Origin of the sequence: Ensifer sp. ENS06 (genome assembly GCF_014852205.1) — a bacterium.
GTDB classification, from domain to species: domain Bacteria; phylum Pseudomonadota; class Alphaproteobacteria; order Rhizobiales; family Rhizobiaceae; genus Ensifer; species Ensifer adhaerens.
Genome location: NZ_JACVBC010000005.1, coordinates 1 through 113,017 on the forward strand (window position 1 = coordinate 1; position 113,017 = coordinate 113,017).

113 protein-coding genes and 1 pseudogene (1 of these 114 cut by a window edge) are annotated in these 113,017 nt (G+C 62.5%); 48 read left to right on the forward strand and 66 right to left on the reverse strand.

The features are described 5' to 3' along the window. Nucleotides 1–186 precede the first annotated feature (186 nt). The 6 genes from IB279_RS19165 to IB279_RS19190 all read right to left on the reverse strand — a co-directional run bounded on the left by IB279_RS19165 (nt 187) and on the right by IB279_RS19190 (nt 5,615). Nucleotides 187–417, reverse strand: a complete 231-nt coding sequence (locus tag IB279_RS19165) for a hypothetical protein (RefSeq protein WP_162741169.1) — start codon at nt 415–417, stop codon at nt 187–189. Between the two features lie 222 nt (nt 418–639). Further along, nucleotides 640–1,689, reverse strand: coding sequence for a sn-glycerol-3-phosphate import ATP-binding protein UgpC (locus tag IB279_RS19170; protein WP_112772362.1), 1,050 nt, complete (start codon nt 1,687–1,689; stop codon nt 640–642). Continuing rightward, nucleotides 1,689–2,537 carry a sn-glycerol-3-phosphate ABC transporter permease UgpE gene (ugpE, locus tag IB279_RS19175; RefSeq protein WP_113187770.1) on the reverse strand — a complete coding sequence of 283 codons (849 nt, stop codon included), beginning with the start codon at nt 2,535–2,537 and terminating at the stop codon, nt 1,689–1,691. The genes IB279_RS19170 and ugpE overlap by 1 nt, the downstream gene beginning before the upstream one ends. A gap of 7 nt (nt 2,538–2,544) precedes the next feature. Continuing rightward, nucleotides 2,545–3,426, reverse strand: a complete 882-nt coding sequence (gene ugpA / locus IB279_RS19180) for a sn-glycerol-3-phosphate ABC transporter permease UgpA (protein WP_034790369.1) — start codon at nt 3,424–3,426, stop codon at nt 2,545–2,547. Between the two features lie 68 nt (nt 3,427–3,494). Next, a complete protein-coding gene (ugpB, locus tag IB279_RS19185; RefSeq protein WP_113187769.1) occupies nt 3,495–4,799 on the reverse strand; it encodes a sn-glycerol-3-phosphate ABC transporter substrate-binding protein UgpB in 1,305 nt (434 codons plus the stop codon). Nucleotides 4,800–5,150: 351 nt separating this feature from the next. Next, entirely contained in the window at nt 5,151–5,615 is a 465-nt protein-coding gene (locus IB279_RS19190) for an Lrp/AsnC family transcriptional regulator (RefSeq protein ID WP_034790372.1), read from the reverse strand. A gap of 126 nt (nt 5,616–5,741) precedes the next feature. Between IB279_RS19190 and alr the strand changes: the two genes are divergently transcribed. From alr to IB279_RS19210, 4 genes are all read left to right on the forward strand, one after another. Next, nucleotides 5,742–6,872, forward strand: coding sequence for an alanine racemase (gene alr / locus IB279_RS19195; protein WP_113187768.1), 1,131 nt, complete (start codon nt 5,742–5,744; stop codon nt 6,870–6,872). Nucleotides 6,873–6,896: 24 nt separating this feature from the next. After that, on the forward strand, nt 6,897–8,147 hold the full coding sequence (locus IB279_RS19200; RefSeq protein ID WP_034790377.1) for a D-amino acid dehydrogenase: 1,251 nt from the start codon (nt 6,897–6,899) through the stop codon (nt 8,145–8,147). Nucleotides 8,148–8,183: 36 nt separating this feature from the next. Further along, the gene (locus IB279_RS19205; RefSeq protein WP_060610740.1) at nt 8,184–8,564 is read left to right on the forward strand and encodes a RidA family protein; all 381 of its coding nucleotides are present in this window, start codon (nt 8,184–8,186) and stop codon (nt 8,562–8,564) included. Between the two features lie 280 nt (nt 8,565–8,844). Further along, the gene (locus IB279_RS19210; protein ID WP_060610737.1) at nt 8,845–9,150 is read left to right on the forward strand and encodes a hypothetical protein; all 306 of its coding nucleotides are present in this window, start codon (nt 8,845–8,847) and stop codon (nt 9,148–9,150) included. 165 nt (nt 9,151–9,315) lie between these two features. Here IB279_RS19210 and IB279_RS19215 read toward each other — a convergent pair whose 3' ends face one another. Further along, entirely contained in the window at nt 9,316–11,364 is a 2,049-nt protein-coding gene (locus IB279_RS19215; protein WP_192339555.1) for a bifunctional aldolase/short-chain dehydrogenase, read from the reverse strand. 371 nt (nt 11,365–11,735) lie between these two features. On the opposite strand from IB279_RS19215, the gene IB279_RS19220 reads away from it, so the two are divergent. After that, nucleotides 11,736–12,725 (forward strand): sugar-binding transcriptional regulator, encoded by a 990-nt coding sequence (locus tag IB279_RS19220; protein ID WP_244546778.1) that lies wholly within the window; start codon nt 11,736–11,738, stop codon nt 12,723–12,725. 31 nt (nt 12,726–12,756) lie between these two features. Here the strand turns inward: IB279_RS19220 and IB279_RS19225 are convergent, their stop codons facing one another. From IB279_RS19225 to IB279_RS19255, 8 genes are all read right to left on the reverse strand, one after another. Continuing rightward, on the reverse strand, nt 12,757–13,704 hold the full coding sequence (locus IB279_RS19225; RefSeq protein ID WP_034790386.1) for a carbohydrate kinase family protein: 948 nt from the start codon (nt 13,702–13,704) through the stop codon (nt 12,757–12,759). 80 nt (nt 13,705–13,784) lie between these two features. Then, entirely contained in the window at nt 13,785–14,744 is a 960-nt protein-coding gene (locus IB279_RS19230) for an ABC transporter permease (protein WP_375292955.1), read from the reverse strand. A 74-nt stretch (nt 14,745–14,818) separates the two neighbouring features. Then, nucleotides 14,819–16,387: a sugar ABC transporter ATP-binding protein gene (locus tag IB279_RS19235; RefSeq protein ID WP_113187781.1), complete on the reverse strand. Its 1,569-nt coding sequence runs from the start codon at nt 16,385–16,387 to the stop codon at nt 14,819–14,821. 87 nt (nt 16,388–16,474) lie between these two features. After that, nucleotides 16,475–17,476: a substrate-binding domain-containing protein gene (locus tag IB279_RS19240; RefSeq protein ID WP_089044878.1), complete on the reverse strand. Its 1,002-nt coding sequence runs from the start codon at nt 17,474–17,476 to the stop codon at nt 16,475–16,477. Nucleotides 17,477–17,554: 78 nt separating this feature from the next. Further along, entirely contained in the window at nt 17,555–18,529 is a 975-nt protein-coding gene (locus IB279_RS19245) for an ABC transporter permease (protein WP_113187780.1), read from the reverse strand. Nucleotides 18,530–18,801: 272 nt separating this feature from the next. Continuing rightward, nucleotides 18,802–18,960, reverse strand: a complete 159-nt coding sequence (locus IB279_RS36980; protein ID WP_210338674.1) for an alpha/beta fold hydrolase — start codon at nt 18,958–18,960, stop codon at nt 18,802–18,804. Beyond that, on the reverse strand, nt 18,957–19,499 hold the full coding sequence (locus IB279_RS36985) for an alpha/beta fold hydrolase (protein ID WP_210338675.1): 543 nt from the start codon (nt 19,497–19,499) through the stop codon (nt 18,957–18,959). The genes IB279_RS36980 and IB279_RS36985 overlap by 4 nt, the downstream gene beginning before the upstream one ends. Before the next feature lie 316 nt (nt 19,500–19,815). Then, nucleotides 19,816–20,514 carry an alpha/beta hydrolase gene (locus IB279_RS19255; RefSeq protein ID WP_162741168.1) on the reverse strand — a complete coding sequence of 233 codons (699 nt, stop codon included), beginning with the start codon at nt 20,512–20,514 and terminating at the stop codon, nt 19,816–19,818. A gap of 19 nt (nt 20,515–20,533) precedes the next feature. Between IB279_RS19255 and IB279_RS19260 the strand changes: the two genes are divergently transcribed. From IB279_RS19260 to IB279_RS19275, 4 genes are all read left to right on the forward strand, one after another. Then, nucleotides 20,534–21,079: a LysR substrate-binding domain-containing protein gene (locus IB279_RS19260; RefSeq protein ID WP_162741167.1), complete on the forward strand. Its 546-nt coding sequence runs from the start codon at nt 20,534–20,536 to the stop codon at nt 21,077–21,079. Between the two features lie 321 nt (nt 21,080–21,400). Next, entirely contained in the window at nt 21,401–21,841 is a 441-nt protein-coding gene (locus IB279_RS19265) for a carboxymuconolactone decarboxylase family protein (RefSeq protein WP_210338678.1), read from the forward strand. Continuing rightward, nucleotides 21,838–22,197, forward strand: coding sequence for an Atu4866 domain-containing protein (locus IB279_RS19270; RefSeq protein WP_192339557.1), 360 nt, complete (start codon nt 21,838–21,840; stop codon nt 22,195–22,197). The genes IB279_RS19265 and IB279_RS19270 overlap by 4 nt, the downstream gene beginning before the upstream one ends. 317 nt (nt 22,198–22,514) lie before the next feature. Further along, on the forward strand, nt 22,515–23,414 hold the full coding sequence (locus tag IB279_RS19275; RefSeq protein WP_113187764.1) for a LysR family transcriptional regulator: 900 nt from the start codon (nt 22,515–22,517) through the stop codon (nt 23,412–23,414). 15 nt (nt 23,415–23,429) lie between these two features. Here IB279_RS19275 and IB279_RS19280 read toward each other — a convergent pair whose 3' ends face one another. After that, nucleotides 23,430–24,332: a LysR family transcriptional regulator gene (locus IB279_RS19280; protein WP_113187763.1), complete on the reverse strand. Its 903-nt coding sequence runs from the start codon at nt 24,330–24,332 to the stop codon at nt 23,430–23,432. Between the two features lie 113 nt (nt 24,333–24,445). On the opposite strand from IB279_RS19280, the gene IB279_RS19285 reads away from it, so the two are divergent. The 5 genes from IB279_RS19285 to IB279_RS19305 all read left to right on the forward strand — a co-directional run bounded on the left by IB279_RS19285 (nt 24,446) and on the right by IB279_RS19305 (nt 29,430). Beyond that, nucleotides 24,446–25,183 (forward strand): SDR family oxidoreductase, encoded by a 738-nt coding sequence (locus tag IB279_RS19285; RefSeq protein ID WP_113187762.1) that lies wholly within the window; start codon nt 24,446–24,448, stop codon nt 25,181–25,183. 231 nt (nt 25,184–25,414) lie between these two features. Beyond that, on the forward strand, nt 25,415–25,696 hold the full coding sequence (locus IB279_RS19290; RefSeq protein WP_192339560.1) for a DoxX family protein: 282 nt from the start codon (nt 25,415–25,417) through the stop codon (nt 25,694–25,696). Between the two features lie 339 nt (nt 25,697–26,035). Then, on the forward strand, nt 26,036–27,196 hold the full coding sequence (locus IB279_RS19295; RefSeq protein ID WP_113187760.1) for an MFS transporter: 1,161 nt from the start codon (nt 26,036–26,038) through the stop codon (nt 27,194–27,196). A 265-nt stretch (nt 27,197–27,461) separates the two neighbouring features. Then, on the forward strand, nt 27,462–28,667 hold the full coding sequence (locus tag IB279_RS19300; protein WP_113187759.1) for an MFS transporter: 1,206 nt from the start codon (nt 27,462–27,464) through the stop codon (nt 28,665–28,667). 124 nt (nt 28,668–28,791) lie between these two features. After that, nucleotides 28,792–29,430 carry a LysE family translocator gene (locus IB279_RS19305; RefSeq protein WP_112976882.1) on the forward strand — a complete coding sequence of 213 codons (639 nt, stop codon included), beginning with the start codon at nt 28,792–28,794 and terminating at the stop codon, nt 29,428–29,430. A 23-nt stretch (nt 29,431–29,453) separates the two neighbouring features. Here the strand turns inward: IB279_RS19305 and IB279_RS19310 are convergent, their stop codons facing one another. The 7 genes from IB279_RS19310 to IB279_RS19340 all read right to left on the reverse strand — a co-directional run bounded on the left by IB279_RS19310 (nt 29,454) and on the right by IB279_RS19340 (nt 36,839). Beyond that, nucleotides 29,454–30,671: an MFS transporter gene (locus tag IB279_RS19310; RefSeq protein WP_192339561.1), complete on the reverse strand. Its 1,218-nt coding sequence runs from the start codon at nt 30,669–30,671 to the stop codon at nt 29,454–29,456. Nucleotides 30,672–30,776: 105 nt separating this feature from the next. Then, the gene (locus IB279_RS19315) at nt 30,777–32,567 is read right to left on the reverse strand and encodes an ABC transporter ATP-binding protein (protein WP_113187757.1); all 1,791 of its coding nucleotides are present in this window, start codon (nt 32,565–32,567) and stop codon (nt 30,777–30,779) included. A gap of 32 nt (nt 32,568–32,599) precedes the next feature. Next, nucleotides 32,600–32,962, reverse strand: a complete 363-nt coding sequence (locus IB279_RS19320; protein WP_043615130.1) for a Rid family hydrolase — start codon at nt 32,960–32,962, stop codon at nt 32,600–32,602. 20 nt (nt 32,963–32,982) lie between these two features. Further along, on the reverse strand, nt 32,983–33,342 hold the full coding sequence (locus tag IB279_RS19325; protein ID WP_060582252.1) for a RidA family protein: 360 nt from the start codon (nt 33,340–33,342) through the stop codon (nt 32,983–32,985). A gap of 35 nt (nt 33,343–33,377) precedes the next feature. After that, nucleotides 33,378–34,232: an ABC transporter permease gene (locus IB279_RS19330; protein ID WP_113187755.1), complete on the reverse strand. Its 855-nt coding sequence runs from the start codon at nt 34,230–34,232 to the stop codon at nt 33,378–33,380. 5 nt (nt 34,233–34,237) lie between these two features. Beyond that, nucleotides 34,238–35,242, reverse strand: coding sequence for an ABC transporter permease (locus IB279_RS19335; RefSeq protein WP_060582253.1), 1,005 nt, complete (start codon nt 35,240–35,242; stop codon nt 34,238–34,240). A gap of 79 nt (nt 35,243–35,321) precedes the next feature. Then, nucleotides 35,322–36,839 carry an ABC transporter substrate-binding protein gene (locus IB279_RS19340; protein ID WP_113187754.1) on the reverse strand — a complete coding sequence of 506 codons (1,518 nt, stop codon included), beginning with the start codon at nt 36,837–36,839 and terminating at the stop codon, nt 35,322–35,324. Nucleotides 36,840–37,023: 184 nt separating this feature from the next. Here IB279_RS19340 and IB279_RS19345 point away from each other — a divergent pair, with 184 nt between their 5' ends. Then, nucleotides 37,024–37,710: a TetR family transcriptional regulator gene (locus IB279_RS19345; protein WP_060610685.1), complete on the forward strand. Its 687-nt coding sequence runs from the start codon at nt 37,024–37,026 to the stop codon at nt 37,708–37,710. A 25-nt stretch (nt 37,711–37,735) separates the two neighbouring features. On the opposite strand, the gene IB279_RS19350 is transcribed toward IB279_RS19345, so the two are convergent. From IB279_RS19350 to IB279_RS19360, 3 genes are read right to left on the reverse strand one after another with little or no spacing between them, the layout of a single operon-like run. Then, nucleotides 37,736–37,930, reverse strand: coding sequence for a hypothetical protein (locus IB279_RS19350; protein ID WP_113187753.1), 195 nt, complete (start codon nt 37,928–37,930; stop codon nt 37,736–37,738). After that, on the reverse strand, nt 37,927–38,385 hold the full coding sequence (locus tag IB279_RS38185; RefSeq protein ID WP_113187752.1) for a DUF2306 domain-containing protein: 459 nt from the start codon (nt 38,383–38,385) through the stop codon (nt 37,927–37,929). The genes IB279_RS19350 and IB279_RS38185 overlap by 4 nt, the downstream gene beginning before the upstream one ends. 30 nt (nt 38,386–38,415) lie before the next feature. Continuing rightward, a complete protein-coding gene (locus tag IB279_RS19360; RefSeq protein WP_113187751.1) occupies nt 38,416–38,901 on the reverse strand; it encodes a hypothetical protein in 486 nt (161 codons plus the stop codon). Between the two features lie 139 nt (nt 38,902–39,040). On the opposite strand from IB279_RS19360, the gene IB279_RS19365 reads away from it, so the two are divergent. Further along, on the forward strand, nt 39,041–39,634 hold the full coding sequence (locus tag IB279_RS19365) for a TetR/AcrR family transcriptional regulator (protein WP_060610676.1): 594 nt from the start codon (nt 39,041–39,043) through the stop codon (nt 39,632–39,634). 73 nt (nt 39,635–39,707) lie between these two features. Here IB279_RS19365 and IB279_RS19370 read toward each other — a convergent pair whose 3' ends face one another. The 9 genes from IB279_RS19370 to tauA form a co-directional block, all read right to left on the reverse strand. Continuing rightward, nucleotides 39,708–40,172 (reverse strand): hypothetical protein, encoded by a 465-nt coding sequence (locus tag IB279_RS19370; RefSeq protein WP_162741165.1) that lies wholly within the window; start codon nt 40,170–40,172, stop codon nt 39,708–39,710. A gap of 116 nt (nt 40,173–40,288) precedes the next feature. Then, nucleotides 40,289–41,296, reverse strand: coding sequence for a phosphate acetyltransferase (gene pta / locus IB279_RS19375; protein ID WP_113187748.1), 1,008 nt, complete (start codon nt 41,294–41,296; stop codon nt 40,289–40,291). After that, a complete protein-coding gene (locus IB279_RS19380; protein WP_113187747.1) occupies nt 41,296–42,333 on the reverse strand; it encodes a YeiH family protein in 1,038 nt (345 codons plus the stop codon). Before IB279_RS19380 ends, pta begins: the two co-directional genes overlap by 1 nt. Nucleotides 42,334–42,405: 72 nt before the next feature. Continuing rightward, entirely contained in the window at nt 42,406–44,181 is a 1,776-nt protein-coding gene (gene xsc / locus IB279_RS19385; protein WP_034790425.1) for a sulfoacetaldehyde acetyltransferase, read from the reverse strand. Between the two features lie 34 nt (nt 44,182–44,215). Beyond that, on the reverse strand, nt 44,216–45,616 hold the full coding sequence (locus IB279_RS19390; protein WP_034790426.1) for an FAD-binding oxidoreductase: 1,401 nt from the start codon (nt 45,614–45,616) through the stop codon (nt 44,216–44,218). A gap of 18 nt (nt 45,617–45,634) precedes the next feature. Further along, on the reverse strand, nt 45,635–46,015 hold the full coding sequence (locus tag IB279_RS19395) for a nuclear transport factor 2 family protein (RefSeq protein ID WP_090297417.1): 381 nt from the start codon (nt 46,013–46,015) through the stop codon (nt 45,635–45,637). 117 nt (nt 46,016–46,132) lie between these two features. Beyond that, on the reverse strand, nt 46,133–46,960 hold the full coding sequence (locus tag IB279_RS19400; protein WP_034790428.1) for an ABC transporter permease subunit: 828 nt from the start codon (nt 46,958–46,960) through the stop codon (nt 46,133–46,135). After that, nucleotides 46,953–47,765 carry a taurine ABC transporter ATP-binding protein gene (locus tag IB279_RS19405; protein ID WP_192339563.1) on the reverse strand — a complete coding sequence of 271 codons (813 nt, stop codon included), beginning with the start codon at nt 47,763–47,765 and terminating at the stop codon, nt 46,953–46,955. The genes IB279_RS19400 and IB279_RS19405 overlap by 8 nt, the downstream gene beginning before the upstream one ends. Before the next feature lie 83 nt (nt 47,766–47,848). After that, nucleotides 47,849–48,865 carry a taurine ABC transporter substrate-binding protein gene (gene tauA, locus IB279_RS19410; RefSeq protein ID WP_034790430.1) on the reverse strand — a complete coding sequence of 339 codons (1,017 nt, stop codon included), beginning with the start codon at nt 48,863–48,865 and terminating at the stop codon, nt 47,849–47,851. 144 nt (nt 48,866–49,009) lie between these two features. Between tauA and IB279_RS19415 the strand changes: the two genes are divergently transcribed. Together IB279_RS19415 and IB279_RS19420 are read left to right on the forward strand one after the other, a co-directional pair. Further along, nucleotides 49,010–50,506 carry a PLP-dependent aminotransferase family protein gene (locus tag IB279_RS19415; RefSeq protein WP_060521160.1) on the forward strand — a complete coding sequence of 499 codons (1,497 nt, stop codon included), beginning with the start codon at nt 49,010–49,012 and terminating at the stop codon, nt 50,504–50,506. Between the two features lie 717 nt (nt 50,507–51,223). Then, nucleotides 51,224–52,783 (forward strand): ABC transporter substrate-binding protein, encoded by a 1,560-nt coding sequence (locus IB279_RS19420; protein ID WP_113080078.1) that lies wholly within the window; start codon nt 51,224–51,226, stop codon nt 52,781–52,783. A gap of 91 nt (nt 52,784–52,874) precedes the next feature. Here the strand turns inward: IB279_RS19420 and IB279_RS19425 are convergent, their stop codons facing one another. The 3 genes and pseudogenes from IB279_RS19425 to IB279_RS37705 form a co-directional block, all read right to left on the reverse strand. Beyond that, a complete protein-coding gene (locus IB279_RS19425) occupies nt 52,875–54,272 on the reverse strand; it encodes a family 16 glycosylhydrolase (protein ID WP_192339566.1) in 1,398 nt (465 codons plus the stop codon). Between the two features lie 135 nt (nt 54,273–54,407). Further along, a complete protein-coding gene (locus IB279_RS19430; protein ID WP_246802059.1) occupies nt 54,408–54,836 on the reverse strand; it encodes a TetR family transcriptional regulator C-terminal domain-containing protein in 429 nt (142 codons plus the stop codon). Between the two features lie 6 nt (nt 54,837–54,842). Then, nucleotides 54,843–55,016: pseudogene (locus tag IB279_RS37705) on the reverse strand (helix-turn-helix domain-containing protein); the annotation flags it as partial. Nucleotides 55,017–55,114: 98 nt separating this feature from the next. Between IB279_RS37705 and IB279_RS19435 the strand changes: the two are divergent. Both IB279_RS19435 and IB279_RS19440 read left to right on the forward strand, forming a co-directional pair. Then, nucleotides 55,115–55,837: an NIPSNAP family protein gene (locus tag IB279_RS19435; protein WP_034790446.1), complete on the forward strand. Its 723-nt coding sequence runs from the start codon at nt 55,115–55,117 to the stop codon at nt 55,835–55,837. Between the two features lie 112 nt (nt 55,838–55,949). Continuing rightward, a complete protein-coding gene (locus tag IB279_RS19440; RefSeq protein WP_060521158.1) occupies nt 55,950–56,138 on the forward strand; it encodes a hypothetical protein in 189 nt (62 codons plus the stop codon). A gap of 96 nt (nt 56,139–56,234) precedes the next feature. Here the strand turns inward: IB279_RS19440 and IB279_RS19445 are convergent, their stop codons facing one another. Then, nucleotides 56,235–57,212 carry a L,D-transpeptidase gene (locus IB279_RS19445; protein WP_113187740.1) on the reverse strand — a complete coding sequence of 326 codons (978 nt, stop codon included), beginning with the start codon at nt 57,210–57,212 and terminating at the stop codon, nt 56,235–56,237. A gap of 253 nt (nt 57,213–57,465) precedes the next feature. Between IB279_RS19445 and IB279_RS19450 the strand changes: the two genes are divergently transcribed. Genes IB279_RS19450 through IB279_RS19475 form a run of 6 tightly spaced genes read left to right on the forward strand, consistent with a single transcriptional unit; the run spans nt 57,466 to nt 63,157 of the window. Next, nucleotides 57,466–58,488, forward strand: a complete 1,023-nt coding sequence (locus IB279_RS19450; protein WP_089044856.1) for a LacI family DNA-binding transcriptional regulator — start codon at nt 57,466–57,468, stop codon at nt 58,486–58,488. Between the two features lie 34 nt (nt 58,489–58,522). Beyond that, the gene (locus IB279_RS19455) at nt 58,523–59,479 is read left to right on the forward strand and encodes a substrate-binding domain-containing protein (RefSeq protein ID WP_060521156.1); all 957 of its coding nucleotides are present in this window, start codon (nt 58,523–58,525) and stop codon (nt 59,477–59,479) included. Further along, nucleotides 59,479–60,282 (forward strand): ATP-binding cassette domain-containing protein, encoded by an 804-nt coding sequence (locus tag IB279_RS19460; RefSeq protein WP_112983639.1) that lies wholly within the window; start codon nt 59,479–59,481, stop codon nt 60,280–60,282. The genes IB279_RS19455 and IB279_RS19460 overlap by 1 nt, the downstream gene beginning before the upstream one ends. Then, nucleotides 60,279–61,277: an ABC transporter permease gene (locus IB279_RS19465; protein ID WP_060610650.1), complete on the forward strand. Its 999-nt coding sequence runs from the start codon at nt 60,279–60,281 to the stop codon at nt 61,275–61,277. The genes IB279_RS19460 and IB279_RS19465 overlap by 4 nt, the downstream gene beginning before the upstream one ends. Before the next feature lie 5 nt (nt 61,278–61,282). Next, the gene (locus IB279_RS19470) at nt 61,283–62,350 is read left to right on the forward strand and encodes a phosphotriesterase (protein ID WP_192339570.1); all 1,068 of its coding nucleotides are present in this window, start codon (nt 61,283–61,285) and stop codon (nt 62,348–62,350) included. A gap of 39 nt (nt 62,351–62,389) precedes the next feature. Continuing rightward, nucleotides 62,390–63,157 (forward strand): glutamine amidotransferase, encoded by a 768-nt coding sequence (locus IB279_RS19475; protein ID WP_034790452.1) that lies wholly within the window; start codon nt 62,390–62,392, stop codon nt 63,155–63,157. Between the two features lie 31 nt (nt 63,158–63,188). Here IB279_RS19475 and IB279_RS19480 read toward each other — a convergent pair whose 3' ends face one another. After that, nucleotides 63,189–64,088: a ribokinase gene (locus tag IB279_RS19480; RefSeq protein WP_113187777.1), complete on the reverse strand. Its 900-nt coding sequence runs from the start codon at nt 64,086–64,088 to the stop codon at nt 63,189–63,191. 25 nt (nt 64,089–64,113) lie between these two features. On the opposite strand from IB279_RS19480, the gene IB279_RS19485 reads away from it, so the two are divergent. The 8 genes from IB279_RS19485 (at nt 64,114) to IB279_RS19520 (ending at nt 71,621) form a co-directional block, all read left to right on the forward strand. Next, nucleotides 64,114–64,956 carry a BtpA/SgcQ family protein gene (locus tag IB279_RS19485; protein WP_113187739.1) on the forward strand — a complete coding sequence of 281 codons (843 nt, stop codon included), beginning with the start codon at nt 64,114–64,116 and terminating at the stop codon, nt 64,954–64,956. 2 nt (nt 64,957–64,958) lie between these two features. Next, complete coding sequence (locus tag IB279_RS19490; protein ID WP_192339572.1) at nt 64,959–65,606, forward strand: TenA family protein; 648 nt, start codon at nt 64,959–64,961, stop codon at nt 65,604–65,606. A gap of 24 nt (nt 65,607–65,630) precedes the next feature. Further along, nucleotides 65,631–66,881, forward strand: coding sequence for a Zn-dependent hydrolase (locus IB279_RS19495; RefSeq protein ID WP_192339574.1), 1,251 nt, complete (start codon nt 65,631–65,633; stop codon nt 66,879–66,881). Nucleotides 66,882–67,034: 153 nt separating this feature from the next. Next, nucleotides 67,035–67,565, forward strand: coding sequence for a sigma-70 family RNA polymerase sigma factor (locus tag IB279_RS19500; protein WP_060610638.1), 531 nt, complete (start codon nt 67,035–67,037; stop codon nt 67,563–67,565). Continuing rightward, nucleotides 67,558–68,319: an anti-sigma factor gene (locus IB279_RS19505; protein WP_113136358.1), complete on the forward strand. Its 762-nt coding sequence runs from the start codon at nt 67,558–67,560 to the stop codon at nt 68,317–68,319. Before IB279_RS19500 ends, IB279_RS19505 begins: the two co-directional genes overlap by 8 nt. Nucleotides 68,320–68,329: 10 nt before the next feature. Next, nucleotides 68,330–69,046 carry a Bax inhibitor-1/YccA family protein gene (locus tag IB279_RS19510; protein WP_113187737.1) on the forward strand — a complete coding sequence of 239 codons (717 nt, stop codon included), beginning with the start codon at nt 68,330–68,332 and terminating at the stop codon, nt 69,044–69,046. A gap of 27 nt (nt 69,047–69,073) precedes the next feature. Further along, nucleotides 69,074–69,640 (forward strand): DUF2076 domain-containing protein, encoded by a 567-nt coding sequence (locus tag IB279_RS19515; protein WP_034790482.1) that lies wholly within the window; start codon nt 69,074–69,076, stop codon nt 69,638–69,640. Between the two features lie 400 nt (nt 69,641–70,040). After that, nucleotides 70,041–71,621, forward strand: a complete 1,581-nt coding sequence (locus tag IB279_RS19520; protein ID WP_113187736.1) for a TerC family protein — start codon at nt 70,041–70,043, stop codon at nt 71,619–71,621. Nucleotides 71,622–71,677: 56 nt separating this feature from the next. Here the strand turns inward: IB279_RS19520 and IB279_RS19525 are convergent, their stop codons facing one another. Next, a complete protein-coding gene (locus IB279_RS19525) occupies nt 71,678–72,691 on the reverse strand; it encodes a 2Fe-2S iron-sulfur cluster-binding protein (RefSeq protein WP_113187735.1) in 1,014 nt (337 codons plus the stop codon). Between the two features lie 476 nt (nt 72,692–73,167). On the opposite strand from IB279_RS19525, the gene IB279_RS19530 reads away from it, so the two are divergent. From IB279_RS19530 to IB279_RS37710, 3 genes are all read left to right on the forward strand, one after another. Next, nucleotides 73,168–74,430, forward strand: coding sequence for an efflux RND transporter periplasmic adaptor subunit (locus IB279_RS19530; RefSeq protein WP_034790524.1), 1,263 nt, complete (start codon nt 73,168–73,170; stop codon nt 74,428–74,430). Then, nucleotides 74,427–77,606, forward strand: a complete 3,180-nt coding sequence (locus tag IB279_RS19535) for an efflux RND transporter permease subunit (protein ID WP_113187734.1) — start codon at nt 74,427–74,429, stop codon at nt 77,604–77,606. The genes IB279_RS19530 and IB279_RS19535 overlap by 4 nt, the downstream gene beginning before the upstream one ends. Before the next feature lie 406 nt (nt 77,607–78,012). Next, nucleotides 78,013–78,135, forward strand: coding sequence for a hypothetical protein (locus IB279_RS37710; protein WP_255380984.1), 123 nt, complete (start codon nt 78,013–78,015; stop codon nt 78,133–78,135). Nucleotides 78,136–78,188: 53 nt separating this feature from the next. Here IB279_RS37710 and IB279_RS19540 read toward each other — a convergent pair whose 3' ends face one another. Together IB279_RS19540 and IB279_RS19545 are read right to left on the reverse strand one after the other, a co-directional pair. Beyond that, entirely contained in the window at nt 78,189–78,506 is a 318-nt protein-coding gene (locus IB279_RS19540; RefSeq protein ID WP_034790534.1) for a hypothetical protein, read from the reverse strand. Nucleotides 78,507–78,783: 277 nt separating this feature from the next. Next, nucleotides 78,784–79,674, reverse strand: a complete 891-nt coding sequence (locus IB279_RS19545; protein ID WP_090427754.1) for a LysR family transcriptional regulator — start codon at nt 79,672–79,674, stop codon at nt 78,784–78,786. A 98-nt stretch (nt 79,675–79,772) separates the two neighbouring features. Here IB279_RS19545 and IB279_RS19550 point away from each other — a divergent pair, with 98 nt between their 5' ends. After that, on the forward strand, nt 79,773–80,522 hold the full coding sequence (locus tag IB279_RS19550) for a sulfite exporter TauE/SafE family protein (protein ID WP_192339576.1): 750 nt from the start codon (nt 79,773–79,775) through the stop codon (nt 80,520–80,522). A gap of 168 nt (nt 80,523–80,690) precedes the next feature. Here IB279_RS19550 and IB279_RS19555 read toward each other — a convergent pair whose 3' ends face one another. Both IB279_RS19555 and IB279_RS19560 read right to left on the reverse strand, forming a co-directional pair. Further along, entirely contained in the window at nt 80,691–81,023 is a 333-nt protein-coding gene (locus IB279_RS19555) for a multidrug efflux SMR transporter (RefSeq protein ID WP_034790543.1), read from the reverse strand. Nucleotides 81,024–81,065: 42 nt separating this feature from the next. Further along, nucleotides 81,066–81,989 (reverse strand): DMT family transporter, encoded by a 924-nt coding sequence (locus IB279_RS19560; RefSeq protein WP_090297314.1) that lies wholly within the window; start codon nt 81,987–81,989, stop codon nt 81,066–81,068. A gap of 391 nt (nt 81,990–82,380) precedes the next feature. Here IB279_RS19560 and IB279_RS19565 point away from each other — a divergent pair, with 391 nt between their 5' ends. Next, nucleotides 82,381–83,298, forward strand: a complete 918-nt coding sequence (locus IB279_RS19565) for a LysR family transcriptional regulator (protein WP_113187732.1) — start codon at nt 82,381–82,383, stop codon at nt 83,296–83,298. A gap of 421 nt (nt 83,299–83,719) precedes the next feature. Here the strand turns inward: IB279_RS19565 and IB279_RS19570 are convergent, their stop codons facing one another. The 7 genes from IB279_RS19570 to nirK all read right to left on the reverse strand — a co-directional run bounded on the left by IB279_RS19570 (nt 83,720) and on the right by nirK (nt 91,811). Beyond that, a complete protein-coding gene (locus tag IB279_RS19570) occupies nt 83,720–85,312 on the reverse strand; it encodes a TolC family protein (protein ID WP_113187731.1) in 1,593 nt (530 codons plus the stop codon). After that, nucleotides 85,309–87,294 carry an FUSC family protein gene (locus tag IB279_RS19575; protein WP_192339578.1) on the reverse strand — a complete coding sequence of 662 codons (1,986 nt, stop codon included), beginning with the start codon at nt 87,292–87,294 and terminating at the stop codon, nt 85,309–85,311. Before IB279_RS19575 ends, IB279_RS19570 begins: the two co-directional genes overlap by 4 nt. Continuing rightward, on the reverse strand, nt 87,272–88,336 hold the full coding sequence (mdtN, locus tag IB279_RS19580; RefSeq protein WP_051659199.1) for a multidrug transporter subunit MdtN: 1,065 nt from the start codon (nt 88,334–88,336) through the stop codon (nt 87,272–87,274). The genes IB279_RS19575 and mdtN overlap by 23 nt, the downstream gene beginning before the upstream one ends. After that, nucleotides 88,333–88,647: a YtcA family lipoprotein gene (locus IB279_RS19585; RefSeq protein WP_234852767.1), complete on the reverse strand. Its 315-nt coding sequence runs from the start codon at nt 88,645–88,647 to the stop codon at nt 88,333–88,335. Before IB279_RS19585 ends, mdtN begins: the two co-directional genes overlap by 4 nt. Nucleotides 88,648–88,831: 184 nt before the next feature. Continuing rightward, on the reverse strand, nt 88,832–89,479 hold the full coding sequence (locus IB279_RS19590; protein WP_082566519.1) for a Crp/Fnr family transcriptional regulator: 648 nt from the start codon (nt 89,477–89,479) through the stop codon (nt 88,832–88,834). A gap of 175 nt (nt 89,480–89,654) precedes the next feature. After that, nucleotides 89,655–90,572: an SUMF1/EgtB/PvdO family nonheme iron enzyme gene (locus IB279_RS19595; RefSeq protein WP_090297304.1), complete on the reverse strand. Its 918-nt coding sequence runs from the start codon at nt 90,570–90,572 to the stop codon at nt 89,655–89,657. A 102-nt stretch (nt 90,573–90,674) separates the two neighbouring features. Beyond that, complete coding sequence (gene nirK / locus IB279_RS19600) at nt 90,675–91,811, reverse strand: copper-containing nitrite reductase (RefSeq protein ID WP_192339580.1); 1,137 nt, start codon at nt 91,809–91,811, stop codon at nt 90,675–90,677. A gap of 338 nt (nt 91,812–92,149) precedes the next feature. Between nirK and IB279_RS19605 the strand changes: the two genes are divergently transcribed. Further along, entirely contained in the window at nt 92,150–93,373 is a 1,224-nt protein-coding gene (locus IB279_RS19605; protein ID WP_192339582.1) for an NnrS family protein, read from the forward strand. A gap of 68 nt (nt 93,374–93,441) precedes the next feature. Here the strand turns inward: IB279_RS19605 and IB279_RS19610 are convergent, their stop codons facing one another. The 4 genes from IB279_RS19610 to IB279_RS19625 form a co-directional block, all read right to left on the reverse strand. Then, nucleotides 93,442–93,768 carry a metal-sulfur cluster assembly factor gene (locus IB279_RS19610; RefSeq protein WP_034790566.1) on the reverse strand — a complete coding sequence of 109 codons (327 nt, stop codon included), beginning with the start codon at nt 93,766–93,768 and terminating at the stop codon, nt 93,442–93,444. After that, on the reverse strand, nt 93,755–94,285 hold the full coding sequence (locus IB279_RS19615) for a DUF2249 domain-containing protein (protein WP_034790568.1): 531 nt from the start codon (nt 94,283–94,285) through the stop codon (nt 93,755–93,757). Before IB279_RS19615 ends, IB279_RS19610 begins: the two co-directional genes overlap by 14 nt. Next, nucleotides 94,266–95,645 (reverse strand): hypothetical protein, encoded by a 1,380-nt coding sequence (locus tag IB279_RS19620; protein ID WP_192339584.1) that lies wholly within the window; start codon nt 95,643–95,645, stop codon nt 94,266–94,268. The genes IB279_RS19615 and IB279_RS19620 overlap by 20 nt, the downstream gene beginning before the upstream one ends. A 134-nt stretch (nt 95,646–95,779) precedes the next feature. Further along, a complete protein-coding gene (locus tag IB279_RS19625) occupies nt 95,780–96,058 on the reverse strand; it encodes a DUF2249 domain-containing protein (RefSeq protein ID WP_192339585.1) in 279 nt (92 codons plus the stop codon). Between the two features lie 224 nt (nt 96,059–96,282). Between IB279_RS19625 and hemN the strand changes: the two genes are divergently transcribed. Beyond that, on the forward strand, nt 96,283–97,635 hold the full coding sequence (gene hemN / locus IB279_RS19630) for an oxygen-independent coproporphyrinogen III oxidase (RefSeq protein ID WP_192339587.1): 1,353 nt from the start codon (nt 96,283–96,285) through the stop codon (nt 97,633–97,635). Nucleotides 97,636–98,091: 456 nt separating this feature from the next. Here hemN and IB279_RS19635 read toward each other — a convergent pair whose 3' ends face one another. From IB279_RS19635 to IB279_RS19660, 6 genes are all read right to left on the reverse strand, one after another. Further along, entirely contained in the window at nt 98,092–99,993 is a 1,902-nt protein-coding gene (locus tag IB279_RS19635) for a nitric oxide reductase activation protein NorD (RefSeq protein WP_034790593.1), read from the reverse strand. Between the two features lie 8 nt (nt 99,994–100,001). Next, nucleotides 100,002–100,814 (reverse strand): CbbQ/NirQ/NorQ/GpvN family protein, encoded by an 813-nt coding sequence (locus tag IB279_RS19640; protein WP_060521135.1) that lies wholly within the window; start codon nt 100,812–100,814, stop codon nt 100,002–100,004. Nucleotides 100,815–100,879: 65 nt separating this feature from the next. Continuing rightward, nucleotides 100,880–102,226 carry a nitric-oxide reductase large subunit gene (locus IB279_RS19645; RefSeq protein WP_034790597.1) on the reverse strand — a complete coding sequence of 449 codons (1,347 nt, stop codon included), beginning with the start codon at nt 102,224–102,226 and terminating at the stop codon, nt 100,880–100,882. Nucleotides 102,227–102,250: 24 nt separating this feature from the next. Next, on the reverse strand, nt 102,251–102,703 hold the full coding sequence (locus IB279_RS19650; protein ID WP_192339589.1) for a cytochrome c: 453 nt from the start codon (nt 102,701–102,703) through the stop codon (nt 102,251–102,253). Between the two features lie 158 nt (nt 102,704–102,861). Then, nucleotides 102,862–103,140, reverse strand: a complete 279-nt coding sequence (locus IB279_RS19655; RefSeq protein ID WP_113187728.1) for a cytochrome C oxidase subunit IV family protein — start codon at nt 103,138–103,140, stop codon at nt 102,862–102,864. A 5-nt stretch (nt 103,141–103,145) separates the two neighbouring features. Beyond that, complete coding sequence (locus tag IB279_RS19660) at nt 103,146–103,703, reverse strand: cytochrome c oxidase subunit 3 (RefSeq protein ID WP_089044839.1); 558 nt, start codon at nt 103,701–103,703, stop codon at nt 103,146–103,148. A gap of 122 nt (nt 103,704–103,825) precedes the next feature. On the opposite strand from IB279_RS19660, the gene IB279_RS19665 reads away from it, so the two are divergent. From IB279_RS19665 to IB279_RS19675, 3 genes are all read left to right on the forward strand, one after another. Next, nucleotides 103,826–103,981, forward strand: a complete 156-nt coding sequence (locus IB279_RS19665; protein ID WP_089044838.1) for a hypothetical protein — start codon at nt 103,826–103,828, stop codon at nt 103,979–103,981. A 78-nt stretch (nt 103,982–104,059) separates the two neighbouring features. Next, on the forward strand, nt 104,060–104,488 hold the full coding sequence (locus IB279_RS19670; protein ID WP_051659203.1) for a hemerythrin domain-containing protein: 429 nt from the start codon (nt 104,060–104,062) through the stop codon (nt 104,486–104,488). Between the two features lie 10 nt (nt 104,489–104,498). Beyond that, on the forward strand, nt 104,499–105,188 hold the full coding sequence (locus IB279_RS19675; protein WP_034790603.1) for an NnrU family protein: 690 nt from the start codon (nt 104,499–104,501) through the stop codon (nt 105,186–105,188). 1 nt (nt 105,189) lies between these two features. Here IB279_RS19675 and IB279_RS19680 read toward each other — a convergent pair whose 3' ends face one another. Beyond that, entirely contained in the window at nt 105,190–105,780 is a 591-nt protein-coding gene (locus IB279_RS19680; RefSeq protein WP_192339591.1) for a UbiX family flavin prenyltransferase, read from the reverse strand. After that, nucleotides 105,777–107,288, reverse strand: a complete 1,512-nt coding sequence (locus IB279_RS19685; protein WP_034790612.1) for a UbiD family decarboxylase — start codon at nt 107,286–107,288, stop codon at nt 105,777–105,779. The genes IB279_RS19680 and IB279_RS19685 overlap by 4 nt, the downstream gene beginning before the upstream one ends. 115 nt (nt 107,289–107,403) lie before the next feature. On the opposite strand from IB279_RS19685, the gene IB279_RS19690 reads away from it, so the two are divergent. Genes IB279_RS19690 through IB279_RS19700 form a run of 3 tightly spaced genes read left to right on the forward strand, consistent with a single transcriptional unit; the run spans nt 107,404 to nt 109,824 of the window. After that, entirely contained in the window at nt 107,404–107,922 is a 519-nt protein-coding gene (locus IB279_RS19690) for an SCP2 domain-containing protein (protein ID WP_034790616.1), read from the forward strand. Continuing rightward, nucleotides 107,913–108,890 (forward strand): peptidase U32 family protein, encoded by a 978-nt coding sequence (locus IB279_RS19695; RefSeq protein ID WP_034790618.1) that lies wholly within the window; start codon nt 107,913–107,915, stop codon nt 108,888–108,890. Before IB279_RS19690 ends, IB279_RS19695 begins: the two co-directional genes overlap by 10 nt. Nucleotides 108,891–108,897: 7 nt before the next feature. Then, entirely contained in the window at nt 108,898–109,824 is a 927-nt protein-coding gene (locus IB279_RS19700) for a U32 family peptidase (protein WP_090297290.1), read from the forward strand. Nucleotides 109,825–109,892: 68 nt separating this feature from the next. Here IB279_RS19700 and IB279_RS19705 read toward each other — a convergent pair whose 3' ends face one another. Beyond that, a complete protein-coding gene (locus tag IB279_RS19705) occupies nt 109,893–110,816 on the reverse strand; it encodes a LysR family transcriptional regulator (RefSeq protein WP_034790818.1) in 924 nt (307 codons plus the stop codon). Nucleotides 110,817–110,916: 100 nt separating this feature from the next. On the opposite strand from IB279_RS19705, the gene ilvD reads away from it, so the two are divergent. Continuing rightward, the gene (gene ilvD / locus IB279_RS19710; protein ID WP_060610597.1) at nt 110,917–112,587 is read left to right on the forward strand and encodes a dihydroxy-acid dehydratase; all 1,671 of its coding nucleotides are present in this window, start codon (nt 110,917–110,919) and stop codon (nt 112,585–112,587) included. A gap of 77 nt (nt 112,588–112,664) precedes the next feature. On the opposite strand, the gene IB279_RS19715 is transcribed toward ilvD, so the two are convergent. Beyond that, a protein-coding gene (locus IB279_RS19715) for an NUDIX domain-containing protein (RefSeq protein ID WP_060610594.1) crosses the window boundary here: on the reverse strand, nt 112,665–113,017 show its 3' portion. Its footprint extends 259 nt past the window's final position; 353 of the gene's 612 nt are visible here — the last part of the coding sequence; the start codon falls outside the window, past its right edge; it ends in the stop codon at nt 112,665–112,667.

Here is a 113,017-nt window from a genome sequence, read left to right on the forward strand (position 1 = left end):
TCAATCCGCTGCAGGTCACGCTCGCTCATCGCAATCAATCCCATCCGCAATCTCCCAGGTCATCAAAACCCGGGGAGAGTGACATTCCAACTTTGCAGGATCAGGACACTTTAACTTTGCGGCTACAGATTTAAGTCGCATAACATACATTATGGAACTCATTCGTGAACACCCATTCGGGCCGCTTTAGCGGTTCCGTGCCTTGTCATCGAGGTCGATCCCGGCAAGACGCTGGTCTACACGGTTGCTGATTTCGAGCTGCACTGGACAATCCAGCCGGACGGTGACTGCTGCATTCTTCGGCTGGAGCGGCGGGGCTTCGGCCTTGAAAACCCGCAACACCGCTTTGCCGACGAAAACATGCCGACTGTTGGCGCACACTCGTCTTGCCGCGCTTGGCAACTCGTGGCCGCTCACATGACACCTTCGGCTTCTTGATCCGAGGCGCGGCAAACTAAACCTGCTGCGATCAAACTCCGAAGGCCCGGCGCCGATCACGTTGATCGTATTCTGGAAGACTGGCTATCGACCAGGCGGGCGCAAATCGGGCTCCCGCTACTCAGCGCCGGATAGCTCTCGCCGATCTTTAAGGGTGGACAGGAAGTTCTGCCGGAACATCTTCCCCTGACCTTCCGGCCATCATCCATGCCGGTTCCCACTGCCATCAAACATGTGGAGCGCTTCGGTGCTCGCCCCGACCTTCACCTCGTCACCGATCTCGTTGCGCGCGCGCCCGGAAACGCGAAAGACCAACTCGTCGCCGTTTTGGAGGCGACCGTGTATGAGGCTTTCGGCGCCGACCAACTCGATGCCGTCGATGCGCACCGTCGCTTCGAAGGCTCGCGCTGGAGCATCGGCTGACATCGGCGAAATATCTTCCGGACGGACGCCTAGCGTGTAATCGCCAGTCGGCCTGGTCACATCCGCGGCAAGCGACCAGCCCGCCGACATGTCCTTGCCGGGCAGCAGGTTCATCGAGGGCGAGCCGATAAAGGTGGCGACGAAGGTGGTCGCGGGCTTCTCGTAGAGTTCCAGTGGCGTGCCGACCTGCTCGATGCGGCCGGCGCTGACGACGACAAGCCGGTCGGCAAGCGTCATCGCTTCCATCTGATCATGCGTGACATAGACGCTCGTCGTTGCGAGCGAGCGCTGCAACCGCTTGATTTCGATGCGCATCTGCCCGCGCAGCTTGGCATCGAGGTTCGAGAGCGGTTCGTCGAACAGAAACGCGGCGGGCTGGCGAACGATTGCCCGCCCCATGGCAACGCGCTGGCGCTGGCCGCCCGAAAGCTGCCGTGGTTTGCGGTCGAGATAGGGCTCGATTTCAAGCGTCCTTGCGGCCGTGGCAATGCGCTGGTCGATCTCGGCCGGCGGTGTCTTTCGGTTCTTGAGCCCATAGGCAAGATTCTGGCGCACCGTCATGTGCGGATAAAGCGCGTAGTTCTGGAAGACCATCGCGATGTCGCGCTCTGCCGGCTCGACGTCGTTGACCCGACGCCCGCCAATCAGGATATCTCCGCCGCTGATGTTCTCGAGCCCGGCGATCATGCGCAACAGCGTGGACTTGCCGCAGCCGGACGGCCCGACAAGAACGACAAACTCTCCGTCCTTGATCTCGAGCGAAACGCCCTTGATCGCTTCCACCGTGCCATAGGTCTTGCGGACGTCATTCAGGGTAATTTCAGCCATTACTTTTCTGTCTCCACAAGACCTTTGACAAACCAGCGCTGCATCAGCACGACCACGAGGATCGGCGGGATGATCGCAAGGATCGCCGTCACCATCACATAGTTCCAAGGCGTCGAGGCGTCGGTAAAATCGATCATCCGCCGGAGCCCGATGATGATTGTGTTCATCTTCGCGTCATTGGTGACGAGCAGCGGCCAGAGATACTGGGTCCAGCCATAGATGAAGAGGATAACGAAGAGCGCCGCGATGTTCGTTGCCGAGAGCGGCAGCAGGATATCCTTCATGAAGCGAAACGGACCGGCATTGTCGATGCGCGCGGCCTCCACCAGTTCCCCTGGTATCGTCAGGAAGAACTGGCGAAAGAGGAACGTCGCCGTTGCCGACGCCATCAGCGGCAGCGTCAGCCCCGCATAGGTGTCGATCAAGCCGAGATCGACGATCACCTTGTAGGTCGGCAGGATGCGCACCTCGACCGGCAGCATCAGGGTGATGAAGATCATCCAGAAGAACAGCATCTTCAGCGGAAAGCGGAAGAACACGATCGCAAAGGCCGACAGGAAGGAGATAACGATCTTGCCGACAGCGATCGCGATCGCCACGACCGTCGAATTGAACAACAGCCGCTCGAGGCTGACGCCAACGACACGCTCGACGCCGCCGCCGATCGCCTCCCGATAGTTCTCGACGAGGTGATCTCCGACCACCAGCGACATGGGCGGCCGCACGATTTCGATCGAACTATGGCTCGAGGCGACCAAGGTATAGTAGATCGGCAGCGCGACGATGATGATCCCGATGACGAGTATCAGGTGGCTGATCGCAGTTGATATGGGACGGTTCTCGATCATCTGCGCCTCACGAATAGTGGACCCGCTTCTCGACGAAGCGGAACTGGAACGCAGTCAGCGCAATGACGATGATCATCAGGATCACCGACTGGGCTGCCGAACTGCCGAGGTCGAGATTGACGAAGCCGTCGTTATAGACCTTGTAAACGAGCGTCTCAGTGGCCTTGGCGGGGCCTCCGCCTGTGACCGCGTGAATGATGCCGAAGGTGTCGAAGAAGGCGTAGACGGTGTTGACGACGAGCAGGAAGAACGTCGTCGGCGCAAGTAACGGGAAGACGATGGTCCAGAACCGTTTGGTGCCACGGGCACCATCGATGGCTGCCGCTTCGATCAGCGACTTCGGGATCGCCTGCAGGCCGGCGACGAAGAAGAGGAAGTTGTAGCTGATCTGCTTCCAGGCTGCCGCGACGATCACCAGAAACATCGCCTGGTTGCCGTTGAGCAGCGGATCCCAAGCGAAGCCATTGCGGCGCAGAATGTAAGAGAAGGTGCCCATTGCAGGGTTGAACATGAACAGCCATAGCATGCCGGCAACAGCCGGGGCAACCGCATAGGGCCAGATTAGCAGCGTGCGATAGACGTTGCGCCCGCGCACCACCCGGTCGGCCGCCGTGGCGAGCAGCAGCGCGAGCGCCATCGACAGCAGCGCGGTCGCAAGGCTGAAGGCCACGGTGACCTTTAGCGAATGCAGATAGTCCGGGTTGGCAAGGATTGCCCGGAAGTTGGCGAGACCGACGAAGCCGGATTTAAGGCCGAACGGATCCTCGCGCAGCACCGACTGGTAGAGCGCCTGGCTGGCGGGCCAAAAAAAGAAGATGACCGTCAAGACGATCTGAGGTGCCAGCAGAAGATACGGCAGCACCTTGTTTGGAAACACGACGGACTGCATGGACTCCCCTCCCCATCAAAGACCGGTCCGCACCGCCTTTCGGCGATGCGGACATTTCGTTTAGGAGGTCAGTTTCCGACAGCAGTCTTGATCGCTGCGTTTGCCTTCACGACACCTTCGCTGAGGGCCGTCTTGGCATCCTTCTGGCCGGCAAGCATCGCTTCGAACTCTTCATTGAGGATGTCGCGAACCTGCGGAAGGTTGACCAGGCGAACGCCCTTGGAGTTTTCGGTCGGCGCCTTGCCCATCATCTGCTTGATCGGCGTCTCGCGGCCCGGGTTCTTTTCATAAAAGCCGGACTTCTTGGTTTCCTCATAGGCTGCAAGTGTGACCGGCAGGTAGCCCGAAACCTGGTGAAGCTGGGCCTGAGTTTCCGTTTTCGAGAGGAAATGGAAGAACTCGGCCACGCCTTTGTATTCGCCATCGCTCTTGCCGGCGAAGACCCAGAGGCTTGCGCCACCCGGGATGGTGTTCTGCGGGCCATGGCCCTCATAGTAGGGAAGCTCGCCGACACCATAGTTGATGCCCGACTTGACGATGTCGCCGAGGCCACCGGAGGATTCCGTCAGGATCGCGCACTCGCCCGACATGAACAGCTGCTTGGCTTCCGAGGTGCGACCGCCGTAACGGAAGGTGCCGTCCTTGGCGAGGTCGGCGATCGACTGGAAGTGGTCGACGAAGAGCGGCGCGTCGATCTTCAGTTCCACTTCGAGGCCGGCAAGCCCGTTTTCGTTCGTGCCGTAGGGCACATTGTTCCAGGCCGAGAAGTTTTCGGTCTGGATCCAGGTCAGCCAGGTCGAGGTGAAGCCGCAATTTGCCGCCCCGCTCGCTTTGATCTTCTTTGCCGCTTCGAAGACCTCGGGCCAGGTGGCCGGCGGCTTGGCCGTATCGATACCAGCCTTCGTAAAGGCGTCCTTGTTGAAATAGAGGATCGGGGACGACGAGTTGAAGGGGAAGGACAACATGGTCCCGTCAGCCTTGGAATAGTATGCGACGATGCCCGGCAGATACTGGTCCTTGTTGAACTCGTAGCCGCCCTTCTTAAGCACCTCCGCCACGGGGACCACGGCACCTTCCGCGCCCAGCATCACGCCACTGCCGGCGTCGAACACCTGCAGGATGGCGGGAGCCTGCTTGGAGCGGAATGCAGCGATACCCGCGTTCAGGGTCTCGCCATAGGTGCCCTTGAACACGGGGACAATCTTGTACTCCGACTGGCTTTCATTGAATTCCTTGGCAAGCCTTTCAACGGTTTCGTTGTTGGCGCCCGTCATCGCGTGCCACCAGGCAAGCTCCGTTGCCGCGAAGGTGTTCGAGGCGGCGAAGATCGAGATTGCAGATGTGGCCGCAAGCGTCCATTTCAAAACTCTCATGGCGGTTCCTCCCAATATTGAGACGACAAGTCTCGGTGCTCAGTCGCGTTGATCCTCCTCAATCAGTCGCGCCTGACTTTCGCAGCGAAAGTGCGCTGATTAAAAACGAACGATAACGAACCTGCAAGAGAAAATAGAATGCAGAATTCGCAATTTTCCGCCTTCGGAATATTCGTTCTGTTTCATATATGAACGCTGGAGGCACAATTGTCCCGGGCGAGATACAAATCGCCAACCACCCACAGCCTGCGCGACCGACTTGCGGCCGATGGACTTGCCCGCCTCCTCGCCTTGATGCCTGTCGCCCTCCTGCTCTGCTAGGGGCGGCCGCCGGGGTTCTGACACTGCAGCCTATCGACGCGCCTTAGGACGTGTCGCGAGCACGTTGCGGATCGCAAAGCTCGAATGGATCCGGGAGACCCCCGGTAAAGCCGAGAGAATCTCCTTGTGGATGCGTTCGAACTCGCCGGCATTGGCGACTTCGACGCGCAGGAGATAGTCCGATCCACCGGTCATCAAAAAACACTCCCGCAACTCGGGATGTCTTCGTACAGCCGCCTCGAACCGGTCGAGATAGTCCTCCGTCTGGCGGTCCAGCGTGATGTTGATGATAACGGCAATGCTGGCCTCGACGTTCGAGGTGTCCACCAGGGCGGTATAGCCGCGGATGACGCCGGACTGTTCCATCAATTTTATCCGCCTTAGACAAGCGGATGGCGAGAGCCCGACCTCGGTCGCGAGGCTGGCATTGCTCCGGCGCGCGTCCAGGCGCAGCAGCCGAAGGATATTGCGGTCTATGGTGTCGAGCGCGGGCATTGCAGATTATTCCAATTCTTCGCTGTTTCATTCAAAGATCACGAATCCGCGCAACGATCAATCGACAATTCGTCGACAATTCTGCGATCGTTTCACTACCCTCCGGACAAGTTGGGAGGCTCGGCCATGGACGGCGCAGTCAGGGAAAATACGCAGCAGAAAGCGATCAAGGGCGGCGCCTCAGGCTACCTCACGATCGATCTTGTGGCGCTGGTTCGCAATTACGACCGGCTTGTGTCTGAAATTGCGCCGGCGCGGGCCGCAGCAGTCGTCAAGGCGGATGCCTATGGGCTTGGCGCGGACCGGGTCGCGGCGCGCCTCTATGACCATGGCTGCCGGCACTTCTTCGTGGCCCAGTTCGTGGAAGCTCGGCGCCTGCGACCTCAGCTTGCCCGCGATGCGATGATCTTCGTTCTGAATGGCCTGCAGCCGGGCAATGAGCTCGCCTGCGCCGACGATGGGATTGTTCCAGTCATCAATTCCCTCGAACAATTGCGGCAATGGGCCGGTGCGGCTGTAAACCTCAACCGTCGCCTTCCCGCGGCGCTGCAGTTCGACACAGGCATGTCGCGGCTCGGTGTCCCGCCGCAGGAACGACCGGCGATCGCATCGATGCTGCGGACCTGCGGCATGATCGACATCCAGTTTGTCATGAGCCACCTGGCCTCTGCCGACGATGTCTTGAGCGAGCAGAACGGCAACCAGCTTGCCGAATTCCGACGCATCGCCACGGAGTTTCCGGAATACGAACTGTGCTTCGCCAACTCGGGCGGCATTTTCCTCGGCGAAGCCTATCACGGCGTGCTCGTTCGGCCAGGGATTGCACTCTATGGCGGTGCTCCGACGGATGGTCATCCAAACCCGATGGAGCCGGTCATCAAGCTAGATGTTGCGGTGGTACAGACGCGTGAAGTGCCGACCGGAGCGCGCGTCGGTTATGGCGGCAGCCATGTCGCCGCAAGCCCGACCCGGCTTGCCACCATTGCCGCCGGCTATGCCGACGGCCTGCCGCGCAGCCTGAGCGATCGGGGTGCGGTCTATTGCGACGGTGTTCGCTTGCCGATCGTCGGCCGGGTGTCGATGGACAGCATCACCATCGACATCTCTGCCTTGCCGGAGGGGCGCCTACAACTCGGCAGCCTGGTGGAGGTCCTCGGGCCCAACCAGACACTCGAAGACATCGCACACGATGCCGGCACCATCTCCTACGAAATCCTGACCGGTCTCGGGCATCGCTACGAACGGCAGTATCGCTGAGCTTCCTTTCCTTTTGAGGACATCATGAAAGTTATCGTTCTCGGCGCCGGCATCGTCGGCGTCACCTCGGCCTACCAGCTTGCCAAGAGCGGACATGAGGTCACCGTCATCGATCGCCAGCCCGGACCGGCGCTGGAGACGAGCTTTGCCAATGCCGGCGAGGTTTCCTTCGGCTACTGCTCGCCCTGGGCAGCACCCGGGATTCCGATGAAGGCGATGAAATGGCTGTTCATGGAGCACGCGCCGCTCATCCTTCGACCGAAGGTCGATGCCGCCATGATCTCCTGGATGATCAAGATGCTCTCGAACTGCACGTCCGGGCGCTACGCGATCAACAAGAGCCGCATGCTCAGGCTTGCCGACTACAGCCGCATCTCGCTCGCTGCGCTGCGCGCCGAAACCGGCATCGCCTATGACGAGCGCATGCAGGGAACGCTGCAGCTCTTCCGCACCCAAGCCCAGCTCGACGCCTCCGGCAAAGACGTCAAGGCGCTCGCCGCCGACGGTATTCCCTACGAAGTTCTGGACCGCGACGGCTGCATTCGCGTCGAGCCGGCGCTAAAACATGTGCGCGAGAAGATCGTCGGCGGCCTGCTGACGCCGAAGGACGAGACCGGCGACTGCTTCAAGTTCAGCAACGAACTTGCGAAAAAGGCGGAAGCGCTCGGCGTGCGCTTCAACTACGGCAGCATCATCCGCAGCCTCGACGTGGAAGGCGGCCGGATCAAGGGCGTCGTCACGGCGCATGGCACGCTCAAGGCCGACGCCGTCGTCGTGGCGCTCGGCAGCTTCTCCCCTCTCCTCGTCAGGCCGCATGACATCCGTCTGCCGGTCTATCCGGTCAAGGGCTACTCATTGACGATCCCGATCACCGACGCTTCGCGCGCGCCGGAATCGACCGTTATGGACGAAACCTTCAAGATCGCCATCACCAGGCTCGGCGATCGCATCCGCGTCGGCGGCATGGCGGAAATCTCGGGTTATACCAACGATCTCGGCGAGCCTCGCCGCCTGACGCTCCAGCACTCCGTCACCGATCTCTTCCCGGGTGGCGACGTGTCGAAGGCAAGCTTCTGGTCAGGGCTTCGCCCAATGACGCCGGATGGCACGCCTGTGATCGGCCCGACGAAGGTCGCCGGCCTTTATCTCAACACCGGTCACGGTACGCTCGGCTGGACGATGAGTTCCGGTTCGGCCCGCGTCATCGCTGATCTCGTCAGCGGACGCCAGCCGGAAATCGACGCCACCGATCTCGCGATCGCGCGCTACGCATAAGCGTGTTGCAATCAACCACCAATCTCGGAGACGATCATGATCCAGGAAATCCACACCACCGACGCGCCGGGTGCCGTCGGTCCCTTCTCACAGGCGATCAAGGTCGGCAACCTCCTGTTCGTCTCCGGTCAGCTTCCGATCGATCCGGCCACCGGAGAGTTCAACTCGGACGACGCGATCGCGCAGGCCGAGCAGTGCCTCAAGAACCTTGGGGCTATTGCGACCGCAGCGGGCACGACCCTTTCCAACACCGTCAAGACCACGGTTCTGCTCACCGACCTCGGACAGTTCGCGGAGATCAACAAGGTTTATGCGGGCTTCTTCGCCAAGCCGTTCCCGGCACGCGCCTGCTACGAGGTCAGCGCTCTGCCGAAGGGCGCGAAGGTGGAGATCGAGGCGGTCATCGCTATCCCGTAAAGTTTGCTGGCGCCGAAGCTCTTTCGGGAAAGGCGGGCGAAGCCGGCCGGCGGTCGACAGCCTCGCCGGCCAGGTTTCCGCGTCCGACAAAGTTCTGTTTCGTCATTTGGAAGACGAGGAAGACCTGATCATTCCGCTCATCTATCACCCAGCCCGGTTCCGCGCTTGCCTAGGGCTGTCGCTTGGCCTTGCCTCCTCCCCTCGCCTACGCAAACAATGAGTTGACCGTTTTAAGCGCCGAGGCGACACTTGTGATGTGCATCAAGGCAGGAGGGTAATGATGGCTGAGGCGGACCACTGGCGTCATATGGCAAGCGCACCGAAAAACGGGAGCCGGATCCTCGTTACGATCCGCCCGTCCGAACAGGGCGCCGCGGAAGTCGATCTCGCCTATTGGTCGAAGGGTGATCAGTTCGGGTCCGAAGGCTGGCGCGCCTCCGATTCCTCGCCCGGTCGCATCATCGAGTATCCCGAGCCGGAGCTGAAGTGTTGGATGCCGATGCCCATGGCCAATCTCGACCGCGCCGCTATGCCCCTGCCCTGGGAAGGCGAGGACGAACAGGAACTGGACGGCTCCGGGATCTAGGAGCCCACGCGCCAGCTCGTCAGGTAGCCCTTCGCTGTCCGTTGGCTTAGGCCGTCGCGTTGTCGAACTTTCTTCGCCACGGCGACACAATCGGCAGGTCGAGCCGATGTTCTTCATATCGCAGGGCACGGCCGCGGTGGTGCTCACCGCGGCCGCACAATCTGGCTATCGCATCATCGCCGCGACATTGCCGCCGTCGACGGTGATGACCGCGCCTGTGCTCGTGCGTGCCTTGGCGAGGTGCACGAAGGCTTCGGCCACATCCTTGGCTGCGACTTCGCGATGAACGAGATTGCCGCGCATGTAGGCTTCCGGTGTGATGCCGCGGGCGCGGCTACGCTCCTCGACCATCTGGTCGGTCATGAGACCGGTGCGGATGCGATCGGCGTTGACGGCGTTCGAAGTGATGCCGTCCGCGCCATGCTCGATGGCGTATTGCCGCATCAGCGCCATCAGCGCCGCCTTCGAGGTGCCATAGGGACCGAAGTTGGGGCCGGGATTGACCGCCTGCTTGGAGACGTTGAACACCAGCGCGCCGCCGGTGCGTTGCGCCTTCATGATCCTGGTCGCAGTCCGGGCAATGTAGTGATGCCCCCAGAAATTGAGCGCGAAGGCTTTCTCGAAGAGTTCGTCGGAGACCTCGATCATGGCGCCCTGGAAGGCAGCGCCGGCGTTCGAAATGACGATGTCGACACCGCCGAAATGTTCGGTAACGCCGGCGAGAGCGGCTTCAACGGCCTTGGGGTTGGTCACGTCGCAGGCGACGCCAAGGCCGCCAAGCCGGGCGGCCTCCTTCTTGACGGCCGCTTCGGCAAGATCGACGAGGGCGATTTCGGCGCCTTCCGCACGCAGCGCCTCGGCAATCGCAAGGCCAAGGCCGCCGGCGCCACCGGTCACCACCGCGACCTGTCGGCTGAGCGGCTTTTCCACCTGCTTCGCCAGTTTCACCTGCTCAAGCGACCAGTATTCTATGTCGAAGAGATCCTGTTCCGACAGCGCCTCGAAGCTCTCGATGCCCTCGGCGTTGCGGATGACGTTGATCGTGGCTTCCGCGACATCGGCGCCGACGCGTGCCGCCTTCTTGCTGGGACCTGCTGCGAAGAGGCCGACGCCGGCGACGTAGAAGACGCGGGGCATCGGGTCGAGCATCTTCTTGTTGCCGCCAACACGCGCGTTGTTGCGCTCGAAGTAGGCGCGGTATTCGGCGATGTAATCCGCCACCGCCGTGCGCACCGTCTCTGCCCAGGTGGCCATTTCTCCGGTAACCGGCGCCGGCAGGGCCAGTCCGAAGCGCTTGATGTGGATGACATGTTCCGGCGTCGCATTGCCGCGGCGCGCGAGATCGGCAGCGTTTTCTGCGTTGCAGAACTCGAGCACGGTCTCGCTCGCGCGGTGTTCGAGCACGAAGCGCTTCGGAGAGCCTTCGACACCGGTGTCGATGGCGACGGCGCCCCGCAGGATCGGGGCGATTTCGGCGGCCGACGCAATCGCTGCCGGTTGCTTTGCCTGAACGAACGGGCGCGGATTGCCTTTGGCGATGCGGCGCGAGGCCATGTCGATCGCCACGATCATCTTTTCATAGGCTTCGCGCGGATCCTCCGACCAGGTGAAGATGCCGTGCTTCAGCAGGATCATGCCGTCGGCGGTCGGATCGGCGCGGAAGGCCTCGTCGCAGGCTTTTGCGAGATCGAAGCCGGGCATGACATAGGGAACGATGATCGCCTTGGGGAAGAGTTCGCGAACGATATCTTCCCCGTGCGGCTGGTTGGTCAGCGATACGATCGCGTTGGCATGGGTGTGGTCGATGTGCTTGAACGGCAGGTTGGCGTGCAGGATCGCTTCGACAGAAGGATTGGGCGCCGCTGGATCGAGCAGCAACCGGCGCTGCAGCATGACCATGTCGTCGTCGCTAAGCGTCTGGAAACCGACCATCGCCTGCAGGGGCTGCAGGCGGACGGCCGGCAGTCCTGCCGGTTCGATCGTGCCCATGTCCCAGCCGCTTCCCTTGACGCAAAGAACCGGAATTTCCGAACCGTCGAGATCGGTAAAGGTGGTCTTCACCGACGTGTTTCCGCCGCCGTGCAGCACCAGTTCCGGATCCGATCCGAGCAGGCGCGTGGTGTAGGTGCGGATCGCCAGGTCGCGGTTGACGCCGTTGCGGACGTAGGCGTCGACGACACTGGCATATTCGGTTTCAGACCATCTCGATTTCATGCAAAGGCTCCTCAGCTTCCGGCAGACATCACCTGCGACGGCTCCGGACAAAAATGACATGGCGGGACCATGCCCACCGAGCCACAGGAGGCTGACGGGAAAGGCCGCTTGGGAAATTTGGGATCGGCGTCTGGCGCGGGCCGCGTCGAAGAGGCGCGGGTCCGATCCTGTCTGCCGCGGTCTCGCCTGCCCATGCGGCCACATTCGCGGCCGCGTGCTCAAGCGTGATTCCGTTCTCGATCGTCCGTCACAACGGAACGTAAACAAATGACAGCATAGTGTGTCAAATGTCAATTGAGCGGTCGAATTTGTTTGACGGCAGGCGCTTTTCCGGTTTGAGGTGGCGCAAACGGTATCAAGCGGAGTGACGGATGACGGAGAGCGCGCGGGCAAGTTGGATGATCGGCGAAGGCAAGTCGTTGCCGCCCGAGTTCGATGACGGGGTCGTTTGGGCCGCCTGGCTCTACTACGTCGATCAACTGACCCAGAGCGACATCGCCAAAATCCTCGGCATGTCGCGCGCGACCATCGTCAACTACCTTCAGGAGGCCCGCGAGCGCGGCCTCGTCACCATCCGCGTCAACACCGATGTCGGCGGACGCGTCGCCGTGGCTCGCAAGCTCAAGGAGAAGTTCGGGCTCGAAGGAGCGCTGGTCATTCCCGCGGGAGAGCCTGCGTCGCTGGTGACGCGGCTCGGTGAGGCGGGCGCCCGCCTGCTTGCCGACATGATCAAGCAAGGCGACACGATCGGTGTTGCCTGGGGACGGACCGTGCTTGCAGTCGCCGACCAGATCTCGCTGACCGAAGCACTCGATGGGCTGACTGTCGTCCAGGTCTCGGGTAGTTCCATCGCCAATCCCGAATTCTCGCCGGAGTTCTGTACCTCGCTGATGTCCCAGCGCATTCACGCGCGCTGCGTCAACCTTTTGGCGCCGGCGCTGCTGTCGACGCCGGAACTGAAACGCTGGCTTCTCTCCGAACCGGTGCTCGTCAAGCAGTTCGAGCTTATCCATTCCACCAACATCCTGGTCTTCGGCGTCGGCGATATCGGTCCTGACACGCTGATCCGGTCGGCCAATGTCGCAAGCCAGGAGGACTTCGACTCCTACCAGGCGCACGGCGCAGTCGCGGTGCTGATCTGCCGGTTCATCGACGAGGCGGGCCGACAGGTGAGCGGCGAACTCGACGATCGCATGGTGGGCATCGAGCTCGACGAACTCGTGCGCATCCCGAGCCGCGTCTGTGTCGCCGGCGGCGCGAACAAGGTAACGGCAATCCGCGCGACGATGAATGGCGGCTACGCCACTCACCTTGTCACCGACATCGAAACCGCCGAGATGCTGCTGGCCGAAGGGGCCTGAGGCGCTCCGTCAGGAGCGCCCTGCCAGCCCGTCAGTTTGCCTTGACGCGCGCGGTGCGCATGAATGCCTGCGTCCCCTCGAAGGAGGTGATGCCGGCATCAGAACCGAGACCGGTCGCCACCAGCGCGGCCGAGGCCTGCGCGAACTTCAGTGATGTCTCCGTGTCCATTTTGTGGTGCAGGCCGGTGATGAAACCGGCATTGAAGGCGTCGCCGCAGCCGGTCGTATCGACGACGTCGATCTCGAAGGCCGGCAGTTTCACGGTCTTTCGGTCCGGATCCATGAAATAGACGCCGTCGCCGCCGAGTGTGAAAACGCAATGCTTCACACCGAGATCGCAGAAGAAGAGCGCCGCATCCTCGGCGGTTTTCCGCCCGGAAATCAGCATGGCCTCCTCCACCGACGGCATGAAGTAGTCGATATAGGGGAAGAGCGGGCGGATGAGGGAAAGCGTCTTCTCACTGGCGCCGAGCAGATCGAAGGTGACGATCCGGTCCTTGGCCTTGGCCGCTTCGAGAAGCACGCGGCTCGGCTCACCGTCGAGGCGGTCGAGCAGGCCCGTGCCGCCAAGGTGGACAATCGGCGCCGCCGTCACGCGATCGAGCGCTTCGGCTGCGATCTCGAAATGACCGGACGCGCCGCGGACGTGAAGAGCAGGCCTTTCGCCGTTGCGGCGGATGTTGAGGATCGTGGCAGACGTCGGAACGCCGGGGATCCGCTGCATCTCGGCCGTATCGACGCCGAAGCGCTGCAAGGTCGAAAGCACGAAATCGGCCTTCTCGTCGTCACCGACGGCGCCAACCGCGAGGCAGTTGAGACCGAGCTTTGCAAGGTCGACGACGGTGCCCCCGGCGGTACCGGCAACCGTCAAGCGGATCTCGTCGATAAACTCGACATTGCCGCCCTCGGGAATGCGATCGACCGGGCGACCGAGGATGTCGAGAATGTAAAGTCCGATGACCGAAACATCGTGCGCCATGCACTCAAACCTTTCTCAAGGAAACAGGGTTGTCGAATGACGCCGGCCCTGACCGCGCTTGGCGGCCCCGGGACCAGCCGTCAGGATTGTCTGCCGCGGATCGAGAAGATCGCGCCGGCGAGAATGATAAAAATACCGACGATGACGAGCTGCCAGGTGCTCGGAATGCCGACGAGAATGAGGACGTTACTGACGAGCGTGATCAGCACGACGCCCAGAAGCGTGCCGATGACGCTGCCGGAGCCGCCGGTGATACGCGCGCCGCCGAGGACCACCGCGGCGATGATTTCGAGCTCGGCGCCGGCGAGATCGAACGGGTTCGCCAGCCGGTTGCTGGAGACGTGAATGATCCCGGCGACGCCGGCGAGAAGCCCCGCATAGGCAAAGACAAAGATACGGACCGTGCGCAGGTTGTAGCCGAGCCGCTCGGCCACACCGGCGTTTCCGCCGACGGCGTAGACTGCACGGCCGATGAGGGTGCGCTCAAGGATCCACCAGGTGACGAGCGAAGCAATGGCGAGGATGAGCACGAAGGCCGGCAGCGTCGAGGTCGAACCGTTGGCGCTGTGATGGGTGAAGAGCGCAAGCTTTCCGAACGCGTCCATTGCCGCAGGAATGTTCATGAACAGCGCCGTGCCGACAAAGGTGAGCAGGAAGCTGCGGATTACATATTGCGTGCCGATCGTCACGATCAGCGATGGCGCTTTCAGGGCATGAACCAGAACGCCGTTGAGCGCGCCGAAACAGGCACCGCCGACCGCGCCGAGCGCGAGGATCGCGACGATCGGCATGTCGGGCACGACATTCACCACCAGCATGGTGACGGCGTACATGACGAATGCGGCAATCGCCGTGAACGAGACGTCGATGCCACCGGAGGCAAGGACGACGAGCACGCCGAGCGCGAAGAGGCCGCGGACGACGGACGCACGCAGGATGTCAAAAAGGTTCGACACCTGCCAGAAGTCCGTGTTGATTGCACCGACGACGAGCGAAACCGCGACGATCAGGATCAGCGTGAAGGCCGGTGGGTGGCGCATGAGCCACGTCCAGATGCCGGCAACGGCGCCCGCGCTTTCAGACCGGGGTGCTGCCGGGGAGAAGGTGGTTTCGCTCATTGAAGCCTCGCAATGGTATCGTCGGTCAGCGCGCGGGAGAGAACGTCTTCCGCCAGCCCCTCGGCGGCAAAGGTTTTGACGACTCGACCCTTGCGCATGACCATGATGCGGTCGCAGTTCTGCAGCAGTTCGGGCAGGTCGTCGCTGATGATGATGACGCCCATGCCGTCGCCGGCGAGCCGCTGGATGATCCGATAGATCGTGTCCTTGGAGCCGACGTCGACGCCGACGGTCGGGCCGTGCAGGATGAGCAGTTTTGGTTCGATCGTCAGCCAGCGCCCGATGAGCACGCGCTGCTGGTTGCCGCCGGACAACGACTGCACCGGCTTGTCGACGCCGGCCGAGACGACCTGAAGGTCGTCGACCGTGCGCTCGGCGAGCGCTCGGCTGCGGCGCCCGTCGACGATGCCGAAGGCATTGCGCAGCCGGTCGAGGACCGGAACCACGATATTGTCCTTGATCGATTGCGAAAGGAACAATCCCTCCGAGAGCCGGTCCTCGGGAACGTAGCCAATCCCGGAAGTGATCGCATCGGCGGGTTTGCCAAGGCGGATCTCGTTGCCTTCGAGAAATACACCGCCGCCGTCGGCCGGCGAAACGCCGGCGAGCGCAAGCGCCAGTTCGTTGCGCCCGGAATCGAGCAGGCCGGTAATGCCGATGATCTCGCCCTTGCGCAGCGACAAGGACACGTCAGCAAAAAATCCGGTTCGTGAGAGCTTTTCGACATTGAGCAGCTTCTCGCCGAGCGTGATGGCGGACCGCTGGCGGGTGTCGTCCAGCACTTTGCCTGTCATCCAGAAGGCTAGATCGGCCTTCGAATGGCCCTCGACGTCGCATTCGGCGACTTTCTGGCCATCGCGCATGATGATCGCTCGCCCGCCGAGCGACTTGCACTCGTCGAGCTTGTGGGTGACGAACAGCACGGCCACGCCCTTGGCGCGCAGGCGGTCGACGACGCCGATGAGATTGTCGACCTCGTGTTTGGTCAGCGCGGTCGTTGGCTCGTCCATGATGACGAGGCGGGCGTCGGAGGCGATTGCGCGGGCAATGGCGATCAGCTGCCGCGTCGCCATCGGCAACTCGTCCGTCCGCGTTGAAAGAAAGGCCCTGCTCGCCGGCAGGCCGACGGCCGTAAGGGCGCGCTCGGCCGTCGCCCGCATCTTCGGTATGTCGAGCCGCCGCGCAAGCTTGCCCGACGAGGACACCAACTGCTGAGTCAGCCCGATGTTCTCGGCGACGGAGAGATTGGGGAGCAGCGAGAAATCCTGATAGACCGTTTCGATGCCGGCAGCGAGGGCTGCGACCGGTGTCAGTCCGGTGACCGTCTTGCCGTCGATCAATAGTTCGCCTGCATCAGCCCCTTGAGCCCCGGAAATGATCTTGATGAGCGTGCTCTTGCCGCAGCCATTCTCACCCATCAGGTGATAGATGTTGCCGACCTCGATCGAAAGGCTCACGCCCTTGAGCGCGCGCACGCCACCGAAGTGCTTCTCGATGTTGCGCACCTCCAGAAAAGGGGTCGCGGGCTTGAGATGCGGTTCACCGCCAGTGGGCTGGGGCTGCATGGCTTTGTCCTGATGGTGCATGAGGGCGTTCGAGGGACACACCGCCGCGCCGGTATATGGCGCGACGGCATTAATCGGCAGAACCGATCAGAACGGGTATTTGCCGTAGTTCGACTTGTCGACGTCGACCCAGGCTTCGCCGACGACGATGATACCGTCACCGGCACCCTTCTTGACCGTCACCTTTTCGTAGCCGGGCACGCCGAGATCCATGCCGTCCTTGATCTCTTCGCCCTTGATGACCATGTCGGCCACCTTGTTCATGACGTAGCCGGCATCCTTCGGATCCCAGAAGCTGATGCCATCGACGGCGCCGGATTCAAGATAGGATCCGGTATCCTTCGGCAGGCCGATGCCGAAGACGCAGGTCTTGTCCTGCAGGCCGGCCTCTTCGACGGCGCGGCCGATGCCGATGACGTCGATGGCGGAGCCGCCCTGGAAGCCCTTGATGTCGGGGTACTTGCGCAGGATCTCGCGGGCCTTCTCATAGGCGCGGTTGGCGTCGTTGAAGGATTCGTTCTTCTCCGAGACCAACTCCATCTCTGGGTACTTCTTGGCGTTTTCAGCGCCCCCGTCAGCCCACTGGACATGCGTCAGGCTGCCGAGCGAACCGACGAAGGACGTCCATTTTCCTGATTTGCCCATGCACTCGGCGATCTTCTCGTTGAAGCGGGCGCCGAAGGCCTTGTTCTCGAAGGCTTCGATGTCGACGAGCGTGTTCTTCATGCTGTCGGCCTCGTGGGTCACCACCTTGATGCCGCGCTGGGCGGCGCGCTTCAGCACGCCTTCGAGCGACGACGCATCCATCGGCACGACGGCAATCGCGCTGACCTTCTTGGCGACAAGGTCCTCAATCAGGCGTGCCTGCTGGGCGGCATCCGCCTTGCCCGGGCCGATTTGGCTCGTGGCAACCGTGTCGTTGTCGTTGCCATAGGCGGCGACGCCCTCGGCCATGCGGGTGAACCAATTCTCGCCGGTGACCTTGACGACGGTCACGATGCTCGGCTTCTCCTCGGCCATGGCAGCCGCGGCACTCCAGATGGTGCTGAGAGCCACGGTGCAGGCGGCAATTTTACGAAAATCAGGCATAGTTCCTCCCATTGCGCCTTCGAAAGGAAAGAGCTGTGGCGCGCGAAGGCTCGCGCCCGGCCCTGGCGGAAACGGGGTTTAGCTGCGGGCCGCCCTGAACCAGGCTTTGAAGTCGAAGCCGGAGGTGGCGATGAAAACGAGCAGAAGAACGCCCCAGGCGAGGTCTCGGAAGAAGTTCGAGATGTTCATGAAGTTGAAGAGGCTGGAGAGCATCTGCAGCGACGTTGCCGAAAGCACGACGCAGATGACTCGCCCATAGCCGCCCTCGGGGCGAACCCCGGCCATGACGGCGATCAGGATAGCGATGAGGACATAGGAGGTGCCGTAGTCCCACTTCACGCTCGAGGTGCGCGCGGCAATGACGATGCCGGCAACCGACGCCAATAACCCGCAAACCGTATAGGTCAGGAACAGGATGCGCTTTTCCGGGATGCCCGCGTAGCGCGCGGCCTTGGCATTGTTGCCGAGCAGAAGCAGACGTTGGCCGAAGGGCGTGAAACGCAGGATGGCGCCGATCGCGAGCGCGACGACCAGGAACAGAGCGAAGCATTGGGGCACGCTCAGGATCGTGGCATTACCGAAATCGTCGAGCGGCTCGACGTAGCCGATGCTGAGCGCCGAACCATTGGTGAGAACGATCGCCAGGCCGGTAAAGAGCAATTGCGTGCCGAGCGTGGCGATGATCGGCGTCAATCCAACCTTCGCGATCAGGAAACCGTTCAGCATGCCGCCGACAAGGCCGATGCCAAGCGCTACGCCGATCAGGCTCCACGTGAAGAGAAGCGGAGCCTCGTCGGCGGGAATCACGTCGCGCAGAAAGAAGTAGGCGGCAACGCCCGAGAGATTGGCAAGCGCGATGCCGGAAAGGTCGATGCCGCCGTTGCCGGACATCATGGCCAGCATGACGCCAAGGGCGAGGAACCCCAGTTCGGGGACCTGCGACGCCATGGACTGGAAGTTATAGAGCTCGACGAAACTCGCGCCGACGAGTATCGCACCGGCGACAATGGCGGCAACGTTCACAGTGGCGAGAAAGCCGAGCTGCCGATCCATCTGAAAAGCCACGATGTCCCCTCCCATGCTGGCATCTGTGCAGACGGAAATGCTTCCCGGTTCTTCGGCCTCAGGCTCCTGTCTCCCCTGAAACCAACCGACAACCCGCGTCCTCTGTACATTTCTGACATTTGCCAGTCATCGGTGTGTTTTGTCAACAGCGTTCTTCTAGCTGTCCTGGTGACACCCGCCGGATTTGGAACGGCCAGGGCTGCAAACGGCAAGAATTGGGTGACAACGGGAGGCGAACGGTGGAGTTTGGCTCGGGCGCGTTACGCTTCGGCCTTCTGTTGAGCGAGCCATTCCCGAATGATGGTGGCGAGGCGTTGCGGCGCTTCCATCGGGACCATGTGGCCAGTGTCGGCGACGACCTCGAAGCTTGAGCCGACGAGCCCATTGTGAAGCTCCAGCGTTTCGGCGCGCGACCTCAACCGATCCTCTTCGCCGGCAATGACCAGGCTTGGGCACTGGATCGACGCCAGAGCGTCCCGTTCGTCCCTCCGCTCGATGAGAGATTGTCGGCGAAAGGCGTCGCCTCCCATTCGATGGCCTGCCGCCTGGATGCGATCGAGGATATCGGTCCGCCCCGCATTGTCGGGGTGCAGGGACGAGAGGATAGCCGATCGGCTGAGCCCCTTGAATGCCGTGCCAGCGGCCTGCCGGCGACGACAGCCTTTCGCTGGCGCTCGACGTCGCTGTCGCCGCGCGCGGACGTGGCAATGAGGATCAGTGCGGTCACCCGGTCGGGCGCCTGCCGGACGATTTCCCGGGCGACGTAGCCTCCCATGGAGAAACCGGTGAGTATGAAGCGATCCGGGGCATCCATCAGCGTGCGACGGGCCATGGCTTCGATCGAGCCGTCTTGCGACAGGTCGGCATAGGTCGCGGGACCGTACTCGCCGAGTGCGGGAACCACATCGCGCCAGAGATCGGCGTCGAGCATGAAGCCCGGAACAAAGAGCATTGCCACAGTCGCCACCTCCCCGCACACCTGCTCGTAGATTGACCCTATCGGAAGAAATGGCGGCGGTCGTCAAGCGAGATGCCGCCTTCGGACGGAAAGCCTCTTGCGCCCTGGCAGTCATGCGGCGCGAACCGTGCAGTGCGCCTGCCCCTTAGTCGACTTCCAAAGATCGGCTCAGCGCCGATTTCCAGCCGGCGATGAAATCCGCCGAGATGCGCGCCTGCGGTACCATCGTGTCGAAGCCGTGATAGGCGCCGGGAACCACGGACATTTCGACCGGCACGCCGGCCACGACGAGACGGGATGCGAAATGTATCGATTCCTATGCGAACAGGTCGAGTGTGCCAACGCCGATCCAGGTTGGTGGCAGGCCGGCAAGATCGACGGCGCGTGCCGGAGCCGCCTCCGCCGGTGGTTCCGCCATCAGCGGCTTGCGACCGAGCAGGGAAGTCCAGCCAAAAGCATTCGACTGCGCGTTCCAGATGAAGGTTCCGACGTGAGCCGGTGGCAAGCGCAACACAGTGCGGTCGTCGAGCATTGGATAACGCAACAACTGGAAGCGGATCGGCCACTCGCCGCGGTCACGTGCCCGGAGCGAGACGGCAGCGGCAAGCCCGGCGCCGGCACTCTCGCCCATCACGGCGATCCGCTTCCTATCAACGCCAAGCTCGACCGCAGCCTGATGCAACCAGCCGAGCGCCGCGTATGCGTCGTCGAGCCCAGCCGGGAACGGATGCTCGGGTGCAAGGCGGTAGTCGACCGAAACGATAAGCGCGCCCAGTTCCGCGGACAATTGCTGCAGTTCGGGAACGGCGACTTCGGGCTTGCCAACGACCAGTCCACCACCGTGAAGATGCAGGATTGCCGGCTTGTTCGGGCGCTCCGGCGCCGGATTGACAAAGACGACCCGCAGCTTCGGATTTCCCTCGCCGCCCGCGATGAAGCGTTCCTGTGGCTGGACGGCCGGCGGCGATAGCGCCGGCGGGAATTGGGCGTTGCGGATCATCTGGAGATTGTCCATGCCGAGGTCGAGAGGCGGAATGTTCCCGAGGATCGGCAATCTCGAGGATTCGTCCCTGATCGCCCGCAAGATCAGACGCACCGAAGCGTCTATCTTTGCAGCACCGGCGCTGATCGCGGCGCACGGCATGTCATTGCTGCCTTCCGACCTAACAACCTATCCGTTGATCGGCGGGCAGATCGCACCGGGCGAAAGCCAGACCTGGACACTTCACCGTGCGGCGCAAGACCCGGTGAAGGTTGAGTTCAAGCCGCGCATGTGTGCCAACAGCGTCCGCGCCATCTCGGAGGCTATCGAGGCCGGGATCGGCATCGGCCGCCTGCCAGCCGTCATCGGCCGCAGGATGGTCGCCGAGGGAACCGAGCCGCGGCATGCTGCCCGGTGTCCGCCTGCTGCTCGACACGCTGAGCCGCGAGGCTGGCGCGTTCTTGTAAGTGATTTCGAAGTCAAACGGTGGTGCCGCCGCAATCACGCCAAGGGCCCGTACCCGAGAGAACAAAATTCGCCTGCCATAACTGACATGGTCGCGATGAGCGTGCCACCGAACAGCATTCCGACTCGTTAGTCAGATTTACCAGTATGGATCGAAATCGGCGTCTTATCGTTCCAATCTTCCCCGCCTACCTTTTGCGTCGACACTGCAACGCAAGACGGAGGAGGAACTGGACAGGGCCCGCTGACTTTCGGCGCTCCGAATGACAGCGCCTCCCCCAAATTCAGCAGACGCGGATAGGACGCGCGCTTGTCGCGCCCTCCCCGGCATCGAATAGCCGGAGGAACGGCGACGTTCGTGATCGTCGGATGTCCCAACAGACAATCTATCGAGGAGAGAAACGTGCTTGATCGCATTCAATCGCAATTCGCAGCCGCAGGTGCGGCGGTTTTCCTGGGTCTTTCGCCGGAGGTCGCCTTCGCCCAATCCCTGGAGGAGCGTCGCGAACGCGGCGCCGCCGTCATCCGGACCCTCAACAATGGCGTGACGCAGCCCAACCTGGAACGGATGCGGCAGGAGTTTCCCTTCCTTGCCGATGCGACCGAGGCCTATGCCCTTGGCGACGTCTGGGCTCGCCCGGGTCTCGACAACAGGACGCGGCAACTGGCGGCGGTCGCCGCCTTCGCTGCGATGGGCCTGACGGAGCTGATGAATGTCCATGCCGGATACGCGCTCAACATCGGTGTTTCCGAGGATGAGCTCAAGGAAATCATCTACATGGTAACTGTTCCGGCCGGATTTCCCCGCGCCATTGCTGCCTCGCAATCCTTGTCGCAGCTCTTTGCCGAACGGGCCGAAGCGGGCAAGGACAAGCCTGCGGGAGAGCAGCCATGAACAATCTCCCCAAGCTTGCCGCCGCCACCCTTGTTGCCGGTCTCGCATCTGTCGACGCGCCGATCTCCCGTCAAGCCGTCGCGGAGGACGTCATGAGCAGCGAGGCTCAAAGCAAGCAAGCAGATCATCCCTATGTCGGCATGTGGGTGACCGAGGACGGGCGGATCCGCCAGGAGCTGTTGCCGAACGGCCGTTATGACGAGGCGCGCGGAAACCGAAAGAGCGCCTATCAGGGGCGCTACGAAGTGACCGGCAACCAGATCGACTACTGGGATGACACCGGCTTTACGGCCGATGGCGAGTTCATGGATGACGTGCTGCACCATGGCGGCATGGTGTTTTACCGCGAAAGGTGACTGCGGAAGGGGAGCACGTGAAGACTGTCGTTACGGGATCGCCCCGATCCTTTGATGCCAACGATGGTTGCCGCGTGTCTCCCGCCCCGCCTCTGCAGCCGAATGTCCATTGCGGCTGCAGAGGCGGGGCGGGAGGCGGGGAAGAAGTGAAGGCTCTGCCGGGCTCTTGCGATCACGGCAAGCCTTCTGGAGGCGATCACAGGCGCGGTAGAACTCGCGGTGACATTCTTTGATGCATTGAAGGTTGTCGATCGGCGGGCCATGATTGCATCATCACTCTGCCCAATCACACCGACACTGGTAAGTTGAGCCGTCCAATGGCCGTCGATCTTAATGCCATCTCCGTCTTCATGGCCGTCGCCGAGGCGCGGAGTTTTCGCGCGGCTGCCGAGCATCTGGGCGTTACCCGATCGGCCGTAAGCCAGTCTCTGCGGCGGCTGGAAGATCGGCTCGGCGTTGCACTCGTGCAGCGGACGACACGCAGCGTCAGCCTTACGGAGGCTGGCGCGCAACTTTACCTGCGCGTTGCCCCGGCCCTCGCGGAGGTCGGCCTGGCCCTGGACGCCACAGCCGACCGGGACATGGCCCCAACCGGGCTGTTGCGGCTGGCGGTGTCCTCGATCGCCGAAAGGTTTATATCAGGGGCGCTGCTCGCAAGCTTTGCCGAGGCCTACCCCACGATCCAGATCGATGTGACCGTCACGGACGAGGAGTTCGACATCGTGGCCCAAGGCTATGATGCCGGGGTGCGGCTCGGCGAAGTCATCGAGCAGGACATGATCGCAGTCCCGGTATCGGCCGAGCAACGCCAGACCGCTGTCGCGGCGCCATCCTATATCGAACGCTTCGGCAAGCCCATGCAACCGTCGGACCTCGCGCTGCACCGCTGCATCGGCTGGCGTCCGGCGCCTCAAACGGCACCTTATCGCTGGGAGTTCGGCAAGGATGGGCGCGAGTTCGACGTGGCGGTGAACCCGCAGATCACCACCAACGACATGTCGCTGATGATCCGGACCGCCTGCGCCGGGGGCGGCATAACCTTCGGCATGGAGGAAACCTTCAGACCCTATGTTTCCGCGGGACAACTGGTGCCGCTTCTCGAGGACTATTTCCCGCCGTTCGCGGGCTTTTATCTCTACTTTCCCAATCGGCGGAACCTTGCGCCGAAGCTGCGCGCGCTCATCGAGCATGTGCGGTGGCGACCCAACGCCGGATAGAGCAATCCGAAGCAGCTAAGCGACGATCTCGCGTACGAAGTCAAGAAAGGCGCAGAGTTTTGCAGGCATCAGGTCCGAGCGGCGATAATAGGCATGGAGCGGAAAGGTTTCTTCTGACCAGTCCGGCAGGATCTGGATCAGATCGCCGTCCGACAATTCGTTCCTGACATAGAGCTCGAGCAATTGCGCGATCCCCGCGCCGCTGCGGCAGGCGGCAATCAGCGAGCCCGTGTCATTGACCATGACCCGGCCGGTCGCCGCGAACGGTATGGCTTCGCCACGGCTCTGAAACTCCCAGGCGAAGGGGCGCCCGGTCGCCGGGTCGCGGATGAGGACGCATTGGTGCCCGTGCAAAAGATCGCCTGGCACTTGCGGCCTGCCATATTTCTTTAGGTATTGCGCCGACGCACAGGTGAACACACGCGTTTCCAGCAGCAGTTCCGTATGCATAGAATAGGCGCCAGGCTCGCCGAAGCGTACGGCAACGTCCGTCCCCTCGCCGACAAAATCGCCGATCGAGTCACGCACGAAGATCTCGACCGACAGTTCCGGATAGCGTTCGAGAAAGTCATTGATCCTCGGGGCGAGCACGAAGTGCCCGAAGGTCCCATCGACATTGATCCGCAGCTTGCCACGCACGTGCGTTTTGGTGCCGCCGGCCATGATCGCGGCCTCCTCGATTGCCGAAAGAAGTGGCGCGACGAGTTCATAAAAGCGCCGCCCCTCGTCCGTCAGCGAGATTGCCCGGGCGCTTCGATTGAAAATACGTATGCCGACGCGCTCCTCCAATCGGGCCACGGCGCGGCTGACCGCAGGCTGAGTCAACCCCATTGCTTCACCGGCCCGGGCAAAGCTGCCGGCCTCGACGACTGCTAAAAGCACTCCGATCCCGCTGAGCAAGCGCGCATCAAACGTCATGACAACTCATACTTTCAGTAATTTATCTCCTGCGAATTATGCATTTTTTCTTCTCTCATGCCAGGCGTATCCTCCTCGCGATCAATAGACGGAACACCTGAAAGGCTTGGCACATGAGCAACAGCAACAAGGTTGCGCTGGTTACCGGAGCGTCGCGGGGCATTGGGGCGGAAATCGCCAGCGCCCTCGCCCGTGACGGCTTCAAGATTGTCGTGAACTGTGCGGGACGCACTGAGGCGGCCAAGGCGGTCGCGGACGAAATCATCGGCGGCGGTGGCGACGCACGCGTCATTCAAGCGGATGTCAGCGACGCCGGCGCGGTTGCCGCGATGTTCGACACGGCCACGCAAGCCTTCGGCGGGGTGGACGTCGTCGTCAACAGCGCCGGCATCATGAAGCTTGCACCGATTGCCGACGTCACCGACGACGTCGTCGACGACACCATCGCGATAAACCTGAAGGGCGCGTTCAACGTCTGCCGCGAGGCGGCGAAACGACTGCGCAACGACGGCCGGATCATCAACGTCTCGTCGAGCGTGATTGGAATGCGCCTGCCGACCTATGGCATCTACATTGCCACCAAGGCGGCGGTCGAAGGACTGACCCAGGTGCTGGCGCAAGAGATGCGTGGCCGCGGAATTCGCGTGAACGCGATCGCCCCCGGGCCTGTTGCGACGGAGCTGTTCCTGAGCGGAAAGAGCCCTGAACTGCTGGACCGCATGGCAAAGATGAACCCCCTCGAACGGCTCGCTGAACCCGAGGATATCGCCCGTGTCGTCTCGTTCCTCGCCGGACCGGAAGGCGCGTGGATCAATGGCCAGGTCATCCGGGCAAACGGCGGCATGTGCTGAGCCGCACGCATCTCCTCACAACGAATGCTCATTCATGGAAGGAACTTCCCGTGACACAGGCTACCACGCATGCGAATGCCATGGTTCTGCCGGATCTGGGAGCAGCACCGGACTTTATCTGATCTTCAACCTCACCGCGGCCTTTGTCGCATTATTTGATGCTGAGGATCACAACAGGTGAAGTCGTGAGCTGGTTCGGCTGGGAAAAGCTCTTCAACGGCGACATGCCCCGTGACATCGAGCTTTTCCAGAGTCGGGGCCTCGATCCGGCCGCTCGCCTATCTGACTATCGCCTTGGAGCTTTTCGGCGGTATCGCAATTGCGCTCGGGCTTCTGACGTGCGCCCTCGCCTTCATGCTCTTCATCCAGATGATCGTCATTCTGGTTGTGGTGATGATCCCGCGCGGCACGGGCTTTCAGCTTTCGATGGTATGGATCGGCGTCTTTGCCTATCTCAGCGCCCATGGGATCGGACGCTGGGCGCTGGACCGGCCGATTGACCGGCAGGTCTGAGCGTTCCACCGCAGATCATGTGAGGCCAGGGTCTGCCTTGACCACGAGCGCCTGAATGGGCCGGTCGCGCGATAGCGCGGCTGGCCACCCAGCGGTTCGTTTCGGATACCGATCGGGAAGAACTGTTGTGTTCCCTAAACCTCTTTGCTAGAGGTTCCTTGTCGTATTCAGCTTAGGCGAGCATTCATTCGCATCGCCATGACCCGAACCATCGGGGTCCGCAGCGCCGACACTCTCCCCCCCCCAAAAAAACGCTTCGATCCTTCCGGCGCCACGAACGGGCTAGACGTCTTCGCGCGCCGGTTCTCTCCTGCTTCTCAAGCTCAAGGACGATAATCCGTGCCCTCACGCTTCATTTTGCCCACCCTCGCGCTTGCCGTTTTCTTTGTCGGCGCGACCGAGTTCATGCTGTCGGCGATGCTTTCGCCCCTGGCCGTGGCCTTCGAGACGACGCCGGCGCACGCCGCATGGCTCGTCAGCAGCTACGCGCTTTCCTATGCCGTGGCCGCGCCGATCTTCGGCTACCTTTCCGATCGCATAGACCGTCGCCGACTTCTGCTCGTGTCGCTGGTTCTGTTCTCGATTGACGGCCTCGCGCTGACGATCGCGCCGAGCTTCGGGGCAGCGATCGTCCTGCGGGTCTTCGGCGGCCTGGCGTCGGCGGCTCTGATTCCGACGGCCTTTGCCCTGGTGGCAGACATCATCCCCGCGCACCGACAATCCGCCGCGATGGGAGCGGTGATGATCGGCATGACATCAGGCATCGTCTCGGGGCCGGTCATCGCCGGCGTCCTGACGGAGGCATTCGATTGGCGTGCGCCTTTCCTGGTGACTGCCGCCGGCTGCCTCACGACAGTTGCCATAGCCCGGAGTGCGATTCCCGCCCGGGCGGGAAATCCCCCAGTGCCGAAGATGAGGCGTCCTGTCTGGCTCGGCCGTGGCAATTTGATCCGCCCCCTGGCCGCGAAAGGCCTTTGGAACGGAACGGCTGTCGCCGGTTTCCTTCTCGCCGGCGAGGTCCTGCGGCTTCGTTATGACCTCGGTGTTGCGGCCACCGGCGTCTCCATCTCGGCTTTCGGTCTGGGACTCTTGCTTGGCAACCTCGGCGTCGGCCGAGCCGCACGGCTGTTTCGCGGTGACGATCGCACGCTGATCGTTGCGCTGTTCCTCCTGAGTGCGGCGGTCGGCGGCTTCATGCTCAACCCCCTGTCGTTCACGGGGGACCTCGTTTTCCTGACGGCATGGGGCTTTGCCTTGGGGCTCGCCGCACCGACGAGCACCGCCATTCTTGCGAGCCTGGCCGGAGAGGAAAAAGGTCAGGTGCTTTCGCTTTCGGAAAGCCTCAACAACCTGACGATCCTGGCCGTGCTGCCGCTTGCTGCGATGCAGCTCGACGCGACTGGTGCAACTGGAGCGGCGCTGGTCCTTGCCGTATTCCTCGCGATCGGTGTTTTCCTCGCGATCGCGGACCTTGCCACCCGAAAGCCGACAGCGCCGTGAGACCTGTCTCGCGGGGGAAGGCCTGAGTCGGGGCGAACGAGGCGGCGGGGCAAGAACCGCGCCTTGCCGGCAAGCTCCGGGGCGTCCTCAGAGGAAGGCTGGCCAAGAAAGTGCCCGTGCGAGCCTAACCTCCCGCCCCGACAGCTCATTTTTTCGCGCGCAGCGTCATCCGGTGGTTGCCCGCCTATCGGAGGATGCATAAGCTCCCCGCCGCGCGGCATCGCCGCAGGCCGTTTCACGGCATCCTGGAGTCAAGAAATCAACCATGACAGTCGCCATCCCTGCCGTGACACGCCCGAAGACGCATCTGGCCGTCCTGGTCGTTCTCGGGGTCACCCATCTCCTCAACGACCTCATGCAGTCGCTGATCCCGGCCGCCTATCCGATCCTGAAGGACGCCTATGCGCTCGACTTCGTGCAGATCGGCATGATCACCATGACCTTCCAGATTGCCGGGTCTCTGCTGCAGCCGGCGATCGGCATGGTCACGGACAAACACCCCGCCCCCTATTCGCCAGTCGTCGGGATGATGTTCACGCTTTCGGGCCTGGTCAGCCTCGCCCTTGCCGATAGCTATGCCATGATCCTTGTCTCTGTCGCGCTGATCGGCATCGGGTCTTCCATTTTCCACCCGGAAGCCACGCGCATGGCGCGCTATGCCGCCGGCGGCCGGCAGGGATTGGCGCAGGGACTGTTTCAGGTCGGCGGCCAGGCAGGCGGCGCACTCGGTCCGGTTTTTGCCGCGGTGATCATCGTTCCCTGGGGGCAGCCGAGCCTCGCCTGGTTCGCCGCCCTGGCGTTGCTGGCAATGGTGCTTCTCGCGTGGATCGGCGGCAAGCAGCGGGAGATCAGCGCCGCATTCATGGCGCTGCGGGCGGACAGCAAGAGGGCGGGCAGCATCCGCCACGCGCCGGCGACGATTGGCGCCGCTCTGGTGGTCCTGACGCTGCTGATGTTCACCAAGAACGCCTATGGCGAAAGTTTCCGCTCGTTCTACACCTTCTACCTCATGGAGAAGTTCGGCCTCTCCATCCCTTCCGCACAGATGATGTTGTTCATCTTCCTGCTTGCCTCGGCCGCAGGCGCACTGATCGGAGGGATTGTCGGCGATCGCATCGGACGCTACCGGATCATCTGGATCTCGGTTCTGGGGCCGCTTCCCCTGACGCTGATCCTGCCACATGCCGATCTGTTCTGGACCGGCGTGCTGACGGTGATGATCAACCTGATCATGGCAAGCGCCTTCGCATCGATCCTGATCTACGCCATCGAGCTTTTGCCGAACCGCATCGGGCTTATCGGCGGGCTGTTCTACGGCTTGAACTTCGGTCTCGGCGGCATTGCGGCAGCGCTTCTCGGGATACTGGCCGATAGCTACGGCGTCGAAACGGTCTATTATATCTGCTCGTTCCTTCCGCTTGCGGGGCTTCTCGCGTGGTTCCTCCCGAAGATCGAGGAAGGTCATTCTTGACGAACGTCTCCCGCTCTCTCGACGGAGAGAGCGGGAGAGGACATGCCCGATTGTGGGATGACGCAACGCGTTTCATACTCGCCCTGCGTCGGCGGCAGCAGCGTTCTAAAGAGAGGATAATGACATGCATGAACTTGCAATTCTTGCCTCCATCCTGGGCGTCTTCCTGCTTGGAGCCATGAGCCCCGGGCCGAGCTTCATCGTGGTGTCGCGGATCGCGATCGCACGGTCCCGCGCCGATGGATTGATGGCAGCGGTCGGCATGGGCATTGGCGGCTTTTTCTTCGCCTGTATTGCGGTCGCCGGCCTGACGGCGATCCTTCTTCAGGTTGAATGGCTCAACATCCTCCTGAGGCTCGCCGGTGGCGCCTATCTCGTCTGGATCGGCATAAGCATCTGGCGGGCCGCACCGCAGAAGATAATGATTGCCGAGACACCCGCCGACCAGCCAAGCACGCTCTGGAAATCCCTGCTGCGGGGGCTCTTCGTTCAGATCTCCAACCCGAAGACGGCGATCTTTTACGCCTCGATGTTCGCCGCGCTGTTGCCGTCGCCGGCGCCTACCTGGATGCTTCTCGCCCTGCCCCCGCTGCTCTTCATCAACGAGTTCGCGTGGTACGCAATCGTCGCCCTCGGCTTTTCCTCCCACGGCCCGCGGGTCGTCTACCTGCGCTCCAAGACCTGGATCGACCGCGCCGCCGGCGCCGTGGTGGGCGCACTGGGGCTGAAGCTGATGACGGATAGCGCACGAACAATCGCCTGACGGCGCTTGTTCGCAGCGTTGCCTTATCTGAACGACCGGTCGGCGTTGGTCGCCGCCGGTGCGAGCGGCATGGCGGCTGCATAGCCTCGCGGTGCGAGGCGCGCGGTGAGCGCGGCCGCGATAAGAATAGAACCGAGTTGCCACTTCCAGCCGGCGGCAAAGCTTCCGGTGAGGTCGTGAAGTGCGGACACGATCATCGGCGGTGTCGCGGCCAGGAGGAAACCACCGCCTTGCATGACGGCCGATAACGCGGTTGCCTGTGCGGGGTCGGCCAGATGATCGAGTGCGACCACCATCGACAGGGCGAAGCAGCCACCGAGCCCGGCGCCGGTCAGCGCGACGAAAGCGAACGGTGCGGCATGCGGCGCGAAGGCAAAGCCCACAAAGCCTGCGAACTGGCACCCAAGCGTGAACCATAGCCACGGCCGTCGGTCCATCCCGTTGCGGCAGGCCAAAACCGGCAGGATAAGCGCTGCCGCCGCCTGGAAAGCCGCCATGATCGCGAGCAGGCTGCCGCTCGCGGAAGCGCCCCAGCCAAGCTGCTGGTAGTGCGGAGCGAGCCAGACCACCACGGAAGTATAGCCGCCATTGACCAGACCGAAGAATACCATGAGCAGCCAGGCTCGAGGCTTCGCGAGCAAATTTCGGACGAGGTTGCCTTCCTGATTCCGGGGGGCGTCACTGGGAAGCGCGATCCAGGCAACAGCGACGGCGACAAAGCCGAGCGCGGCCAGCGAAGCCAGTCCGATGCGCCAGCTGCCGGTCAAATCCGCGATGACAGGAGAAGCCTGCGCTCCCAAGGCGCCGCCGCCCAGCAGCATCGCCGAGTAGAGCCCGGCGATCGGGCCCGCCTGATCCGGAAACTGCCGTTTGATGATGCCGGGGAAGACAGCCTGAACGACAGCGACACCTGCCCCGATCACCGCAGCCGTTGCGATCATCATCCAGCCGCTGGAAACGAAGAGACGCAATATCGTCCCGAGGCTGATGGTGGCGAGCGCAGACAGGATCACCGGGCGTGTGCCGGCGATCCGCTGCAGACCAGGGCCAAGGAAAGCAACGCAACCCATCAGTACCATCGGCACGAATGTCAGCATTGCCAGCCCATAGGATCCGAGGCCGGTACCGGCGTGAATACTCTCGGCTAAAGGCCCGATACTTGCAATAAACGGGCGAAGATTGAGACCGACGGCCGCCACGGCGACCAAAAAGACCCAACGCAACCCGCCCTGGTTCTGCATATGATTTCCTGTCGTCGAATTGTTGCCCGAACGGGAAATCCCGTACGAAGCCGTGTTTTGCGGGCGGCCGGAAGGATCGCCCGATATTCGAGGCTGAGTGCCCGCTTAGGCTATCCGCGCATAGTGCTCGAAACCCACCGCCTTCAAGGCCGGCGTCTGGTGGACGTAGCCGGGCGGACGGATCGGACTGCGCAATTCCCGCGCTCCAAGGGTTCGGCTGCGACGTTGATCGGGGTGCACGATCGGCACGGCAGACAACAGTTGCTGGGTATAGGGATGAGCCGGCGAACCCAGCACGGCGTCGCGTGGTCCGATCTCGATGATTTCTCCGAGATACATGACCGCGATGCGGTCACTGACGCGCTCGACCACGGCCATATCGTGCGAAATGAACAGGACGGAAATCTCGAACTCCTCCTGGATCTCCGCGAGCAGATCAAGGATCTGCCCCTGGATTGAGACGTCGAGCGCCGAAACCGGCTCGTCGGCGATGATCACCTTGGGATTGAGCGCCAGAGCGCGGGCAATGCAGATGCGTTGCCGCTGGCCGCCGGAGAACTGATGCGGATAAAGGCTCGCCTGTGCCCGGGTGAGCCCGACACGTTCGAGCAGGCTATAGACCCTGTCCCGGATCTGCGACGGGCTGCCGACGCGATGGATGCGCAGCGGCTCGGCCACGATCTGCTCCACCGACATGCGGGGGTTGAGCGACGCGTAGGGATCCTGGAACACCATCTGGATGCGCTTGCGCATCTCGATCATTTCGGATGCGTTGACGCCCTCAAGGTTACGGCCCTGAAGCAAGACTTCGCCGCCATTCGGTCGAATGAGCCGCATGATGCTCTTGCCGGTCGTCGATTTGCCACAGCCACTCTCGCCCACCAGCGACAGCGTCTCCTTCTCGCGCAGATCGAAGGACACGCCCTCGACCGCATGGACATTTGCAACGACGCGCTCGAACATGCCTTGGCGCACGGCAAAACGCGTGACGAGGTTGCGGACACTGAGCACGACATTCGGATCGGCCTTATCCTGCCTTGCCTGCGTGCAGGGAACGTGTTTCGTTTGGGGTAAGCCCTCCTGTCGGGACTGGAGCTTTGGCGCGGCATCGAGCAGACGGCGGGTGTATTCGTGCTTCGGCGCATTGAAGATCTGATGGATTTCGCCGCTCTCGACCACCTCGCCCCGCAACATGACGACCACCTTGTCGGCGATCTCGGCCACGACGCCCATGTCATGGGTGATCAGCAGGATGGCCATGCCGGTCTCGCGTTGAATGACCTTCAGCAGCTCGAGAATCTCGGCCTGCACCGTGACGTCCAACGCCGTTGTCGGCTCGTCCGCGATCAACAGGTCCGGCTTGCAGAGGATGGCCATGGCGATCATGACTCTCTGGCGCATTCCGCCCGACAGTTCGTGCGGATACTGTTTCAGTCGGCGTTCCGGCTCGGGGATACGCACCTGCTGCAAGGCATTCAGCGCTATCCCGTCGGCCTCCGCCCGACCGATCTTGCGATGCTTGACGACGACCTCGCACAATTGCTGGCCGATGGTCAGCACCGGATTGAGCGAGGTCATCGGCTCCTGGAAGATCATCGCGATCCGGTCGCCCCTCAAGCCCTGCATGCGGGTCTCGTCGAGGGTGAGGAGATCGGTCGAACCGCCCGTTTTCTCGCTGAGAACCGCGCGTCCGCCGACGATTTCCGCACCCATGTACTCGACCAGCCGCATGATTGACTTGGCCGTGACCGATTTTCCCGATCCGGACTCACCGACGATCGCGACGACCTCGCCGCGGCCGATGGCGAGATCGATGCCCTTGACGGCAAGCGCGCCGTCGGGCGTTCCGCGGAACTTCACCGCGAGATCGGAAATCCTGAGCAGGTCTTCAGTCACGTTCGCCTCCAGATCGACGCTTTATTTGCAGGTCAGCACGCAGCGTAGGCGCGGATTTCCACCGCGCAGTCGCGACGCGCTGCATGTCCGGTCACGACGGAAAGTGCCGGAACGCCTTCCGGATCGATCCACTCGTTCCAAAGTTCGCAAAAAGCCGGGTACTCGCTGATGTCGAACAACCAGACCTGCACCATCAGGATCTGCTTACGCGACGAGCCGACGCTTCGGAAATACTCTTCGATGGCGTTGAGGATCTGCAGCGACTGATCCCTGAGGTCGCCGGTCTTGTCCGGTGCGGTGAGGCATACGGAGGCGAGCGTGTCCGACGCCTTGCCGAGGCAGATGCGTGGCTGATGGCCCGCGCCATCCTTCTTGCCGAGTTCTCTGAGTTCCATGGGGTTCTCCTTCGCAAGCATCAGGCGCGATAGGCGATGACGACCGCCTCGACGAGAACGTCCGAACGGTAAAGCTCGCCGCTGACGCAGGTGCGTGCCGGTGGGTGAGCGGGATCGGCCCATTCGTTCCAGACGGAGTTCATGGCGCCGAAGTAGCGCATGTCCTTCAGCCAGATGTGCACGACGAAGATCGACTTGTGGTTCGATCCGGCCGCTTCCAACAGCCGATCGACGCTGCGCAGGACTTCGCGCGTCTGCTCCTTGATGTCACCGCTGGTGTCGGTGGCATGCACGCCCGACAGGAAGACCATGTCGTTGTGAACGACGGCCATGCTTTTGAGCGCGCCGTCCGCCATCGAGGTTTCGATACGTTCAACCAATGGAATAATCCTTCTTTTCTTAGTGTTCCGAACCGTCAAGCGCGGTTCAGGCGGGGATCGAGATGGGTTCTGAGCACATCACCTAAGAGGTTGATGGCGAGAACGGTGACGAAGATGCAGAGCCCCGGAAACAGAGCCATCCACCAGGAGGTGCTGATGTAGGCTCGCGCATCCGACAGCATGCCGCCCCAGGTCGGGGTCGACGCCGGCACACCGAGGCCGAGGAAGCTGAGGCTCGATTCCGCGATAATCGCGGTGGCCATGGCAAAGGTCGCGACGATCAAGGCCGACTGGATTAGGTTGGGCAGGATATGGGTGCGCAGGATGCGACTGTCGCTGGCGCCGAGCGATCGCGCGGCGGAGACGAATTCCCGTTCGCGCAGAGTTAGTGCTTCTGCGCGGGCAAGGCGGCAATAGGGGATCCAGCGTTGCGACGCGAGCGCAACGATGAGAATGCCAAGGCCCTGGCCGAGAAAGGCGACGATCGAGATCGCAAGCAGCAGCGGCGGAAATGCCCAGACGACTTCCAGAAATTTCTGGATGAGCGAGTCCACCCGTCCGCCGTAATAGCCGGAGACGACACCGAGCGTTACGCCGACGACGCCCGAGAAGAGAACCACGGCAACGGCAATCAGCAACGAGACGCGCGAGCCATAAATGATGCGGCTCATCATGTCGCGTCCAACATGATCGGTGCCCAGGAAATGGGGACCGGTCAGTTGCGGCGGCGTCATCGCGAGCATCAGGTCCTGGCGGTTCGGGTCGAACGGCGCAAGCAGTGGCGCGAAGGCAGCAGCCAGCAAAAGGAGGGCGATGATGACCAGGCTGAAGGCGCCTTTTGGCGATTTCAACGCCTGCAGGAGCTGTCGAGTTTTAGAGGAGCGAGCCATCCTAGTCACCCCAGACGGATGCGCGGATCGACGACGGTGTAGATCATGTCGATCGCGAGGTTGATGATAACGAACAGCGTCGTGTAGACGAGCACCAGGCCGGTGATCAGCGGGAAGTCGCGGAACGAGATCCCCTGCAGCAGCAGGTAGCCGATGCCGGGCCAGGCAAAGACGGTTTCCACGATGATGGCGCCGCTGATCAGCGTGCCGAATTCGAGGCCGATGATGGTGATGACGGCGATAAGTGCATTGCGGAAGGCATGACGCCAGAGGACGACGCGTCCGCTCATGCCCTTGGCGCGGGCCGTCATCACATAGTCTTCCTGCAGGTTCTCCAGCACCGAGGCGCGGGTGATCTGCATGATGATGCCGGTCATGTTGGTGCCGAGCACGATGACCGGGAGGGTCAGGTGGCGAAGCGCGTCCCAGAGCGCGTCCCAGCGGCCGGCGATGATGGCGTCGATCGTCAAGAATCCAGTGACCCGTTCGACGTTCAGGCCCCAGGTCTCGCGGCCGCCTGATGGCAGCAGGTTGAAGGTTCCTGCGAAAAGCAGGATCAACAGGATGCCAAGCCAGAAGTTCGGCAGGCTAATGCCGAAGAATCCGCCGATCGAGCCGACCGTGTCGACGAGCGAGTTGGGTCGGCTGGCCGCCCAGACACCGAGCGGGAGACCGATGGCGACCGCAACCATTGTCGAATAAATGGCGAGTTCCAGGCTTGCCGGCAGGCGTGCCAGGATCAGGTCCATAACCGGTTCGCGGTAGCGGAAGGATTGTCCGAAGTCTCCCATGACAGCGTTCTTCACGAAGGTCAGGTATTGCACGTAGATCGGCTGATCGAGACCCCAGGCCGAGCGGATCGCCAGCCTAACCTCCTCGGTCGCCTCGTCGCTTACCAGCATGTCGACCGGATCGCCGGGCGCGAGCTGGACCAATGCGAAAATCAGAAGCGAGACCATGAACAGCACCGGAACGGTGCCGGCCACGCGTCTCAGCGTGTAGCCAAGCATGGGAAACCCTTGGAACTCTTGAGGGAATGGGCGCCGGGGCGATGCTGCGAGCGTCCCCGGCGTGAAGGGATGGCGGCGGCTATCGCAGGTGGATTTCCCAGCCGTTGACCCGATCAGCCTTGCTCGGCTTGTAGTCGACGCCCTTGGCGACACCCCAGGCGAGCTTGTGCAGCCACAGGAAGCAGGCCGGCGCGTCCTCGGTGATGGCCGCCATGGCCTTGGAGAGCATAGCCACGCGCTTGGTCGGATCGAACTCCTGGCGCTCGGCCTGGAGGAGAGCATCGACCTCGGCGTTGGAGTACTTCAACCGCGGCGAGGCGTCGGTCTCGAAATACTGCGCGAGTGCCGGCGACGGATCGAGCATGTTGCCTCGGCCCATGTAGTAGAATGGCGTTTCGCCGCGCTGGACATTGGTCCAAAGCGTTGCCCATTCGGGTGTCTGCAGCGTTGCCTTGAAGCCCACCTGTTCGAGCATCGGAACGATCGCTTCGGTGATTTGGCGATCGGCGGTGTAGCGTCCGACCGGCGTGTAGAGATCAATGGCGGCGCCGACCGCACCGGCCTCCTCGAGCAGCTTTTTTGCCTTTTCCGGGTCGAAGTTCATCGGCGACGCGTAATCAGGATCGAAGCCGAGCTGGCCATCGCCGACCGGACTGTTCAGCAGCGTCACCTGGTTGCCGAGGATGGCGCGAGCGATGCCCTCGCGGTTGATCGCGTGGCAAACCGCCTGGCGCACCTTCGGATTGTCCCAGGGGGCGGTCTTCGGGCTCATCGCGATGAACATCGCTTCGGCGGAATCGACCATCTCGGCGGTCGCGTTCGGCAGTTGCTGTACACGGCTGACGAGTTGCGGCGGGATGCCCTGGGCGATCTGCACTTCGCCGTTTGCGAGTGCGGTCACGCGCTGCTCGGGCTCGACCATCATGCGGTAGATGATGCGCTTCGGATTGGTTGGCTGGATCATCGGGTGGCCATCCACCCGTTCGATGACAATGTGGCTGCCGATGCCGACCTCGACGAGCTTGTAGGGGCCTGCGCCAACAGGATGCTCGCGGTCGGCCGCCTTGGCGCCGTACTGGTCGTAGATCTTTTTGGATGTGATCTGCATCGTCGCCAGATAGTTCGGCAGCGTCGCCATCTTCTGGGTCGTCTTGATGCGCAGGCGGCGTTCGTCAAGCGCCTCGGCCGAAGCGATGTACTGGACGGACGCTTGCGACATGCTCTCAGGATCGTTGCGCGACCGTTCGATCGAATGGATCACGTCCGCAGCCACCACTGGATCGCCGTTGTGGCGCTTCCAATCGGAGCGCAGCGTCAGGATCCAGTTGAGATCGTCCTCGGGCTCCAGGCTCTCGGCGAGGAACGGAACGAACTTTCCAGCCTTGAAATCCCAGGTCGTGAGGCAGCCATAAACCTGGCACCAGATCGAGCCGATGAGGACCACTGAGTCCGCGTATGGATTGTTGCCGGTAATTCCCTCGGTGATCGCAACGGTGATCTGATCCGCCTGTTGCGCCTGCACCTGTTGCGCCACTCCTCCGGCCATGACGGCAGCTGCGCCGCTCAACAGCAGGATTCTCTTGATTGCCTTGAACACAGTCCCCTCCCGTTCTCCGCCCCCTTAGCGATCGGCGGTCTTCATTTTTTGCTTCCTGCCATGCAAAAAGCGTCTCCTCTATTTCAGTAAGTATGCTATTACTTACTTGGTTGTCAATTGTCTCGATGGCCATTTGCGATAGAAAGATCCTGCCGCGGTTGGCACGACAAAAGGTGGATGCAGAATGCGTGACGCAGACAACAGTGATCACCAGCCCGGCGAAACAGGTGGCCCCCGCTCGCGGAATGCGCAGGCGACGCGCAAATCCATCCTCGATGCGGGGATTGCGGAGTTTTGTGAGCATGGACTGAGTGGTGCGAGCACGGCGCGTATCGTCGAGCGCGCCGGGTGCAACATCCGGATGCTCTACCATTACTTCCAGAGCAAGGAGCTGCTCTACAAGGCCGCGCTGCAGGAGGTTTACAACGACCTGCGCAGCCAGGAAGCCGGGCTGAACATATTGGACCGTCCGCCGGTCGAAGCGATCGAGGCGCTCACCGCCTTTACCTACGACTACATGGCGGCGACGCCAACATTCATCAAAATGGTGCTGGCGGAAAACCTGCTGCAGGGAGAGTTTATCCGGGCGATCGAGAGCATCCCGCGGTCCTCGAGGCCCTTGATCGAGACCATCCAGACGCTTCTAGATCGCGGCGAAGCCGCCGGCGTGATCCAGCCGGGCATCAATGCCATGCAGCTCTACATTTCGATTGTGGCGCTGAGCTTCATTCACATCTCCAGTCGCTACACGCTTTCCGTCACCTTCGGAGTCGACCTTTCATCCGAGGCGATCGTTACCGAACGAAGACAGCATGTCGTCGACCTCATCGGAACCTATGTGAAGGCGCAGCCGGATCGACCGTCAAACTGAGACGAATCGGCTCAAGGAGCGCTCATCAAATCTTTCGTTCGGTACCTGTGACGATAAACCAGGCCGCGACCAGCACTGAGGCGGCGATCGAGCCCCAGGTGGTGGCCACGTAGAGTTCGCCGAAGGAGATGGAGTGCACGAATTGCGTGAGCCCGATGCCTGCTAGCAGGTAGACCCTCAACAGGACGGCGGCGAAGGTCAGGGCGTAATTGCGTATCACCGGATGCGGTGATCGCGAAAGCGGCGTTGTCGCGCGGCGCGGTAGGACTGCCAGCCCAAGAGAAGCCAGCAGACGACAAGCAGACCGAAGCCCACCTGGGCATGAACGCCGGCCGCCCTCATCACTGTTGCCGAGATGGCGGCACAACTCCCGGCGAGGACGCAAAGCAGATACAGCCTGCCCAGGTGGCGATGGGCCTTCGGCCAGCGGTTGCGTATCGCCAGCAGGAACTGAAACGGGCCAACCAGGGCGACGCCGCTCGGCAGGGCAGGAAGGCCGACCAGTCGCGGTTTCAGGCGGCCTTCGCGGCGTTTCTCGAAGAGCGCCGGGACCTGTTCGATCGGGCCTCTTGATGGCTGCCGTCGCCACCCAGCTCTTTGTCTTCTCCGGCTGAAGAAGCGTGTTGAAGAACAGAAGACGAAGAGCGAGTAGAACGGCCTGCAGGCGGCCGGCACGAAGGGGCGGCCGCCGGCACCTAAATCCGATCACCGGGCGGGCGGCCGCAACAGAGCGATCGTTTTCAGCGCAGTGATGATGGCGAGCGGGAACTGGGCGATCCCCGTCAATTCAAAGAGCAAATTATCCGGCAACCGGTACACGGGCTCGGGAAACAGGGACCGTGCTGCTTCTGTTCCGAAGCCGAAATAGGCGGCGTTCTTGACCACATGGTTCCAGCCTCCCTCGTAGATGCCGATCATTGCGACCGGAAAGGCGAGCACGACAAGGGCGGCCAGCCAGGTCGCGACACGTCCAGCTGTGGTCCCGCTCCTCGACCGGCCAACGAACAGGGCGGCCACAATGACTATTGCCGCCGGCACGGCCAACTGGACGATATGGAGACGCCACGGTGTTTCATAGATGTAGGCGCCATAGGCGTGATGCAGGCTCGTCAGGGTGAGCAGGAAAAGCGCGCAGGCACCCGCTTTTCGAAATGGGGAAGAGAGAGGGGACGTTGCAGAAAGCGCAACCATGGCTGTTCCTCGATGTTGACTAGACGACATTCGGCTAGCACGATCCGGAACACGGTGTTCGGAAGTTGCGAAACAGAAGGGCGCCTCGTGTACCGAATGGGACTGCAACGCGCGCTCGTTCGGAAAAAGGAGAACAAACTTGCCGATCGATCGACGCGTGGCCCGAACGCGCACGGCGCTCTATGAAGCACTTCTCGCCTTGATACGCCGCAAGCACTACGAACTGATCACCGTCGAAGACATCCTGACCGAGGCGAATATCGGGCGGTCGACGTTCTATGCGCACTTCACGTCGAAAGACGACCTTCTGAAACGCAGTCTGGAGCGTCTGCGCGATCTGCTGGTGACTGCAAAAGACAAGACGATCTCATCGCCACGCGAGCGGGAGCGAGAAGAGGCGTGGGATCCCAGCCGCGCCTTGTTCGAGCATGTCGCCGAACACGCGGACATCCAGGTCGCACTTGCCGGCGGACGCGGAGGCGGCATCGTTCGCGATGCGGTTGACGAGGTGCTTGCGGAGGTCCTTCGCCAGTCGCTCCCCGCAACGATGCATGCCGCTCTTCCGCGTGACCTCGTGATCCGTCACATGGTCTCCACGTTCAACGCCGTTCTGCGCTGGTGGCTGGAGGAGCGACCGGAAATGCCTCCCCGGGAAGTCGACGCAGCGTTCCGAAAACTTGTACTTGATGGTCTGCCGCCGGAGACATGCCGGCCCTTCATCATGACGTCGTGACCGACAGCCTGCGCGGCAACCGAGCTTTGCTCCGCCGCGAACACGAAGGATTCGCTGCGAGAAGATCGTGCGCCTAGTTGGCGCACAGCATTCGGGCGTCGAAAGCGCTTTGCTCTTTGTTGAAGCGCACTGCGATGGCCTTCTTCAAACCAACCGGGTGCACTTGAAGCACGCCGTCGGCCTGGCCGGTTTCGGCAGGCGTCTCGATCTGCCGATAATTCACGAGGCCGGGCACGAGATCTACCTGCTCGACATAGCCCGGTACTTCGAAGCTATAGACGATGTCCGTCGAGACGAGTTCGAGGTTCACCACCGCGCCGGCGGGAAGCGTGAACCGAGCGCCAACGGCGCATTGGACGAAGGGATCATCTTCGAGACGTTGGCCTGGCTTGCGGTATTCGAGCGTGAGCGCGCCCTTATCCGCCCTCAATAGGATCGTGAGATCATCGTCTGGCGACGCGGCCTCCTCTGCTGTTGCCATACCCGACGATACGAAGGCCATGGTAAGAAAGAAGATGATCCTTGACGCCCAAGTCATTGTTCGGTCTCTCCTTTAGGTCGACAGTCGATAGACCGCCGATGGTCCAGTTCGACCCAAAGGTGATAGCTTTGCCAGGCTCAACCGGGAAAGCGGTTCGCTGTCACTTCTGCCACTTAGCCGGTCGACTGCCCGCCCGACGCCTGAACGACGGTGACGGCGATCATGTGGAAGACGTCGTCGGCGTTGCAGCCGCGCGAGAGATCGTTGGCAGGCTTCGCAAGCCCCTGCAGGATCGGGCCGATGGCGGTGGCGCCGCCGATGCGCTGGGCGATCTTGTAGCCGATGTTTGCCGCGTCGAGGTTGGGGAAGACAAAGACATTGGCCTCGCCATGCAGCGCCGATTGCGGCGCCTTTGCCGCGCTGACGGCCTCGACAAAAGCGGTGTCGAATTGCAATTCCCCGTCGATCACCAATCCCGGCGCTGAGGTATGGGCCAGGCGCGTCGCCTCCACCACCTTCGAAACGCGCTCATGCGCGGCACTGCCGGCCGTCGAGAACGAGAGCATCGCCACCTTCGCCGGTTTGCCGGAGAGCGCCTCGTAGGAGCGTGCCGAGGTCACGGCGATATCGGCAAGGCCGGTGGCGTCAGGATCCACAACCAACCCGCAATCGGCGAAAACGAAGGCGCCCTTCTTTTCGTGGTGCGGCGCGCAGAGCATCATCAGGAAGAAGCTCGACACCAGTCCGACATCCGGTGCCCGGCCGATGGTCTGGAGTGCGGCGCGCACGGTATCGGCGGTGGTGGCGACAGCGCCCCCGACCGTTCCGTCTGCCTGATCCTCGCGGACCATCATGGCCGCAAAGACAAGAGGCGAGCGTACGGCTGCTGCCGCGGCCGCTTCGTCGACACCCTTGCTACGACGGAGTTCGTGGTAGGCTACGGCAAGGTGCTCAGTCAGCGCAGACGAAGTTGGATCCTCGATGCGGATTTCGTCTGGTCCGCCGGCGGCGTGCAACTGCTCCGCGACGATTTTCCTGTCGCCGACGAGCGTGATCTTGGCGATACCGGCGCGCACGGCGCGCAAGGCGCCTTCGACGATGCGTGGGTCTTCGCCCTCGGCGAGCACGATATGGCGCGGGGCGGCTTTAGCGGCCTCGATAATGCGATCGAGCGGTTTCATCAGGCGTGCCCCAGATAGTGAATGCCGACGAGGATGAAGAGAGCGATGAAGACGGTTTCGGCGACGATCAGCGCGACGGCGTCGCCACCGACATCGAGCACGCGGCGAAGCGACGTGCGCATGCCGACGGCGACGATGCCGGCAAGCAGCGCCCAGCGCGACGTTTCCATGCCGGCCTTGGCCACCAGTTCCGGCACGAAACCGAAGGAATTCAGCGCTGCAAAGATCAGGAAGGCGACGACGAAGCCGGGCAAGAGCGGCGGGCGCTTACCGGTCTCGCCCTCAGGCTGCGGTACTTTGCGCAGTGACAGCGAAAAGATGAGCACGACCGGCGCCAGCATGGCGACGCGGATCAGCTTGACGAGCGTTGCCGTTTCGCCCGCCTCCGGCGAGACCGAGAAGCCTGCGCCGACGACCTGCGCGACGTCATGGATGGTGCCACCGAAGAAGATGCCCGTGGCGCGCGCGTCGAGCCCCATGGTCTGGGCGAGGATCGGATAGGCAATCATCGCAAGTGTCGAGAGCACCGTGACCGAAAGCACGGTGAAGATCAGGTTGCGCTCGGAAAATTCGTTCTTGGGAAGAACGGCTGCGATCGCCATCGCTGCAGACGCTCCGCAGATTGCGACCGAACCGCTGGTGATAAGCGCCAGCCGCCAGCCACGCCCGAGAAGCTTTGCGGCAAGCAGGCCGAAGCCGATGGTCGCGGCGATGGCTGAGATGAGGAGCAGGATCGTGCTTGCGCCAAGCCCGATGAGGAGGTCGACGCTGATGCGCATGCCGAGCAGCGCCACACCGATGCGCAGCACCTTCTTGGCACAGAAATCGATGCCGGCGACGCAACGCCCTTCCTCGGACAGAAAGTGAAAGGCGATGCCGAGCAGGAGCGCCATGAGCATGGCCGGCGCGCCGTAGTGGTCGGAAAGGAATTGGGCAGCGACGGCCACCGCCGCGGTAACGGCAAAGCCAGGCCAGTAGGCCGCAAAGCCGGAGGGCACGCTTCGGAAGCGTTCGTGGACGGAGGCGACGAAGGTCATGGTTCTGTTCCGGTCATCTGCGGGAGGCTTCGCCCCGCCCGGGTACCGGGCGGGGCTTGACGTAATCGAGGATCAGGCCCGCTTCTGGGGACGCATGTCGGCGCGATCGATACCGGCAACGGGCACCGGCTTCTTCATCGCGTCTCGGCGGAAGGGTTCGCCGAGCTCCTGGTTGAGGATGACTTCGATGAAGGTTGTCACGCCCTTCTTCTGGTCGGCGATCGCAGTGGACAGGGCTTCGGTGAGAGCTGCGGTCGTGTTGACCGCCACGCCCTTCAGGCCGCAGCCTTCCGCCACCTTGGCGTAGGAGAGGTTGGGGTTGAGCTCCGTGCCGACGAAGTTGTTGGCGTACCAGAGCGTCGTGTTGCGCTTTTCGGCACCCCATTGGTAGTTGCGGAAGATCACCATCGTGATCGCCGGCCATCCCTCGCGGCCGATCGAGCCCATCTCGTTCATCGAGATGCCGAAGGCACCGTCACCGGCAAAACCGACCACTGGCACATCAGGGCAACCGATCTTGGCGCCGACGATCGACGGGAAGCCGTAGCCGCAGGGGCCAAACATTCCCGGTGCCAGATATTTGCGGCCCGCTTCGAAGGTCGGATAGGCATTGCCGATCGCGCAGTTGTTGCCGATGTCGGTGGAGATGATCGCTTCCTTCGGCAGGGCCGCCTGGATCGCACGCCAGGCCTGGCGCGGTGACATGCGGTTCGGCTCGCGCGAGCGTGCGCTTTCGTTCCATTCCGTGCCCGGATCATCGTCCTCGTGATCCATCGAGGAGAGTTGCTGCTGCCAGGCCGAGCGGGTCTGGTGGATCGCGGCCTTGCGCTCCTCGCGGCCGGCATCGCCGGCAGACGGCGAGAGCAGCTCCAGGATCTGGCGGGCGACCTGCTTGGCATCGCCGCAGATGCCGACCGACACCTTCTTGGTCAGCCCGATCCGGTCGGCGTTGATGTCGACCTGGATGATCGAGGCGTTCTTCGGCCAGTAGTCGATGCCGTAGCCCGGAAGCGTCGAGAACGGATTGAGCCTCGTGCCGAGCGCCAAGACAACATCGGCCTTGGAGATCAGCTCCATCGCAGCCTTCGAACCGTTGTAGCCGAGGGGGCCGACCGACAGGCGATGGCTCCCCGGGAAGGCGTCATTGTGTTGGTAGCCGCAGCAGACTGGCGCGTCGAGACGCTCGGCGAGTTTCATGGAATCGGAGATGGCGTTGCCGATGACGACGCCGGCGCCGTTGAGAATGACCGGGAATTTTGCCTCGGACAAAAGCTTGGCCGCTTCGGCAATCGCCTGCGGGCCACCAGCCGGGCGCTCGAAGCGAACGATCGCCGGCAGGTCGACGTCGATCACCTGGGTCCAGTAGTCGCGTGGGATGTTGATCTGTGCTGGGGCACAGCCGCGCCAGGCCTTTTCGATCACCCGGTTGAGGACTTCAGGGATACGCGAGGGATCGCGTACTTCTTCCTGGTAGCAGACCATCTCCTCGAACATCGCCATCTGGTCGACTTCCTGGAAACCGCCCTGCCCGATCGTCTTGTTGGCCGCCTGCGGCGTGACCATCAGAAGCGGCGTGTGGTTCCAGTAGGCGGTCTTGATCGCGGTGATGAAGCCGGTGACGCCGGGGCCGTTCTGGCCGATCGCAACCGACATCGTGCCCGTGGCGCGGCTGAAGCCGTCGGCCATCATGCCGGCGTTGGTCTCATGGGCGCAGTCCCAGAATTTAATGCCGGCCTTCGGGAACAGGTCCGACACCGGCATCATGGCCGAGCCGATGATGCCGAAGGCATGTTCGAGGCCATGCATCTGAAGAACTTTGACGAAGGCTTCCTCGGTGGTCATTTTCATGGGGTGGTTCCTTTCCTGGTATTATTTCAGAGAGTTAGAGGATCTCGTCACGGAGGTAGTACCAACGGTACATTCCCCATTGGCCGAGCCGTCGGAACGGCGTCAGAAGCCCGTGGCCCGGCAGAGGCGAAGTGAAGATGGGAAGGTCGAGGCCGCCGCCTTTGCCGGCGACCATCTGGGCCATGCGACGGCCGGCCTGGGCGGAATACATCACGCCGTTGCCGCCATAGCCCATGGCGTAGAACAGCCTCTGGCTCCGGTCCGGCTGGAAGATGCGCGGCATCATGTCGTGGCTGACATCCACCCACCCCCACCAGGAGTAGTCGATGTCGATGCCGCGGAGTGCCGGGAACTTGCGGTAGAGACCGGCAAGCAGAAGCTCGAGATGCTTCGGATTGCTCGCGTCGCGTCCGGTGATGGCGCTGCGGCTGCCGATCTGCACCCGGCCATCCGGCAGCATGCGATAGTAGTGACGCAGCGTCCGCGTATCAGTGAGCGGGATGCGCGCCTTGAAGTTCAGCGCCTTCTGCTCGCTTTCCGTCAGCGGCCGAGTGACGATCGAGTTCGACAGGATAGGCATCAGTCGGTGGCGGGTGAGCGCGTTCATGCCGGGTGACGTGTAGCCGGCCGTCGCAATGCAGACGGCACGCGCCCGCACCGTTCCGCCAGGCGTCGTTAGGTAATGCATGCCGCCCTTGGCGGTGCAATCAAGCACCGGGCTCGACGTATGCACCTTTGCCCCCAGCTTGCGGGCAAGCCTGAGGTAGCCGAAGGCGAGCTTGGCGGCATGGATGCCCATGCCATCGGGCTCATACATCGCCCCGCGGGCTTCCTCGTCGCGAACGAAATCGCGGTGGATCTCGTCACGCGAGACCATGCGGGCGCGATAGCCGAAGGTATCGTTGAGAACGCGAACCTCGCTTTGCAGCGCTGGCAGCATCTTGTCGCGGTGGGCGATATAGAGATGGCCGCCATCCTGCGGATCGCAGTCGATTTCGGGCTCGCGGACGAGAGAGCGAAAGAGGTCGAAACCCTCGGAAATCTCCGCATGCATCTTGCGGGCAACGTCCACGCCCCAGCGGGCGATCCATTGCGAGCGCTTCAGGCGGCCGGCGGAAATCTGTGCCTGCCCGCCGTTGCGGGTGCTGCAGCCCCAGGCGACGCCATTGGCCTCCAGAACCGCTGCCTTGATGCCGTGCTCGCGCGCCAGATGAATGGCGCAGGAGAGACCGGTATAGCCGGACCCGATGATCGCAACATCGACATCGATATCGCCCGTGATCGGACCGTCGTCCTCCGGTTCGGGACCGGCGGTGCCGATCCAGTAGGTCGGCGCATAGTCCTTGCCCGTGCCGGGGCTGCGGGCATGGTTGGGGTCATAGGCCGGGTCAAACGGCTCTCTTTCAGGCTTCAAGGGTGTGGCGCGCAGTTGCATGGCTCTAGCTCCAGGCCATCAGTAGCGGGGTTGCAGGACCGGGCGGTTCTTGCGGAACGCCTGCTTGCGCACGATCTTGCCGTTGCGGAAGGTGAAGAGGTCGCAGCCTTCTGCCTCGATGCGGCTGCCGTCGGCAGCGGTGCCGGAGAAGGTCCACTCGGACACGCCGCGATCGCCTTCGACGAAGTGGCTGTGGTTGCCCCATTCGGCGTCCGGCATCGATTTCCAGACGCCGCTGAAGGCATCTGCGATCGGACCGGTACCGACGAAACGGTTGCCGTAGACCTCCGGGCCGCCGACGGCGTTGAATACGCAATCTTCGGCGAAGAAGTGCATGACCCCGTCGATGTCATGCCGGTTGAAGGCATCGAACAAGGTTTTGAGATCGGTTGCCGTCAGTGTCATGGTCCTGTCCTTTGTCTTGGTCGTAGGGCATGGCTTCGCCGGAGACGGGAAAGGCCGTCTTCAAAAGGCCGCCAGGCCGTATTCAGTTGAAGTGTCGGAGGTAGCCGCCGGTTAGAGGCGGCCCTTCCAGGGGATCAGCGCCTTTTCGAGGTAGCGGATCAGAAGATCGAAGGCGAAGGCGAAGATGCCGATGATGAAGATGCCCATGATCACCGTGTCGCTTTCGAGGTTTTCGGCGGCATTCAAAACCATGAAGCCGAGGCCTCGGTTGGCCGCCACCATTTCCGCCGCCACCAGGGTGGTCCAGCCGACGCCGATGCCGATGCGCATGCCGGTGAAGATCTCCGGCAAGGCGGCCTTCATGATCACCTGACTGATGACCTGCCCGCGGGTGGCGCCCATCGCATAGGCAGCGTGGATCTGTTCCGTCGAGACCGAACGCACCCCTGCCCTTGCGGCAATTGCCATTGGCGCAAAGATCGCCAGATAGATCAGGAAAACCTTCGGGAACTCACCGATGCCGAGCCAGATGATGACGAGCGGCAGGTAGGCGAGCGGCGGCAACGGCCGGTAGAATTCGATGATCGGATCGAACAGGCCGCGCACGAAGCGATTGACGCCCATGAGCACGCCAATCGGCACGGCGGTCAGCAGCGCCAGCAGGAAAGCGCCGAACACGCGGCCGATACTGGCAAGCGTGTGCTGCATCAGCGTCGAGTTCGAAACACCGTCGGTCATCGCCAGCATGAACTTGTCCCAGACCGCCAGCGGCGACGGCAGGAACAGCGGCTTGACCCAGCCGCCTTCGGTCACGAGGAACCAGAGAGCGACGATAACGACCGTCGTCGAAAAGCTGATGAGGCCGCTGCTGCCTTCACCAGGCGCGCCGAAGATCTTGCCGGCCTTTACGGGCTTGGCGCGTGTCACTCTGTCAAGCATGGGCCACCTCCGGGTTGCCGGACGCACGTTCGTCGCCATAAATGATGCCGAGCACTTCTTCGCGCATGCGGATGAATTCCGGGCTGGATTTGATCGCGCGCGCATTGCCCTCGGCGAGGAACCGCTTGTTGAAATTGAGCTCGTAGGTGTGGGTGATGCGGCCCGGGCGCGGCGACATGACGATCAGCCGCGAGCCGAGGAACAACGCTTCTTCCACACTGTGGGTGATGAAGAAGAACATCTTGTTGGTGAGCTGCCAGACCTTGAGCAGCAGCTCCTGGATGGTCTCGCGTGTCAGCGCGTCGAGTGCTGCCATCGGTTCGTCCATCAGGAGCATCGCGGGATCGCAGGTCAGCGCCCTTGCGATGCCAACACGTTGCTGCATGCCGCCTGAGAGGTGATAGATCATGTGGCGGTGGAAGTCCTGAAGGCCGACCAGAGCTAGGTTCTTAGTGGCAAGATCCCGCCGGGTCGCCTTGTCGACGCCGCGCAGCTTGAGGCCGAACTCGGTATTCTCGATGACGTTCAGCCACGGCAGAAGCGCGTGCTTCTGGAAGACAACGCCGCGCTCGGCGCCAGGTCCGTTGACCTGGTGGTTGCCAAGGGTGATGTCGCCTTCCGACGGGGCCATGAAGCCCGCCATCAGGTTGAGCAGCGTCGTCTTTCCGCAGCCCGATGCGCCCAGCGCAACGACGAAGTCTCCGCTGTTGATGGTAAGGTTGACGCCATTCAAGGCGATGATTGCCTGGTCCGAATAGAGGCCCGGGTAGGTCAGACTGATGTTTCTGACGCTCAATGTTTCCATGAGAAATGCCTCCCTGCACCTCGGTCACGGTCTATGGTGGTGCGCCGGCCGCTCCTCAACGGCCGGGCAATCGACAGATTAGCCTATTGTGCGGCCGCCTTGGCAAAGTCGGCGTTCACATAAGGCGCGTAGTCGTCGAGCGACTGGCTGATCTGCTTCTGCTCGACGAGGAACTTGGCGCTTTCGGTCAGTGCACGCGTGGCGCCGCCGCCGAGCCAGACCTCGGAGGCCTGCTCATCCGCATTCGGGAACGAAAGCAGGCGCAAGGCTTCGACGGTGCTCGGGCCATCGCCGCCGATCAGCTTGACGATGCCTTCCACTTGTGGCGACTCCTCCGTCCACGCCGCCTTGTTGGCGTTGTAGTCGGCATAAGCGTCCGCCAGAACCTTGGTGAAGGCTTCCATCAGCTTCGGATTCTCCGAGGCCCAGGCCTTGTCGACCACCAGCCCGTCGAAGGTCGGCACGCTAGCCGCGCCAATCACCTCGGAATCCGAGATCGTCTTGCCGGTCTTCTGGATTTCCGAGAGCGCCGGCGGCCAGACATAGGCGGCGTCGATATCGCCACGCTGCCAGGCGGCAACGATCTGCGGCGGCTTCAGGTTGAGGATTTCCACCTCGCGCGGATCGACGTTCCAGACCTTGTTCATACCGACCAGCAAGTGAAAATGCGACGTCGAGACGAAAGGCACGGCGACCTTCTTGCCCTTGAGATCGGCCGGCGTCTCGATGCCCGAGCCCTCGCGGGCGACCAGCGCTTCCGACTGGCCGATATTGTCGAGGATCCAGAAGAGCTGCAGTTCGACGCCGCGCGTCGCGGCAGCCGCAGTACCGGTCGAACCGAGAACGCCGATCGGCACGTCACCGGAGGCAAGCGCCGTAGTGATGTCGCCGGCCGAGCTGAACTGGCGCCAGTCGATCGAATAGCCGGCTTCCTTGGCGGCTGCATCGAAGCGGCCATCGGCGATCGCGGCCACGAACGGGCCAACGATCTGCTGATAGCCGACGACGAGTTTCGTTTCGGCGTAAGCGACGCCGGATGCGGCCAGGCTCGCGACAATGCTGGCGGCTGCGGCCAGTCGTCTGAAATGTCCATGTAGCATTTGTCTTCCTCCTCTTTGTTTATTCGCTGACCGTTTCTCCGGTCTTGCTGATGACGATAAGGCCGAGATCCGGCTTGCGTTATATCCAGTCTGGAAGTTGAATAGATCCAGTTTAACGCCGTCGGGGGAGCAGGCGTCGTGCAGATGAACGTTTCCGAAACCATTTTTTTCATCGATCGCGACAGTGGGATCGGCCTGCAGGCGCAGTTGCGCGAGACGGTCGTTTCGGCCGTGCTCGCCGGAAGGGTGCAGCCGCGCGCGCATCTGCCATCCAGCCGCAAGCTCGCCGACTATCTGCGAATATCGCGCATCACGGTGACACTCGCCTATCAGGAACTGATCAACCAGGGCTATGTCGAGGCGGTCAACCGCAGCTCCTATCGCATCTCCGGCAATCCGCCGGGCATGGATGTGGAAGGGGAGCGCCCATCCGCCGGCTCCAATCCGATCGACTGGAGCCGCAAGATCAAGATGAGCTTTGGCGTCGTGCGCCAGGTCGCCAAGCCGCTGGACTGGCGGCGCTATCCATTCCCCTTCCTCTATGGCCAGATGGACCCGACACTGTTCGATCTCAATGCCTGGCGCGACTGTGCCCGCCGGGCTCTGGCGCGAGAGGATTTCGTGCTGATGGCGAGCGACTTTGCCGCGGCCGACGATGTGCGGCTGGTCAACTACATCTGCTCGCGCACGCTGCCGCGCCGGGGCATCCACGCCACGCCGGACGAAATCCTCGTCACCGTCGGCGCGCAGAATGCGCTCTGGATCGTGACCCGTCTGATCCTGGAGAAGGGCTCCGCCGCCGTCTGCGAAAACCCCTGCCATCCCGATATCAGCGCCTCGCTGCTGTTGAGCGGCGCCGACGTCACCACCGTCGATGTCGATGTCGAGGGCCTGTCACCGGATGCCTTGCCGGAAAACGTCGATGCCGTCTTCGTGACCCCGAGCCACCACTCGCCGACCGGCGCGACTATGCCGGTGGATCGGCGTACGCAACTGCTGCAGGCTGCGGAAGAACGGGATTTCGTCATCGTCGAGGACGATTACGAGTTCGAGATCAGCTACCTCGCTCCGCCTTCCCCGGCGCTGAAGGCGCTCGATCCGTCAGGCCGGGTGCTCTACATCGGCAGCTTCTCGAAATCGCTTTTTCCCGGGCTTCGGCTCGGCTACCTCGTGGCGCCAGCCCCCTTCATTCGCGAGGCGCGTGCGCTTCGCTCGCTGATGTTGCGCCACCCGCCCGGACACCTTCAGCGCACCGCAGCCTATTTCCTGGCGCTCGGCCATTATGACGCCGTGCTCCACCGGATGCGGACCGAATATCACAAGCGCCACGTAATCATGGCCGAGTCACTGCGTAGGGCGAACCTGAAAGTCGCAGGCTCCTCGACCTTCGGCGGCACGTCCTTCTGGATGGAGGGACCGGAAGGGCTCGATGCCGACCGGCTGGTTAGCGAATTGCGGCAGGACGGCGTGCTGGTCGAATCCGGCTCGCCCTTCTTCCCCAGAAGCGACCAGCCCTGTCGCTACTTCCGGATGGGATATTCGTCCATTCCAAGCACAAGCATTGCCGAGGGCGTCGCCCGGGTTCGCGCCCGCATCGACAGTCTTTGCGGCGGCAGCGAGCAGGCCTCCGTGGCGAAGTGACAGGTTGACCGCTTGTGGCTTTCCCTATCGAGCTGGCCGTAGCGTACCTTGGGCTAAGGCGTCCTCTCCATTGCCCACAATGTTGCTCGCGCCTGTGCAGATCAATCGGTCATTTGGATTGTCGCCATAATCGTATTCAAGATTGTCGACAAAGACGTTGACAAATACTTTTGGCGTGCGATGGTGCCGCTTAGCAGCAACGAGCTAGGGAGGAGCAGGTTGATGCAAGGGCTCCAGAAGACCGCGTACTCGCACGACTTTTCGCAATGCCGCACGTACGAGCCCGCACGCCGGGCCGGCTCGCCTGACATCTCCTCATTCGATCGCCATTGCGGCGTCCAACCACCGACCTCGGGTTTCTGAACCGCCTCCATGAAGCGGCGCAGAGATATGCCCCTGTTCGAGTTGATGCTTGGCGTTGGCCATCGAATGACCGCCGATCGACAACGGGACTTGGTGCTTCAAGCATCGCCAGGAGGCTTTCGCTTGGGTGCATCGCCGTCCAGGAACGCCAGTTGATCAAGATTCCCGCATAGGCCGCCGAAGGTCTTTGCGGTGATCGACACGACCGAGAAGGTCATGCCGCGCAACAGCAGATCACGCCACTGGCCGCCCCTGTCGGGCGGCGAGATGGACGGCCTGTGAGCCGTCCTTGCCTCTTAAATAGAAGCTCCCCGTTCAAGGGGGCCGGTGACCTCAACAAAGGAGAACAGCAGAATGCTCAAGAAACTGATCCTCGCAGCCGCCATGTCGACGGCGCTTTCCGCGGCTGCTCACGCGGAGACGCTCAAATGGGGCTCTTCGCGCGATATCTACTCGCTCGACCCTTATTCCTATGGCGACAGCTACACGCTGTCTTTCCTCAATCACGTCTATGAAGGGCTCGTCCGCTTTGACGCCGACCTGAAGATCGAGCCGGCACTGGCGACCTCCTGGGAAACGGTATCGGACACGGTCTGGCGGTTCCATCTGCGCGAGGACGTCAAGTTCCACAATGGCGCTGATTTCACGGCCGATGACGTGATCGCCTCGCTGACGCGGGTCAGCGATCCGGCATCTCCGCTGCGGGGCAACCTACCGGCATACAAGTCGGCGAAGAAGGTCGACGACCGCACTGTCGATATCGAACTGACCGGCCCCTATCCGCTGCTCTTGAACGACCTGACGAACATCCACATTTTCGACGCCACGTGGCTCGCCGACAACAATTCGCTGAAGCCGACGGATGTCGGCAAGAAGATAGAAGGCTACGCTACCTACCACACCAACGGCACGGGTCCGTTCAAGCTCGAGAGCCGCACGCCCGACAGCAAGACCGTTCTGGTCAAGAACGGCGAGTGGTGGGACCCGGCGAAGTCCAACATCGATCGCATCGAGTTTACGCCGATTGTCTCAGCCGCGACACGCGTGGCGGCACTGTTGTCAGGCGAGATCGACTTCACTGAGAATGCGCCGGCGCAGGATCTTCCGCGCCTTGTCGCGCAGCCGGACCTGAAGGTGATGGAGCGCACCGACCTTCGCACCATCATGATGGGCTTCAACCGCAAACCGAAACTGGCCGACGGCGTCGACAACAAGTTCAACGACCTGCGTGTCCGCCAGGCCGTCGCCCATGCGCTCGACACAGAACTCATCCAGAAGCGGGTCATGCGCGGCAAGTCGAGGACAGCGGGTGCGATCGTTGCGCCGGAAATCCCGGGATATGTCGAAGCACTGGACAAGGTCGTGCCGTACGATCCCGAACGGTCGAAAAAGCTGCTCGCCGAGGCCGGCGCAAGCGATCTCCCCTTCACGCTCGTCTGCACGAACGAGGCCTATGTCAACGAAGAGGAGCTTTGCCAGAGCATCGTCAACATGCTGAGCCGCGCCGGCTTCAAGCCGCAACTCGACATCGGCCCGACGGCGGCACAGGCGCCCAAACGCACGGGCGGTCTGTCGGATGTCTACATCATCGGCTGGGCAAACGAGCCGATGCTCGACAGCTACTCGATCCTGCTTCAGATGATCGAGACGAGGAGCGACAAGGCGGGCGTCTTCAACTGGGGCGGCTGGAGCTATCCTGATATCGACAAGCTGATCATCCAGGCATCGACCGAAATGGATCGGACCAAGCGGCTCGATCTGCAGACCAAGGCACTGCAGATGGTCAAGGACGAGATCATCATGCTGCCGCTGCACCAACAGCCAATGGCTTGGGTGATGAGCAACAAGATCGATAAGGTCGCTCAGCTCGCCGACAACAAGCCGCGCCATTGGCTCACGCATATCGCGGACTAGCCCTGTTGCGGAGCTGGAACGGCGAACGTTCCGGCTCCGACAGGCCGGGACCGGCAGCCCGGACGCTGCCGGCCCCTTCGTGCTTCTCCGCCTAGATCAGCCAGTCGGCGTCCAGCGCATAGGCCTCGATGGAATCGATCTTCATTTGCGACCCGTCGTCAAAATCGCCATCGGGTGTGCCGGCCATTCCGCCGACCGCGAGATTGACGAGCATGTACATCGGCTCGTGCATGTCCGCGGGGGTATCGGCGCGGGCGATCTCGGTATCGTCGAAGTACCAGACGATCTCGTCTTCCGTCCAAAGCACGCCGTAATCGTGGAACCCGTCGGTATCGGCGACTTGCGCGCCGTCTCTGACGATCGTGTGCTCGCCGCTTTCGTTGGAATGGGCGGTGGTGATGACAGTGTTGGTGTCCTGCCCGCGCATTTCGACGACGTCGAGCTCCGGCGGCCAGGAGCCGTCGGCGGGCAGCAGCCAGAAAGCGGGCCAGGCACCTTGATCGTCCGGCATGTCGGCCCGCATCTCGAAGTAGCCGTAGGTCTGCGCAAAGGACGAATAGGTCGTCAACATCCCGGACGTGTAGTCATAGCCGCCGATCTCGGACTGGATTGCGTCCGGTGCACGCTCTGCGGTGATCGTCAGTACACCATCCTCGACCGAAAACGGGTTAGCCGATGCGGTCGGCCCGTAACTCGGATTGACGTACCATTGCAGCTCACCGTTTTCCGAGAGCGTCGCCCCCTCTTCCGGCGCCCACCAGTATTTGGCATCCCAGATGCCGCCCGTGCCGTCGGTGAGCTGAAGCGTGTCGAAATCGTCCGAGAAGGTCTGCGTCAGGGCGGATCGGTCCAGGCTCAACTGGAACTGGCCCTCCTGCAGTTGGTCGGCTGTCGTATTGGCCAGGACCAGGCTTTCGCCATCGCCGAGATGGAGGCGGAGATCGTCTCCCTGCTGGCCTGCATTCGCCAGCACCTCTTCGAACGAGGTAATGCCGTATCCGTCGAGGCGAATGGTATCGTTGGAGCTGAAGTCCGTGACAAGGTCGCTGCCGTTGCCGTGCTCGAACACGAAGGTATCAGCGCCTCCGGAACCGACCAGCACGTCATTGCCTGCGCGTCCGTCGATGGTCTGGCTGCCGGAGCCACCGGTGATGATGTTGTCGGCGCTGTTGCCGAAGGCGTGTCGACCGTCACCGGTGACGGTCAGGTTTTCGAAGTTCTCCGGTAAGCTGTAGCTCATCCAGGTATCGATCGTGTCTATCCCTTCGCCGGGTGCCTCTTCGGCCCGGTTCGTCGATGAATAGAGATAGTAGACGTCGTCGCCCGTGCCGCCGAACATAGTCACATCGACGGAACCGTCGCCCCAGATCGAATCGTTGCCGGGAGTTCCGTAGAGCGTGGACCCGGATCCGGTTGCGGAAAACCATGCGGTCGAACTTCCGCTGTAATGGAGCGGTTGTCCGAGGGCGTTCATGGCAGTTCTGCTCATCGAGAAGTCTCCTGTTTATTGGAGTGCCCCTTCCCGATGAGCACCTCTAGCATCTCAAGCTGTCGCCCACACCCCCAACATTTGCGGATAATCCGGAGCAGCGGCCTCCCCACGAGGGAGCCGAGCGGACCCAGCCTAGACGTATTTCGACGCGAGAAGTGCTGCGATCTCCGCCTGACAGTTCACGAGCGGACGTGTGTGCTGATTGGCTTTTGCCATCGCCATCGCGCCGGAATAGGCGGCGATGATCAGGGTGGCGAGGCTGTCGGGTTGAATGCCTGCGACGCGCTTCAGGCGGATGTCTTCCTGGAATCGCGCCGCGAGCGCTTCTTCCCAAGCCTCAAAAATTGCACCCAGCGCCTGCTGCATCTCGTCATCATGCCTGGAGACTTCGATCGCCATATTGTTCAGCGGGCAGCCGGAGACGGAGCCGTTTTCGGAGAGCTCGCTGATGATCTCGGTGAAGATCTGATCGATCGCTGTGGGTGTATCGCTCGAGATACGCAGCGGGTCGATCCACGTTTGCCGCACCGCTACGGCGACGCGGTCGCGGATAACCGCCAATCCAAGTTCCCGTTTGGCCGGAAAGTGATGGGCCATAGCGCCTCCTGAGACGGATGCCTTCGCGCGCAATTCCTGCATTCCCGTCGCGAGATATCCTTGGGTGACAAAGGCCTGGTAGGCCGCATCGACGATCCTGCGGCGCACCGCTTGAGGATCGTTGGTTCTTTTGTGTTCGCTCATGACCGCCGCCTGAAAAATCGTTCGCCATAGTGCCTTGACAAAACAGGTCGATCAACCTGTTATTAGAAACAGGACAATTGACCTGTTTTGGAGGATTCATGGAACCGCACGCCGTTTACGAACTTCGCCGCTACCGACTTCATCCCGGCGGAAGGGATCGCCTGATCGACTTGTTTGACCGCGAATTCGTTGAACCGCAGGAAGCGCTCGGAATGCGTCTTGAAGGGGAATTCCGCGACTGCGACGATCCCGACGCCTTCGTCTGGGTACGTTCCTTTGCCGATATGCCAACGCGAACCGACGCGTTGGCGGCCTTTTATTCGGGCCCGGTTTGGAAGGACCATGGGTCTCGCGCCAACGAGACGATGCTCAACTCGGACAATGTGTTGCTGGTCAAGCCAGTCGCTGGCACGCAGCCGTTTCCTCACAACCTTGCAAGGGAGCAAGAGGCACAATCGACCAGAGGTGTCGTCACCGTGAACCTCTGCTCGCTGGCGCCCGGCACGGAGGACCGTTTCGCTGCATTCTTCATCGCCGAGGCACTGCCGATCCTCGAAGACGCCGGTGCTCGCATCGACGCGGTGTTCGTTACCGAACGCAGCGCAAACGCCTTCCCGAGGCTCCCCGTCCGTGAGGGCGAAACGGTGTTTATCTGGTTTGAAATGCATGAGGACGACGACGGCCTTTCACGGCATCGGGAGCAACTGAACAAGGACGTCAGATGGACCAGTGAGGTCTTTCCTCGAATGGATAGCCAGTGCTGGCGAAGGATCGAGGTTTCTCGGCTGACCCCGACGTCGCGATCGCTTTGCACCTTGTAGCTGGCGCCCATACACGCCGGATCGGTACGAACGCACCCACAGCCGCCAGGAACGCATCCTGGCGGAACCAAACCAGCCTCCAAACGTTGTATTGGGTTAGGGGAGGCACGGAATGAAACACGCGGATGTTCGAACAGTCGCCAACGCCCAGATCAGACATATCTGGGACGTCGCGGATTATTGCCGGCGGACCGGTATTCACAAAACCGAAGAGCAGCGCCTGATCAAGGTGCTCGGTAGACAGGCAACCAGCCACGAGCTCCAGATGAACATCGTGCGCGTTCAGACGCGTATCCGCTGAAGCTTCGACATGGGAATTGCGCGAGCGGTCACCGCGTGATCGGTGGCCGGTTTCGACTTCTTGCCCGTTCAGAAATTCCTAAACGTCTTCGCTACCTTAGTCGACGAACTCGACAATCACGCCAGGCTTGACCATCCCCGCCAACTCCTCCGCATCCCAGTTGGTCAGGCGAACGCATCCGTGCGATCCCGACTTGTCGATCATCGACGGCTCCGGCGTGCCGTGAATTCCGTAGGTGGGCTTCGAGAGATCGATCCAGACCGTGCCGACCGGACCGTTCGGGCCGCCCGGCAAGGTCAAGATCTTTCGGTTGTCGCCCTGCTTGAAGTTGATTTTTGGATTGTAGACATAGGGCGGCATTCGGGCGACGCCTTTGACCTTGTGCGTTCCCGAAGGAGATGGCGTTTCCCGGCTGCCGATCGTTGCCGGATAGGCTGCGATCAGCGTATCGTCGGCGCCAAGTGCCACGATTTGACCGGTGCGCCGGTGCGCTTCAATGCGCTTGACCGTTCCCTGCGTCGGTGGACCTGGGTTCACAACGGAAACCGTGTCACCGACCGAGAACGCCGAAGTCTGATTGAGCGCCTTGAGAAGATCGATATCCATGTGGAAGCGCTCCGCCAGCTTCTCGGCGACGCTCGTGTATCCGAGCTGAGCCATCTTCGCCTGCTCGGAGTAGTCTTCGGGGATCTCAGCGACCAATCCTTGAGCATCGTCCTCGGAGATGACGTAGGGCTCGACCACCGTCGTCTGGTCCGGCAGTCGCCCGATGACGTCGGCGTCCAATGTTCCGTCAGCGGACAGACCTTGCATGGTCTCGAAGGCGGCGATCGCCTTGGCGACATTCTCACCGGCGAAACCGTCGATCACACCGGGCGACGCCCCCGCCCTATCGAGAAGCACCTGGAGCCTGACGATGGCGGGGTCTGGCTTGTCCGAGGTCTCGGTCGTCCGTTCCAACAATGTGGGCGTAATCGATGCACCGTCGATGGCTTCTGGCTGAAGCGTCTGGGCATTGGCCAGCGCGGCGGGGGATAGCAGCATCAGCGCCGCCAATAGAACCTTGTTTTTCATGATCTCTCAATCGATCAGCCCCTGATTTGTTCCCGCCTCGCGGCGCCAAGATGCTGCTTTCTCAGGTGCGAACGGCATTGACCTTGCGGCCTTTTCGCCGCGGCCAATCGGCCCCAGGCCGAGCCTCGATCCGTGGCCCCATAGGCGCACCGACCTCGTGTCAGAGAAAGTCTCTTGACAGAACACGAAAGTCGAAATCTTATTGTAAAGCGTTTTAGTAAATCGGTTTACAACGGCAGGGGATGGAGCCAAGGTGACCACACGACGCGTCACAGGTCTGAAGGATGTAGCCCGAGCTGCCGGCGTTTCCGTGACAACGGTCTCGCGCCTGCTGAACGGATCGCTCGACCTGCCTTTCGAAACGAAGAAGCGGATCTCGGATGCGATCCGCGACCTCAATTACCAGCCCAACCCGCATGCCCGCCGGCTCAGCCGCGGTCGTTCCGATACGATCGGTCTTGTCGTTCCCGATATCGCCAACCCCTTCTTCGCGACGCTCGTGGCAGCTGTCGAAGAAGAGGCGGATACCCGCGGGCTTGCCGTCTCGCTTTACGCCACCCTGAACCGGGCCGGTCGCGAGGTCGCCTATCTCCAGCTGATCGAACGCAATCACGTCGATGGCCTGATCTTCGTCACCAACCACCCGGACGACGGTCAACTCGCCACGTTGATAAACCGCACCGGCAAAGTCGTGATCGCCGACGAAGACGTTCCCGGCGCGCAGGCGCCCAAGCTCTTCTGCGATAACGAGCTGGGCGGAGCGCTCGCAGGCCGGCATCTGGCGGAATTCGGGCACAGGGATGTGCTGTTCGTGGGCGGCCCGCAAGCGATGATCAGTTCGCGTCGGCGCTCCAACGGTCTTGAGCGGACGCTGCGCGATGCGTTCGGCGAGGATATCCGTCTTTTAAAATACGCCGGTGACTACACCGTGGCCTTCGGTCGGCAGGCGGCGAAGCGCTTCATCGAGGAAGGTCGCCCGGCAACGGCGATCTTCGCCAGCTCGGACGAAATCGCCATCGGCATGATCGAGGTCTTCCGGGACCAGGGGGTTTCGATCCCGGACGATGTTTCGGTCATCGGCTTTGACGACGTCGGCCCGCTCCATCTTTTCGGTCCGCCTATGACCGCCATTCGCCAGCCGGTCCGCGCGATCGGCGGGCGTGCCCTCTCCCTTCTTCTCGAAACAAACTGGCAGGGCAAACAGGCTCTCGTCGAAGAGCTCCTGCCAGTCGAAATCGTCGTGCGGAAATCCGTTGCTCCGCCTGCGAAACGATAAATCACGCAATGGAGAACCAACAGAGGATGAGAACATGAACTGGAATTTGAAACGCAGGACTTTAGTCGCCACGCTTGGTTTCACGGCATTGACGACCCTCGGCGCTGCTCTCTCGCCGGCCCTTGCCGCCGAAAAGACCTTTGCACTCGTGCAAATTAACCAGCAGGCGCTTTTCTTCAATCAGATGAACGAAGGCGCGCAGAAGGCGGCCGACGCTGCCGGCGCGAAGCTCGTCATCTTCAATGCCAACAACGACCCGGCCGCGCAGAACAGTGCGATCGAAACCTACATCCAGCAGAAGGTCGATGGCATCGCCGTCGTCGCAATCGACGTCAACGGCATCATGCCGGCGGTCAACCAGGCAGCCGAAGCCGGGATCCCCGTCGTCGCCATCGATGCGATCCTTCCGGAAGGCCCGCAGAAGGCGCAGATCGGCGTCGACAACGCCACGGCCGGCGCCGACATGGGCAAGTTCTTCCTCGACTACATCAAGGCCAACGCCGATGGCAAAGCCAAGATCGGTGTCGTCGGCGCGCTGAACTCCTTCATTCAGAACGTTCGGCAGGAGGGATTTGAAAAGACCATCAAGGATGTCGACGGTATCAGCTCGGCCGGCGTCGTCGATGGACAGAACGTGCAGGACAACGCGCTCGCTGCCGCCGAGAACCTGATTACCGGCAATCCCGACCTGACCGCAATCTATGCGACCGGTGAGCCGGCCCTGATGGGTGCCATCGCCGCGGTCGAGAGCCAGAGCAAGCAGGATAGCGTGAAGGTCTTCGGTTGGGACCTGACGGCCCAGGCGATCGCCGGCATCGACGCCGGCTACGTCACCGCCGTGATCCAGCAGGATCCGGCTGCCATGGGTGCCGCTGCCGTCGACGCCTTGAAGAAGGTCTCCGACGGCGGCAGCGTCGAAAAGACCATCGCCGTGCCGGTAACGATCGTCACCAAGGACAACGTCGAGCCATATCGGGCGATCTTCAAATGATGACGACTGAAAGACAGCATCCTCCCGCTGTCGCTGGTGTCGGGGGGGCTCTGCCCTCCCGCACCGGTGTCAGTCCCCGCGTGTCCCTGAAGGGGATCACCAAGACGTTCGGATCGCACCAGGCGCTGCGTGGCGTCGACCTCGACATCTATCCCGGCGAGTGCCTTGGCCTCGTCGGCGACAACGCCGCCGGCAAATCGACGCTGACCAAGGTCATCTCGGGCACCTACATTCCCGATGGCGGGACCATTACGCTGGAAGGCGAAGAGGTTCGGTTCTCAGGACCTGCGGATGCCCGTAACCGCAATATCGAAATGGTCTTTCAGGACCTGAGCCTTTGCGACCACATCGATGTGGTCGGCAATCTTTTCCTCGGTCGAGAAATCAGCAAAGGGCCATTCCTCGATACGAGGACCATGCTCGAGGAAGCACGCAAGATGCTCGATGCGCTGGAAATCCGCATTCCGCGTCTGACCGGCAAGGTCGCTCAGCTCTCGGGCGGACAGCGTCAGGCGATCGCGATCGCGCGCGCCGCTTCGTTCAATCCGAAAGTCCTGATCATGGACGAGCCCACCTCGGCGCTCGCCGTGGCGGAGGTCGAAGCCGTGCTCGCGCTGATCAACCGCGTCAAGGCAAAGGGCGTCTCGGTCATCCTGATCACCCACCGTCTCCAGGACCTGTTCCGTGTCTGCGACCGCATTGCCGTGATGTACGAAGGCACCAAGGTCGCCGAGCGCGAAATCGGCAAGACCAACCTGGAAGACCTCGTCAAGCTGATCGTCGGGGAAGGAGCCAAGCAATGACGGCCTATACCGAACGCGCGAAAGGCTCGCCGGCGGCAGACTTCCTTTCGGAAAACGCCCAGGTCCTGTCGATCGCCTTTTTCTTCCTGGCCTGCGTCGTCTTTTTCGCGGCCACGACCGATACCTTCATGACGCTCGGCAACATTCTGAACGTCATCCGCCAGGCAGCGCCGATTCTCATCGTCGCCGTTGCGATGACGCTCGTCATCATCACCGGCGGCATCGACCTCTCTGTCGGCTCGCAGGTCGCCCTGGTCAATGCGGTTGCGGCCATTGTCTTGGCCATGGGCTATCCCTGGCCTCTCGTCGTCGTCGCGATGCTCTTCTTCGGCGCCTTTCTCGGCTTCGTGCAGGGATGGTTCACCGCCTATCAGGGTATTCCGGCCTTCATCGTCACACTTGCCGGCCTGTCGATCCTGCGCGGCTTGGCGCTCTATCTGACGCAAGGGTACTCGATCCCGATCAAGGACGCTCCCGGCTTCTTCATGCTCGGCCGCGGCGAATTGCTGGGCATTCCGATGCCTGCGCTTATCGCGGTTGCGGTCGCGGTCGCCGGCTATGTCGTCATATCCTCGACCAAATACGGCCGCCAGGTCGTCGCCGTCGGGTCCAACATGGAAGCGGCTCGCCGCGTCGGCATGCCGGCGAAATGGGTGATCGCCTCGGTCTATATGATCGCCGGCGTTGCCTGCGCCCTTGCCGGTCTATTGATCGCCGCGCGCCTCGGCTCCGGCTCTTCGAATGCGGCCGTCGGCTTCGAGCTTCAGGTTATCGCCGCGGTGGTGCTGGGCGGGACATCGCTGATGGGGGGGCGCGGCACGATCCTCGGGACCGTGCTCGGCACGATGACAATTGCGGTCATCGGCAACGGCCTGATCCTCATGCATATCTCGCCGTTCTTCACGCAGATTGTTACCGGCGCGATCATTCTCGTTGCGATCTGGCTCAACACCCGGATCTTCACCGCCAACTTTCGCTTTGGCGGCAAGAGATGACCGTCATGAGCAAGGAGCTGTCAGAAGGACATGTGCGGTCCGGCAAGGTGATGACGGTGAACGGCGCGATCAACGCGGATCAACTCGGCATCACACTGATGCACGAGCATATCCTCAACGATTGCCGCTGCTGGTGGAACGCACCGCAAACGAAGGAGCGTCAGTATCTCGCCGAAGGCTTCGTCTGCATGGAGATCCTCGGCGAACTGCGCCAGGACCCATTCGTTAACAAGCACAACATCACGCTCGACGACGAACCCTTGGCTATCGCCGAGTTGCAGGCTTTCGCGACCGCAGGCGGCCGTACAGTCGTCGAACCTACCTGCAATGGCATCGGTCGAAACCCGCTCGCCTTACGGCGGATCTCCAAGGCGACGGGTCTCAATATCGTGATGGGGGCCGGATACTATCTTGCCTCCTCGCATCCGGCCGAGGTCGCCGACATGAGCGTCGACCAGATCGCCGACGGCATCGTCCGCGAGGCCATCGACGGTGTCGACGGCACGGGCGTGAAAATCGGACTGATCGGCGAGATCGGCGTCTCCTCCGATTTCACCCCGGCCGAGGAGAAGTCCCTGCGTGGGGCCGGCCGGGCGCAGCTCCGGACCGGTTTGCCGCTGATGGTGCATCTGCCGGGCTGGTTCCGGCTCGGCCATCGGGTGCTCGATGTCGTCGCCGAGGAAGGGGCGGATCTGCGCCACACCGTGCTTTGTCACATGAACCCGTCCCACGACGATTTCGCCTATCAAAGCGAACTCGCCGAACGCGGTGCGTTCATCGAATACGACATGATCGGCATGGACTTCTTCTATGCCGATCAACAGGTACAGTGCCCGAGCGACGAAGAGGCAGCACGAGCGATCGCCAGGCTGGTGGACGCCGGCCACATGGACCGCATCCTGCTCTCGCACGATGTGTTCCTGAAGATGATGCTCAGCCACTACGGAGGCAACGGCTATGCCTACGTCCTGCGCCACTTCCTGCCGCGTCTCAAACGACACGGGCTGGAGGACGGCGCGCTCGACAGAATGATGCGGGACAACCCCCGCTCGGTATTCCAAACCGGGGCCTGATATCGGCTCCCAACGCAATTCAAGACAGACGGATAGACCATGACAAAGAAAGTGCTTCTCGTCGGCGAGAGCTGGGTAAGCTCCGCCACCCACTACAAGGGTTTCGACCAGTTCGGCAGCGTGACCTTCCATCTGGGCGCCGAACCGCTCGTCAAGGTGCTCAAGGACAGCGAGTTCGAGCTGACCTACATGACCGCACACGACGCCGTGGACCAGTTCCCCTATGAAATGGCAGGCCTCGACCAATACGATGCGATCATCCTGTCGGATATCGGCGCCAACTCGCTGTTGCTGCCACCGGCCGTATGGCTGCACTCGCGCACCGTTCCGAACCGGTTGAAGCTCATCAAGGCTTGGGTCGAAAAGGGCGGAGCGCTGTTGATGGTCGGCGGCTACTTCTCCTTCCAGGGTATCGACGGTAAGGCGCGCTGGCGCCGCACGGCCGTCGAAGACACGCTTCCGGTGACGTGCCTTCCCTATGACGACCGCGTCGAGATTCCCGAGGGCGCGGTTGCCGACGTCGTCAAGCCGGACCATCCGACCATGGCGGGGCTTTCGGGCAGTTGGCCGTTGCTTCTCGGCGTCAATGAAGTGGAAGTTCGCGATGGAGCCGAGGTCATCGCCCGGCTTCCCGAAGATCAGGGCGGACACCCGCTGCTCGTCCTAGGCGGTTTCGGCAAGGGCCGCACCGCCGCCTGGACGTCCGATATCGGGCCCCACTGGCTGTCGCCGGCATTCTGCGAGTGGGAAGGCTACGGCCGCCTCTGGAAGAACATCCTCGGGTGGATGACGGAAACGGCGCGCTAACCGCAGCGAGGAGCGCGCGCTGAGGAGAGCCTCAGCGCGCGCTCAGGATCGCTTGCAACTGCTCGATCGACGGAAACGCCGAACGGGTTCCGGGACGGCTGACAGTGATGGCAGCGGCGCGCGTTGCATGTTCGATCGCGGTGCGATCGAGGCGAGTGCCACGAAGTGCGGCGGATGCGAGCGCCACCGCCATGAACGTGTCGCCGGCGCCTGTCGTGTCGACGACGTCGCATTCGACGGCGCCGATCGGGACGCTGCTTTCGGCGGTGACGAGCATGGCTCCGTCGCCGCCGAAGGTCAGGACGACCTCGCGAACGCCGGCCGCAAGCAGCTTGCGGGCAGCCTCTTCGCCGCTGGTACCGGTCATTGCCTGCGCCTCACCCTGGTTGAGGAAAGCAATGTCAACCAAGGGCCACAGGGTGCTGAAATAGGGACGCAAGGGAGACGGATTGAAGGCGGTGATCATGTGGCGGGCGCGCGCAGCTTCAAGGACACCGCGCGTCGTTTCGTCCGACAGGTTTCCCTGGAGCACAGCAAGGTCGCCGGGAACGGCGTCGGCCAGCGCCGCGACGGCGTCGGCAAGCGTGAGGTTCTGGGCAGAGTCGGTGGTCGTGATGTTGACGTTTTCTCCATCCGGCGTGGTCAGCACGATCGAGAAGTCGGTGGACTTGCCGAGGACCGGCACAAGTCTGCTGACCACCGGTTCGCTTGCCAGATGCTGGCGGATCATGTCGGCGCGAAAGCCGTCGCCGAAGGCTGCGACAAGGCTCGTCGGCAGGCCGGTGCGGGCCATGACAACGGCCTGGTTCGCGCCCTTGCCACCGAGGTCCCGGGACCGCTGGCTACCGTGGATCGATGCGCCCGCGGCCGGCATTTCCGACACGGCGATGGTCTCGTCCACCGTCACATTACCGATTACGTAAGCGTGCATGAACATACCTTCGAAAGGGAGAGAAATGCAGGAAATATCTGACAAGTCCACAAGCGCCATAAGGGAAATATTTGGGACTGACAAGGTTCTGATCGGCATGATCCATTGCCCGGCCTTCCCCGGTGCGCCGCGCTATCGGGGCGCCGATATGTCTGTAATCTACGATGCCTGCATGCGTGACGCCGAGACGTTGGTCGAGGGTGGCCTGCATGGCCTGATGATCGAAAATCATGGCGACGTGCCGTTCTCCAAGCCGGAAGATATCGGCCACGAAACGGCGGCCTTCATGTCGGTCGTCACCGACCGGATCGCGCGGGCGACAGGTGTGCCGCTCGGCATCAACGTCCTTGCCAATGCGCCGATCCCGGCCTTTGCCATCGCCATGGCGGGCGGCGCCAAGTTCATTCGTGTCAACCAGTGGGCCAACGCCTATGTCGCCAACGAAGGATTCATGGAGGGGCGGGCCGCAGAAGCGATGCGCTACCGCTCATTGCTGCGTGCCGAGCACATCAAGGTCTTTGCCGACAGCCATGTGAAGCACGGTGCCCACGCCATCGTGGCCGATCGCTCGATCCAGGAACTGACGCGCGACCTCGCCTTCTTCGACGCCGACGGTGTGATCGCCACCGGTCAGCGCACCGGCAATACGGCAACCATCGAGGAGATCGAGGAGATCGGCTCGGCGACGCACCTGCCGCTTCTGGTCGGCTCGGGCGTGACCAAGGACAACATCGTCGAAATCCTCAAGCGCACCAACGGCGTGATCGTTGCCTCGTCTCTGAAGCAGGGCGGGGTCTGGTGGAACCCGGTCGATATCGAGCGGGTTAAGGCTTTCCGCGCCGCTGCCGAACCCGCGCTGGAGGCGTGACAATGGCGGCTGAAACGCTTTCGGAACAGATCCTGCGGGAAAACGCCACCGTCTTCGAAGCCATGGTCAACCATCGCTTCGTCGAGGACATCGTGATGGAGCGCCTGTCCCCGCAGGTTTTCGAACGCTATCTCGTCTATGAGGGGGCCTTCGTCGAAACCGCGATCTCGATCTTCGCCTTTGCGGCGGCGAAGGCCGAGACGATCGAACAGAAGCGCTGGCTGATTGCCGTTCTGGATGCGCTCGCCAACCAGCAGATCGCCTACTTCGAACGGATTTTTGCCGAACGCAATATCGATCCCGGCACCTATGATCTCAATGTTGCCGAGGTCGATGCTTTCCGAACGGGTATGCTGGACATCGCCCGCAACGGCGGTTTCCTCGATACCGTCGCTGCCATGTTTGCGGCCGAGTGGATGTACTGGACCTGGTCGAAAAGGGCCGCCCGTTCATCGTTTGCCGATCCACATTTGAAGGAATGGGTCGAAATGCACGCCGATGATGAGTTTACGGCTCAGGCGAAGTGGCTGAAACAAGAACTCGACGTAGCCGGCGACGCGCTCGAGGCTTCCGAGCGCAAGCGCCTGAGCGCTATCTTCGGGCGAGCGCAGCAACTGGAAATCGCCTTTCATGACGCAGCCTACGTCTGATCAAGGCGACATTTGGGAACGACCATGACCTCTCGCACCACAGTGGACGGCAAGCGCCTGCTCAAGCGTCTTGATGACTTCGCAAAAATCGGCGGGACGCCGGCCGGGGGCGTCAACCGGCAGGCTTTGTCGGTGGAAGATCGGGGCTCCCGCCGGCTGCTAGCGGAACTCGCGCTTGCGCGCGGTTTCCGCGTCTTCCAGGATCCGATGGCAAACCTGTTCATCCGGCGGGAGGGCCTTTTTCCTCAAAGGCCGCCGTTCGTGATCGGCAGCCACCTCGACAGCCAGCCGACCGGCGGGCGCTTTGACGGAGCGCTCGGCACCCTGGCGGCCTTTGAGGTGATGGAAAGTCTCGAAGATGCCGGCATCGAGACTGATTTTCCGCTTGAGGTCGTTGCCTGGACGAACGAGGAAGGAAGCCGCTTTGCCCCCGGCACGATGGGATCGATGGCGTTTGCCGCCGGTGCCATCCCCGAGGCGTGGTCCGATCTTCGCGGCCGCGACGGAGCGTTGTTCGTCGATGAGTTGGAGGCAACATTGAAAGCCCTGCCGGAAGCCGAAATGCGCCCGCTCGGCTTCCCGGTCACCGGCTACCTTGAGCTTCATATCGAACAGGGCCCGTCGCTCGAACGGGAGAACATACCGGTTGGCATCGTCTATGGCATCCAGGGCACGCGGTGGCTGGAGGTCAGGATCGATGGGCAGGCAGCGCATGCGGGCACGACGGCGCTCGAATTCCGTCGCGACCCGATGGCCGCGGCCGTTACCGCGCTTGAACCACTGTATAGGAGCGCCATGCCGGGCGACCCGCGCGCACGCTTCACCGTCGGCCGCTTCGCAGTCGAACCAGGTTCGGTGAACTCGATTCCGGGGTCGGTCACGTTCACCGTCGATCTGCGCCACCCGGAGACCAACGCCATCGACGACCTGGAAGAGCGGGTCCGGCAGGCATGTGACACCGCCTCCAAGGCGAACGGTTGCCAGAGCACAACGCGGCAAATCTTCGACATGCCGCCGGCCCTCTTTTCAGACGACCTGCTCGCCTGCCTCGATCGCGCTGCAGCCTCGCTCGGACTGAAGACCAAGCGTATGCTCTCCGGCGCCTTCCACGATGCCTTGTTCGTCAGTCGTGTCGCGCCGGCAGCCATGATCTTCGTGCCTTGCCGCGATGGGCTTAGCCACAACGAAGCGGAATATGTCGAGCCCGCGCATTCCATCGAAGGTGCCCGTATGCTGCTTGCCGCGACCCTCGAAGCGTTTGCTGCGGGCGCATAGCGCGCGCGGGTGCGGCTCGCCGCCCCTATAGCCAGCGCGGGCGCGCTTCGGTGATGCCAGCGGGCATGCGCTCCGAAACTGCTGCACCCGGATGGATAATATTTTTTTCGGCGACGATGGATGAGAAATCGCATCGGCTCCGTATATGCGGGTATGGAATCGAAAAAAGGCGCTTTCGACGTTATTGGGCAGCTGGCCGCGCTGCGGCGCTATGCGCGTTCGCTTGCGCGCAATTCGCCTGACGCAGAAGATCTCGTTCATGATGCCTTGGTGAGAGCCTACGAGCGGCGCTCGACGTTCCGGTCGGGAGCGAGCCTTCGAAACTGGCTTTTCGCCATCGTTCGCAACGCCCATATCGACCGCGTACGATCGGTCATATCGCGCGGCCAGCGTGACAGCCAGACGGCGCAGGAAGCCGTATCGTCCTACCCAGCCCACCAGGAACACAGTGTCCGGCTCGCTCAGGTTCGCGAGGCGTTCATGCTGCTGCCGGAGGAGCAGCGCGAAGCCCTACATCTGGTTGCTGTCGAAGATCTCTCCTACCAGGAGGCCGCCGACATACTCGACATCCCCGTCGGGACCTTGATGTCGCGCGTCTCCCGCGCACGAGCAGCGCTCAGAGATTTCGAAAGCGGACGGAGGAAGCCCAACCATCTGAAGCTTGTCGGAGGCGACAATGACTGACGTCGATACGATTACCGATGGCGATCTCGACGCCTACATCGACAATCAGCTCGACGCGACCGGTCGGCTGCGGGTCGAGACCTGGCTTGCCAGGAATCCGGATGCGGCGGCGCGCGTCATGGCCGACCTCGGCATGCGCACCACGCTCAAACTGGCGATGACGTCGGATGTCGTTGCCGGTCGTCCAGAGACGCGCGAGGCGGCCCGGCGCCTTTCTTCTGGGCTTGCGAATGCGCGCGTTTGGAACGCGCTGCAAAAGGTTGCGGCGGTCGGCTTGATGGTGTCGGTCGGGTGGATTGCCCATTCGGCGGTCGGCCCGAGCGAAGTCAATGCCTCGGCCCATCCGCCGGCTTTCGTGGAGCACGCCATCCGCGCCCATCAGACCTCGGTCGTCAGGGCTGGAATGCCGTCGCAGCCTGAGGTTCAGACCTATGACCGGGACGACATTCGTGCCGCGACCGCCATCGTCATGCCGGAGCTCCCGAAGGGCTGGAACGTCGTCGATGTCCAGGTATTCCCCTCGGAATTCGGGCCCAGCGTCGAGATGAGCGTCAAGACCTATGCGGGCACGGTCATTTCACTTTTCGCCGGCAGGCCCGGTCGTTTCGCGGTCGAACCCGTGAAGGACCTCAACCTTTCCAATGCCGAGGCTGCCTGGTGGCAGGTCGGCGAGGTTGCCTATGCCGTCGTTTCAAGCACGCCGGGCATCGGCCTCAGCGACGAGGCCGAGCTTCTCAAGAACTCACTTTACTGAGGAAACCTTCATGTATCAGAACCAGAACCGCTTCGGCGGTATGAGTCAGGCTTCGGCCGCCGCCCTCGACGAGGGCCTTCGCCAGCACATGCTGCGCGTCTTCAACTATATGGGCCTCGGCCTCGTCGTGACGGGCCTTGTCGCCTTCATCGTCGGCACCACGCCGGCGCTTTACGTGCCGATCTTCTCCACGCCGCTGAAATGGGTGGTGATGCTGGCGCCGCTCGCCTTCGTCTTCTTCTTTTCCTTCAAGATGCATTCGATGTCGGCATCCTCGGCACAGATGACCTTCTGGGCCTTCTGCGCCGTTATGGGCCTGTCGCTCGCTTCGGTCTTCCTGGTCTTCACCGGCGCCAGCATCGCCCGTACGTTCTTCATCGCCGCTACCATGTTCGGAGCGACGAGCCTCTACGGCTATGTGACGAAACGGGACCTCGCGAAGTTAGGTTCGTTCATGATCATGGGCCTGATCGGCGTGATGATCGCCTCAATCGTCAACATCTTCCTCGGTTCCAGCGCCCTTCAGTTTGCCGTCTCGGTGATCGGCATCGTCGTCTTCGTCGGTCTGACCGCCTGGGACACGCAGAACATCAAGGAGCAGTATGCCGACAACTTCGACCAGGAATCCCAGCAGAAGCTGGCAGTCTTCGGCGCTCTCTCGCTCTACCTGAACTTCGTCAACATCTTCCAGCTGCTGCTGAATTTCACCGGCCAGCGCGAAGAGTAACAGTCGCCGGTATCAAGGACATATCTTATGGATCGCAATGATCAGCAGGCCATAGACGGCCTGTTCTCCAAGCTCGCCCAGGCGGAGCGCCAATCCGCTCCGCGCGACGCGGAAGCCGACCGCTTCATTCAAGAGCGGATAGGCCAGCAGCCGGGCGCGCCCTATTACATGGCGCAGACGATCGTCGTACAGGAACAGGCACTGGAGGCGGCTCAACGCCGTATCGAAGAACTGGAAGCGCACACCGCACAAAGCCAGCAGCGCGGCGGCTTCTTCTCCTCGATGTTCGGCAGCAACGCTGCTCCTCAGCGCCCGGCGCCACAACAGGCCGGGTATGGCCGTGCGGCCCCGAGCTCGCCATGGGGCAACCAGAGCCAGGCTTACGGCCAGCCGATGCAACAGCGCACCGGCGGCGGCTTCCTCGCGGGCGCCGCGCAGACCGCAATGGGCGTCGCCGGTGGCGTCCTGCTCGGCAATGCGATTGCGGGCATGTTGGGTGGTAACGAGGCCCAGGCCGCTCAACCAGCCGCCCCTGCCCCGGAGCCGGAAGCGCCCGTTGACGACATGGATTTCGGCGGCGACGAAGATATTTGACGCCGCTTTTGGCTTCCGGGGACCATCCCCTCCCCCGGAAGCCAGCCTTCCCTCAGAGCCAACCCTTTCTCATGATCCCAGCTGCACCAAGCCCACCGCTTGTCCCCTATCCGGTCACGACGACCCGCCACCTTGTCGGTCGCGCAGGATGGGCGGAGTTCGGCTTGCTGTTTGCCGCCCGCTCCATGGCCTATCCGACAAGGCGGACCACGCGGCATGCCTGACGACGCCGACCCTGACCAACGTTCATCAGACCCTACAAGCGCGGCTCCGCTGAAGCGGTTTCGCGGTCACCTACTTTGCGCCCGCAACCGTCGACCAGACGGGCGGGCGACGCTTTTTCTTTTCCCATCACCAATAGAAGGATTGGCCTTGCCTTGAGGGCTGGCCTTTAAACCCAATGATGTTCGAATGGATGTCTGATCCGGCCGCCTGGGCGGGTCTCGCCACCCTCATCGTTCTCGAGATCGTGCTCGGTATCGACAACCTCGTCTTCATCGCCATCCTCGCAGACAAGCTTCCAGAGCATCAACGGGAAAGAGCCCGACTGATCGGCCTCGGACTGGCGCTGGGCATGCGTCTCGTCCTGCTTGCCTCGATCGCCTGGATCGTGACGCTGACCACTCCGTTGTTCACAGTGCTCGGCGCTGAGATCTCCGGCCGCGACCTGATCCTTCTGTTCGGCGGCCTGTTCCTTCTGTTCAAGGGGACGATGGAGCTGCACGAGCGCCTCGAGGGCCATGCCGGTCACAAGGAAGGCAAGGTGGAGCATGCGGTCTTCTGGCAGGTCCTCGTGCAGATCGTCGTCCTCGATGCCGTCTTCTCGCTGGACAGCGTCATCACCGCCGTCGGGATGGTTCAGCATCTCTCCGTGATGATGATCGCGGTCATTGTCGCCGTCGGCGTGATGCTGCTTGCGTCCAAACCACTGATGGCCTTCGTGTCGAAACACCCGACCGTCGTCATCCTCTGCCTCGGCTTCCTGATGATGATCGGCTTCTCCTTGATCGTCGAAGGGTTCGGTTTCCATATCCCCAAGGGCTACCTCTATGCGGCGATCGGCTTCTCGGTGCTGATCGAGGCCTTCAACCAGATCGGACGCCGCAACCGCGAACGCTTCATGACGACGGGTGACTTGCGCGAGCGTACGGCAAATGCCGTTCTCTCCCTCCTCGGTCGACGCAAGAGCGAGACGTCGCTCGGCGAAACGGCCGATGTCATCGCGGAGCGGGCGACGGAGGACGAACTGTTCACGCCGGTGGAGCACGAGATGATCGAAGGCGTACTGACACTTGCAGAGCGCCCGGCAAAATCGGTCATGACCCCGAGGCTTGATGTCGAGTGGCTGGATATCGAGGAGAGTGACGACGAGTTGCGCCGCAAAATCGTCGAAACAGGTCATTCGCGCTTCCCGATCGGACGCGGCAATCTCGATGAGTTCCTGGGCGTCGCGCTGGCGAAAGACCTGTTGAGAGACCTGCTCGAGACCGGCAAGATCGACTTCAGCCGATCCCTTCGCCAGCCCTTGGTCGTGCATGAAACCGTCAGCGCGCTGCGCCTGCTTGAGCAGTTGCGCCAGTCTCCCCTTCAGGTCGCGATCGTCCTTGACGAATATGGCTCGATGGAAGGCCTGGTGACACCAACAGACCTGCTCGAAGCCATCGCCGGCGACTTTGCCGACGATGATGATGATCAGTTGACGGTCGAGCGCGAGGAAGACGGAGCGCTCCTCGTCGACGGGTGGATCGATATCCGGCATGTCTCAAAACTGCTGGAGGTCGATCTCGTGGATGAGGCCGACCGCTATTCCACGCTGGCGGGCCTCGTTCTTTGGCGCCTCGGACACCTGCCGAACCAGGGCGAAAGCGTCAGCTTTGGTGGCCTGACCTATGAAGTCGTCGCCTTGGATGGCCGCAACGTCGACAAGGTCAGGATCCGAAGGCCGCAGATGGAGGAACTGACGGGCGCCCAGTTTCGCTGAGCTTCCGCCAGGCTGAGATGAAGCAGTTGCGCCGCCGATTTTGCGCCCGAGAGCGGCTATTCCACCGGCTCGGGCGTGAAAAACACGTCGGCATGCATGTCTGAGCGGTTCAGGCCGCGCGCAAACGCAACCTCCATTGCCGCATCCACCATCGGCGGCGGGCCGGCGACATAGGCTTTCCATCCGTCGAGGTCAGACAGATCCTCGGCCACAGCCTCCGTCACGAATCCACGACGGTACCCTGCCGAATCGGCCTCCGACAAGACGGGCCTGAAGACGAAATTGGCGTGCCACTCGGCGAGCGCGCGGAAATGATCGACGAGGTAGAGATCACGCTCGCTGCGTGCGCCGAAGTAGAGATGGATCGGCTGCTTCAGGCCGTGGGCAAGGGCGGTTTCGACGATCGATTTGATGGGGGCGAGGCCGGAGCCGCCGGCGATGCACAGGATCGGGCCGGAGTGGTTCTCCCGCAGATAGGAGGATCCCATCGGGTATTCGAGCGTCACCTTGTCCCCGGCCTTCAGAGCGCCGTGCACATATTGCGAGGTCGCTCCGCCGACCACGTGGCGAATGTGGAACTCCACCCGGCCGTCGCCATGCCGGTTGGCCATGGAATAGCTGCGGGCGGGGACCCCGTCGAAACTCACCTGTGCATATTGTCCAGCGACGAAACGAGAGCTGCCCCCATTTTCCGCATCGATGCGCACCAGCTTGATGTCGTGCGTGAGGTCCTCCAGATGCGTAACGATGCCGCTTAGCCGTTGGGGCGTTTGGACGGCATCTTCTTCGCCGCCTCCGAGCCATGCCACGGCGGTGTTCGTTACCGGAAGCGCCCGGCAGGCAAGGATGAGACCGCCGGCTTTCTCCTCATCGGTGAGGGCGAAGGGCGAATGCTGGAGAAGCTCCACCTCGCCTTCGATCAGCAGAGACTTGCAAGCGCCGCACCGCCCGGATCTGCAGCCATGGGGGTAAGGAAGCTTGGCGGCGAGCGCAGCATCGAGAATGGTCTGGTCGGCGTGCACTTCGAGGTTTGTTCGTGCCGATCGTATGTCTATGCGTTTGACGGTCATATCAAATGTTTCCTCACAGAGTTCGAATTCTCTCGCGGGCCGGTTCCTGACGGCGGCAAGCGAAAATGCCCTCAGGCTGCGGCTTCCAGCGCTGGTAAGGTCAAGGGGTATCGGATCACCGCCGACGTTCTCAGTTTCGGAGATTGGAATGCGACGGCGAACCTGGACCGATTGCCTAGTGGGACTCTCGGCGCGACCACACGAATGACGGTGGCGTGGCGCACCAGCAAAGAGCACAGCTCAGTCGTGTTCGGCGGCTCCCCCCGCCGGAGTGCCAGCCGCGGGGAATACACAAGACGAAAATCCAGATGTTCCAATCTCTTATCGGCAGAACCTGACCATTCGTATCAGGTTGAGCGAAAGAAGTTTCAGGAGGTCTTGACCTTTCCATCGTTGGAAACCGCACCTTCGCGAAGAACTGATCGCTGCCGTGGCCGCCCCGGCCGCAAGCGTGAACAAAATGAAGGTGAACGAGAATGAGTAAAAAGGCCGCCGCCCTGTTCCTAGCCGGTATCGCAACCGTTGGAGGGCTTGCGCTTGCCGACGGCGATGGAATGGGAACCTTCGCCAGTCGGCTTCTTGGGCTTGCCTCCTCGACCAGTGCGTCGGAGGCAGTCGCGGCGACCGGAACCACGGGTGCGCCCATGCCCAAGGTTCCGGTCGCCGAGGTCATCACGCGAGAGGTCGCGCCAGCCGTAGAGTTCACGGGCCACTTCGAGGCGGCAAAATCCGTTGAACTGCGTCCGCGTGTCGGCGGCGCCATCGACAGGGTGAGTGTTCCCGAAGGCGCTCTCGTCAAACCGGAACAGGTCCTGTTCCAGATCGATCCGCGACCGTTCCAAGTCGCCCTGGACGCCGCCAAGGCGCGCTTGAAACAGGCGATCGTTCTTCTCGATCACGCCGACATCGCGTTCCGCCGCGCCAAATCCCTGGCTCCGAACGGGACCGTGTCGCGCAAGACCTATGACGATGCCGAGGCAGTGCGGCGCCAACGGCAGGCCGAGGTCGAAATCGCCAAGGCGGCAGTGGCTGCGGCAGAGCTTGATCTCTCCTTCACGCGCGTCGCAGCCCCGATTGGCGGGCGGGTCGATCGTGTCCGGGTGACCGAGGGCAACCTTGTTTCAGGCGGCAATGCGGGTGCCGCCACGCTCCTCACCACCATCGTCTCGACGGACCCGCTCTACGTCTACTTCGACATCGACGAAGCGACGTTTCTCGATTTTGGCGGGCGAGCGCGTCCTGACAATGGAGAAGGCGGAACCGAGAAGTTGCCGGTCGGGATTGGCCTCATGACGGATGCCGGTTTCCCCCATGCCGGCGTGCTCGACTTCATCAGCAACCAGGTCGAACGCAGCACCGGCACGATCCGGGCCCGCGCGATCGTCCGGAATCCGGACGGACTGCTGGCCCCGGGTCTCTTTGCTCGGGTGAACCTTGTGACGGCCCAGCCAGCCCGCACCGTTCTGATCGACGATCAGGCGATCGGTACCGACCAGGGTCGCCGCTATGTGCTGACGCTGGGCTCGGGGAACAAGGCCGAGTACCGGCCGATCGAACTCGGTCCGATGATCGACGGCTTGCGTGTTGTCGCAAGCGGTCTCAGGCCGGGTGAGAAGATCATTCTCAAGGGCCTCGTGCGCCCTGGTATGGAGGTTGACCCGCAGACGGTTTCGATGGTGTCGGGCGAGGCTGCCAAAGGTGACTTAGCGGCCGCCGCTTCGCAGGAGGCGCGTCGATGAACATTCCACGCTTTTTCGTCGACCGCCCCATCTTTGCGGTCGTTCTCTCCGTATTGATGCTGATCGGCGGTGGCCTGACCCTCCTAAAGCTGCCGCTCAGCGAATATCCCCAGGTGACGCCGCCGACCGTGCAGGTGACTGCAAGCTATCCGGGTGCCAGCCCCGAAGTGATCGCCGAAACGGTTGCGGCTCCGCTGGAGCAGGTGATCAACGGCGTCGAGAACATGCTCTACATGAGCTCGCAGGCCGCAACCGACGGGCGCATGACGCTGACGGTGACCTTTCAGCAGGGCACCGATCCCGACATGGCGCAGATCCAGGTTCAGAACCGGGTTTCGCGCGCGCTTCCGCGTCTGCCGCAGGAAGTTCAGCGCATCGGTGTCGTGACGCAGAAGACCTCGCCCGATATCCTGATGGTCGTGCATCTGGTTTCGCCCGATGACCGCTACGATCCTCTCTACCTATCGAACTTCGCGACGCTGCAGGTCCGCGACCAGCTCGCGCGCCTGTCGGGTGTGGGTGACGTGCTCGTCTGGGGAGCCGGCGAATACTCCATGCGGGTCTGGCTCGATCCGGCCAAGGTCGCGGCGCGCGGATTGACCGCTTCCGACGTGGTTGCTGCAATCCAGGAGCAGAACGCTCAGGTGGCCGCCGGCTCCGTCGGCCAGCAACCGGATGCCTCGGCAGCGCTGCAGGTCACGGTCAACACGCTCGGCAGGCTATCCAACGAAGAGCAGTTCGGCGCCATCGTCGTCAAGACCGGCGCCGATGGCCAGGTCACCCGGCTGCGCGACATTGCCCGCATCGAGTTGGGCGCCGACTCCTATGCGCTGCGCAGTCTTCTTGACGGCAAGCCGGCGCTGGCGCTGCAGATCATCCAAAGCCCCGGCGCCAACGCGCTCGACGTGGCGAGTTCCATTCGCGCCACGATGGAAGACCTGCAGAAAGGCTTTCCTGAGGGCATAGAGTATCGCATCGCCTACGATCCCACCGTCTTCGTGAAGGCCTCGCTGGAGGCCGTGGTGATGACGCTACTTGAAGCGATCGTGCTGGTCGTCATCGTGGTCGTGCTTTTTCTTCAGACCTGGCGCGCGTCGATCATCCCGCTGGTTGCCGTGCCGATCTCCTTGGTCGGCACATTCGCGCTGATGTACATGTTCGGCTTTTCGCTCAACACGCTGTCGCTGTTCGGCCTGGTCCTCTCGATCGGGATCGTGGTCGACGACGCGATCGTCGTCGTCGAAAACGTCGAGCGTCACATCGCGCTTGGCGAAACGCCGAAGGAAGCGGCGCGCAAGGCCATGGACGAGGTGACCGGGCCGATCATTGCGATCACGTCGGTGCTCTCGGCCGTGTTCATTCCGTCAGCCTTCCTGACCGGCCTGCAAGGCGAGTTCTATCGTCAGTTCGCCTTGACGATCGCAATCTCGACGATCCTGTCCGCGGTCAACTCCCTCACCCTTTCCCCGGCACTTGCAGGCGTACTTCTGAAGCCACACCACGGCGAGGTGAAGCGCGATCTCCTGACGCGCGTGATAGACGGCCTGTTCGGCTGGTTCTTCCGGCTCTTCAACCGGTTCTTCGAGCGCGCTTCGAACGCCTATGTCTGGTCCGTGCGCCGCGCCGTCAGGTTCAGCGCACTCGTCCTTCTCGTCTACGCCGGCCTGGTCGCCACGACATGGCTGGGCTTCCACACCGTGCCGAACGGCTTTGTCCCGGCGCAGGACAAATACTACCTGGTCGGCATCGCCCAATTGCCGACAGGAGCCTCGCTCGACCGAACCGAGGCGGTCGTCAAGAAGATGTCGGAGATAGCCCTCGCGGAACCGGGCGTCGAAAGCGTCGTCGCTTTTCCGGGGCTTTCGGTCAACGGCATGGTCAATATTCCCAATGCCGCCGTCATCTTCACGATGCTGAAGCCCTTCGACGAGCGCAAGGATCCGTCCTTGTCCGCATTCGCGATCGCAGGTCGACTGATGGGCAAATTCAGCCAGATACCCGACGGCTTTGCCGGCATCTTCCCGCCGCCGCCCGTCCCGGGTCTCGGTACGACCGGCGGTTTCAAGTTCCAGGTCGAGGACAGGGCCGGGCTCGGCTTTGCGGCGCTTGCCGAAGCGCAGGGCGCGATTATGGGCAAGGCGATGCAGACGCCGGAGCTTGCCGGAATGCTTGCAAGCTTTCAGGTGAATGCGCCGCAGGTGCAGGTGGACATCGACCGGGTGAAAGCCAAGTCTCAAGGAGTGCCGCTCAACACCATCTTCGAAACGCTGCAGGTCAACCTCGGTTCTCTCTACGCCAACGATTTCAACCGCTTCGGCCGGACCTATCGCGTGGTGGTCCAGGCAGACGCGCCATTCCGCATGCAGCCGGAAGACATTGGCCGGCTGAAGGTGCGCAACGCGGCGGGCGCGATGATGCCTTTGTCGGCGCTGTTGACGGTCAAGCACAGTTCGGGACCGGATCGCGTCATGCATTACAACAGCTTCCCGTCGGCCGATATCAGCGGCGGTCCGGCGCCCGGCTATTCGTTCGGCCAAGCAACCGCGGCCATAGAACGGATCGCGGCGGAGACGCTGCCACCCGGCATGACCTTCGAATGGACGGAGCTCGCCTATCAGGAAAAGCAGGCCGGAAACACCGCGATGTACATTTTCCCTCTGTCTGTCCTGCTGGCGTTTCTCATTCTCGCCGCCCAGTACAACAGCTGGTCTTTGCCCTTCGCCGTGTTGCTGATCGCGCCGATGGCGCTGCTTTCCGCAATCGCAGGCGTCTGGTTTACCGGCGGCGACAACAACATCTTCACGCAGATCGGCTTTGTCGTTCTCGTGGGGCTCGCGGCCAAGAACGCGATCCTGATCGTCGAGTTCGCGCGAGCGAAAGAGGATGAAGGCGCCGATCCTCTGTCCGCCGTGCTTGAGGCGGCCCGCCTTCGGCTCAGACCGATCCTGATGACGTCGCTTGCCTTTATCGCAGGCGTCGTTCCGCTGGTGATTGCTAAAGGCGCTGGCGCAGAGATGCGCCACGTCATGGGCATCGCCGTCTTTGCCGGCATGCTCGGCGTTACCTTGTTCGGCCTCGTATTGACACCGGTGTTCTATGTCCTGGTGCGGAAGTTGGCGATCCGGCGGGAAAAAGGCCGAATCCCTGAAGGGGCGTCGCTGGAACAGCGAGCCTAAACGAACCATAACCATCGCACGCGGTCATGTCGGGAAGCCAGATGGCCACGTGCGATGCCTCCCGTCCGAAGGCAAATCCGATCGGCCTGGCGAAGTGAGCGCAAGTGCAAATAATCGTCAGGTTTGCCGGCTAGGGCGCACCTCGTTTCCAGTCGCAAACCGCAGGGCTCACGCAAACGTGCAAGGACGTGACCGGCAAAGGATTGCATCGGGTCGAAACCCTGCTAACACCCGGCTCCTCAAGCACCGCGTTGGAAGATCAGCAAGCGGTCGACGTCGGAATTTCGAGTGGGGCACTGCTTTGCCTGGCGCTCTTCGTTGATCCCGACCGAGCTGTCTCCCATATGCGACGAGCCCGGCCTCTCCTCCCGGCGGGCTCGACAACAACGACCCAGGAAGAATAAAAATGAACAATAATGGACGCCTATCGGGCAACTCCTTCGCTGCGCATAACCTGCGCGATCGCCTGGCGGCCGACGGTCTCGCCTATCTGGTCGCGCTGATGCCCGTATTCCTGTTGCTCTGCTAAGCTCGACTGCCGCGTTTCAGGACGCCTGTCGTGGACGCGCTCTGTTCGCGGCCTCAAAGCCACCTTCGGCGCAAGAAAGATCCCCATTCGGCTTCAATTCTCAGCTTTCGGAGGCGATCGCCGCTTGTGACGTGCGCGGCGTAGGAATTGGTAAAGGTGACGAGCAGGATGCGCGCCATCTTCGGATCTCCTTCGGTTCGCTCAAGTTCGTCGGCGATCTCTCGGTAGAGAGCTTCGCTCGACGTGGGCTCGGCGATACGCCGTTCCGCCATCTCCAGCATCCGTTCGACAAAGGCGAGATCGATCACATAGGCCGGCATCGATTTTCCGATCATGATGATGCCCCGCTGCCTGCAGAAGAGGTCCGGCATGGTGTCTCGTGCGTGGGAACGCACGGGCGGTCCGTCTGAGAGAAGGTGGGCGTCCGGGGCGTGTCCTGTCCTGTTCGGAAAAGTATCATGCTCCATCTCCTTCTCACGCTATAGGCCCGGCAAGGATCGGGCCGAACGATATCCCTATGGGAGCCCAACCGCCAAAGGCGCGAAGAGTTCCAAGGGAAAATCAATTTTTGCGATCAAAGGCCGCCTTCGCGCGACGACGCCAAACGCATGGAAGGGAGCGCGTGAGGCTACCGGCGCGTTTCTAAGGTCAATGCGAACCGCTCGAGCCCAGATGCTCGAACAGGTCTCGCGCCGGAGGGGACAGTTCCTCTTCCGCGCGCACGCAGACGGACAGCCGCCGCGTCGCCCAGTCATCAGCAAGGCGCACGAACGCGGTCTTGGCAGATCTGCCGCCGCGCCGTGCCGCCGTCTCCGGCATGATGGCAAGGCCGACACCCGCCGAAACCATGTGACACATGCCTTCGAAGCTACGCATGCGCGAGCGCATCTTCAGCGTCAAACCCAATCTCCGTGCTTGTGCATCGATATGGCTCTGCAATGCGCCATCGGCCAGGCCGACGAAAGGCTGGTCCGCAATGTCGGCGAAGAGTGCCCGCCTGCGTGCCGCGAATACGTGATCGCGTGGGATGACGACGACGAGCCGGTCGACGGCAAAGGGACGCAGTTGCAGGCCGCCAGTATCGACCGCGTCCGAAAGAATGCCGATCTCCACGAGGTCGGCGGCGACTGCTCTCGCAATCTCGATGCTTTGCCGTTCCTTCAGATCGACGTCGATCCGCGGATGCGCCGTCATCCAGGCGCCGAGCCGCTGTGGCAGAAACTCTGTGAGTGCGGCGGTGTTCACCGCAAGCCGGATTGTTGCTCGAAGGCCATCGGCGTGGTCACCAAGCTCGCCGCGCATCCGCGCCATCTGGCGCAGGATCAGCCGGGCGTGATGCGCGAGCGCTTCTCCGGCCGGTGTCGGCCGCACCCCGCGGCGACCACGTTCGAGCAGCTTGACTTTGCCGATCATCTCCATGTCGCGCAGACGTTCACTTGCCGCGGGCAACGAAAGCCCGGCATCCGCAGCACCATGGGTCATGCTGCCGGCATCCACCACGGCAAGAAACAGACGAAGGTCGATAAGATCGAAACGCATGCAAAGGAGGTTAACGGAAAAACAGCCTTCGGACCAGCCGAAGTCTGCCTGCGGATGATCCGCATTGTGCCGATGCGGGTATACGCTATGCCGATGGCATGTTCGATCTTGCTCCGTCCCTCGTCGTTGCGATTGCCGCAACTTTCTTCGCCGCCGGCATCCTCAAGGGCGTCACCGGCATGGGGTTGCCGACCCTGGCGATGGGCGTGCTCGGTACGCTCATCTCTCCACTTGCGGCCGCCAGCCTGTTGATTGCCCCGTCCTTCGTGACAAATGTCTGGCAGCTTCTCGCGGGCCCGAGCTTCGGCGCGCTTGCGCTCCGGCTTTGGCCGATGATGCTGGCGGTCGTTCTTGGCACGCTCAGCGGTTCTTCGGTGCTTGCCGGTGGCAGCACCGCGCTCACGACGGGCGCGCTTGGTGCGGCCCTCCTTCTCTACGCCGCCTTCACGCTCTTTGCGCGCCAGCTTCGCGTTCCGGCGAAGTGGGAGCCGTGGCTGTCTCCCGTGGTCGGCGCGGCAACCGGGATCGTCACGGGCGCAACCGGCGTCTTCGTCATCCCGGCCGTGCCCTATCTGCAGGCGCTAGGTCTTGAACGGGACGAACTGGTGCAGGCGCTCGGCCTCTCCTTCACCGTCTCCACAGTCGCCCTCACCGCCGGGCTCGTCTGGCAGGGCGCTTTCGAGGCCGATAATCTGCTCTTCTCCGGCCTCGCGATTGCGCCGTCGCTCGCTGGCATGTGGGCGGGGCAAGTCGTTCGCAACCGTGTCGAGCCGCCCGTATTCCGGCGCTGGTTCCTCATCAGTCTGCTCGTCCTCGGCGCCGAAATGCTTGCGCGGCCGCTTCTGTAGGTCCTCGCCCAGTCCGTGGTTTGGTCATCTTGGGACGGAAAACTGCCGCTACGGGACCCATTACGCAAGACGCGGATCGCGCTGGCTGACGTTCCCAAGAGCTTTGCTGAGGAACATCGATCAATATATTGAAGAAACTACGTTTTAATGCCGACTCCGGCCCGGAATTCAGGCCGGCACGATCTTCAGCGCGATGACACCGCCGGCGATCACCAGCATTGCGGTTGCCCGCGAGACTGTGATGGTTTCTCCAAAGAGCAGCACACCGCAGAGCACGGAACCGACGGCGCCGATGCCGGTCCAGACCGCGTAGGCTGTTCCGAGCGGCAAGGTCTTGAGCGCCTGGGTGAGCAGGGACAGAAAGATCACCAGGGCAACGATCGAGACCAGCGTCCAGGACAGGCGGCTGTAACCGTTCGAGAACTTGGTGCTGACGGCCCAGGCGACGTCTGCAACGCCGGATAGCACGAGGTAGATCCAGGCAAGCGATGTGGATGACATGGCAATTCTCCAGGGTTCGGCAGATCGCGATCGGTTGCGGCTTCAGACGAGTTTAATAACGGCGACACCGGCCAACAGCAGCACCACGCCGCCCAGGCGCAGCCCCGACACGGACCTCTGCGGCAGACGGAACCAGCCATAGCGATCGACGAAGACACTTGCGACCTGCTGGCCGGCCACGGTGAGACCAACCGCCGCGGCCGCACCAATCGCTGGGATTGCGGTAAAGACCGTGGTGACATAGGTCGCTCCGGCGAGACCACCGAGCCAACCCCACCAGGGCATCGTCTGCACGCCGGTGATGTTGGGACGGGATGTCTTTTGCCCGGCGAGCACCAGAAGCATCACCGCGGCCATGGCGAGCGTGGCGACGAGAAACGAAATCGTACCCACCGCGAACGGCGCACCCCCGAGATCATGGCGCAGGAGCGCATTGACGGCGCCCTGGACCGGGAGCACGGCCCCTGCCATCAGCGCAAGGGCAATCCAGCCAAGCCGGTCGGCTTTAACATTGTCTTTTCCGCCTTGCCCGAACACCACCATGGCAACCCCGAGGAGCACGACGAGCGTGCCAACGGCGGCCCCGACCCGCAGTCCCGTCGGCGGAACGCCCAGCAAGCCGAAACTATCGAGCGTCAGGGAGGCGAGCATCTGTCCGGCTATGAACAATCCGACGGAAACGACGGCGCCAAGGCGGGGGAAGAGAACGATGGTCGAGACGACATAGACGGCTGAGGCGGTGCCTCCGACGAGATGCCACCACTTGACCGCGGGAATTGCACCAAGCGCGGCGATTGTTCCCGTCAGGAGGGTGACGAGAAGCAGCAGACCGGTACCAATCGCGAGCTGAAGTGTGGTCGCCGCAAAAGGCGATCCGACAGCTTTGGAAAGTTGTGCGTTGGCACCCGCCTGGACAGCGAGCAGACCACCCGCAAACAAGGCCAATGGGACGAACAGGGTCTCCATGACGGGACCTCCTTGATGAGAATGAGTTGAAAATGGAGGAAGGGTTGATCAGGTGGACGTGCTCTGGTGCGCCCGGACCTGAGGAAGGTGCGGGGCGGTCGAGTGATCACTCGTCTCAGGCACCAGATCGCTGAAGAATGGGATCATCTTGCGTCGCTCCACCGATCGGCCCATCCGATCGTGACACCATCTTTAAACGGTGCTCCGTTGCAGAACGATCTGTCGTTTCGCCTACTGTCTCTGCATATTTGCACAGCCGCTTCAATGACGGTCCACAGCGAATAAGGCGTTTGACCGTGGAGCTCGATTGCGCAAAGCGATTGACAATACGCGGTGATAGCGGTGCAAATTCGCTCATCCGATGAACAACCTGGCCTAGGTTTGCCCAATCATGCACAGCCATCACCGTATCGACTGGGAAGACCTCCGCTTCGTTCTGGCCGTCGCAGAGGCGAACTCCCTTGCTGCTGCCGCCCGGGCGCTTGGCGTCAATCACACAACAGTGTTAAGGCGTGTCGGGTCGTTCGAACAGAAGCTCGGGGTCCGGCTGTTTGACCGCCTCCCGTCCGGCTACATGCTCACCGCCGGCGGCGAGGAGCTGCTGGCCGTGGCCCGGCAGATGGCTGAAACGGTCACGGAGCTCGAGCGCCGCTTGACGGGTCAGGATCTGCGGCTCGAGGGTAGCCTGCGGATTACCACCACGGATACGCTGATGGCGTCCATCCTGCCGTCGATCCTGGCGGATTTCCGTCAACGCCATCCCGGCGTCCTGCTCGAGGTCAGCACCTCGAATGCGCTCGCAAACCTCTCGCATCGCGACGCGGACGTTGCCATCCGCCCCGCGGTCGATTCACCGGATGCATTGGTCGGTCGCCGGATCGCGAAGGTCGCTTTCGCCGTCTATGCGGCGCCGTCCTATCTCGATGTGCGGGAGCTGACAGCCGACCCGCTGGACATTGCAGGGGAGCACTGGATCGGGCTTGGCGACGCGCTTGCGTCCACGAGCGTGGCACGATGGATGCGCGCGACGCTCGTGGCACCCGCGGTCTTGCGTTGCGATTCGCTGGTCACGGCCCGCGAGGCGGCAAAGGCCGGCATCGGTCTTGCGGCCCTGCCCTGTTATCTCGGAGACACGACGCCCGGTCTCATCCGCATCGGCGCACCGGTTGCCGATATGACGAGAGAGCTTTGGCTTCTCACACACGAGGATCTGCGGCGCACGGCCCGCGTCAGCGCCTTCACCGAGTTTGTTGGCGAGGCGCTCGCGAAACATCGGCCGCTCCTCGAAGGCAACAAGCCCTCCACTTAGAAGTTCCCCCGGGAACGGCCAATGCGGACGGAGCGCTTAAGATCGCTTTAAATCCAGTTGATCAGGGACACGTCAGATGCCAAGCTCAGTTTGCGAAACCTATCCCGGAATATGCGAAAAAAGCCGCCTGAAGTATCCGCGGCCACCCCGCCTCCTGCGTGCTGCCAACCAGAACCTCCGAGGTGCGCCACGGCCGATATCGTTCGCGCCGGTAGCCATTTCACTGACCGTTGAAAGCGAAAGCGCTTCGGCAATCCGGATCGGATCGGCTATCTCGATGCTGGGATTGCTCGTTCTTGCCGCGTACGCCGGGACGACGGCCGTTGCAGGGATTCTTGCCGGCGGATTCGATGGACTGTTGATCGAGGCGTCGTCGAACCTCTGGTGAGTTCGGCACTGGGCGACCCGTCGCCTCAGGCCGTCAGAAGCGATTGACCGCATTGCGGTTCGTCAACGTTCCCGTTGCAAAAGCAAGGCTTGCCGCGGCGACAAGCGTGTCGCTGTAGGCGGTCGCCTTTGCGACTTTCGCCTGGAGCAACGCCGTCTGCGCGATGCTGACATCGGTGATCGTGCCCAGGCCCTGCTTGTAGTAGTCGACCGCAGCATCGTAGGTCGTCTGAGCGGCCGTCGTCAGCTCGCTTGCGGCCGCATAGCCGGCCAGGCTGGTGCGCAGCAGATCATAGGCGACGACGACTTCCCGCGCCGCAGTGTTTTGCAACTGCGCCATCTCCTGCTCGGCAGCGTCGACCTGCGCCATCGCCGACTGCAACCGCGCGTCGCGCAGCCCGCCATCGTAAATCGGGAAGCTCAGGCCGATCATCAGGTTGGCGTTCGGCTGGTTGACGCGGATCGTCGAGCGCTGGTCGAAGCGGGTGTCTTCGACGCTGAGCGAGCCGATATTGCGGTTCACGTTGCCCACCAGCGCGACCTTCGGCATGAACTCCGCGCGGGCGGCCGCAATACCGTTCTTGTCGGCCTGCAGGCGGGCAAAAGCCGCCTGCACATCCGGGCGACGCTGGAGCGATGTCCCAATCAGCCGGTTGAGGTCCTCGGGCACAGCCTTCGGCAGAGCACGATTGCTGCCGTCGGCGATGCGGATCTCGAGCGTTGGCGAGACCCCGACCGCTTCGAGAAGCGTCATATAGGCATTGCGCTCGTGCCCTTGCGATTGGGTCAGGTTGAAGCGCGCCTGCGCCACTTGCTGGTTTGCCTGCGCGACTTCGATCGATGTGGCGATGCCGCGACCCATGCGCGCCTTGGCGGCTGCCTGGACAAGCTCGGCATTCTGCACCGTCTGGCGGGCGATCTTCAGCTGAACACGCGCCGCCGTCAGGACGAAATAGGCGTTGGAAACATCGAAGATCAGCTTCTGGTGCGTACCGTTGAAGGTCACGTTTGCGGCAAACGCCAATTGCGTTGCCGCCTCTCTCCCCGCATCCCGCCCGCCGAAATCGAGAAGCAGCCACTTGACCGTAAGGGATGGAATGAACTGCGCGCCAGTTGTCGTCAGCGTGCCGGGGGCGATCGGTATGGGACCGCCGATGCCGGGCGCAGTCGCCGACGTCTGCTCCAGACCGGCGAGTACATCGGCCGTCAGGAGAGGCAGGTACACCGCTTCGGTGATGCCGACGGCAATCGCCGCCTGCCGGGCGCGCTGCCAGGCGGCACGGGTGATCGGATTGGTTCGCTGGGCGATATCGACCAGTTCCGGCAAGCTGTAATCGTGTTTCGGATCGATCGACGGCGTCGCGATCGTAATCGGGATCTCAGGGTTCGGCGCGAGAGAGAAATCCGGCGCGCCGGCACTCACCTTCGAGGCGTCCTTGGTGCCCGTTCCCGAAACGGCCGGCCGGTCGGCGCTCGGTGGCGCCAGATCATCGAGTGCAGCGGACGTGCAGGCTGCCGGGATCGACAATGCGCCAAGGAGAAGAGAGCCTCGGGCAGCACGGCACATGCTTCGGCAAAGGGCGATCACCCCTACCGAAACCCACCTCGCCCCCGCAGAAACCATCATTCCAAGGCATCCCCCGCTGCCAGCCGCCGAACCACAGTCTCGATCTTCTCGTAGAGTGCAAGCCTCCAGGCGAGCTCGTCGCGAATTCGCCGGGGAAAACCTCCGGCATGTATGCTTGCCTTCCGGGCGCGGGCGAGACGCGCTTTCAGCCGCCGAAGCGCCAGGGCCAGATCCGCACTGGGCTTCGGCCGGTGCCATGCCTCTAATCCCTCGGCCTGATCGTTCAGCCATTGCGCCACCGCGTGTTCATAGCCGAGAACCGCGCGCTTCAGCGGCGTCGGCGCGCCCCGCAACGGACCGAAGGCCCGGTCGTGTTCGCGCAATTCGACGATCGGGGCGGCCAGTTCCTGCAGGCTGAGGGCAATGCGCTCCGTCGTCCGGGCATCGATGTCTCCCCGCCGCACGTTTGCAGGCTCGAAACGCAGCAGTTCACTCTGGCGCAATGCGCCAGCGACACCGCTGATCAGGTCGGCATAGTCGCCGGTGGGGCCGCCGCGGCGCGCTAACAGATTGGCAAGCGTGGCACCGCTCGTAGCAAGGCTCTTGCGTATTCCCTGCCCGATGCTGACCGGCCAGATCGTCGAGAAAACGACCGAAACGACGATGTTGCCGAAGACGATGCCGATGATGCGATCCCGCGCCTCGTTGAGATCCAGACTCGGGCCGAAGCCGTGCAGCACGACGAGAAAAAAGCAGAGCGCCATCTGCCAGCCGATATAGGAAATGCGCTCCGAGCCGACGGAGATCCATGCCGCAATGAGGCTGACCGCACCGACAAGAAAGGCGAGCTGGCCGATATCCGTCATGTGCGGCACGAGCCAGATCGTCGAGCCAATCGCCACGGCGCCGCCAAGGAGGCAGCCCGTCAGCCGCAGTGCCAGCTTGTGCATGGTCTCGCCCGTCGTTCCAAGCGCTACCATGAAACAGGTGATCAGGGCGGTGTGGATCGCAAACCAATCGAGGGCCGTGTAGGTGATGTAGGTGATCATCACCGCAAGCAGAGCCTTCAGCGCGAACTGCGTGTAGAGCGGATTGCTGAAAGCATCCGGCAGGAAGAACCCTCCCTTATGCGCATCTGACACCGGCCCGGGCGGGTCTGCTTCCGATAGGATATCGACGATCCTTTCGACCTGATGCGCCGGGATCGCTTCGGCAATGCGGCGAAGAACCTCCGGCGCCGCAGCGTTTTCCCGCGGCCTTCGTTCATCAAGCGATAGGGCGAGTGCCAGCGTCAGCAAATCATAGGACGCGTCCGTCGCCGCCTGCATGCGCGGCACGTCGTGCTTGTCCATCAACGCCAGAAGCTTTGAGAACCCGGCATATTTCTTGAGCTCGCCATTGCCTTCGGCCAGCAACGTTGCAGCCACGCGTTTCGCCGCGTGGTCTCCACTGGACAGGAGCTGGCCCGCCACCTCCAACCGCTCGGCGATCGCCGAGCGTAGCCGTCGCGCCGGGCTGTGGCCGGTGATGAGATGGATCGCGATCAGGTAGACCACCGGGAAGAACACGACCACCCACATCCAAGCGAGCCCTCGGATCAGCAGTTCCGGGATCGGCACGATATCGTAGAGCGTCATGACGAAGGCAAAGACCATGGCGACCGTACCGATCGGCGGCCCGGCACGGCTTGCCTGCGTCAGGTACATGCCGCCGAAGGTAAAAAAGGCGACAAGTGCCAGGCGCAGTGCCGGTTCGTCCGCCACCACCATCAGGCAGACGATGGCCAGCAGAATTCCGATCGTCGCCCCGACAAGCAAGCCGATGGCGATCAGGATGCCGGAGCCGGCATCAGCTCTGAACGCGAAGAAGACGAGATAACAGGAGATCGCCGCTTCGGGGACCCGCAGCGCCATCGCCGTTACAGCAACCAGCGTGGTGACCAGCGCCATGCGCAGGGAAAGGTCCAGCCGGCCCGGATAGGGTTGCAATTCGTCCCAGAGGATCGACGTGTAGCGGACGCTACTTCGCGGCTGGAACAGCATCGGCGTCGTTATGCGCGGGCCCGATGACGACGACGGCGGAGGCGCCGACGCGCATCAGGTCCTCCGGCGGATTTTCAAGCCGCACATGCACGGGAAAGCGCTTGGCGACCCTCACCCAATTCAGCGAGTTGGAAACGATCGGTATGCCGAGGATCGTGGCGGAATCTTCCGAACGCACGCCCCAGCCGACGCCCTCGACCGTGCCGGAAATACGGCGCTCCGGATCCGCCATCACGAAGACATCGGCGCGGCTGCCGATGGCGATCGCCTTGAGTTCTGTTTCGCGGAAGAAAGCGACGGTTTCCCATTCGGCGGTATCGATCAGAGTGAACAGCGTTTCGGCGGGAACCACGACCTTGCCGACCGTCGTGCGCAAGCCGACGATCTTGCCGTCGAAGGGCGCCCGCACGATGGTGTTCTCCAGGTCCCGCTCGGCAAGTGCTACCGTCGCGCGTGCGACATCCGCCTGGGCTTTCCGAGTGTCGAGGGTACCGATCACCCGGTTGGCTCCGTGGGCCGACTGCAACGCCTGAGCAAGGCTGACTTCGGCGTCTTTGACGGCGGTTCGCGCCTCGTCAACTTGCTGCGCCGTCACGAAGCGCCTCGGCAAGAGCGGCTCCAGCCGTTCCTGTGTCTGGCGCGCAAGCAAGACATTGTTCTGAGCACGGGCGATCTGCCGGTCCGCAACGTCGGCATTGGCGCGCTCGAGATCGAGATTGCGCTCTCCCTGCGCCACTTCCGACTGCGTCGCCTTCAGTTCGGCCTGCGCCTGTTCGAGACGCAGGCGATAGGGTTCCGGATCGAGGCGGAAGAGCACGTCGCCCTTCTTCACGCTCGCATTGTTACGCACCTCGACGGCGATTATCCGGCCCGGCACGCTCGCGGCGATCGCAACCGTCGGCGCATCGATTTCAGCGACGTCCGTGCGCGGGCTGCGGTCGACCTGCCAGAAGGTGAAATAGACCGCGACGGCCGCACTGGCGATGATGAGCGGGCCGAGAGTGCGTGCAACTGCACGCCGGAAGACGTCATCGGCACTCAATTCGGCGCTCCGCCAAAGGCCAGAAACCAGTAGACGATGCTGGTGGTGAGCGCGAGCGAGAGGTAGACGAGAAGCGGCGCGGGCAGGTGTTCGTCGATACCGGCGTGGACGAGGATCAGCCTTGCGACAACCGTGGTGACGATACCAAGCCCGGCACAAAGCAGCCAGGCTGGAAAGTAGGACCCGAACACCACGATCGACGGGGCAAGCGGATCCCGGGCACACCCCGCGGCCGTCAGCATCCCCACCGATAAAAGTGCGCGCCCGATCGTCCACCGCCGGCGGCCGGCACGCATGCTAAGTCGAACCACACCATCCCCCGTGTCATGGCCATTGTCATGCAATTGCCGATACTGGTGAATTACGCGAGCCAATTCAACCATTCATGGACCTGCATCACCAGGGTTCGAGAAACGACCGGTCGTTGAGGGGCTGGTGATCTGTCGTTCTTGGGACGGACGGCCTCGCCCCATGTAGAGGCGATCAAGGGTCGGGCTAGTTGTCGGCGCGCTCCGCCAGGCGCCGCAACCCGGGAATGTCCTTCAGCGTCAGCTTCTGCCGTCCGCCGACGACCAGACCCTGCCCCTCCCAGGCGCTGAGGATGCGCGAAACCGTGTGCAGCGTTGTCCCGGTCATCTCGGCGATATCCTGGCGTGAGATCGGAAAGTCGATGCGGATGCCGCCGCTTTCGGGTTTGCCAGCCTGTTCGGCGAGCCGGAGCACCGTGTGCGCGACGCGGCGCTCTACCTCTTCAGTCGACATCTCGCGGATACGGGTATGCGCCTCGTCGAGCCGCTGGCCGATGGTGTGGAGGGCATTGACCGCAAGGTGAGGATTTTTCTCGACGAAGATGTTCCAGAGCTCCGTCGGCCAGGCGAGAACCAGGCTTTCGGTCGCCGCCGTTGCGGTGCCCGGATAGTCGCTGCGCTGGAGCGCTCGGGCAAAACCGAAGAGATCGCCGGGATTGACGACCCGCACGATGATCTGCTGCCCGTCCTTGGTGACCTGTGTCACCTTCAGCCGGCCATTCAGCAGCAGGAAGAAGAAATCGGCCGTGGCCCCCTGTTCGAACACGGCTTCGTTCTGCGGCACGCGCCGCACCGTGGCGCGCGTCAGCAGCGTGTCCAGTTCCGGGTCGCTCATCTTCTGAAACAGGGGGAGCGATTTGACGAGTGTGCGATCGAGTGCAGCCACGTTGGCCCTATATCCTGCCGATTTGAAATTGCCTTTGCTCTAGCATAGTGCCGGGTCCTGCAAAAGGACCCGGCATTTATGCCCGAGCGACGGTTTTCCCAGCAATTTCATCGGCCGTCTCATCTCAGCCCGCACCGTGGAGCCGCCGTTCAAAGGCATAGAGGTAGCCCGAATACCAGCGGCCGTCGCGCACGAGCCGGAAACCGAGATTGTCGGGCGGCACGCCGACGGCGCAGCCGCCGCTTTTCGGATCCCGGATGAAGAAGCTCATCGACGCCCGGTGCTTGCCGTTGACGACGAAGATGCCGCAAGCGGGAGCCTCCTTCAGCACCTCGCCGTCGTCGCCGATCGTGACGCGGCGGTGGCAGGTCTCGGTCCATTCCCAGACATTGCCGTCGAGATCGGCAACCCCATACTCGTTCTCACCGAAGGCGCCCGTGGGCAGCGGCATGGGGTTCTTCGCCCTCTGCCGGCTGGATTCGCGCTCGTAGTCCGCAAGCCAGCGCAGCGCCGGATTGTCCTTGGTGCCGTCGATCCCCAGCGCATCGTCGGGGAATTTGGACCCGGCGGCAAACGCCCATTGCTGGTCGGTCGGAAGGCGCCAGACCTCGCCGGTCTTCTTGGTCAGCCATGCCGCATAGTCGGTCGCGTCCGTGTAATTGACCCCGGTCATCGGCACACCCGACAGGCCGGCGCCATGGCCGCCCTCCGGCTGCTGGCAGCCGCCGTCGGCGACGCAGCGCTCGTAGTCGTCGCGCGTCACCTGATACTTCATGATCTCGAGCGGCTGCTTGATGGCTGCCACTACGATCGGCGCGTCGACGGCAAAACCGTTCTTCAGGAAGTGTCCCTCCGCCCGATAGCTCATCTGTCGCGGCGCGATCGTCACGGTCACCGGCGGCCTGATCGACGGATCGATGCCGTCCTTGAGATCGTCGAACAGCCCCACCTTCGCCGAAAGCACGCCGCCGATTGCCGCCAAAAGGACGACCGGTGCTGCTAGCGAGAGGAGCGAAACCGCAGTTTTCTTGGTGGTGGGCATGGAAGGTCTCCGGGGGAAGTGGCACGCGCCGGCAAGCGCGTGCCTTTGTTCGCGCGTGGGGTCGCTGTGAGCGCGGCCCCACGATCATCCGCTGTCACCCGGCTACATCGACGCCGGCTTGACGACCGATGTCATCAGATCGTCGTTCCATTCGCCGGTCACCTTGAAGTGGCCGGCGGCACCCAGCTCGAACGCCTCGATCAGGTTGTGGTTGACGTAGGCGTACACACCCGGCTGGCGGAAGGTGTAGAAGGCAGCGCCCGCGGTTCCGCCCGGAATGAGCCAGGTTTCCTGGTCGAGATCCGGCGGGTTGCGGAACTTGCCGGTCGCCCAGACATAGTCACCATGCCCGCCGATCAGGTGCGGCCGCGTATCGCGGTTGGCCTGCGAATGGACGACGAGCACACGCTCGCCCACGGCCGCAGTCAAAGCATGGTCGCCGGTCAGCGCGCCGACCGCACCGTTGAAGACGATGTGGGTCGGGGTCAGCGTGCGCATCGCCTTGACAGCATCTTCATAGGCTTCGCCGGGGGTTTCGTACTTCTTGTAGTTCCCGGCCTCGTCCTTCGGCACGTAGAAGTCCTGCTCGCCGACATAGTAGATCTTGTCGTACGTCAGCGGCTGGCCCTTCTCGTCCTTCAGTCCGTCGCGCGGCAGCACCATGATGGCGCCGTTCATGCCCGAGGTGACGTGCCAGGGCACCATGCCCTCCGGCGCGCAATGGTAGACGAAGACGCCGGGCTTGGTCGCCTTGAAACGAAGCGTGGTTTCCTCGCCCGGGTTCACCTGGGTCAGCGCCCCGCCGCCGAGCGCACCGGTTGCTGCGTGGAAGTCGATGTTGTGCAGCAACGTGTTGGTGTCAGGGTTGATCAGCCGCAGTTCAACATAGTCGTTCTCATGCACCACCATCAGCGGACCAGGCACCGAACCGTTGAAGGTCATCGCGTGGATCTCAGTGCCCTCGCGGTCGATCACCAGCTTCTTTTCCTCGATCGTCATGGTGAACTCGACGACGCGCGGTCCGGTCTTGGCGACCTGGTCATGGGCGTGCACGAAAGGCGGCTTGACGAGGTCGACCTTCACGCGAGACAGGGTCGAGATATCGACGGGGGCAGCACCGGCTGCCGCGGCAGCGCCAGCGGCATGCGCCTGAGCGGTGTGGAGAAGCGGCGCAACCGCGCCCGCCAGGGCAGCGCCGGCAAGCATCGTCCGGCGGGTCATCTGAAGTTGTTCAGTCATCTTGCTCTCCTTCGGCGCGTTCCAGCGGCCGGGATTGGCCTTCTGCGAAACGCGCCTGTATTCAACGAGTTAGGGTGGGCGGCGCCGACTTGGGCGGCCTCACCTCCGGTCTCGACCACCGGTCCCCCAGCAGTCACTAGAGAAGTAGAACCACAGACGAATCTCGTCTTTGTCTTGGAACAAATCGTTGCGAGGAGATCGCTTTTCTTTACGCCTTGCGACGTCGGCGGTCCGACCGGGCAGCGATACTTGCGTTTTCGCAAAGAGGGCCTTCGAACCCATTGATAGATCAAGCCTCATCCGCAAGTCCGCAAGGACGCACGACGAGGAACACGACCATGTTGGACAGATTGATAAGACCGAAACCGAGCGGCGGCATTCCGCGCGGACTCTCGACCACCGGCCCGGTGCTCTTCTCCTATGGCTTTCGGCCGTTCTTCCTCGCAGCCGCCCTCTGGGCGATCGGCGCCATGGCGCTGTGGATCGCCGCACTGATTCTCGGACTAGACCTAGCCGGCGACTACGGTGCCGCCCATTGGCACGCGCATGAGATGCTGTTTGGCTTTTCCTCCGCCGTTCTCGGCGGCTTTCTGTTGACGGCGATCCCGAACTGGACGGGAAGGCTGCCGGTTTCCGGCCGACCGCTCGCTGCCCTCTTCGGGCTCTGGGTCATTGGTCGGGTTGCTCTCCTGTCGAGTGGTATCATCGGCTTACCCGTCGCAGCCGCTGTCGAGGCGCTGTTTCTGCCGGTGCTGTTGCTGATCTGCGCGCGCGAGGTGATCGTCGGTCGCAAGTGGAAGGACCTCAAGGTGATCGGCGGGCTCATAATTTTGTCGGCCGCCAATATCTGGTTCCACCTCTCGGTCCTCGGCAATCTCGATGTCGACGCCGCAGCGCGGCTGGCGATCGGGGCCTACACCATGCTGATCATGATCGTCGGCGGACGCATCGTGCCGAGCTTCACGCGCAACTGGCTGAACAAAGTTGGCCGCACCGATTTCCCCGTGCCCTACAACAGGTTCGACACCGCGGCGATCCTGATCGGCGTTGCAGCGCTCGGTGCCTGGACCTTCGCGCCCGTTCACATCGTCACCGCAGCGATTGCGGTGATCGCGTGCGCCTTTCATACGGTACGGTTGCTGCGCTGGCACGGATCACCGACCTGGCCGGAGAAGCTGCTCTTCGTTCTGCACGCGGCTTACGCCTTCGTGCCGCTCGGCTTCCTGGCCATATCGGCCGGCGCGATCGAGCTCCTCGCCGACTACCCGGTCATGCATGTGCTGACCGTCGGCGTGATCGCCTTCATGATGCTCGCCGTGATGACGCGCGCCACTCGCGGCCATACCGGGCGGCCGCTGGTGGGATCGGCACTCACCAGCGCCTCCTATGTCGCGATCGCGGGCGCCGCGCTAATCCGGCCGCTGGCCGAGGTGCTGCCGGAGCATTATCATCACCTGATCGCGCTCTCTGGTGCATTGTGGATCGCGGCCTTTGTGCTGTTCACGCTCGAATACGGACCGATGCTGGTGCGCGAGCGCCGCGCGCCGCGCGCCTCACCCTGACCGGACGTCGATACCCAACGCAAAAGGCGCCGCAGATGCGGCGCCTTTTCTTTTCTAGAAGGCTGGTCCTAGAAGATGCTGCCGTGGCCAAGTTCCAACGCGCCGTCGGCGATCATGTCAGGCGTCCACGGCGGCTCGTACGTCAGCCGGACCTCGGCATATTCGACACCCGGCACATACCAGACGCAGTTCTGCACCGCTTCCTTGAGGAAGGCAGTCGCCGGGCAGCCCTTGATCGTCGTCGTCATGGTGACACGGGCAATGCCGCCCTCCTGAACGTCGATGTCATAGATCAGGCCGAGATCGACGACGTTCTTGCCCATTTCGGGGTCGATGATGATGCGCAAGGCATCGCGGATCCTCGCCTCGAGGTCCAGGGTTTCAGGCGCCGACATGGGAGCGCCTCCCACCGATGCGGATGAGGATCCGGTAGGTCTCGCCGGTCGCATCGAAATTGCCGGCCCATTTGTGGCCGCGCTTGGCGAGCTCCGGATAAAGGAACAGCGGTTCGCGCGCGAGCAAGGCGAACAGAACCTCGCCTTCGGCCATCTTCTCGGCCGCTGCCAGAATGCGCACCATAGGCTCCGGCGGATCGAGCTCCGTCAGGTCGAGCTGGCGGCTCGGGTCGGGCCAGGCGTCGAGATCCGTTTCGCTGACCGAAAGCCTGATCCCCTCGACCTCGCCTTCGGGCGTAAACAGAACCTCCCAGTCGCCATTGTCGAGCGGGCGGTCCTGATGGGTGAAGCCGCGACCCGCCATGACGCTGAAGAGCGGAACGGGCCGGAAGGTCGCGATCAGCTTCAGCGCCTGGCCCGGCGCCAGGCTGTCGACTGCATTCATGATGGCCTGGAACGGGTCGCTGCCGCCGCGCAAGTGCGGTCGGACGTCGAGTTCATAAGGATCTTGGCTCATGGGAACCTCCGTGAGGAAAAGATGGCAGAAACAGGCCTGGTCGAACAAGTCCATCAGGCAATCGAAGTTCGGCCGGAACGTTGATCAGTCGCCGTGTTCGCACGAACTCCAGGATGAGCGCATTGACGGCAATCAACTGGCCGAGGCTTGCAAAACGAAAAATAGGCGCGCTGCCGATCAGGAGGGCGAACGTGCCAACCGCGACCGTCAGATAAAAGAGCCGGAACCAGCGAAGGGCGGACGTTTCGCTGACGAGGTCCTGGACCCTCGGGGTCGGCATGCGCCCAAGCGCCGGCCCGTAACATTCGAGCCAGGTCATGAACGGCACGATCTTGTAGAGCTGGGCGAGCCCCATGCCCGTCAGCCATCCAAAGGTGGCGAGATAAATAACGGCGCCGATAGCCTCATCAATCCGGCCGGCCGAGAGCAGCGCGACGAAGAGCATAGCCGCGGCGACCAGTGACACGAAGGCGCCGATGCTGGCGCGGCTGTTGAGTTCGATCGCCTTGCGCCGGCGCTCCCGATAGATACGCAGGATATCGCCGACATAGATCGCGACCACGGCCGCGCCGGAACCGACGGCAAGGAGGAAAAGCGGCGAGCGACCAACGGTGCCCACGAGAATGACGGGCACTGCGGCCGCCAGAACGCCGAGGCAAAAGGCACCAAGCATGAAGACAACACGGCTGCTTGTCCGCTCTTTGTCTGGCGACAGCATGAACATGGTCAAAAGTCGATAGCTGACGCCCATGGTGGTGAAGCTCAACCAGCCGCAGAGGCCGAGGGAGGCATGAAGCGAGAGACCATCGACGGTGAGGTCGATCGCGCCCGCCGCGTCGATCAGGCCCGAGAGCACGCCAGCATAGACGCCGCCGAGCAGCATCGTGCCGAAGAGAGCGGCAAGGCCGACCGCGACGAAGCGGGCCGGTAGTGGCAGGGGGCGTGCATGCCAAAGCGTGACTGCGAAGGAAAAGCCCAGCACCGAAAAGCCAACGATCGAGAAAGCGGCTCCAAGAGGAAGCAGCGTCACGGGAACATCGATCGCACCGGAAAGACCGACGAAGCCGAAGGTCAGGGTGGCGATGCCGACGATAAGAAACAGGAGCGCCGGCAGGGCGACGGTCGGCAAGGACAGCGGCTGGCCGACGAGAACAGGTACGAATTGCAGCAATGCGCCGGTCATCAGCAGGCTTAGCCAACCGAGAGCGACAATATGGACGAGCGCCAGCGTTTCAGGCGCCTCAAGGGCTAAGACCGGATAACCAAAGCCGAGAACCATCATGGTCTCGCCAAGGACGAGGAAAATCAGCGCGGCCGCGAAATAGGACATGGTCCAGCGGGATAGCGTGGCTGCGAACATGGTGGTTCAACCCTTGGATCACGATGGCTCTGGTCGAGCCGAACAAGCGTGATCGATTCTCGTAAGTGGGAGCGGGATGAGAGCGGAAAATGACGCACGCTTTTTCTCACCCCGCTCTTGAAGGACACAAGGGCTCAGTGCCCGCCGCAGCAGCAGTCACAGCCGGAGGACTGTTGCCGACCGATCTCAACTCGCCAGACCTCCGGCCCCTGCTCGAGGTATTCCCAGGTGAATTCGCCCGGATAGCGGGTTTCCAGCTGGTAGTGCAGTGGACGCGGATCGTGGTCGTTAACGATGATGAAGGCGCCACCCTCGGCAAGTGCGTTCAACATGCCGAAGATTTTCGGATGGCGTTCTACCGGCGGGATCGTCCGCACATCGATAAGGGGCTTGTCGGTCTCTGCAATGGTCATGGTTATCCGATTCTGAGCGCCGTGGTTTGATGATGATCCGGGAAACGCCGGCGCACACGCCCCGGATTTCCGCAACCTAGCGACAGCGCCGCCGCGACATTTTGTCGAAGCGCAAACAAATCTCGCTTTGGCCTCGACCAACCCCGTCCTTGACTTTTCGCAAAGAGGTGCCTGCCAGCGCGGCCTAGAAAAGCTGTATCCATCGCCACCAAGATGAGGACGAAATGTTAGCTTCCGCGCTCCTGAAATACGGTGAAATGCGCCTGCCGCGCTACACGAGTTACCCGACCGCACCGCGCTTTGCCGCTGATGTCGGCGATCACACCTACGGCGACTGGCTGAAGGCGATCCCCGAGGGGCAGAACGTGTCGCTCTACCTGCACATCCCCTTCTGTCGTTCCATGTGCTGGTACTGTGGCTGCCACACGACGATCACCAAGAAGGACGATCCGATCCTCGACTATCTCGATGTGCTCCGAGACGAGATCCGCATGGTCGCCGATACCATTGGCCGGCCGCTTCCGGTCTCGGAGGTACATTTTGGCGGCGGCACGCCGACGATCATCGAGCCACGTGAATTCCTTGCGCTGATGACGTTGATGGGCGAGCGCTTCGCGCTGTCACCATCGGCCAATGTCGCCGTCGAGATCGATCCGCGCCGGCTGACGCTCGCCATGGCCGAGGCACTCGGCGAAGGCGGCGTTAGGCGTGCCAGCCTCGGCGTACAGAGCTTCGATCCCGTCGTGCAGAAGGCGATCAACCGCATCCAGAGCGAGAAGCAGACGGCCGAAGCCGTCGACCATCTGCGCGGCGCGGGCATCGGTGGCATCAATTTCGACCTGATCTACGGCCTGCCGCATCAGACGGTGCGCTCCTGCGTCGAGACGGTCGAAGCGGCCGTCGCGATGCGGCCGGAACGGTTCGCGGTTTTCGGTTACGCCCATGTGCCGAGCTTCAAGAAGCACCAGCGTATGATCGACGAGAACGCGCTGCCCGACAGTGCCGCCCGCGCCGAACAGGCGATGGCGATCAGCGAAGCGCTGGTCAAAGCCGGCTACCGCCAGATCGGCCTCGATCATTTTGCGCTTCCTGACGACGATCTCGTCACCGCACAGGAGGCTGGGCAACTCCGCCGCAACTTCCAGGGCTACACGACCGACACTTGCGAAACGCTGATCGGTTTCGGCGCCTCGGCAATCGGCCGCTCGCGCGACGGTTATGTCCAGAACGAGGTGCCCCCCGGCGTCTATGCAAGCCGCATCGCATCGGGACGGCTCGCAACCACCAAGGGCTACCGACTGACCGACGAGGACCGTTTGCGCGCCGCGATCATCGAGCGGCTGATGTGCGATTTCAGCGCGGATATGTCCGCAATCGCCGCAGCGCATGGCCGGGACTGGCAATCGTTCGTCGACGGCAATAGCAAACTGGCCGAACTGCGAAAGGATAGCGTGATCGATATCGCTGATGGCGTCATCACTGTGCGTCCCGAGCACCGCTTCGTCATCCGCGCGGTGGCGGCGGCCTTCGATGCCTATATCGACGAGTCCCAGAGGGTGCACAGCAAGGCGGCTTGAGGGCGCTGGTCGCCGGGAAGGTTTGGCTATTGCCAAGCGTTCCCGGCGCAATCACGCCGGCAATGCGCCGTCCGTCTCTTCCGTCATGCTCGACCCGAGCACTTCGTTGTTTTGTGCCACGAAATACGTTCGGATGCGCCTTGGATCCTCGCCTCAAGGGCGACGATGACGAAGTTTGGGGCAACTGCGCTCCCTGAAAACGAGCCGTTTCCAAGCTTATCGCTGGCAGCTCAGCGATACACTTTGGCAAAACTGCCCATCCAACACGTCATGCCCGGCTTTTCCCGAGCATCGAGACCCAGCCTCCTCCCCCCGAGAATAGCCGCGAGCGGATCGGCAAATCCGTCCCGAATGGCCGCGAAACGGCGCACGCGCGGCGGGCATACGGCTTCCGTTGAATCAAAGAGGCCCGGCGGTTGCAGGGCCTCTTGCTTCTCTCTCGACTTGGGGACCGCCCTACCCCACCAGATTGCGGTAGATCGCCGGCAGTGCCGCCGGCAGCCGCGAGATGTTGCCGACTACGGAATAGCCGTTCTGGCCGAACATGGCGGGCACGTAGGACTTCGCCTCCCGGTCGACCGTGACAGCGAAGGTGTTTATGCCGCTGCGCCGTGCCTCCGTGACCGCGCGACGGCTATCCTCGAGCGCAAAACGCCCCTCGTAGTGATCGATATCGTTGGGCTTGCCATCGGTCAGAACAAGCAAGAGCTTCTTGCGGTTCGGCTGCCGACGAAGCTCGGCCGAGGCATGCCGGATCGCAGCACCGATGCGGGTATAGTAGCCGGGTTTCAGTGCGGCAATGCGCGCTTCGACCAGCGGCCCCATAGCCTCGTTGAAGGCCTTCACGGTTTCCACCCGCACCCAGTCACGCCGCCTTGAGGTGAAGGTAAGGATCGAGTGGTTGTCGCCGCAGGCCGACAGCCCGTGCGCAAGGATGAGCAAAGCTTCTTTTTCCACGTCGAGCACCCGCCGGTTGTCTGACCAGGAATCGGTCGACAGCGACACGTCGACGAGGATCGTCACCGCCAGGTCATGCACCTGCGGCCGACTCATCAGATGGATGCGGTCGCTGCCCTGGCCGCCGGCGGCGAGATCGGTGCGGGCACGCACGACCGCGTCGAGATCGAGATCGGCGCCGTCAAGTTGTGCACGCAGCATCTCGTGCCGCGGGCGCAGCACTTCGAACTGGCGCCGCACCCGGCGGATCAAGCTCCGGCTTTCCTCGGTCAGTTCGCTCCGCTCTTCCTGGGCGGAAGCCGGCATTGCCAGCACGCGGCAATGGTCCTTGAGGTACTGCCCGGTCCGGTAGTTCCATTCGGGATAGGTCAGCTCGGCCGTCAGCGGCGTCGGATCGACGGCTTCCGGCGGCAGATCGAGATCGAAGCGGAATCGCGCCGAGGGCCGTCCCTTGCGCTCGCCGAGCGTCATGTCGTCCAGTTCCTCGGCAGCCTTGCTGTCGTGGTCGTCGCTGTCGTCGCCGGGACGGTCGACGTTGACCATCTCGGCCATGGCCAGGATCTTCTCGAAGCGATTGAGGATGAACGGGCTGCGTTCGCCCTTGCGGTTCTCCGGGTTTTCGCGCACCGCCACGTGGCGCTCAACCTCGACACCCTCACTCTGCGTGCCCGCTGTCGCGGCCACATCTTCGTCGCGCACGGTCGTGGTTTCGGCCCGCAACAGCGTGTCCGGCCATAGCGGCATCGGCAGCATCGGCAGGTAGCCGGGCGGCGCACGATGCGGGAAGATCACCGGCAGCGTCGTATCTGCCTCGCCTGTGGCCCTGCGCAACAGCCGCAGGATGCGGTTTTCAAGATGCTGCTCGATCGACGGCAGAGCGCCCCGCTTCCGCTCGGCAAGGGTAGCCTCGGCCAGACGCCGATAGCGCCGCCTAAGGCCTGGGAACCGCTGGAAGACGTCCTCGACCGTTTCCAGCGCGCGCGATATCAGCGCCAGGTCACGACGGAGCGGATCGGTCTCGCTGACGGGGTCGACCGGCATCGTCGCCATATAGGCGACGAGCCAGTGATAGAGATCCTGGTTCAGGTCTTTCGTCGGAAAAATGTCGATCTCGCCCGGCAGCATCAAGGACGCGTGGTCACGCGCCGGCTGGACGAGCTTCTCTTCGCCAAGTCCCATGCGCTGCCGCCACCGCAAGCGATGGGTCGACGTGCGCCCGCGGGCGGGCACGATCTGCACCGCTGGCTCGCCGCCATGTCCGCGAAAGCAAACGCCGAGCACCGGCAGCATGTCGGCGAGCTTCACCGCCTCCTCCGGATAACGCCGCCAGGTTCTGGTGTTGCCGACGAAACGGTGCCAGGCTCGTCCGACGGTTTCTTCGAGCTCGAGGAAATCAAGCATGGCTCACCTCAGGCGATCAGAGAACCGGCCACTTCGAGAAGTGCTGAGCGCACATCCGGTTCGTCGGTCAGAGGCTCGATCATCGCGGCCCGCACCGCATCCTTCACCGGCATTCCGGCATCAATCAGCGAGGCGCAATAGACGAGCAGCCGGGTCGACACGCCTTCTTCGAGATCATGCCCTTTCAGAGCGCGCAGGCGCTGCGCGAGGTTGACGAGCGGCGCCACCTGGCTCTCCAGCAGTCCGCTCTCTTGCGAAACGACTGAAATCTCCGCGTTGCGCGGCAGGAAATCGAACTCGATCGCCACGAAGCGCTGACGGGTGCTCGGCTTCAGGCTCTTCAAAAGGTTCTGGTAGCCGGGATTGTAGGACACGATCAGCATGAAGCTCGACGGTGCTTCGAGCAGTTCGCCGGTCCGTTCAAGCGGTAACATGCGGCGGTCGTCGGTCAGTGGATGCAGGACGACGGCGACGTCCTTGCGGGCTTCCACGATCTCGTCGAGATAGCAGACGCCGCCGTTGCGCACGGCCCGGGTCAGGGGGCCGTCGACCCAGACGGTGTCGCCACCCTTGAGCAGATAGCGACCGGTAAGGTCGGCGGCGGCCAGATCGTCATGGCAGGAAACGGTCGAAAGCGGCAGGCCGAGCTTCGCTGCCATGTGGCTGACGAAGCGGGTCTTGCCGCATCCTGTTGGTCCCTTCAAGAGCAGCGGCAGCTGGCGCACCCAGGCGCTTTCGAACAACGCGCATTCATTGCCGGAGGGGCTATAGGCGGGGATATCGAGCGCCGCGCGACTGACGGCAGATTGGACAGGGCTCATGGCAAGTCTCCATGCTGGGAATTCTTGGGGAGATGCCGGCGCGGCGAGCCGCGCCGGCTGGTCGGTTATTCAGCGGGTTGGACGACACCGGCGAGCTTCTCGCTGCGCTCGCGTCCGGGCACCAGAACGGCCCAGATGAACATCAGCGCCGAGATCAGGACGACGGCACCGGAACCGAGGCGGATCCAGTAGAACAGCGCCAGCTGGTCCTGGACGTCCATGTAGCTTTCGCCGAGCACGCGCTGCAGATGCGCCTGGAGAACACCGGCAAAGGTCAGCGCGAAGGTCATGACCGACATGGCGGTGCACATGATCCAGAAGCTCACCATCGACAGCCACTGGTTATACGGCGCACGGCCGCGGATCTCCGGGATGGCATAGGCCATGACCGCGAGGTTCAGCATCACGTAGGCGCCGAAGAAGGCGAGGTGTCCATGGGCCGCGGTCACCTGGGTGCCGTGGGTATAGTAGTTCACCGAAGACAGCGTGTGCAGGAAGCCCCAGACGCCAGCGCCGAAGAAGGCCATGACCGAGCAGCCGATCGACCAGAGGAGGGCTGCGCGGTTCGGATGCTTGCGGCCGGCCTTCCAGGTCATCACGAAGGTGAAGACCACCATGGTGAAGAAGGGGGCCACTTCCAGCGTCGAGAACAGCGAACCGATCCACTGCCAGTAGCCCGGCGCGCCGATCCAGTAGTAGTGGTGGCCCGTGCCGAGGATGCCGGAGAAGAGCGCCAGGCCGACGATGACATAGAGCCATTTTTCGACGACCTCACGGTCGATGCCGTTGAGCTTGATCATCAGGAAGGCGAGCACCGATGCCATGATCAGTTCCCAGACGCCTTCGACCCAGAGATGGACTACGTACCACCAGTACATCTTGTCGAGCGCCAGGTTGATCGGATTGTAGAAAGCGAAGAGGAAGAAGATCGCGACACCCCAAAGCCCGAAGATCAGGATGTTGGTGACGGTCGTCTTGCGGCCTTTCAACACCGTCAGTGTGATGTTGTAGAGGAACATCAGCGCGACGATGACGATACCGACCTTGATCGCGAAGGGCTGCTCGAGGAACTCACGCCCCTCGTGGATGTGCATGAGGTAGCCGACGACGGCAATGGCAGCGGCGATCAGGAAGATCCAGAACTGCGCGATGGCGATCTTCGTGCTGTAGAGCTCGGTTTCTGCCTCTTCCGGCAGCAGGTAGTAGGTCGCGCCCATGAAGCCCATGAGCAGCCAGACGATCAGCGCGTTGGTGTGGACCATGCGCACGATGTTGAAGGGCAGGAGCTCGGAGAGCGTGTTGGGCAGGACGTAGATGGTGCCGGCAAGCACGCCGAACAGCACCTGGGCGAGAAACAGGCCAAGCGCTCCGTAGAAATAGAGCATCGCGACCTTTTGGGTTTGGTATTTCATGGTGTCACACTCCACTCGGTTCGCTTAACCTGCCTCGTTCGGCGGCCAGTTCTGGGTCTTGATGCGGCTCGTCCATTCGAGGAAGTCGGCGAGGTCGTTGAGTTCCTGTTCGGTGAGATTGAACTGCGGCATCTGCCGCCGTCCCTCGATGCCGGTCGGCTGGGCAGCCATCCAGGCCTCAAGCGTATCGCGGGCGCCATCCGGATCGGCCTCGCCGCCGAATCGCCTCCAGACGTTGCCGAGCTCGGGCGCGAAATAGGCGCCCTCGCCGAGAAGCGTGTGGCAGTTGATACAGGAGTTCTTTTCCCAGACGTGTTTGCCGCGGGCGACCGCATCGGTCAGCGTCGACTCATCCGTCGAAGTCGTCCGCATGTAGTAGTGGCTGTGGGCGGTCAGCCCGACGAAGATTGCGAAGAAAAAGAAGGACCCGCCGTAAAAGACGTTACGGGCCCCGGTTTTGGTGAGGCGTTCTGCCATCACGTGGTCCTTTCGATTTCAGTTGGCCGCTGAGAGTGCGGCCGGCTGATCTGATCCCCTCCCCGTGCGGCGCAGCCGGCAACAATCGGGGCGACCTCATGTCTAGGGAAATCGGCGGCGGCTTCTTTGCGTTTCGGCAAACAAGTCCGCGGCTAGCCTCAGCTGATGAAAGCAGTGCTCAGGACCAGCTTGGCTGCAGCGACGAGGACGAGTGCTGCGGGCCAGATCAAAAGGCCAAGACGAAGGGCCGACGGCGCCTGCCGGAGCCCCATGAAATCGAGCGCGACGAACCGGCTTTTGACGATGGAGAGCCCGAGCAACACGACGATGACGAGGGTGGCCGGCCCGGCGACCGCTATCAGCGCCATGCCCGAAAACACGGCTACGGCAAGCAGCAGCCAGGTGTTGAACAATTGTCTGGGATTGCGATCGGTCATGGCACTCACACGAGATAGACGAGCGGGAACATCACGATCCAGACCAGATCGATCACGTGCCAGAGCGTGGTGATCAGCTCGACATTGCCGGGTTTCGGTCGCCAGGCAACGATGATGAGCACGAAGGCACCGAAGACGACGTGCAGCAGATGGAAGCCTGTGACGAGAAAATAGAGCTCGAAGAAGGAGCCGAACTGAGGATCGCCGGCAACGCCGGCCTCGGCGCTATATTCGAAGAGCTTGATCCCCACGAAGGCGAAGCCGAAAAGTGCTGCATTCACCAGCGCCCGCCGACGCTGCTTAAGCGATGCACTCGGCCTCGTCGCCAAGGCCGCCTGCCAGCCGCTTGTCAAAAGAACAAGCGTGTTGATACCGGCAAGCAGCGGATCGAGATGCGAGCGGGCGGCGGCAAACGCGTCCGGCTGGAGAAGACCCACAATCAGGAAGCCGACAAGCAGAATACCGAACGCGGCAAGTTCACTCCAGACGAGCACCCAGAGCAGCAAGGCGTCCGTCGTATCCTCTTCCACCGTTGCGGCAATCGGATGACTGCGGGCATCCATGTCAGCGCCTCCGTTCAAAAAACATCGTTCGAGCTAGGCGCGAGCGCGCACCCTGTCTTTGCGATTGAGCAAAGAAGCCGGCAGGGGGCGGGGCTATTGGCTGACAACAAAGGAGCCTTCCGATGACAGACGCACAGATCGGCCTTTCCGTCGCCACCCCCATCATCATCGTCTTCGCCCTCGTGCTCTATCGCATGGGCGTGCTTCAGCGCGGCGCGACGCTGTCGGCGATCCTCTCCTCCGTTGCGATCGCCATCGTTCTGTTTCTCGATCGCTGATCTGCAGACTTTGAGAAATGTCAAAGAGGATCATTGCCGTCGGGTGTAGTTCGAACCAACACTCAACGGAGCAGATCGATGCAGCAGCAATTTTCAGAACATCACGAGCTGGGGCAGGCTTACCGCGAGCTTTTATCCCTGTGTGATCGCCTCGAGACGCTGGCCGATTCCATCCCGCGCCGCATCGACCTGACGAGCTGCCGCGTGATCCTGACGGAGCTGCCGGAAAAGCTCAGGCGCGTCCACGCGCTGGAGGAAATGATCCTGTTTCCAGCAGTCGAAATTCAGCGGGCAGACGACGGCCGTTACGCCTTGATCGCACGGCTGCGCGCCGAGCATGACCAGGACGATCGGGCAGCCGTCGAGCTGGTACGTGTGCTGAAGGCGGTTCTCGACAACAGGCCATCGCTCAGCTGGGATGCGATCGGCTACATGCTGCGGGGCTTCTTCGAAACTGTTCGCCGCCATGTCGCAACGGAGCGCCTGCTTCTCTGGCGCCATGCGTGAGACAACCGATATGACCTATTTTCTCCTCGCCTTCGCCGTCTTCCTGCTGCTCCATCTGGTGCCGGCCTGGCCGGCGTTACGCCAGGGCCTGATCGACCGGCTCGGTCGCTCGACCTATTTCGCGGTGTATTCGCTTCTTTCCGTGCTTGCTCTCGGCTTCGTCTTTCACGCGGCCCTTCAGCTCGATTTCATCCCGCTCTGGGAACCGGCGGCCTGGCAGGCCTGGGTAACCTTCGTGCTGGCGCCACTCGGCATCTTTCTCGTGCTGGCTGGCCTCTTCAGCGAAAACGCGCTGTCGATCTCCATCTATCAGGGAAACGAGCGGCCCGGCGCCATCGTAACGATCACCCGTCACCCGGTGCTCTGGGGCTTCCTGCTCTGGGCCGCCGGTCACATCGTGCCCAATGGCGACTTGCGCGCGCTGGTTCTTTTCGGCGGTTTCGCACTGTTTTCCGCCGGTGGCTTCTTGATGCTTGAAAAGCGTGCCCGCCGGCGTTTGGGTGACAACTGGCAAGCGGCCTCGAAGGGCACGTCAGTCTGGCCCTTTGCGGCCATCATTCGAGGCGAAACCCGTTTGCGCGCCGATCCCGTGATGATCATCGCCGCCTTTGCCACCGTCGCGATTGCCGTGTGGCTGCTGCTTGGCGGTCACGAGGTCCTGTTCGGCGCCGATCCGCTGCTTCAGGCCACCGTCTCCTAGATCACGATGATTTTTGGTCCTCACCCTGCCAGGCCATAGCCTGCGGGGTGATCGGCAGTGCCAGCAGGTCGATCGCTCGGGCCGCCAGATGGTCGACGATGGCCGAGACGCTCTCAGGCCGATGATAGAAGGCCGGCACCGGCGGCATGATAATCGCCCCCATTTCCGTGACGGCGCACATACTGCGCAGGTGACCGAGATGCAGCGGTGTCTCGCGTGCCATCAGCACCAGCCTGCGCCGCTCCTTCAGATGCACGTCGGCTGCCCGTACCACGAGGTTATCGGCCATGCCGGCAGAGATCGCCGCAAGTGAGCGCATGGAGCACGGCGCAACGATCATGCCGGCCGTCGAAAACGATCCGCTCGCAATCGCCGCGCCGATATCGGCGTGGTCATAGGTCCGCGCGGCCAGACGCAGCAGGGATGGAAGAGCGCCTGCGCCGACCTCATGCGCGAGCGTGCGGTGCGCCGCCGGCGACAGAACCAGATGCAGCTCGACGCTTTCGATTTCGCTGAGCCGCTCCGCGATGCGCACCGCAATCGCAGCACCCGAAGCCCCGGTGACACCGAGGACGATCTTCAACCGGTTCATCGGGTCAGCCCTCCAAGCCCGAGACCGGCCCAGATCGCATCGACCTGACCCACGACCTCCGGCGACATTTCGAGCACCCGCCCCCATTCACGGTCGGTCTCGGCGCCGATCTTGTTGGTGGCGTCGAGCCCGAGCTTGCCACCGAGGCCGGAGCGTGGCGACGCGAAGTCGAGATAGTCGATCGGCGTGCCCTCGATCACGGTCACGTCGCGGCTGGCATCGAAGCGGGTCGCAAGAGCCCACATTACGTCGGACCAGTTGCGCACGTCGATATCCGGGTCGACGGCGATGATCAGCTTGGTGTAGCTGAACTGCGGCAAGACAGACCAAAGCCCCATCATCACGCGCTTGGCCTGACCGGGATAACGCTTGTCGATCGCGACGACCATGGCTCTGTAGGAGCAGGCCTCCGGCGGCAACCAGAGATCGGATATCTCCGGAAACTGCTTGCGAACCAGTGGCACGAACAGCCTGTTCATCGCCTCTCCGAGCCGCGAAGGCTCGTCCGGCGGTCGGCCGGTATAGGTGGAAAGATAGAGCGGATTCCGACGCATGGTGATCGCCGACAGACGCATGACCGGGAACGGCTCCACCGAATTGTAATAGCCGGTATGGTCGCCATAGGGGCCCTCCTCCGCGGTCTTGCTCGCCGAGACCGTACCCTCGATCACGATCTCCGCATTGGCCGGCACTGAAAGTGGCACGGTCTTCGCCTTCACGAGTTGCGTCCTGCCGCGCCGAAGCAGGCCTGAGAAATTCAGCTCGCTCAGTCCGTCCGGCAGCGGCATGACCGCAGAAAGGATCGTCGCTGGGTCGGCACCGATGACGACCGCGATCGGCATGTCCTGACCCAGGCGTTGCCAGAGACGATGGTGGCGGGCGCCGCCGCGGTGGGCGAGCCAGCGCACGATGGCGCGATCGGGCCCTAGCACCTGCATGCGATAGATCCCGACATTGACATCGAACGGATCATCCGGCGCGCGCGTGATCACCAGTGGCCAGGTAATCAGCGGCGCCGGCTCTCCCGGCCAGCACCATTGAACCGGCAGGCGCCCAAGGTCGATTTCCTGATCGCGCCAGACGACCTCCTGACACAGCGCACGCGTTACCTTTCGTGGCCGCATATACATCGCCGATCGGAGCAGAGGCAGCCGATCCCAGGCGTCGCGCAGCGACTGCGGCGCTCTCGGATCGCGCAGCTCCGCAAGTTCACCCGCAAGCGCATCGAGCCCGCCCGGCGCCAGGCCGAAACCACGCTCGATCCGGCGTTCCGACCCGAAGAGATTGGTCAGAAGCGGGATCGGTTGTGCGGCGCCTGTCGCATCGACCGGCCGCTCGAAGAGAAGCGCCGGCCCGTCGGCGGCAAGCACGCGGCGGTGGATTTCGGTCACCTCATGCACCAGCGAAACCGGTCGCGAAATCCGCTTCAAATCGCCTTCGCGCTCGAGCGCGTCGATAAAATCCTGAAGCGTTGCAAAGCCCTTTGACGGGCGAAAGGTCCTGTTCATGGAGCCTGTTTGTGGCGGCGAATGGCCCTTGTCTTTGACGTGGCGCAAACAACGACCGGCAGCAGGCGACTAGCATGCGCCGCATCGTTCGATTCCGACGCTCCACAGGTAGCAAATGACACTTCCGCTCGCGATCACCGCCCCCCTTAGCTTCGTTCCCATCGTCGCCATCGAAAGCGTGGTGCAGCGCGTCTTTGCCCATGTGATCGCGAGCCATCCGGGCCTCTTCGACCGTCTCGCTGATCATGCAGCCAAGCGCTACGCCTTCCAGCCGTCTGACCTGCCGATCGGCTTCCTTGTCGAACCGGCCGTGCCGCGCATCTCCGTACATCGCAAGGAGCGCACGCCGGTTTCCGATGCCTGCATGGAAGGCGAGCTCGTACTGCTCTTGGCGCTGCTCGAGGGCCGCATCGACGGCGACGCCGTGTTCTTTTCGCGCGATCTTGCCGTCAGCGGCGACATGGAGGCGATGCTGGCGCTGCGCAACGCACTCGACGACTGCGAGATCGACCTTCCAAGCGATCTCGCTGACATGGCCGGACCGCTGGCCCCGCTCGTGCGCCGCGCGGGAGAAAAGATCCGCGAACGTGCGCTTGGCCGCGTTCTCAAGGAGGAGGCTCCCCAATGGAACTGATCTGCCCCGCCGGCACGCCAGCTGCCTTCCGCGAAGCCGTCGATGCCGGTGCCGACGCGGTCTATTGCGGCTTTCGCGACGAGACGAACGCCCGCAATTTTCCGGGCTTGAACTTCTCGCGCGACGAACTCCGAACGGCAATTGCCTATGCCAAGCAGCGCAGGGTGATGACCTTTGTTGCGATCAACACCTTCATGCGCGCCGGCCAGGAGACGCTCTGGCATCAGGCGGTGGATGACGCCGTGGCACTTGGTGCCGATGCCGTCATCCTCGCGGATTTCGGCCTGATGGCTTATACGGTGGAACGCCATCCGCAGCAGCGGCTGCACGTTTCCGTCCAGGCCTCGGCCTCGAATGCCGACGCCGTGCGCTTCCTCGTCGAGACCTTCGCGGCAAAACGCGTTGTGTTGCCGCGCACCCTGACGATCGCCGACATCGCTCGCCTTGCCAAACAGATCGATTGCGAGATCGAGGTCTTTGCCTTCGGCGGCCTCTGTGTCATGGCCGAGGGGCGCTGTTCGCTCTCTTCCTACGCCACGGGCAAGTCGCCCAACATGAACGGTGTCTGCTCGCCCGCAAGCCACGTGCGCTATCGCCAGGACGGACGCGAGCTGGTGTCCGAGCTCGGCGATTACACTATCAACCGCTTCCCGGCGGGCGAAGCCGCTGGCTATCCGACGCTCTGCAAGGGGCGCTTCGACATTGCGGAGGACCGCGGCTACGCCTTCGAGGACCCGGTTTCACTCGACGTCATGGACCATATCGATGCCCTGCGCAGCGCCGGCGTCAGCGCGCTGAAGATCGAGGGCCGGCAGCGCGGCAAGGCCTATGTCGCCGAGGTCGTGTCAGTGATGCGGCGGGCACTGACCGCCAGCGCCACCGAGCGGCCCGCATTGGTGTCGCGGCTGAAGGCGCTCAGCGAAGGCCAGAAGACGACAACAGGCGCCTACGAAAAGCGCTGGAGGTAATCGGCCCATGACCATATCGACAAGCCCATCCAAGCCCGTCCTGAGCCTCGGCCCGGTCTACTATCTCTGGGATGGCCCCAAATGGCGCGATTTCTATTTCCGCATCGCTGACGAAGCGCCGATCGCCCACGTCACGATCGGCGAGGCCGTCTGCTCGAAGCGGCTGCATTTCATCGAGCCCCATGTCGGCGAGGTCATCGAACGGCTGGAGAATGCCGGCAAGCAGGTGAGCCTCGCCTCGCTCGCGCTGGTGACGCTGGAACGTGAAAGCCAGTTGGTGCGCGGGCTGGTGCGTGACAGCGCCCATCCGATCGAGGTCAATGACCTATCCGCGCTGCACCTGCTTGCCGGCAAGCCGCATTCTATCGGGCCGCTGGTCAACGTCTATAACGGCGCGACTGCCCGGCTCTTGGCCTCGAGGGGCGCGATGAGCATCTGTCTGCCGCCAGAACTGCCGATGACGTCGGTGCGCGGCATTATCGAGGAAAGTCCGGGGGTCGCCTTCGAGGTCTTCGCGTTCGGCCGCGTACCGCTGGCGATTTCGGCGCGTTGCGCCCATGCCCGCTCCAAGGGGCTGATCAAGGACAATTGCCAGTTCATCTGCGGCGAAGACCCTGACGGCCTGACCGTCGAGACCCTCGACAGCCAGCCTTTTCTGGCGCTGAACGGCGTACAGACCATGTCGCACACCTGCCAGGTGCTGCTGCAGGAACTGCCAGAGCTTGCCGCCGCCGGCGTTTCCCGCGTTCGGCTGTCGCCGCAGGATTGCGACATGGCGGCCGTGGCCCGCATCTTCGACGATGTCATCGCCGGGCGATGCTGGCCACGTGAAGCACAGGCGGATCTTGGCGGCGTTTACCCAAACAGGCCGTTTTCCAATGGTTTCCACCACGGTCAGACAGGAGCGGCATGGATATCCGCCGAAGCAAGTTAGCGAGGTGAGGAGGCGCATACATCGCCTCGCATTCGCGAATTGCGTCCTTCGCAGGATCCACCTGTCGGTTACAGCGCTTGCGCAGGCTGATGAACCGACGCATTGGCGACAGCGAGAAAGTTTGCGCATGCCGCGTTCCGATCATTGGTGCGCCAAAGCAAGCCAGTTTCAACTGTCGGGACGCGCCCGGAAAGCGGCAGATAGGTCACCCCGTCTCGCTGCAGCCTGGTCATGGACTGCGGCACCAGTGCGACACCCATCCCGGAGCCCACGAGTCCGATGATCGTCTGCATCTGTATAGCCTCCTGGAAGACGGAGAAGGCTGAGCGATGCTCGGCGAAGTAGCCCGAAACAAGGTCGTGAAAGATCGGCGCGGACCGCCGTGGAAAGAGGATCAGTGGCGCGGCGAAGAACGCGGCAGGTTCGAGTATCCCCTCGCAGAAGCCGTCGCGCCCTTCGTCTATCCAGGATGACGGGACCGCGGCAATCAGCGGTTCGCGAAGGATCGGGCGATAGCTCAGGGTTTGGCTCAGCGAACTGGATGGCGGAGCGATGACGATGCCGACATCGACTTCGCTCCTCAGCAGGGCATCGATCTGCACGTCGCTTGTCGCTTCGCGCAGAGAGAGCTCGACGTTTGGATAGGCAGCCCGAAAGCGACCGACGGCTGCTGGCAGCAGGCTATAGTCGACAGTACTGACGAAGGACAGGCGCAGGAGCCCCATTTCGCCGCGTGCAAGCTTTCTCGCGATATCAGGCAGCGCTGTCGCCTCTGCCAGAACGCGTCGGGCATGCACAAACCATTGCTCGCCGACGGGCGTGAGTTTCACCTCGCGTTTGGTGCGATCGAAAAGCCGCAATCCGAGTTCTCTTTCCAGCGCCTGGATCGCTTGACTGAGCGGCGGTTGCGTCATGTTGAGGCGTTCGGCGGCGCGGCCGAAATGAAGTTCCTCGGCAACCGCCACGAACTGGCGAATCTGTCTCAGGTCCATGTTGCTCATTAATATGTTCGGCGACCTAAATTGGCGTCATAAATATATTTCACAACTCTTTTGCGCGCCAGTAGGTTGGTCTCGCTTTCGGGAGGCCAAGATGCACAACCAACGATCCAGACAGATTACAGAAGGCGTCGCCCGTTCGCCGAACCGGGCAATGTATTATGCGCTCGGATACAAGAAGGCCGATTTCGCCAAGCCGATGATTGGTATTGCCAATGGCCACTCGACGATCACGCCCTGCAATGCCGGGCTGCAGCCACTCGCGGACGCGGCCGTAGCCGCGATCAAGGCTGCTGGAGCCAACCCACAGATATTCGGGACGCCGACGATTTCGGACGGCATGTCCATGGGGACAGAGGGCATGAAATACTCCCTCGTCTCGCGTGAGGTAATTGCCGACTGCGTCGAGACGACGGTGCAGGGTCAATGGATGGACGGCGTTCTGGTGCTCGGCGGCTGCGACAAGAACATGCCGGGCGGCATGATCGGCATTCTCCGCGCCAATGTCCCGGCCATCTATGTCTATGGCGGCACGATAAAGCCCGGTCTCTGGAAGGGGCAGAGCCTCTCGGTCGTTTCGGCATTCGAGGCCGTCGGCGCCTACATGGCAGGCCAGATGAGCGCGGAGGATTTCGAAGGCATAGAGCGAAATGCCTGTCCGACGACCGGATCCTGCGGCGGCATGTACACGGCCAACACGATGAGTTCCTCGTTTGAAGCCCTGGGCATGTCCCTGCTCTACTCGTCGAACATGGCCAATCCCGACCGGGAGAAGATCGACAGCACCGTCGAATCGGCACGCGTCCTGGTGGATGCCGTGAAGAAGGGCATCAGGCCGCGGGACATCGTCACGCGGCAATCGATTGAAAACGCAGTCACACTCGTCATGGCGACGGGTGGCTCGACGAACGCCGTGCTGCACTACCTGGCGATCGCGCATGCGGCTGAGGTCGACTGGACGTTGGAGGATTTCGAGCGCGTGCGTCGCCAGGTTCCGGTGATCTGCGACCTGAAGCCGTCCGGCCGCTATATGGCCGTCGACCTTCACAAGGCCGGGGGCGTGCCGCAGGTACTGAAACTCCTGTTGAACGCGGGCCTGCTCTACGGTGATTGTCTTACGATAACCGGCAGGACAATCGGAGAGGAACTCTCGCACGTGCCGGATAGGCCCACCGCAGAGCAGGAGGTCATCCGGCCGCTCAGTGCACCTCTTTATCGCGAAGGACATCTCGCGATCCTCAATGGCAATCTCGCCGAAGGCGGGGCGGTTGCGAAGATCAGCGGGCTCAAGCGCCCCGTCATGACCGGTCCGGCGCGGGTCTTTGAGGACGAGCAGTCCGCCATGGATGCCATTCTCTCCGACACAATAAGGCCAGGTGATATCCTCGTCCTTCGTTATCTCGGCCCGAAGGGCGGACCGGGCATGCCGGAAATGCTCGCTCCCACATCGGCGATCATCGGGCGCGGTCTCGGCGAGAGCGTCGGCCTTGTCACCGACGGGCGGTTTTCCGGTGGCACATGGGGCATGGTCGTCGGCCATGTCTCCCCGGAAGCGTTCGAAGGCGGAACGATCGCCCTCGTCGAGGATGGTGACCAGATCACAATCGACGCTGGCAAGCGGCTCCTGCAGCTTAACCTGCCGGTAGACGAGATCGCCCGACGGCGGGCGTTGTGGCGCCAGCCTGTGCCGCGTTATCGGCGCGGCGTGCTGGCAAAGTATGCGGCCCTGGTGCGCCCGGCCAGCGAAGGTGCGGTCACCGGCTGACGTTGCTGAGTATTTTCGACAGCCGTCGGAAAACCGGTTCATCGACGCCGACCCAGAGGCGGGTGGGCGCCGCAGCCTCAATCTGCAACGCTGCCGACCGGTACTCGGTTGGAGAACAGGTTCAAGGCGGCGTACTGCAGAAGCATGATCGTCTTGCCATCGCGGATGGCGCCAGAGCGGATCATGGCAAGCGCCTCGTCTATGCCAAGTTCGAGAACTGCGATATCCTCGCCTTCGTCTTCGTTACCGCCGCCCTGGGATGTGCGGTCGCCGGGCTGGTACTCGCCAACGAAGAAATGCAGGCGCTCGGTCACCGAGCCTGGGCTCATGAAGGCGTCGAACACCTGTCGCACGTCGCGCACGCGAAAGCCCGTCTCCTCCTCCGTTTCCGCGCGGATGCGCGCTTCCGGTTCGGCGTTGTCGAGCAGTC

Bases quoted from the DNA above. Each gene is read 5' to 3' on its own strand.
- IB279_RS19170 (WP_112772362.1), bottom strand. From the start codon at position 1,689: ATGGCTGAAATTACCCTGAATGACGTCCGCAAGACCTATGGCACGGTG.
- ugpE (WP_113187770.1), bottom strand. From the start codon at position 2,537: ATGATCGAGAACCGTCCCATATCAACTGCGATCAGCCACCTGATACTC.
- ugpA (WP_034790369.1), bottom strand. From the start codon at position 3,426: ATGCAGTCCGTCGTGTTTCCAAACAAGGTGCTGCCGTATCTTCTGCTG.
- ugpB (WP_113187769.1), bottom strand. From the start codon at position 4,799: ATGAGAGTTTTGAAATGGACGCTTGCGGCCACATCTGCAATCTCGATC.
- IB279_RS19190 (WP_034790372.1), bottom strand. From the start codon at position 5,615: ATGCCCGCGCTCGACACCATAGACCGCAATATCCTTCGGCTGCTGCGC.
- alr (WP_113187768.1), top strand. From the start codon at position 5,742: ATGGACGGCGCAGTCAGGGAAAATACGCAGCAGAAAGCGATCAAGGGC.
- IB279_RS19200 (WP_034790377.1), top strand. From the start codon at position 6,897: ATGAAAGTTATCGTTCTCGGCGCCGGCATCGTCGGCGTCACCTCGGCC.
- IB279_RS19205 (WP_060610740.1), top strand. From the start codon at position 8,184: ATGATCCAGGAAATCCACACCACCGACGCGCCGGGTGCCGTCGGTCCC.
- IB279_RS19210 (WP_060610737.1), top strand. From the start codon at position 8,845: ATGGCTGAGGCGGACCACTGGCGTCATATGGCAAGCGCACCGAAAAAC.
- IB279_RS19215 (WP_192339555.1), bottom strand. From the start codon at position 11,364: ATGAAATCGAGATGGTCTGAAACCGAATATGCCAGTGTCGTCGACGCC.
- IB279_RS19220 (WP_244546778.1), top strand. From the start codon at position 11,736: ATGACGGAGAGCGCGCGGGCAAGTTGGATGATCGGCGAAGGCAAGTCG.
- IB279_RS19225 (WP_034790386.1), bottom strand. From the start codon at position 13,704: ATGGCGCACGATGTTTCGGTCATCGGACTTTACATTCTCGACATCCTC.
- IB279_RS19230 (WP_375292955.1), bottom strand. From the start codon at position 14,744: ATGCGCCACCCACCGGCCTTCACGCTGATCCTGATCGTCGCGGTTTCG.
- IB279_RS19235 (WP_113187781.1), bottom strand. From the start codon at position 16,387: ATGCAGCCCCAGCCCACTGGCGGTGAACCGCATCTCAAGCCCGCGACC.
- IB279_RS19240 (WP_089044878.1), bottom strand. From the start codon at position 17,476: ATGCCTGATTTTCGTAAAATTGCCGCCTGCACCGTGGCTCTCAGCACC.
- IB279_RS19245 (WP_113187780.1), bottom strand. From the start codon at position 18,529: ATGGATCGGCAGCTCGGCTTTCTCGCCACTGTGAACGTTGCCGCCATT.
- IB279_RS19255 (WP_162741168.1), bottom strand. From the start codon at position 20,514: ATGGACAATCTCCAGATGATCCGCAACGCCCAATTCCCGCCGGCGCTA.
- IB279_RS19260 (WP_162741167.1), top strand. From the start codon at position 20,534: ATGTTCCCGAGGATCGGCAATCTCGAGGATTCGTCCCTGATCGCCCGC.
- IB279_RS19270 (WP_192339557.1), top strand. From the start codon at position 21,838: ATGAACAATCTCCCCAAGCTTGCCGCCGCCACCCTTGTTGCCGGTCTC.
- IB279_RS19275 (WP_113187764.1), top strand. From the start codon at position 22,515: ATGGCCGTCGATCTTAATGCCATCTCCGTCTTCATGGCCGTCGCCGAG.
- IB279_RS19280 (WP_113187763.1), bottom strand. From the start codon at position 24,332: ATGACGTTTGATGCGCGCTTGCTCAGCGGGATCGGAGTGCTTTTAGCA.
- IB279_RS19285 (WP_113187762.1), top strand. From the start codon at position 24,446: ATGAGCAACAGCAACAAGGTTGCGCTGGTTACCGGAGCGTCGCGGGGC.
- IB279_RS19300 (WP_113187759.1), top strand. From the start codon at position 27,462: ATGACAGTCGCCATCCCTGCCGTGACACGCCCGAAGACGCATCTGGCC.
- IB279_RS19305 (WP_112976882.1), top strand. From the start codon at position 28,792: ATGCATGAACTTGCAATTCTTGCCTCCATCCTGGGCGTCTTCCTGCTT.
- IB279_RS19310 (WP_192339561.1), bottom strand. From the start codon at position 30,671: ATGCAGAACCAGGGCGGGTTGCGTTGGGTCTTTTTGGTCGCCGTGGCG.
- IB279_RS19320 (WP_043615130.1), bottom strand. From the start codon at position 32,962: ATGGAACTCAGAGAACTCGGCAAGAAGGATGGCGCGGGCCATCAGCCA.
- IB279_RS19330 (WP_113187755.1), bottom strand. From the start codon at position 34,232: ATGGCTCGCTCCTCTAAAACTCGACAGCTCCTGCAGGCGTTGAAATCG.
- IB279_RS19335 (WP_060582253.1), bottom strand. From the start codon at position 35,242: ATGCTTGGCTACACGCTGAGACGCGTGGCCGGCACCGTTCCGGTGCTG.
- IB279_RS19345 (WP_060610685.1), top strand. From the start codon at position 37,024: ATGCGTGACGCAGACAACAGTGATCACCAGCCCGGCGAAACAGGTGGC.
- IB279_RS19360 (WP_113187751.1), bottom strand. From the start codon at position 38,901: ATGGTTGCGCTTTCTGCAACGTCCCCTCTCTCTTCCCCATTTCGAAAA.
- IB279_RS19370 (WP_162741165.1), bottom strand. From the start codon at position 40,172: ATGACTTGGGCGTCAAGGATCATCTTCTTTCTTACCATGGCCTTCGTA.
- pta (WP_113187748.1), bottom strand. From the start codon at position 41,296: ATGAAACCGCTCGATCGCATTATCGAGGCCGCTAAAGCCGCCCCGCGC.
- IB279_RS19380 (WP_113187747.1), bottom strand. From the start codon at position 42,333: ATGACCTTCGTCGCCTCCGTCCACGAACGCTTCCGAAGCGTGCCCTCC.
- xsc (WP_034790425.1), bottom strand. From the start codon at position 44,181: ATGAAAATGACCACCGAGGAAGCCTTCGTCAAAGTTCTTCAGATGCAT.
- IB279_RS19390 (WP_034790426.1), bottom strand. From the start codon at position 45,616: ATGCAACTGCGCGCCACACCCTTGAAGCCTGAAAGAGAGCCGTTTGAC.
- IB279_RS19400 (WP_034790428.1), bottom strand. From the start codon at position 46,960: ATGCTTGACAGAGTGACACGCGCCAAGCCCGTAAAGGCCGGCAAGATC.
- IB279_RS19405 (WP_192339563.1), bottom strand. From the start codon at position 47,765: ATGGAAACATTGAGCGTCAGAAACATCAGTCTGACCTACCCGGGCCTC.
- tauA (WP_034790430.1), bottom strand. From the start codon at position 48,865: ATGCTACATGGACATTTCAGACGACTGGCCGCAGCCGCCAGCATTGTC.
- IB279_RS19415 (WP_060521160.1), top strand. From the start codon at position 49,010: ATGAACGTTTCCGAAACCATTTTTTTCATCGATCGCGACAGTGGGATC.
- IB279_RS19420 (WP_113080078.1), top strand. From the start codon at position 51,224: ATGCTCAAGAAACTGATCCTCGCAGCCGCCATGTCGACGGCGCTTTCC.
- IB279_RS19425 (WP_192339566.1), bottom strand. From the start codon at position 54,272: ATGAGCAGAACTGCCATGAACGCCCTCGGACAACCGCTCCATTACAGC.
- IB279_RS19435 (WP_034790446.1), top strand. From the start codon at position 55,115: ATGGAACCGCACGCCGTTTACGAACTTCGCCGCTACCGACTTCATCCC.
- IB279_RS19440 (WP_060521158.1), top strand. From the start codon at position 55,950: ATGAAACACGCGGATGTTCGAACAGTCGCCAACGCCCAGATCAGACAT.
- IB279_RS19445 (WP_113187740.1), bottom strand. From the start codon at position 57,212: ATGAAAAACAAGGTTCTATTGGCGGCGCTGATGCTGCTATCCCCCGCC.
- IB279_RS19455 (WP_060521156.1), top strand. From the start codon at position 58,523: ATGAACTGGAATTTGAAACGCAGGACTTTAGTCGCCACGCTTGGTTTC.
- IB279_RS19460 (WP_112983639.1), top strand. From the start codon at position 59,479: ATGACGACTGAAAGACAGCATCCTCCCGCTGTCGCTGGTGTCGGGGGG.
- IB279_RS19465 (WP_060610650.1), top strand. From the start codon at position 60,279: ATGACGGCCTATACCGAACGCGCGAAAGGCTCGCCGGCGGCAGACTTC.
- IB279_RS19470 (WP_192339570.1), top strand. From the start codon at position 61,283: ATGAGCAAGGAGCTGTCAGAAGGACATGTGCGGTCCGGCAAGGTGATG.
- IB279_RS19475 (WP_034790452.1), top strand. From the start codon at position 62,390: ATGACAAAGAAAGTGCTTCTCGTCGGCGAGAGCTGGGTAAGCTCCGCC.
- IB279_RS19480 (WP_113187777.1), bottom strand. From the start codon at position 64,088: ATGCACGCTTACGTAATCGGTAATGTGACGGTGGACGAGACCATCGCC.
- IB279_RS19485 (WP_113187739.1), top strand. From the start codon at position 64,114: ATGCAGGAAATATCTGACAAGTCCACAAGCGCCATAAGGGAAATATTT.
- IB279_RS19490 (WP_192339572.1), top strand. From the start codon at position 64,959: ATGGCGGCTGAAACGCTTTCGGAACAGATCCTGCGGGAAAACGCCACC.
- IB279_RS19495 (WP_192339574.1), top strand. From the start codon at position 65,631: ATGACCTCTCGCACCACAGTGGACGGCAAGCGCCTGCTCAAGCGTCTT.
- IB279_RS19500 (WP_060610638.1), top strand. From the start codon at position 67,035: ATGGAATCGAAAAAAGGCGCTTTCGACGTTATTGGGCAGCTGGCCGCG.
- IB279_RS19505 (WP_113136358.1), top strand. From the start codon at position 67,558: ATGACTGACGTCGATACGATTACCGATGGCGATCTCGACGCCTACATC.
- IB279_RS19510 (WP_113187737.1), top strand. From the start codon at position 68,330: ATGTATCAGAACCAGAACCGCTTCGGCGGTATGAGTCAGGCTTCGGCC.
- IB279_RS19515 (WP_034790482.1), top strand. From the start codon at position 69,074: ATGGATCGCAATGATCAGCAGGCCATAGACGGCCTGTTCTCCAAGCTC.
- IB279_RS19520 (WP_113187736.1), top strand. From the start codon at position 70,041: ATGATGTTCGAATGGATGTCTGATCCGGCCGCCTGGGCGGGTCTCGCC.
- IB279_RS19525 (WP_113187735.1), bottom strand. From the start codon at position 72,691: ATGACCGTCAAACGCATAGACATACGATCGGCACGAACAAACCTCGAA.
- IB279_RS19530 (WP_034790524.1), top strand. From the start codon at position 73,168: ATGAGTAAAAAGGCCGCCGCCCTGTTCCTAGCCGGTATCGCAACCGTT.
- IB279_RS19535 (WP_113187734.1), top strand. From the start codon at position 74,427: ATGAACATTCCACGCTTTTTCGTCGACCGCCCCATCTTTGCGGTCGTT.
- IB279_RS37710 (WP_255380984.1), top strand. From the start codon at position 78,013: ATGAACAATAATGGACGCCTATCGGGCAACTCCTTCGCTGCGCATAAC.
- IB279_RS19540 (WP_034790534.1), bottom strand. From the start codon at position 78,506: ATGCCGGACCTCTTCTGCAGGCAGCGGGGCATCATCATGATCGGAAAA.
- IB279_RS19545 (WP_090427754.1), bottom strand. From the start codon at position 79,674: ATGCGTTTCGATCTTATCGACCTTCGTCTGTTTCTTGCCGTGGTGGAT.
- IB279_RS19550 (WP_192339576.1), top strand. From the start codon at position 79,773: ATGTTCGATCTTGCTCCGTCCCTCGTCGTTGCGATTGCCGCAACTTTC.
- IB279_RS19555 (WP_034790543.1), bottom strand. From the start codon at position 81,023: ATGTCATCCACATCGCTTGCCTGGATCTACCTCGTGCTATCCGGCGTT.
- IB279_RS19560 (WP_090297314.1), bottom strand. From the start codon at position 81,989: ATGGAGACCCTGTTCGTCCCATTGGCCTTGTTTGCGGGTGGTCTGCTC.
- IB279_RS19565 (WP_113187732.1), top strand. From the start codon at position 82,381: ATGCACAGCCATCACCGTATCGACTGGGAAGACCTCCGCTTCGTTCTG.
- IB279_RS19570 (WP_113187731.1), bottom strand. From the start codon at position 85,312: ATGATGGTTTCTGCGGGGGCGAGGTGGGTTTCGGTAGGGGTGATCGCC.
- IB279_RS19575 (WP_192339578.1), bottom strand. From the start codon at position 87,294: ATGCTGTTCCAGCCGCGAAGTAGCGTCCGCTACACGTCGATCCTCTGG.
- IB279_RS19590 (WP_082566519.1), bottom strand. From the start codon at position 89,479: ATGAGCGACCCGGAACTGGACACGCTGCTGACGCGCGCCACGGTGCGG.
- IB279_RS19595 (WP_090297304.1), bottom strand. From the start codon at position 90,572: ATGCCCACCACCAAGAAAACTGCGGTTTCGCTCCTCTCGCTAGCAGCA.
- nirK (WP_192339580.1), bottom strand. From the start codon at position 91,811: ATGACTGAACAACTTCAGATGACCCGCCGGACGATGCTTGCCGGCGCT.
- IB279_RS19605 (WP_192339582.1), top strand. From the start codon at position 92,150: ATGTTGGACAGATTGATAAGACCGAAACCGAGCGGCGGCATTCCGCGC.
- IB279_RS19610 (WP_034790566.1), bottom strand. From the start codon at position 93,768: ATGTCGGCGCCTGAAACCCTGGACCTCGAGGCGAGGATCCGCGATGCC.
- IB279_RS19615 (WP_034790568.1), bottom strand. From the start codon at position 94,285: ATGAGCCAAGATCCTTATGAACTCGACGTCCGACCGCACTTGCGCGGC.
- IB279_RS19620 (WP_192339584.1), bottom strand. From the start codon at position 95,645: ATGTTCGCAGCCACGCTATCCCGCTGGACCATGTCCTATTTCGCGGCC.
- IB279_RS19625 (WP_192339585.1), bottom strand. From the start codon at position 96,058: ATGACCATTGCAGAGACCGACAAGCCCCTTATCGATGTGCGGACGATC.
- hemN (WP_192339587.1), top strand. From the start codon at position 96,283: ATGTTAGCTTCCGCGCTCCTGAAATACGGTGAAATGCGCCTGCCGCGC.
- IB279_RS19635 (WP_034790593.1), bottom strand. From the start codon at position 99,993: ATGCTTGATTTCCTCGAGCTCGAAGAAACCGTCGGACGAGCCTGGCAC.
- IB279_RS19640 (WP_060521135.1), bottom strand. From the start codon at position 100,814: ATGAGCCCTGTCCAATCTGCCGTCAGTCGCGCGGCGCTCGATATCCCC.
- IB279_RS19645 (WP_034790597.1), bottom strand. From the start codon at position 102,226: ATGAAATACCAAACCCAAAAGGTCGCGATGCTCTATTTCTACGGAGCG.
- IB279_RS19650 (WP_192339589.1), bottom strand. From the start codon at position 102,703: ATGGCAGAACGCCTCACCAAAACCGGGGCCCGTAACGTCTTTTACGGC.
- IB279_RS19655 (WP_113187728.1), bottom strand. From the start codon at position 103,140: ATGACCGATCGCAATCCCAGACAATTGTTCAACACCTGGCTGCTGCTT.
- IB279_RS19660 (WP_089044839.1), bottom strand. From the start codon at position 103,703: ATGGATGCCCGCAGTCATCCGATTGCCGCAACGGTGGAAGAGGATACG.
- IB279_RS19665 (WP_089044838.1), top strand. From the start codon at position 103,826: ATGACAGACGCACAGATCGGCCTTTCCGTCGCCACCCCCATCATCATC.
- IB279_RS19670 (WP_051659203.1), top strand. From the start codon at position 104,060: ATGCAGCAGCAATTTTCAGAACATCACGAGCTGGGGCAGGCTTACCGC.
- IB279_RS19675 (WP_034790603.1), top strand. From the start codon at position 104,499: ATGACCTATTTTCTCCTCGCCTTCGCCGTCTTCCTGCTGCTCCATCTG.
- IB279_RS19680 (WP_192339591.1), bottom strand. From the start codon at position 105,780: ATGAACCGGTTGAAGATCGTCCTCGGTGTCACCGGGGCTTCGGGTGCT.
- IB279_RS19685 (WP_034790612.1), bottom strand. From the start codon at position 107,288: ATGAACAGGACCTTTCGCCCGTCAAAGGGCTTTGCAACGCTTCAGGAT.
- IB279_RS19690 (WP_034790616.1), top strand. From the start codon at position 107,404: ATGACACTTCCGCTCGCGATCACCGCCCCCCTTAGCTTCGTTCCCATC.
- IB279_RS19695 (WP_034790618.1), top strand. From the start codon at position 107,913: ATGGAACTGATCTGCCCCGCCGGCACGCCAGCTGCCTTCCGCGAAGCC.
- IB279_RS19700 (WP_090297290.1), top strand. From the start codon at position 108,898: ATGACCATATCGACAAGCCCATCCAAGCCCGTCCTGAGCCTCGGCCCG.
- IB279_RS19705 (WP_034790818.1), bottom strand. From the start codon at position 110,816: ATGGACCTGAGACAGATTCGCCAGTTCGTGGCGGTTGCCGAGGAACTT.
- ilvD (WP_060610597.1), top strand. From the start codon at position 110,917: ATGCACAACCAACGATCCAGACAGATTACAGAAGGCGTCGCCCGTTCG.